Source organism: Xanthomonas bonasiae (assembly GCF_014836395.1).
Classification (GTDB): Bacteria; Pseudomonadota; Gammaproteobacteria; order Xanthomonadales; family Xanthomonadaceae; genus Xanthomonas_A; species Xanthomonas_A bonasiae.
On the sequence record NZ_JACSQX010000008.1, the window covers coordinates 1 to 115343 of the forward strand.

95 protein-coding genes and 1 tRNA gene (1 of these 96 running past the window's edge) are annotated in these 115343 nt (G+C 66.3%); 43 read left to right on the top strand and 53 right to left on the bottom strand.

Features of this window, described 5'->3' with window-relative positions:
* Positions 1-328 precede the first annotated feature (328 nt).
* A complete protein-coding gene (tyrS, locus tag H9658_RS13860) occupies positions 329-1540 on the bottom strand; it encodes a tyrosine--tRNA ligase (RefSeq protein ID WP_191825770.1) in 1212 nt (403 codons plus the stop codon).
* 167 nt (positions 1541-1707) lie between these two features.
* On the opposite strand from tyrS, the gene H9658_RS13865 reads away from it, so the two are divergent.
* Both H9658_RS13865 and H9658_RS13870 read left to right on the top strand, forming a co-directional pair.
* Positions 1708-3177, top strand: a complete 1470-nt coding sequence (locus H9658_RS13865) for a M23 family metallopeptidase (protein WP_191825771.1) — start codon at positions 1708-1710, stop codon at positions 3175-3177.
* A gap of 89 nt (positions 3178-3266) precedes the next feature.
* Positions 3267-4397 carry an anhydro-N-acetylmuramic acid kinase gene (locus H9658_RS13870; protein ID WP_191825772.1) on the top strand — a complete coding sequence of 377 codons (1131 nt, stop codon included), beginning with the start codon at positions 3267-3269 and terminating at the stop codon, positions 4395-4397.
* A gap of 42 nt (positions 4398-4439) precedes the next feature.
* Here the strand turns inward: H9658_RS13870 and H9658_RS13875 are convergent, their stop codons facing one another.
* The 3 genes from H9658_RS13875 to H9658_RS13885 all read right to left on the bottom strand — a co-directional run bounded on the left by H9658_RS13875 (position 4440) and on the right by H9658_RS13885 (position 6851).
* A complete protein-coding gene (locus H9658_RS13875; RefSeq protein WP_145706592.1) occupies positions 4440-4667 on the bottom strand; it encodes a hypothetical protein in 228 nt (75 codons plus the stop codon).
* A gap of 70 nt (positions 4668-4737) precedes the next feature.
* Complete coding sequence (locus H9658_RS13880; RefSeq protein WP_179570898.1) at positions 4738-6054, bottom strand: AmpG family muropeptide MFS transporter; 1317 nt, start codon at positions 6052-6054, stop codon at positions 4738-4740.
* Positions 6051-6851: an exodeoxyribonuclease III gene (locus H9658_RS13885; protein WP_191825773.1), complete on the bottom strand. Its 801-nt coding sequence runs from the start codon at positions 6849-6851 to the stop codon at positions 6051-6053. Before H9658_RS13885 ends, H9658_RS13880 begins: the two co-directional genes overlap by 4 nt.
* Before the next feature lie 210 nt (positions 6852-7061).
* On the opposite strand from H9658_RS13885, the gene pyrE reads away from it, so the two are divergent.
* Entirely contained in the window at positions 7062-7721 is a 660-nt protein-coding gene (gene pyrE / locus H9658_RS13890; protein WP_179570900.1) for an orotate phosphoribosyltransferase, read from the top strand.
* A 15-nt stretch (positions 7722-7736) separates the two neighbouring features.
* Positions 7737-8417, top strand: a complete 681-nt coding sequence (locus H9658_RS13895; RefSeq protein WP_191825774.1) for a hypothetical protein — start codon at positions 7737-7739, stop codon at positions 8415-8417.
* A gap of 820 nt (positions 8418-9237) precedes the next feature.
* On the opposite strand, the gene H9658_RS13900 is transcribed toward H9658_RS13895, so the two are convergent.
* From H9658_RS13900 to coaBC, 3 genes are read right to left on the bottom strand one after another with little or no spacing between them, the layout of a single operon-like run.
* A complete protein-coding gene (locus tag H9658_RS13900; RefSeq protein ID WP_191825775.1) occupies positions 9238-11580 on the bottom strand; it encodes a phosphomannomutase/phosphoglucomutase in 2343 nt (780 codons plus the stop codon).
* Positions 11581-11595: 15 nt separating this feature from the next.
* Positions 11596-12066, bottom strand: coding sequence for a dUTP diphosphatase (gene dut / locus H9658_RS13905; RefSeq protein WP_009588584.1), 471 nt, complete (start codon positions 12064-12066; stop codon positions 11596-11598).
* Positions 12063-13286: a bifunctional phosphopantothenoylcysteine decarboxylase/phosphopantothenate--cysteine ligase CoaBC gene (gene coaBC / locus H9658_RS13910; protein ID WP_191825972.1), complete on the bottom strand. Its 1224-nt coding sequence runs from the start codon at positions 13284-13286 to the stop codon at positions 12063-12065. The genes dut and coaBC overlap by 4 nt, the downstream gene beginning before the upstream one ends.
* A 136-nt stretch (positions 13287-13422) precedes the next feature.
* Here coaBC and radC point away from each other — a divergent pair, with 136 nt between their 5' ends.
* The 3 genes from radC to H9658_RS13925 all read left to right on the top strand — a co-directional run bounded on the left by radC (position 13423) and on the right by H9658_RS13925 (position 16802).
* A complete protein-coding gene (gene radC / locus H9658_RS13915; protein ID WP_179570903.1) occupies positions 13423-14097 on the top strand; it encodes a RadC family protein in 675 nt (224 codons plus the stop codon).
* A 167-nt stretch (positions 14098-14264) separates the two neighbouring features.
* Positions 14265-15953 (top strand): arginine--tRNA ligase, encoded by a 1689-nt coding sequence (argS, locus tag H9658_RS13920; protein ID WP_179570904.1) that lies wholly within the window; start codon positions 14265-14267, stop codon positions 15951-15953.
* Between the two features lie 15 nt (positions 15954-15968).
* On the top strand, positions 15969-16802 hold the full coding sequence (locus H9658_RS13925; protein ID WP_191825776.1) for an SPOR domain-containing protein: 834 nt from the start codon (positions 15969-15971) through the stop codon (positions 16800-16802).
* Positions 16803-17023: 221 nt separating this feature from the next.
* On the opposite strand, the gene H9658_RS13930 is transcribed toward H9658_RS13925, so the two are convergent.
* From H9658_RS13930 to H9658_RS13945, 4 genes are all read right to left on the bottom strand, one after another.
* Complete coding sequence (locus H9658_RS13930) at positions 17024-17779, bottom strand: SDR family NAD(P)-dependent oxidoreductase (protein ID WP_191825777.1); 756 nt, start codon at positions 17777-17779, stop codon at positions 17024-17026.
* A gap of 73 nt (positions 17780-17852) precedes the next feature.
* Positions 17853-18422 carry a DUF4865 family protein gene (locus H9658_RS13935; protein ID WP_191825778.1) on the bottom strand — a complete coding sequence of 190 codons (570 nt, stop codon included), beginning with the start codon at positions 18420-18422 and terminating at the stop codon, positions 17853-17855.
* Positions 18419-18817, bottom strand: coding sequence for a tautomerase family protein (locus tag H9658_RS13940; RefSeq protein WP_191825779.1), 399 nt, complete (start codon positions 18815-18817; stop codon positions 18419-18421). Before H9658_RS13940 ends, H9658_RS13935 begins: the two co-directional genes overlap by 4 nt.
* A gap of 21 nt (positions 18818-18838) precedes the next feature.
* Entirely contained in the window at positions 18839-19162 is a 324-nt protein-coding gene (locus tag H9658_RS13945; protein WP_191825780.1) for a carboxymuconolactone decarboxylase family protein, read from the bottom strand.
* A 105-nt stretch (positions 19163-19267) separates the two neighbouring features.
* Between H9658_RS13945 and H9658_RS13950 the strand changes: the two genes are divergently transcribed.
* A complete protein-coding gene (locus H9658_RS13950) occupies positions 19268-20176 on the top strand; it encodes a LysR substrate-binding domain-containing protein (protein ID WP_191825781.1) in 909 nt (302 codons plus the stop codon).
* Between the two features lie 336 nt (positions 20177-20512).
* Here the strand turns inward: H9658_RS13950 and H9658_RS13955 are convergent, their stop codons facing one another.
* The 3 genes from H9658_RS13955 to speA form a co-directional block, all read right to left on the bottom strand.
* Positions 20513-21133, bottom strand: a complete 621-nt coding sequence (locus H9658_RS13955; protein WP_225209971.1) for a hypothetical protein — start codon at positions 21131-21133, stop codon at positions 20513-20515.
* A gap of 143 nt (positions 21134-21276) precedes the next feature.
* Complete coding sequence (locus H9658_RS13960; protein ID WP_191825783.1) at positions 21277-22389, bottom strand: acyltransferase family protein; 1113 nt, start codon at positions 22387-22389, stop codon at positions 21277-21279.
* A 240-nt stretch (positions 22390-22629) separates the two neighbouring features.
* Positions 22630-24519: an arginine decarboxylase gene (gene speA / locus H9658_RS13965; RefSeq protein WP_179570913.1), complete on the bottom strand. Its 1890-nt coding sequence runs from the start codon at positions 24517-24519 to the stop codon at positions 22630-22632.
* A gap of 306 nt (positions 24520-24825) precedes the next feature.
* Between speA and speE the strand changes: the two genes are divergently transcribed.
* Positions 24826-25677 carry a polyamine aminopropyltransferase gene (speE, locus tag H9658_RS13970; protein WP_191825784.1) on the top strand — a complete coding sequence of 284 codons (852 nt, stop codon included), beginning with the start codon at positions 24826-24828 and terminating at the stop codon, positions 25675-25677.
* Positions 25678-25985: 308 nt separating this feature from the next.
* On the opposite strand, the gene H9658_RS13975 is transcribed toward speE, so the two are convergent.
* On the bottom strand, positions 25986-27965 hold the full coding sequence (locus H9658_RS13975) for a beta-N-acetylhexosaminidase family protein (protein ID WP_191825973.1): 1980 nt from the start codon (positions 27963-27965) through the stop codon (positions 25986-25988).
* Between the two features lie 848 nt (positions 27966-28813).
* A complete protein-coding gene (locus H9658_RS13980) occupies positions 28814-29152 on the bottom strand; it encodes a P-II family nitrogen regulator (RefSeq protein WP_003480503.1) in 339 nt (112 codons plus the stop codon).
* Positions 29153-29328: 176 nt separating this feature from the next.
* On the opposite strand from H9658_RS13980, the gene ubiK reads away from it, so the two are divergent.
* Together ubiK and H9658_RS13990 are read left to right on the top strand one after the other, a co-directional pair.
* Positions 29329-29598 (top strand): ubiquinone biosynthesis accessory factor UbiK, encoded by a 270-nt coding sequence (ubiK, locus tag H9658_RS13985; protein ID WP_009595755.1) that lies wholly within the window; start codon positions 29329-29331, stop codon positions 29596-29598.
* A gap of 13 nt (positions 29599-29611) precedes the next feature.
* Positions 29612-31171: a YifB family Mg chelatase-like AAA ATPase gene (locus H9658_RS13990; protein WP_191825785.1), complete on the top strand. Its 1560-nt coding sequence runs from the start codon at positions 29612-29614 to the stop codon at positions 31169-31171.
* Between the two features lie 285 nt (positions 31172-31456).
* On the opposite strand, the gene H9658_RS13995 is transcribed toward H9658_RS13990, so the two are convergent.
* A complete protein-coding gene (locus H9658_RS13995) occupies positions 31457-32287 on the bottom strand; it encodes an alpha/beta fold hydrolase (RefSeq protein ID WP_191825786.1) in 831 nt (276 codons plus the stop codon).
* 830 nt (positions 32288-33117) lie between these two features.
* Here H9658_RS13995 and H9658_RS14000 point away from each other — a divergent pair.
* From H9658_RS14000 to H9658_RS14020, 5 genes are all read left to right on the top strand, one after another.
* Positions 33118-34473 (top strand): cysteine desulfurase family protein, encoded by a 1356-nt coding sequence (locus H9658_RS14000; RefSeq protein ID WP_191825787.1) that lies wholly within the window; start codon positions 33118-33120, stop codon positions 34471-34473.
* A gap of 73 nt (positions 34474-34546) precedes the next feature.
* A complete protein-coding gene (locus H9658_RS14005; protein ID WP_191825788.1) occupies positions 34547-35467 on the top strand; it encodes a DUF4007 family protein in 921 nt (306 codons plus the stop codon).
* The gene (locus tag H9658_RS14010; RefSeq protein WP_191825789.1) at positions 35460-38795 is read left to right on the top strand and encodes an ATP-binding protein; all 3336 of its coding nucleotides are present in this window, start codon (positions 35460-35462) and stop codon (positions 38793-38795) included. Before H9658_RS14005 ends, H9658_RS14010 begins: the two co-directional genes overlap by 8 nt.
* Positions 38788-39630 carry a phosphoadenosine phosphosulfate reductase domain-containing protein gene (locus H9658_RS14015; protein WP_191825790.1) on the top strand — a complete coding sequence of 281 codons (843 nt, stop codon included), beginning with the start codon at positions 38788-38790 and terminating at the stop codon, positions 39628-39630. Before H9658_RS14010 ends, H9658_RS14015 begins: the two co-directional genes overlap by 8 nt.
* Positions 39631-39647: 17 nt before the next feature.
* On the top strand, positions 39648-40595 hold the full coding sequence (locus tag H9658_RS14020; RefSeq protein ID WP_191825791.1) for a hypothetical protein: 948 nt from the start codon (positions 39648-39650) through the stop codon (positions 40593-40595).
* 166 nt (positions 40596-40761) lie between these two features.
* Here the strand turns inward: H9658_RS14020 and H9658_RS14025 are convergent, their stop codons facing one another.
* Genes H9658_RS14025 through H9658_RS14050 form a run of 6 tightly spaced genes read right to left on the bottom strand, consistent with a single transcriptional unit; the run spans position 40762 to position 54063 of the window.
* On the bottom strand, positions 40762-41892 hold the full coding sequence (locus H9658_RS14025; protein ID WP_191825792.1) for a hypothetical protein: 1131 nt from the start codon (positions 41890-41892) through the stop codon (positions 40762-40764).
* Between the two features lie 2 nt (positions 41893-41894).
* Positions 41895-43658 carry an ATP-binding protein gene (locus H9658_RS14030; RefSeq protein WP_191825793.1) on the bottom strand — a complete coding sequence of 588 codons (1764 nt, stop codon included), beginning with the start codon at positions 43656-43658 and terminating at the stop codon, positions 41895-41897.
* Positions 43659-43666: 8 nt separating this feature from the next.
* On the bottom strand, positions 43667-45313 hold the full coding sequence (locus H9658_RS14035) for a DEAD/DEAH box helicase (RefSeq protein WP_191825794.1): 1647 nt from the start codon (positions 45311-45313) through the stop codon (positions 43667-43669).
* Entirely contained in the window at positions 45300-50714 is a 5415-nt protein-coding gene (locus H9658_RS14040; RefSeq protein ID WP_191825795.1) for an FtsK/SpoIIIE domain-containing protein, read from the bottom strand. The genes H9658_RS14035 and H9658_RS14040 overlap by 14 nt, the downstream gene beginning before the upstream one ends.
* Positions 50708-52264 (bottom strand): hypothetical protein, encoded by a 1557-nt coding sequence (locus tag H9658_RS14045; protein ID WP_191825796.1) that lies wholly within the window; start codon positions 52262-52264, stop codon positions 50708-50710. The genes H9658_RS14040 and H9658_RS14045 overlap by 7 nt, the downstream gene beginning before the upstream one ends.
* A complete protein-coding gene (locus tag H9658_RS14050; protein ID WP_191825797.1) occupies positions 52261-54063 on the bottom strand; it encodes a hypothetical protein in 1803 nt (600 codons plus the stop codon). Before H9658_RS14050 ends, H9658_RS14045 begins: the two co-directional genes overlap by 4 nt.
* A gap of 409 nt (positions 54064-54472) precedes the next feature.
* Between H9658_RS14050 and H9658_RS14055 the strand changes: the two genes are divergently transcribed.
* Positions 54473-55987: an MASE1 domain-containing protein gene (locus tag H9658_RS14055; protein ID WP_191825798.1), complete on the top strand. Its 1515-nt coding sequence runs from the start codon at positions 54473-54475 to the stop codon at positions 55985-55987.
* Here H9658_RS14055 and H9658_RS14060 read toward each other — a convergent pair.
* The 5 genes from H9658_RS14060 to H9658_RS14080 form a co-directional block, all read right to left on the bottom strand.
* Positions 55971-56393, bottom strand: a complete 423-nt coding sequence (locus H9658_RS14060) for a hypothetical protein (RefSeq protein WP_191825974.1) — start codon at positions 56391-56393, stop codon at positions 55971-55973. The two genes, H9658_RS14055 and H9658_RS14060, sit on opposite strands and share 17 nt — an antisense overlap.
* A gap of 100 nt (positions 56394-56493) precedes the next feature.
* The gene (locus tag H9658_RS14065) at positions 56494-57129 is read right to left on the bottom strand and encodes a hypothetical protein (protein ID WP_191825799.1); all 636 of its coding nucleotides are present in this window, start codon (positions 57127-57129) and stop codon (positions 56494-56496) included.
* A gap of 45 nt (positions 57130-57174) precedes the next feature.
* Positions 57175-60894: a hypothetical protein gene (locus H9658_RS14070; RefSeq protein ID WP_406848134.1), complete on the bottom strand. Its 3720-nt coding sequence runs from the start codon at positions 60892-60894 to the stop codon at positions 57175-57177.
* A 321-nt stretch (positions 60895-61215) separates the two neighbouring features.
* The gene (locus H9658_RS14075) at positions 61216-61845 is read right to left on the bottom strand and encodes an imm11 family protein (RefSeq protein ID WP_191825975.1); all 630 of its coding nucleotides are present in this window, start codon (positions 61843-61845) and stop codon (positions 61216-61218) included.
* 120 nt (positions 61846-61965) lie between these two features.
* Complete coding sequence (locus H9658_RS14080; RefSeq protein WP_237650115.1) at positions 61966-62343, bottom strand: hypothetical protein; 378 nt, start codon at positions 62341-62343, stop codon at positions 61966-61968.
* 306 nt (positions 62344-62649) lie between these two features.
* Here H9658_RS14080 and H9658_RS14085 point away from each other — a divergent pair, with 306 nt between their 5' ends.
* From H9658_RS14085 to H9658_RS14095, 3 genes are all read left to right on the top strand, one after another.
* Entirely contained in the window at positions 62650-62883 is a 234-nt protein-coding gene (locus H9658_RS14085; RefSeq protein WP_191825802.1) for a hypothetical protein, read from the top strand.
* A gap of 360 nt (positions 62884-63243) precedes the next feature.
* The gene (locus H9658_RS14090; protein ID WP_191825803.1) at positions 63244-64200 is read left to right on the top strand and encodes a DUF932 domain-containing protein; all 957 of its coding nucleotides are present in this window, start codon (positions 63244-63246) and stop codon (positions 64198-64200) included.
* Complete coding sequence (locus H9658_RS14095) at positions 64200-64700, top strand: JAB domain-containing protein (RefSeq protein ID WP_191825804.1); 501 nt, start codon at positions 64200-64202, stop codon at positions 64698-64700. Before H9658_RS14090 ends, H9658_RS14095 begins: the two co-directional genes overlap by 1 nt.
* A 119-nt stretch (positions 64701-64819) precedes the next feature.
* Here H9658_RS14095 and H9658_RS14100 read toward each other — a convergent pair whose 3' ends face one another.
* Positions 64820-65017: a helix-turn-helix domain-containing protein gene (locus H9658_RS14100; protein WP_225209973.1), complete on the bottom strand. Its 198-nt coding sequence runs from the start codon at positions 65015-65017 to the stop codon at positions 64820-64822.
* A gap of 276 nt (positions 65018-65293) precedes the next feature.
* On the opposite strand from H9658_RS14100, the gene H9658_RS14105 reads away from it, so the two are divergent.
* The 7 genes from H9658_RS14105 to H9658_RS14135 all read left to right on the top strand — a co-directional run bounded on the left by H9658_RS14105 (position 65294) and on the right by H9658_RS14135 (position 70342).
* Positions 65294-65965: a J domain-containing protein gene (locus H9658_RS14105; protein WP_191825805.1), complete on the top strand. Its 672-nt coding sequence runs from the start codon at positions 65294-65296 to the stop codon at positions 65963-65965.
* 25 nt (positions 65966-65990) lie between these two features.
* Entirely contained in the window at positions 65991-66209 is a 219-nt protein-coding gene (locus tag H9658_RS14110; RefSeq protein WP_191825806.1) for a hypothetical protein, read from the top strand.
* A 14-nt stretch (positions 66210-66223) separates the two neighbouring features.
* On the top strand, positions 66224-66490 hold the full coding sequence (locus tag H9658_RS14115) for a hypothetical protein (protein ID WP_225209974.1): 267 nt from the start codon (positions 66224-66226) through the stop codon (positions 66488-66490).
* A 1-nt stretch (position 66491) separates the two neighbouring features.
* On the top strand, positions 66492-67130 hold the full coding sequence (locus H9658_RS14120) for a hypothetical protein (RefSeq protein WP_225209975.1): 639 nt from the start codon (positions 66492-66494) through the stop codon (positions 67128-67130).
* Between the two features lie 1093 nt (positions 67131-68223).
* Positions 68224-68532, top strand: coding sequence for a helix-turn-helix transcriptional regulator (locus H9658_RS14125; protein ID WP_191825808.1), 309 nt, complete (start codon positions 68224-68226; stop codon positions 68530-68532).
* Positions 68533-68534: 2 nt separating this feature from the next.
* Positions 68535-68888: a hypothetical protein gene (locus tag H9658_RS14130; RefSeq protein ID WP_191825809.1), complete on the top strand. Its 354-nt coding sequence runs from the start codon at positions 68535-68537 to the stop codon at positions 68886-68888.
* Positions 68888-70342 (top strand): YfjI family protein, encoded by a 1455-nt coding sequence (locus H9658_RS14135; protein WP_191825810.1) that lies wholly within the window; start codon positions 68888-68890, stop codon positions 70340-70342. Before H9658_RS14130 ends, H9658_RS14135 begins: the two co-directional genes overlap by 1 nt.
* A 107-nt stretch (positions 70343-70449) precedes the next feature.
* Here the strand turns inward: H9658_RS14135 and H9658_RS14140 are convergent, their stop codons facing one another.
* Positions 70450-71274 carry a MobA/MobL family protein gene (locus H9658_RS14140; protein ID WP_318241371.1) on the bottom strand — a complete coding sequence of 275 codons (825 nt, stop codon included), beginning with the start codon at positions 71272-71274 and terminating at the stop codon, positions 70450-70452.
* 184 nt (positions 71275-71458) lie between these two features.
* Positions 71459-73144, bottom strand: a complete 1686-nt coding sequence (locus tag H9658_RS14145) for a hypothetical protein (RefSeq protein WP_191825812.1) — start codon at positions 73142-73144, stop codon at positions 71459-71461.
* Positions 73145-73603: 459 nt separating this feature from the next.
* Here H9658_RS14145 and H9658_RS14150 point away from each other — a divergent pair, with 459 nt between their 5' ends.
* Entirely contained in the window at positions 73604-73750 is a 147-nt protein-coding gene (locus H9658_RS14150; RefSeq protein WP_191825813.1) for a hypothetical protein, read from the top strand.
* Between the two features lie 884 nt (positions 73751-74634).
* Here the strand turns inward: H9658_RS14150 and H9658_RS14155 are convergent.
* Entirely contained in the window at positions 74635-75870 is a 1236-nt protein-coding gene (locus H9658_RS14155; RefSeq protein WP_191825814.1) for a tyrosine-type recombinase/integrase, read from the bottom strand.
* A gap of 161 nt (positions 75871-76031) precedes the next feature.
* Positions 76032-76108, bottom strand: a tRNA-Arg gene (locus H9658_RS14160).
* 267 nt (positions 76109-76375) lie between these two features.
* Between H9658_RS14160 and ubiA the strand changes: the two genes are divergently transcribed.
* A complete protein-coding gene (gene ubiA / locus H9658_RS14165) occupies positions 76376-77278 on the top strand; it encodes a 4-hydroxybenzoate octaprenyltransferase (protein WP_191825815.1) in 903 nt (300 codons plus the stop codon).
* Positions 77279-77739: 461 nt separating this feature from the next.
* Here the strand turns inward: ubiA and H9658_RS14170 are convergent, their stop codons facing one another.
* Both H9658_RS14170 and H9658_RS14175 read right to left on the bottom strand, forming a co-directional pair.
* Positions 77740-78195: a SecDF P1 head subdomain-containing protein gene (locus tag H9658_RS14170; RefSeq protein WP_225210002.1), complete on the bottom strand. Its 456-nt coding sequence runs from the start codon at positions 78193-78195 to the stop codon at positions 77740-77742.
* Positions 78196-78605: 410 nt separating this feature from the next.
* Positions 78606-79331 (bottom strand): ComF family protein, encoded by a 726-nt coding sequence (locus tag H9658_RS14175; protein WP_191825817.1) that lies wholly within the window; start codon positions 79329-79331, stop codon positions 78606-78608.
* Between the two features lie 49 nt (positions 79332-79380).
* Between H9658_RS14175 and bioB the strand changes: the two genes are divergently transcribed.
* From bioB to bioC, 7 genes are all read left to right on the top strand, one after another.
* On the top strand, positions 79381-80436 hold the full coding sequence (bioB, locus tag H9658_RS14180; protein WP_191825818.1) for a biotin synthase BioB: 1056 nt from the start codon (positions 79381-79383) through the stop codon (positions 80434-80436).
* 121 nt (positions 80437-80557) lie between these two features.
* Positions 80558-81763, top strand: coding sequence for an 8-amino-7-oxononanoate synthase (bioF, locus tag H9658_RS14185; RefSeq protein ID WP_406848131.1), 1206 nt, complete (start codon positions 80558-80560; stop codon positions 81761-81763).
* Positions 81764-81787: 24 nt separating this feature from the next.
* On the top strand, positions 81788-82141 hold the full coding sequence (locus tag H9658_RS14190; protein ID WP_179570922.1) for a DUF7079 family protein: 354 nt from the start codon (positions 81788-81790) through the stop codon (positions 82139-82141).
* 47 nt (positions 82142-82188) lie between these two features.
* On the top strand, positions 82189-82950 hold the full coding sequence (gene bioH / locus H9658_RS14195) for a pimeloyl-ACP methyl ester esterase BioH (protein WP_191825820.1): 762 nt from the start codon (positions 82189-82191) through the stop codon (positions 82948-82950).
* A gap of 421 nt (positions 82951-83371) precedes the next feature.
* Positions 83372-83857 (top strand): hypothetical protein, encoded by a 486-nt coding sequence (locus H9658_RS14200; protein WP_191825821.1) that lies wholly within the window; start codon positions 83372-83374, stop codon positions 83855-83857.
* Between the two features lie 333 nt (positions 83858-84190).
* Positions 84191-84973, top strand: a complete 783-nt coding sequence (locus H9658_RS14205) for an SDR family oxidoreductase (protein ID WP_191825822.1) — start codon at positions 84191-84193, stop codon at positions 84971-84973.
* A gap of 393 nt (positions 84974-85366) precedes the next feature.
* Positions 85367-86257 (top strand): malonyl-ACP O-methyltransferase BioC, encoded by an 891-nt coding sequence (gene bioC, locus H9658_RS14210; protein ID WP_179570925.1) that lies wholly within the window; start codon positions 85367-85369, stop codon positions 86255-86257.
* Positions 86258-86455: 198 nt separating this feature from the next.
* Here bioC and H9658_RS14215 read toward each other — a convergent pair whose 3' ends face one another.
* The 3 genes from H9658_RS14215 to H9658_RS14225 are packed head-to-tail and all read right to left on the bottom strand — an operon-like array spanning position 86456 to position 88497.
* On the bottom strand, positions 86456-86884 hold the full coding sequence (locus H9658_RS14215; RefSeq protein WP_179570926.1) for a ketosteroid isomerase-related protein: 429 nt from the start codon (positions 86882-86884) through the stop codon (positions 86456-86458).
* Between the two features lie 51 nt (positions 86885-86935).
* Entirely contained in the window at positions 86936-87553 is a 618-nt protein-coding gene (locus H9658_RS14220) for a YdcF family protein (protein WP_179570927.1), read from the bottom strand.
* Positions 87538-88497: a pyridoxal-phosphate dependent enzyme gene (locus tag H9658_RS14225; RefSeq protein WP_191825823.1), complete on the bottom strand. Its 960-nt coding sequence runs from the start codon at positions 88495-88497 to the stop codon at positions 87538-87540. The genes H9658_RS14220 and H9658_RS14225 overlap by 16 nt, the downstream gene beginning before the upstream one ends.
* Before the next feature lie 165 nt (positions 88498-88662).
* On the opposite strand from H9658_RS14225, the gene H9658_RS14230 reads away from it, so the two are divergent.
* A complete protein-coding gene (locus H9658_RS14230; protein WP_179570929.1) occupies positions 88663-89217 on the top strand; it encodes a hypothetical protein in 555 nt (184 codons plus the stop codon).
* Positions 89218-89717: 500 nt separating this feature from the next.
* A complete protein-coding gene (mnmG, locus tag H9658_RS14235) occupies positions 89718-91607 on the top strand; it encodes a tRNA uridine-5-carboxymethylaminomethyl(34) synthesis enzyme MnmG (protein ID WP_191825824.1) in 1890 nt (629 codons plus the stop codon).
* 126 nt (positions 91608-91733) lie between these two features.
* On the opposite strand, the gene H9658_RS14240 is transcribed toward mnmG, so the two are convergent.
* The gene (locus H9658_RS14240) at positions 91734-92126 is read right to left on the bottom strand and encodes a hypothetical protein (protein ID WP_191825825.1); all 393 of its coding nucleotides are present in this window, start codon (positions 92124-92126) and stop codon (positions 91734-91736) included.
* Between the two features lie 153 nt (positions 92127-92279).
* The gene (locus tag H9658_RS23320) at positions 92280-92663 is read right to left on the bottom strand and encodes a hypothetical protein (RefSeq protein WP_406848132.1); all 384 of its coding nucleotides are present in this window, start codon (positions 92661-92663) and stop codon (positions 92280-92282) included.
* A 202-nt stretch (positions 92664-92865) separates the two neighbouring features.
* Between H9658_RS23320 and H9658_RS14250 the strand changes: the two genes are divergently transcribed.
* Positions 92866-94278, top strand: a complete 1413-nt coding sequence (locus H9658_RS14250; protein WP_225209976.1) for a putative bifunctional diguanylate cyclase/phosphodiesterase — start codon at positions 92866-92868, stop codon at positions 94276-94278.
* A gap of 153 nt (positions 94279-94431) precedes the next feature.
* Here the strand turns inward: H9658_RS14250 and H9658_RS14255 are convergent, their stop codons facing one another.
* The 4 genes from H9658_RS14255 to H9658_RS14270 form a co-directional block, all read right to left on the bottom strand.
* On the bottom strand, positions 94432-95874 hold the full coding sequence (locus H9658_RS14255; RefSeq protein WP_191825826.1) for an efflux transporter outer membrane subunit: 1443 nt from the start codon (positions 95872-95874) through the stop codon (positions 94432-94434).
* Positions 95871-98999 (bottom strand): efflux RND transporter permease subunit, encoded by a 3129-nt coding sequence (locus tag H9658_RS14260; protein WP_191825827.1) that lies wholly within the window; start codon positions 98997-98999, stop codon positions 95871-95873. Before H9658_RS14260 ends, H9658_RS14255 begins: the two co-directional genes overlap by 4 nt.
* 9 nt (positions 99000-99008) lie before the next feature.
* Positions 99009-100130: an efflux RND transporter periplasmic adaptor subunit gene (locus tag H9658_RS14265; RefSeq protein WP_225210003.1), complete on the bottom strand. Its 1122-nt coding sequence runs from the start codon at positions 100128-100130 to the stop codon at positions 99009-99011.
* A 649-nt stretch (positions 100131-100779) separates the two neighbouring features.
* Positions 100780-101637 (bottom strand): PA4780 family RIO1-like protein kinase, encoded by an 858-nt coding sequence (locus H9658_RS14270; RefSeq protein ID WP_179570936.1) that lies wholly within the window; start codon positions 101635-101637, stop codon positions 100780-100782.
* A gap of 52 nt (positions 101638-101689) precedes the next feature.
* Between H9658_RS14270 and H9658_RS14275 the strand changes: the two genes are divergently transcribed.
* The 3 genes from H9658_RS14275 to H9658_RS14285 all read left to right on the top strand — a co-directional run bounded on the left by H9658_RS14275 (position 101690) and on the right by H9658_RS14285 (position 105896).
* Positions 101690-101899, top strand: coding sequence for a hypothetical protein (locus H9658_RS14275; protein WP_179570893.1), 210 nt, complete (start codon positions 101690-101692; stop codon positions 101897-101899).
* Positions 101900-102492: 593 nt separating this feature from the next.
* A complete protein-coding gene (locus tag H9658_RS14280; protein ID WP_191825829.1) occupies positions 102493-104916 on the top strand; it encodes a membrane-bound PQQ-dependent dehydrogenase, glucose/quinate/shikimate family in 2424 nt (807 codons plus the stop codon).
* A 119-nt stretch (positions 104917-105035) separates the two neighbouring features.
* Complete coding sequence (locus tag H9658_RS14285) at positions 105036-105896, top strand: IclR family transcriptional regulator domain-containing protein (protein ID WP_179570938.1); 861 nt, start codon at positions 105036-105038, stop codon at positions 105894-105896.
* Between the two features lie 201 nt (positions 105897-106097).
* On the opposite strand, the gene H9658_RS14290 is transcribed toward H9658_RS14285, so the two are convergent.
* The 9 genes from H9658_RS14290 to H9658_RS14330 form a co-directional block, all read right to left on the bottom strand.
* Complete coding sequence (locus H9658_RS14290) at positions 106098-107024, bottom strand: alpha/beta hydrolase (RefSeq protein ID WP_191825830.1); 927 nt, start codon at positions 107022-107024, stop codon at positions 106098-106100.
* Positions 107025-107226: 202 nt separating this feature from the next.
* Entirely contained in the window at positions 107227-107613 is a 387-nt protein-coding gene (gene pcaC / locus H9658_RS14295) for a 4-carboxymuconolactone decarboxylase (protein WP_191825831.1), read from the bottom strand.
* Positions 107614-107698: 85 nt separating this feature from the next.
* On the bottom strand, positions 107699-108481 hold the full coding sequence (gene pcaD / locus H9658_RS14300; protein WP_179570940.1) for a 3-oxoadipate enol-lactonase: 783 nt from the start codon (positions 108479-108481) through the stop codon (positions 107699-107701).
* Between the two features lie 30 nt (positions 108482-108511).
* Positions 108512-109855 carry a 3-carboxy-cis,cis-muconate cycloisomerase gene (locus H9658_RS14305; protein ID WP_191825832.1) on the bottom strand — a complete coding sequence of 448 codons (1344 nt, stop codon included), beginning with the start codon at positions 109853-109855 and terminating at the stop codon, positions 108512-108514.
* A 187-nt stretch (positions 109856-110042) separates the two neighbouring features.
* Positions 110043-110606, bottom strand: coding sequence for a protocatechuate 3,4-dioxygenase subunit alpha (gene pcaG, locus H9658_RS14310; protein ID WP_191825833.1), 564 nt, complete (start codon positions 110604-110606; stop codon positions 110043-110045).
* A 4-nt stretch (positions 110607-110610) separates the two neighbouring features.
* Positions 110611-111327 carry a protocatechuate 3,4-dioxygenase subunit beta gene (gene pcaH / locus H9658_RS14315; RefSeq protein ID WP_191825834.1) on the bottom strand — a complete coding sequence of 239 codons (717 nt, stop codon included), beginning with the start codon at positions 111325-111327 and terminating at the stop codon, positions 110611-110613.
* A 105-nt stretch (positions 111328-111432) separates the two neighbouring features.
* On the bottom strand, positions 111433-112641 hold the full coding sequence (gene pcaF / locus H9658_RS14320; RefSeq protein WP_191825835.1) for a 3-oxoadipyl-CoA thiolase: 1209 nt from the start codon (positions 112639-112641) through the stop codon (positions 111433-111435).
* Positions 112638-113285 (bottom strand): 3-oxoacid CoA-transferase subunit B, encoded by a 648-nt coding sequence (locus tag H9658_RS14325; protein WP_191825836.1) that lies wholly within the window; start codon positions 113283-113285, stop codon positions 112638-112640. Before H9658_RS14325 ends, pcaF begins: the two co-directional genes overlap by 4 nt.
* Positions 113282-113953, bottom strand: coding sequence for a 3-oxoacid CoA-transferase subunit A (locus H9658_RS14330; RefSeq protein WP_191825837.1), 672 nt, complete (start codon positions 113951-113953; stop codon positions 113282-113284). The genes H9658_RS14325 and H9658_RS14330 overlap by 4 nt, the downstream gene beginning before the upstream one ends.
* 409 nt (positions 113954-114362) lie before the next feature.
* Between H9658_RS14330 and H9658_RS14335 the strand changes: the two genes are divergently transcribed.
* Positions 114363-115343, top strand: partial view of an aromatic ring-hydroxylating dioxygenase subunit alpha gene (locus H9658_RS14335; RefSeq protein ID WP_191825838.1) — the 5' portion only. 96 nt of this gene lie beyond the right edge of the window; the window shows 981 of its 1077 coding nt (coding positions 1-981); it begins with the start codon at positions 114363-114365; the stop codon falls past the right edge of the window.

Consider the following 115343-nt stretch of genomic DNA (forward strand, 5'->3'; position numbering starts at 1 on the left):
GGTTCCGCTCAAACCCCGAAGGCTTTTCGCTGAACCGAGCCGCCCATCATAGCGGCTTTTTTGTTGCCGTCAATACCTTTTTGAGAAGGTTTTTGACGACCCCGGCGCGTTGCTGTTGCGTTGCCGCAAGGCGTTGCGTCGGGGGAGGGAAAGTATGGCTGCAAACCTGTCGCTTGGGAAGGGGGTGTGAAAGATTTTTTCACTCCGCCGATGCAGGTAGGCGCCGATGCGATGCGTGACACTAATAAGGTCGCAGCATCTCGCGGCGTGGAACCTGCTGCCAGAGCCTTTCAGCACAAGCGACGGCGGCGCTTGGCCGCCATCGTGCTCAGGCCGCGACCAGGCGCACGCGCGCGAAGGTGCGCTTGCCGACCTGCAACACGCCTTCGAATCCGGGCACGAAGCTGTGCTGCGGATCTTCCACCACTTCGCCCTCCACCCGTACCGCGCGCTCCTTGAGCTTGCGGTTGGCTTCGGAGTTGCTGGCGGTCAGCCCGGCGGCGGTCAGCAGCGCGGCGATGCGCAGGCCTTCCGCCGGCACCACCACGTCCTGCAGCGGCAATGCGCTGGTGTCGCCCTGCCCGGTCACCACCGCATGCCAGCCTACGATGGCCTGCTCGGCGGCCGCAGCGTCGTGGAAGCGCGTGGTCAGCTCGCGGGCCAGGCGCAGCTTCACTTCGCGCGGGTGCAATGCGCCAGCCTGCACCTGCCGCTTCAGTTCCTGCGCTTCGTTCAGGCTTATATCGAAGGACAGCAGCTCGATCCAGCGCCACATCAGCTCGTCGCCGATCTTCATGGTCTTGGTGACGATGTCGATCGCCGGCTCGCTGATGCCGATGTAGTTGCCCAGCGACTTGGACATCTTGTTGACCCCGTCCAGGCCCTCCAGCAGCGGCATGGTCAGTACGATCTGCGCCGGCTGTCCGTAATGCTCCTGCAGGCCACGTCCCATCAGCAGGTTGAACTTCTGATCGGTGCCGCCCAGCTCGACGTCGGCCTTCAACGCCACCGAATCGTAGCCCTGCACCAGCGGATACAGGAATTCGTGGATGGCGATGGACTGCTGCGCGGCATAGCGCTTGGCGAAGTCGTCGCGTTCGAGCATGCGCGCGACCGTGTGCTGCCCGGCCAGGCGGATCATGTCGGCCGCGCTCATCTGCCCGAACCACTCGGAGTTGAAGCGCACTTCGGTGCGCTCGCGGTCGAGCACCTTGAATACCTGCTCCTCGTAGGTGCGCGCGTTGGCGAGCACGTCCTCGCGGGTCAGCGGCTTGCGGGTGACGTTCTTGCCGGTGGGATCGCCGATCATGCCGGTGAAGTCGCCGATCAGGAAAATCACCTGGTGGCCCAGCTGCTGGAACTGGCGCATCTTGTTCAGCAACACGGTATGGCCGATGTGCAGGTCCGGCGCGGTCGGGTCGAAACCGGCCTTGACGCGCAACGGGCGGCCGGCACGCAACCGCGCTTCCAGTTCCTCGCGCTTGAGGATTTCGTCGGCACCGCGGCCGATCAGGGCAAGAGACTCTTCAATCGTGGACAAAACGGAACTCCGACGGGTTGCCGCCAGGCAACATGAATGACGTTAAGTGCGAGTTAACCGCGCGCCCGGCGAAAACCTGAGCCGGTTCAATGGTTTGACGCGCTGTTGATCGATGTTTATGGTAGCCGAGTTTTGAGCTCGCGCTTCGAGCTCATGAGGAAGCCTTGATGCAGAACAGCGAAACCGAACAGGAACGCGCGCGCAAGCAGCGCTTCCAGCAACGTCTCCATGTGCTTCACGACACCGCACTGCATCGGCAGCTGACGCAGCACTTCCCCGCCGGCCGCTGGACGCGCCGCCACTGGATCCACGCCAGCCTGTTCGCCACCATCGGCGCGCTGGTGGCCACGATCGTGCCCGGCTTCTCCAATGCGATCGACGTGCCGCTGCAGACCACGCACGCGACCCTGGCGCTGCCGTTGCCGCCGATCTCGCTGGCCCAGCAGCAGGGCGTGGCCGGCGACAGCTGGCAGGTGGTGCGGATCCAGCCCGGGCAGACCCTGGGCGCGGTGTTCGAACAGCTCGACATCCCGGCCACGGTGATGCATCAGGTATTGGACCACCCCGGCACGCGCGAGGCGCTGACCAAGCTGCGCCCCGGCGCCGAGATCGGCTTCGACCTGCCGGTGGCCGGCAGCCTGCGCGGCATCCGCTTCGACCGCGACGCCACCCATCGCGTGGAACTGTCGCTGCTCGGCGACGACATCCGCGAAAAGGTGACCGAGCGCGAGACCAGCACCCGCACCGCGGTCATCAGCGGCGAAATCACCAGCTCGCTGTACGTGGCCGCGCGCAAGGCGGGACTGTCGCCGTCGGCGATCGCGACGATGACCGACGAGATCTTCAAGTACGACATCGACTTCGACAAGGACCTGCAGCCGGGCGACCGCTTCAGCGTGGTGATGGACGAGACCTGGCGCGAAGGCGAGCGGATCGACACCAGCAAGATCCTGGCGGCGACCTTCACCACCCGCGGCAAGACCTACAGCGGCTTCCGCTTCGAGCGCGACGGCAAGCCGGCCGAGTACTTCGACGTCAGCGGGCGGCCGCTGAAGAAGAGCTTCATCCGCATGCCGGTGTCCTACAGCCGCATCAGCTCGACCTTCGGCGCGCGCAAGCATCCGGTGCTGGGCACCATGCGCATGCACAAGGGCATCGACTACGCGGCGCCGTCGGGCACGCCGATCATGGCCGCCGGCGATGCGCGGGTGCAGTTCGTCGGCACCCAGCGCGGCTACGGCAACGTGGTGATCCTGGACCACGGCAAGGGCTACAGCACGCTGTACGGGCACATGTCGCGCTTCGGCGGGATCAAGCCCGGCCAGCGCATCAACCAGGGCACGGTGATCGGCTTCGTCGGCATGACCGGCATGGCCACCGGCCCGCACCTGCACTACGAATTCCGCGTGGACGGCGTGCAGCGCAATCCGGCCTCGGTGACCATGCCGCCGCCGACGCCGCTGGCCGGCACCGAGCTGGCCGCGTTCCGTGCGCAGACCTCGCCCGCGCTGGCGCGCATCCAGCGCGTGGAGAAGCTGATCTACGCCGACGCCGCACCGGCGAAGGGCGACGCCCCGGCGAAGAAGAAGAAGACCGTCGCCTCGGCCAGGTCGGCGCAGTCCAGCGACGCCGGCTGAGCCGCAAAGCGGCCCCGCCACGGCGGCGCGGATTGACGCGCCGCCGCCCCTCGCCCACGCTGCGCTACTGACGCTGCCTGGTGCCCGCAATGCCCGATCCGATCGCAATCGACGACGCGTCACTGTTTCTCGGCCTGATGTCCGGCACCAGTGCCGATGGCATCGATGCCGCGCTGGTGCGCTTCGGCGCCGATGGCCAGGCGCAGCTGCGCTTGGGCCGCACCTATGCCTGGGCGCCGCGCCAGCGCGAGGCGCTGATCGCGCTGGGCGAAGGCGGCGAGATCGATTCGCTGGACACGCTGGGCCGGCTCGACGCGGAAGTGGCGATCGCCTTCGCCGAGGCCGCGCTGCGCCTGCTCGAGGAGGCCGGTGTCGCGCCTGCCGAGGTGCGCGCGATCGGCTCGCACGGCCAGACCGTGCGCCACCGGCCGTTGGCCGATCCGGCCTTCACCTGGCAACTGGGCGACGGCAACCGCATCGCCGAGCTGACCGGCATCGCCACGGTGTGCGACTTCCGCCGCCGCGACGTGGCCGCCGGCGGCCATGGCGCGCCGCTGATGCCGGCCTTCCATGCGGCGATGCTGGGCGCGGCGCACGAGGACCGCGCGGTGCTGAACCTGGGCGGGATCGGCAACCTGACCCTGCTGCCGGCGCACGGCAGCGTGCGCGGGTTCGACACCGGCCCGGCCAACGCACTGCTCGATGCCTGGTGCCAGCGGCATCTGGGCCAGCCCTACGATGCCGGCGGCGCCTTCGCCGCCAGCGGCCAGGTCGACGACGGCCTGCTGCAGCGCTTGCTGGCCGATCCCTGGTTCGCGCTGGCCCCGCCCAAGAGCACCGGGCGCGAACAGTTCCACCTGCGCTGGGTGGATGCGCTGCTGGAGCCGGCCGCGCATCCGGCCGCGGCGGTGCAGGCGACCTTGCTGGAACTGACCGCGGCCACCGTGGCCGACGCGCTGCTGGCGCAGCAGCCGGCGACCCGGCAACTGCTGGTCTGCGGCGGCGGCGTGCACAACCCGCTGTTGCTGGCGCGGCTGCAGGCGCGGCTGCCTGGCGTGCTGGTGCTGTCCACGCAAGCGCTTGGCCTGGATCCGGACTACGTGGAAGCGATGGGCTTCGCCTGGCTGGCGCGGCAGACCCTGGCCGGGCTGCCCGGCAACCTGCCTTCGGTCAGCGGCGCGCGTGGGCCGCGCATCCTGGGCGCGATCCACTTGGCCTGACTGCAGCGGCAGCGGCCCGCGTCACGGGCACCGACGCGCGGCTCAGAAGCCGGCGCCGGCCGGCAGTTCGCGCAACGCGGCGATCGCCTCGGACAAGGCATCCACTTCCGGGTTCTCGAAGCCGCTGCGCACTTCATGCTCGCTGGCGAACAGGCCCTGCTCGATCAGGTTGAGCACGGTCTGGTGCTGGGTCCAGCCGCGGGCCACGGCGATGCGGCGGATCCGATCGACCAGGATGGGGTCGATGTCGCGCAACAGCAGATCGGTCATGCGGACTCCCTGACGGACGGCGGCGCACCCCATGCGCTGCCGTGCATCATCCGCAACTCCGAGCGGGCTTTCAATCCGCCTGCGGCGCGGCGGGGGCCGGTTGTTCGCGGATCCGCGGCCACAGCCAGGCCAGCAGCAGCAGGGTCGGAATCACCGTGAACGCGCTGAGCACGAAGAAGGTGCTGTAGGACGTGGCCTCGACGATGTAGCCGGAAGCGCCGCCGACGAACTTGCCCGGCAGGTTGGCCAGCGACACCAGCAGCGCGTACTGGGTGGCGGTGAAATTGCGGTCGGTCAGCGACGACATGAACGCGACCAGCACGGTGCCGGCGAAGCCCTGGAACAGGTTGTCGGCGCTGAGCGCGGCGTAGAACGACCACAGCTGCCCGGGATGGTGGGCCATCAGCAGGAACGCCAGGTTCGACAGCGCCACGCCCAGCGCGGCGACGAACAGCATGCGCCGGAAGCCGAACGCCGCCACCGCCAGGCCGCCGGCGAACGCGCCGGCGATGCCCATCCACACCCCGAACAATTTGGAGACGGTGGCGATGTCGGCCTTGCTGAAACCCGAATCGAGGTAGAACGGGCCGGACATCACCCCGATCACCTGGTCGGGAAACTTGAACAGGCCCACGAACAGCAGCAGCCCCAGCCCCAGCGCCAGGCCGTTGCTGGTGAAGAAGCTGGAAATCGGCTGCCAGAACGCGCCGACCACGTCGATCTTGCGCACCACCGTGGCCGCCGGCACCTCCGGTTCGCGGCACAGCAAGGTGGTGGCGATCGGCAGCAGCATCAGCCCGGCCATCACCAGATAGGCCAGGGTCCAGTCGCCGAACTGGGCCAGGTACAGCGCGCCGGCGCCGGACAGGATCAGGCCGATGCGGTAGCCGAAGGTGTAGGTCGCGGCGAGCGCGGCCTGCGCCGTCGCCGGGGCGATCTCGATCCGGTACGCATCGACCACCGAATCCTGGGTGGCGCCGGCGAAGGAGGCGATCAGCACCCACAGCACCAGGCCGCCGATGCTCAGTTCCGGACGCATCAGCGCCAGCGCCGCCAGGCCGATCGTGACCCCCAGCTGCGACACCAGCAGCCACGAGCGGCGCCGGCCCAGGAACGCGACCAGCGGGAACGGATAGCGATCCAGCAGCGGCGCCCACAGGAACTTGAGCAGGTAGAAGAAGCTGGCCAGGCTGATCAGGCCGATGCTGCCCAGGTCCAGGCCGACGTCGCGCAAGCGCGTGGACAGCGTCTGCGAGGCGATCAACAGGAACGGCAGGCCGCTGCCGAAGCCGAGCAGCGCCATCGTCGCCGCCGACGGCGTGGCGAAGGCGCGCTTGATCCCGGCCCAGCCCTTGTAGGAGGCCGGCGCGGACGCGGCCTGGCTCATTCGCGGTAATCCACCACGAACGGCGCATGGTCGGAGAAGCGCTGCGCGGTATAGATCGCGCAGCCCTGCAGGCGCTCGCGCAGCGACGGGGTCACGAACTGGTAGTCGATGCGCCAACCCACGTCGTTGGCGCGCGCGGCGCCACGGTTGCTCCACCAGGTGTAGTCCTGGCCCTGCGGGTGCAGCGCGCGGTAGGCGTCGACCCAGCCGCGGCCGCTGGCCGGATCGGCGTCTTCGGCGCGATCGGCACACAGGCCGTTGAGCCAGTCGCGCTCGGCCGGCAGGCAGCCGGAATTCTTCTGGTTGGACTTCCAGTTCTTGATGTCCAGCGCCGAGCGCACGATGTTCCAGTCGCCGCACAGCACGTAGTCGCGGCCGCTGGCCAGCCATTCGGCCAGGATCGGCCGCAGCCAGTCCATGACCTGGAACTTGTAGCCCTGGCGCAGTTCGCCCGACGAGCCGGAGGGAATGTAGAACGAGACCACGCTCAGGTTGCCGAAGCGCGCCTCCAGGTAGCGGCCCTCCTCGTCGAACTCGGGCCAGCCCAGCGCGGTGCGCACCTCGTCCGGCTCGCGCTTGCTGTAGATGGCCACGCCGCTGTAGCCCTTCTTGGTGCTGGCATCGCGGAACCAGGCGCGGTAGCCGTCCGGCAGGAACGCCGGCCCGGCCAGCTGATGCTCCTGCGCCTTGGTTTCCTGCACGCACAGCACATCGGCGTGCTGGCCGGAAAACCACTCGAAGAAGCCCTTGGTGGCGGCCGAACGCAGGCCGTTGGCATTGAAACTGACGATACGCATAGAGCGGGGATTCGGGATGGAGGGATTGGAGATTCGTGAAAGCGTACCCCATGCGTGGACACTGCATGGCCGTAACCCGCTATGTGTTCACCAATCCAGGCATTGCATCGGGGATTCATGAAAGCGTACCCATGCGTGGACGCCGCATGGCCGCGACCGGCTATGCTTTCACGAATCCCGTCATCCCCAATCCCGAATCCCGGCTCCCCAATGACCGACTACCGGCAACGTTTCCTGCAATTGGCCCTGGATGCGCAGGCGCTGCGCTTCGGCGAGTTCACGCTGAAGTCCGGGCGCGTCAGCCCTTACTTTTTCAACGCCGGGCGCTTCGATTCCGGGAGCACGGTGGCGCGCCTGGCGGCGTGCTACGCCGATGCGGCCGACGCCGCCGGGCTCGACTTCGATCTGCTGTTCGGCCCGGCCTACAAGGGCATCCCGCTGGCGACCGCGCTGGCCTGCGAGTACGCGCAGCGCGACCGCAACCTGCCGCTGGCGTTCAACCGCAAGGAAGCCAAGACCCATGGCGAAGGCGGCAGCCTGATCGGCGCGCCGCTGGCCGGGCGCCGGGTGCTGATCGTGGACGACGTGATCACCGCCGGCACCGCAATCCGCGAGGCGCTGGCGATCATCCGCGAGGCCGGCGGCATCCCGGCGGCGATCCTGGTCGCGCTGGACCGGCAGGAGATCGCCGGCGAACACGACCGGCGCTCGGCGGCGCAGGCGGTGGCGGCGGAGGCCGGCGTTCCTGTGGTGTCGGTCGCGCACCTGGGCGATCTGCTTGCATTCATCGATGGAAACGCGGACCTTGTCGGCTTCCGCGAACCGCTGCTGGCCTACCGGGCACGCTACGGCTGCGATCCGTCAGGCTGACAGCAGGGGGCTGCCATGATGCCGATCCAACGACCATGGGGCCGGGCCGCGTTGCCGGTCCTGCTCGCGCTGATTGCATTGCCGGCCGCAGCGCAGCCGGCGCCATCCAAGAAACTGTACTGCTGGAACCAGGGCGGGCAGCGCGTGTGCAGCGATGCGCTGCCGCCGGAAGCGGTGAACCAGGCGCGCGACGAGTTCAACGCCAAGAGCGGGATGCGCAGCGGCGCGGTCGGCCGTGCGCTGAATGCCGAGGAGCGCGCCGCGGCCGCCGCCGATGCCGCGCAGCAGCGCGCCGACCAGGCGGCGCTGGAGACGCGCAAGCGCACCGACCAGGCGATGCTGCTGTCGTTCCAGACCGAAGAGGAATTGCGCCGGGTGTTCTCCGAGCGCATCGGCATCGTCGACAACAACATCAACACCGCGCGCTACAACGTCAACAGCCTGCGCGAAGGACTGGTCGGCCTGCTCGCCAACGCCGGCGCGCGCGAACTGGCCGGGCAGAAGGTGGCCGGCAAGATCGTCGAGGACGTACAGCAGCGGCATCGCGCGCTGCTGTGGCAGCTGCGCATGCAGAAGAACTTCGAACAGCAGCGGCTCGGCCTGAACCAGGAAATCGACGACGCGCTGCAACGCTATCGTGCGGCGAAGCGGCCGGGGACCGGAACGGCGCCGACTGCGCCGACGAACAGCGGCTAAGCGCAGCGCGCGGCCAACGGCGCTAGCCAGGTCGCCGCGGCAGGGATGTCGGGACTGAAGTCCCTCCCACAGTGCACCCAGCAAGTAGGCCGCGAGTCCCCGGTGGGAGCGACTTCAGTCGCGACGAGCGAAGCCCGGATGCCTGCGCGGCTTCGGCTGGAGTCGGGACTGAAGTCCCTCCTACAGTGCACCCAGTGAGTTGGCCGCGAGCCCCTTGTAGGAGCGACTTCAATCGCGACGAGCGAGGCTCGGATGCGTGCGCGGCTTCGGCTGGTGTCGGGACTGAAGTCCCTCCTACAGTGCACCCCGTGAGTTGGCCGCGAGCCCCTTGTAGGAGCGACTTCAATCGCGACGAACGAAGCCCGGATGCCTGTGCGGCTTCGGCTGGTGTCGGGACTGAAGTCCCTCCTACAGTGCACCCAGCGAGTTGGCCGCGAGTCCCTTGTGGGAGCGACTTCAGTCGCAACGAGCGAAGTCTGGACGCCTGCGCGGCTTCGGCTGGGACCGGGACTGAAGTCCTTCCCACAATGCAACCAGCGAGTAAGCGGCGAGTCGTTGTGGGAGCGACTTCAGTCGCGACAAACGAAGTCCGGACGCCCGGCGGTTCCGGATGCCGTCGGGCTGAAGCCCCTCCTGCAGCGCACCCAGCGAGTTGGCCGCGCTTCCTGCAGGAGCGGTTTCAACCGCGACGAGCGCCGCCCGGAATCGCTGCGCTCTCGGCAACCCTGTCGCGGGCTGAAGCCGTTTCCACACCACTCCGCGTGCCGGCCGGGCTACGCCGCCTCGCCCGGCACTGCGCCGGGCGTACACGGCATGCGCCTCAGAGCCCCGCCGCCAGCGACGGCAGCAGCGCCTGCAGCTGGCTGCGGAACAGGTCCTTGATCCGCTCCAGCGCGGCAGTGGTGTCGGCCTCGAAGCGCAGCACCAGCACCGGCGTGGTGTTGGACGCGCGCACCAGGCCCCAGCCGTCGGCGAAGTCCGCACGCAGGCCATCGATGGTGAGCAGCCGCGCACCGGCGAACGCCGAGCCTTCCTGCTGCGCGATGGCGACCAGCTGCGCGACCAGCGCATGCGCGTCCTGCCCGTCGGCCAGCGGCAGCTTGATCTCCGGCGTGGACACGCTGTCGGGCAGCTCGGCCAGCACCTCGGACGGGCTCTCCTCGCGCTGCGCCAGGATCTCCAGCAGCCGCGCCGCCGCGTACAGGCCGTCGTCGAAGCCGTACCAGCGCTCTTTGAAGAAGAAGTGGCCGCTCATCTCGCCGGCCAGTTCGGCGTCGGTCTCGCGCATCTTCGCCTTGATCAGCGAATGCCCGGTCTTCCACACCATCGGGCTGCCGCCGTTGCGCAGCACGTAGTCCGACAGCTTGCCGGTGCACTTGACGTCGTAGATCACCAGCGCGCCGGGGTTGCGCTGCAGCACGTCGGCGGCGAACAGCATCAGCAGGCGATCGGGGTAGATCACCGTGCCTTCCTTGGTGACCACGCCGAGCCGGTCGGCATCGCCGTCGAAGGCGATGCCCAGGTCGGCGTCGAAGCGCTTCACGGTCTGGATCAGGTCTTCCAGATTGTGCGGCTCGCTGGGATCGGGGTGATGGTTGGGGAAGGTGCCGTCGACGTCGCAGTACAGCGGGATGACCTCCGCGCCGATCGCCTCCAGCAGCCGCGGCGCCAGTTCGCCGCCCACGCCGTTGCCGGCATCGGCCACCACCTTGAGCGGGCGATCCAGCTGCACGTCGTCGGCGATGCGCTGGATGTAGTCGTCGCCGACGTCGCGCTGCTCCAGCCGCCCCGGTTCGGCGGCGGTCGGCAGGCGGCCTTCGCTGATCCGCGCGTACAGGTCGGTGATCGCCGCGCCGGACAGCGTCTCGCCGCCGACCACGATCTTGAAACCGTTGTAGTCCGGCGGGTTGTGGCTGCCGGTCACCGCCACGCAACTGCCGGCACGCAGGTGGAAGCTGGCGAAATACACCACCGGGGTCGGCGCCAGGCCGATGTCGGTGACGTGGCAGCCGGCGCGGCGCAGGCCGTCGATCAGCGCCGCCGACAGTTCCGGGCCGGACAGGCGGCCGTCGCGGCCGACCACCACCTCGTTCAGGCCTTGCTCCTGCATCACCGCGCCGATCGCCTGGCCGATCAAGGCGGCGACCTGCGGGCTGAGATCGCGGCCGACCACGCCGCGGATGTCGTAGGCGCGGAAGATGGCGGCCGGCACGGTCAGTGCCGGAACCGCCCTGGCCGGCGTGCTCTCGCCCTCGGGCAGCGGCGGTGCCGGTGGCGGTTCCCGGTGCTGCAGGCTCTGCCGCAGGGTGGGCTCCTGCTCGGCCGCCGCGGCGGCGGCCTTGGCGCGGCGCGGCCGCGGCAGGCGGCCGCGCGCGGCCCGCCGCACCGCCAAGGCCAAAAAGCCGAGCAGGCCGGCGACGATCAGGCAGGGCAGCGCGTCCAGGCCGAGCGGGCCGAGCTCGGCGTCGGGCAACGCCGCGACCACCCGCAGCCCGGTCGTGCCGATCGGCCGCGACAACGCGTCGCCATGGTCGGCCAGGCCGGCATCGCCGGCGCCGACCACGTCGTAGCTGCCCTGGCGCAGCGCCAGATAGCCGCTGGCCGGAACCGCGGCCTGCGCCACCGGTGCGGTCAGCACGCGCAGCGGCAAGCGCAGGTAGGCGACGCCGGCGCCCGTGTCCAGGCTCACCGGCGCGGCCAGCCCCAGTCGCGCCCCACCACCGTCGCGCACCACCGCGCTGGCCACCGCGTCGGTCAGCAACGCCTTTTCCAGCAGCGCCAGGCGGCCGTAGCCGAAGCCGCCCGCGTCGGCGTAGCCGGCGCTCAGGTCGGCGGGCAGCACGTGTGCGTCTTCCGCGTCCTTCCAGCCCTCGCGCAAGGCTTGCGCTGCCGTCGTCGCGTCGCCGCGCGCCAGGGCGGCCTGCACCGCGGGCTGCTGCAGTTGCGCGGCGAAGCGCTTGGCGACCGCCGCCAGCGCCTGCGAGGTCTGCGCCACCACTGCGTCGCGCGCCTGCTGCAGTTCCGTGGCGCTTTGTTCGTTGCGCCATTGCTGCGCGCCGCTCCAGCCGAACCAGCCGGCCAGCGCGGTCAGCAGCAGCGCCAGCAGCGGCGCCGCCTTGCGCAAACCCTCCGGCGCCGGCGGCCGTTGTGTTGCCTCGCTCATGCAGACGATCCCCTGTCAGCGCACTCCGGTATGGCCGAATCCACCCGTTCCCCTGGCGCTGTCGGCGAAAGTATCCACCACCTGCAGGGCAACGCGCACGACCGGCATCACCACCAGTTGCGCGATGCGGTCGCCGGGGGCGATGGTGAACGGCTCGCGGCCGCGGTTCCAGACGCTGATCAGCAGCGGCCCCTGGTAGTCGGCATCGATCAGGCCGGTGCCGTTGCCGAGCACGATGCCGTGGCGATGGCCCAGCCCGGAACGCGGCAACACCACCGCGCACAGCTGCGGATCGGCGATGTAGATGGACAGCCCGCTGGGGATCAGCGCGGTATCGCCCGGCGCCAGGGTCAGCGGCGCCTCGGTGGCCGCGCGCAGATCGAGCCCGGCGCTGGCTTCGGTGGCGTAGTCCGGCAGCGGCCAGCTGTCGCCGAAGCGCGGGTCGAGCAGTTTGACCTGCAGCGGGTATGGCGTCGGGATGGTCATGCGTGCAGTCGCTCCGCGATCAGGGCCAGCAATTGTTCGGCCAGTTGCGCCTTGGACACGGCCGGGAAGCTGCGCGCGCCCTGTTGCCAGTAGGCGGTGGCGGCATTCTGGTCGCTCTCGAAGCCGTTGCCGGCCACCCCCACCTGGTTGGCGATGATCAGGTCCAGGTGTTTGTCGTTGAGTTTGCCACGCGCGTAGCGTTCGATGTCGTGGGTCTCGGCGGCGAAGCCGACCACCAGTTTCAGCGCCTGGGTCTGTGCGGCGACCTCGGCCAGGATGTCCGGGGTGCGCACCAGTTCCAGGGTCAGCATCTCGCCGCTCTTCTTGATCTTCTGCGCGGCGACCTGCCTGGGCGTGTAGTCGGCGACCGCGGCGGTGCCGATGTAGATGTCGGCCGGCAACGCGCCGAGCACCGCGGCGCGCATCTGCGCCGCCGAGCGCACGTCGATGCGCTGCACGCCGTCGGGCGTGGGCAGGTGCACCGGGCCGCTGACCAGCACCACCGACGCGCCCTGCCGCGCCGCCGCCGCGGCCAGGGCATAGCCCATCTTGCCGCTGCTGCGGTTGCCGAGGTAGCGCACCGGATCCAGGTCTTCGTAGGTCGGCCCGGCACTGATCAGCAGGCGCAGGCCGTGCAGCGCGCCGCCACCGGCACTGGCCGCGACCGGCGTGGGCGCCGCGAGGGGCACCGCGGCCGCGGCACGGCCAGCGGCCAGCGCGGCGACGATCTCTTCCGGTTCGGCCAGGCGTCCGGGGCCGGACTCGCCCTCGGCCAGCGGGCCGTCGTTCGGCCCGACCACGCTGGCGCCGCGTTGGCGCAGCGTGGCGACATTGGCCTGGGTGGCGGGGTGCAGCCACATGCGGTGGTTCATCGCCGGGCACACGGTCAGCGGCGCGTTGGTGGCCAGGCACAGCGTGGTCACCAGATCGTCGGCCAGGCCGTGGGCGAGCCGCGCCAGCAGGTCGGCGGTGGCCGGCGCCACCACCACGCGATCGGCCCAGCGTGCCAGCTCCAGATGGCCCATCGCCTGCTCGGCGGCGCTGTCCCACAGGCTGGTGCGGGTCGGGTGCGCGGACAGCGCCTGGAAGCTCAGCGGCGTGACGAACTGCTGCGCACCGGCGGTCATCGCCACCTGCACCTCGGCACCCGCCTCGCGCAGCCGCCGCACCAGCTCCAGCGCCTTGTAGGCAGCGATGCCGCCGCCCACGCACAACAGCACACGCCGCCCCTGCAGGGGCCCCTCGAAAGTACCGGTCACGTCGGGAATGTCCTACCCATGCAAGAACGATTAGCTTACCCGATGGCCCTTTGCGGCCCTGATACCGTTGCGCCATATCGCCCGCCAATCTGGCGATATGCACATAAACGACTGGCCCGATGCCGAACGCCCCAGGGAAAAGCTGCTGGCACGCGGTCCCGGCGCCCTCTCCGACGCCGAACTGCTGGCGATCTTCCTCGGCTCCGGCCTGCCCGGCAGCGACGCAGTGCGGACCTCGCGCGACCTGCTGCATCGGCATGGACCGCTGCGCATGCTGCTGGACCGCCCGCCACGCGAGCTGGTCCGCCTGCCGGGGCTCGGCCCGGCACGGGCCTGCAAGCTGTCGGCGGCGCTGGAGCTGGCCAAGCGCCACCTGGCCGCCGAGCTTGAACGCGGCACCACCCTGACCGATCCGGGAGCGGCCGGCCGCTACTTCGCGCAACGGCTGCGGGCATGGCCGCACGAAGTGTTCGCGGTGCTGTTCCTGGATACCAAGCACCGCTCGCTGGCGTTCGAAGAACTGTCCCATGGCACCCTGGACGGCGCCGAGGTGCATCCGCGCGAAGTGGTGCGGCGCGCGCTGGCGCACAACGCGGCCGCGGTGATCATCGGCCACAACCACCCATCGGGGAACTCGGAACCCTCACCCGCCGACCGCGCCGTCACCCACCGGCTGAAACAGGCGCTGGGCTTGGTGGACATTCGCTTGCTGGACCATTTCATCGTCGGCGACGGGGCGCCGGTGTCGATGGCGGCGCGCGGCTGGGCCTGAGCCGGAATCCGGGAACCGTGGCAGCGCGGCGGCGGCGTTGCCCATCGCAGATACCCAATCCCCGATCCGCCATCGTCGGACGGCCTGAGGTCGGGCTGAACCCGGCACGGGCCGGGAGGCGGCGGGTCGGGTAAAATCGCCGGTTCCGCGCTTCAAGCAGAGATCACGTGAAATCCCAACTCCGCGCCCTGATCGGTCAAGGCATCGAAGCCTTGCGCGCCAACGGCACCCTGCCGGCCGACACCCTGCCGCCGGACTTCGTGGTCGAACGGCCCAAGACCCGCGAGCACGGCGACTTCGCCACCAATGCCGCGATGCTGCTGGCCAAGGCCGCGCGCGGCAATCCGCGCGCGCTGGCGCAGCAGCTGGTCGCCGCGCTGCCGGCCAGCGACGAGGTGACCCGGGTCGAGATCGCCGGCCCCGGCTTCATCAACTTCCACCTCAGCCCCAGCGCCTACCAGCGCGAAGTGCTGGCGGTGCTCAAGCAGGGCGAGGACTACGGCCGCAGCCTGGTCGGCAATGGCCGCACCGTGGGCGTGGAATACGTCTCGGCCAACCCGACCGGCCCGCTGCACGTGGGCCACGGCCGCGCTGCGGCGATCGGCGACTGCCTGGCGCGGCTGCTCGAGGCCAACGGCTGGAACGCCAAGCGCGAGTTCTACTACAACGACGGCGGCGGCCAGATCGAGAACCTGGCGCGCTCGGTGCAGGCGCGCGCGCAGGGCAAGACCCCCGACAGTCCCGACTGGCCGGAAGAAGGCTACCGCGGCGACTACATCCAGGACGTGGCCAACGCCTACCTGGCCGGCGACTCGGTGGACCTGGAAGGCAATCTGGTCACCGGCTCCAAGGATCCGAACGACCTGGAGGCGATCCGCCGCTTCGCCGTGGCCTATCTGCGCAACGAGCAGAACCACGACCTGGCCGCGTTCGGCGTGGACTTCGACATCTACTTCCTGGAAAGCTCGCTGTATCGCGACGGCAAGGTCGAGGAGGCGGTGCAGAAGCTGGTCGCCTCCGGCCACACCTACGAGGAAGGCGGTGCGCTGTGGCTGAAATCGACCGATTTCGGCGACGACAAGGACCGCGTGATGCGCAAGTCCGACGGCAGCTATACCTACTTCGTGCCGGACGTGGCCTATCACCTGAGCAAGTGGCAGCGCGGCTACGTGCGTGCGATCACCGAACTGGGCGCCGATCACCACGGCTCGCTGGCGCGGGTGCGCGCCGGCCTGCAGGCGATGGACCTGGGCATCCCCAAGGGCTGGCCCGAGTACGTGCTGCACCAGATGGTCACGGTGATGCGCGGTGGCGAGGAAGTGAAGCTGTCCAAGCGCGCCGGCAGCTACCTGACCCTGCGCGACCTGATCGAGGAAGCCGGCCGCGATGCCACGCGCTGGTTCCTGATCGCGCGCAAGCCCGATTCGCAGCTGACCTTCGACATCGACCTGGCGCGCCAGCAGAGCAACGACAATCCGGTGTTCTACGTGCAGTACGCGCATGCCCGGGTGTGCAGCCTGCTGCGCCAGGCGCAGGAGAAGAAACTGGACTACGACCAGGCCGACGGCCTGGGCCAGCTGAACCGGCTGAACGATGCGACCTCGCTGGAACTGATGCTGGAACTCTCCCGCTACCCGGAAGTGGTGGAGAATGCGGGGCATGTGCTGGAGCCGCACCTGATCGCGCAATACCTGCGCGAACTGGCGACCGCGTTCCACACCTGGTACCACGGCACCCCGGTGCTGGTGGACGATGCGGGCGAGCGCAACGCCAAGTTGACCCTGGCCGTGGCGGCGCAGCAAGTGCTGGCGAACGGCCTGAACCTCCTGGGCGTGTCCGCCCCGGAAAAAATGTGAGTGGAGAAGCGGTAGATGGCAGCACGACGCGGTAAGACGCAGGCGCGGCGCAACAGCGGCAACGGCACGCCCGGATGGGTGTGGCTGATCGCCGGCGTGGCGATCGCGGCAGTGGTATTCCTGGCGGCACCGGGCCTGTTCAAGAAGGACGGCGACGGCTTCCTGCGCGTGGGCGGACCACGCGCCAATCCGGATGCGCAACCGGCGCCGGTGGCCGATGCCGACGTAGACGCGGCGCCGGAACTGCCCAAGCCGGCGGCGACAGCGGCCGGCAGCACCAAGCCCGACGCCAAGAAGGACGCACAGACCCAGTACGACTTCTACACCTTGCTGCCCGGCAAGGAAGTGCAGATGTCCGACGCCGAACTGGCCGCCAGCGCACGCGCCGAGGCCGCGCGCCAGGCGCGCGCGCCGCAGCCGGCTGCCGCCGCCACACCGGCCACGGCAACTGCGGCAACCGTGGCCGCCACCGCGCCGGCAACGACGGCGGCAGCGTCCAACCCGACCCCGCTACCCGAAACGGCAACAACGGGCGCACCCGCCAACACGGTGGCCACGGCGACCAAGCCAGCCGCGGCATCGACCGTGCCCGCCGCTGCCGCCGCCGCGCCGGACAACGCCCGCTACATCCTGCAGGCCGGCTCGTTCGGCGCCTCCGGCGATGCCGAATCGACCAAGGCCAAGCTGGCGATGCTGGGCCTGTCGGCGCGCGTGGAATCGGCGCAGATCAGCGGCAAGACCGTGTACCGCGTACGCATGGGGCCGTATGGCACGGCCAGCGAACTGGCCGCGGCCAAGCAGAAGCTCACCGGCAGCGGGCTGCCGGCGATCGCGATCAAGGCGCAGTGAGGCTGGGAGTCGGGAATGGGGAAACGGGAATGGGGAGAAGCGGCTTCTCCTGCATTCCTTGCGACTGGCCTGCATAGGCCAGCCGCTTCATTGCCTCGCCAGTCGCGCGAGCGCGACTGATGGCAGCCTGGCCACCGTGACCCAGAGCAGGCGAGGCACGTCGACGCCTGCTTTCGCTTTAGCTTTAGCTTTAGCTTTTCCTATTCCCGATTCCCCACTCCCTATTCCCGGCCCCTAGCCACCTGGAACCCGGCGAAGGATTGCGTCACCGGCATGATCTCCAGCCGATTGATGTTCAGGTGCGGCGGCAGCGTGGCGACCCAGAAGATCTGCTCGGCGATGTCCTCGGCGGTCATCGGCTGCGCGCCGTGGTACAGCTTGTCCGACGCGCCCTGGTCGCCGTGGGTGCGGACCAGGGTGAACTCGGTCTCGGCCATGCCCGGCTCGATCGCGGTCACGCGCACGCCGGTGCCGTGCAGGTCCGAACGCAGGCCCAGCGAGAACTGGCTGACGAAGGCCTTGGTGCCGCCGTAGGCATTACCGCCCGGATACGGATACAGCGCGGCGACCGAACTGATGTTGACGATCGCGCCACGGCGCTGGATCAGCGTGGGCAGCAGGCGATGGGTCAGGGTCACCAGCGCGGTGATGTTGGTGTCGATCATCGTGCGCCAGTCGTCCAGCGACGCGGCCTGCGCCGGGGCGGTGCCCTGCGCCAGGCCGGCGTTGTTGACCAGCAGGTCGATGCCGCGGAACGCGTCCGGCAGCTCCGCCAGCATCGCATCGAGCGCAACTTCGTCGCGGATGTCGAACGCCGCCACGTGCACGCGCTCGGCACCGAACTCGGCCAGCAGCGGCTGCAGCCGCTCGGCGCGGCGCCCGGTGGCGATCACGCGCCAGCCGGCGTTGACGAAGCGGCGCACGGCGGCGGCGCCGAAACCGGAGGTGGCACCGGTAATCAGGGCGGTCTGGGTCATTGGGGGGCCGGGAATGGGGAGTGGGGAATCGGGAATGGTAAAAGCAAAAGGGCAAAGCCGGGGTGCTGTTGCCTCAACCGCCGCTTGCCGGCATGGACACGTGGCCGACGGCATAGGCTTGACCGACGTCCGGCGCGGACGGCGGCAGATCGCGCCAAAGCCGCAGGCGCAGCAGGTTCCAGCCATGCGGCTCGTAGGCGCTCACCGCGGCGAGTGCGCCTGCGGCAAGATCGTCCCTCGCCCGCTCGGTCTCGCGGTCGCCCAGCGTGTCGAGCGCGTCGGCATCGGGGATCGCGACGATCTCGCGCCGGGCGTAGCGGGCGCCGCGCAGGTCTGCGTGCAGATGCGCAGCGCACACCGTCCACAGTTGCACCGCAGGCCGCCCGAACGACGCGGTCAGCGCGCGGAACGCGGCACCGGCGAGGAAATCGCGCATCGCCTCGGCATCGCGCCACAGATAGAACGGCGCATACAGGTTGCTGCGGCTGGACAGCGCGCGATCGCCGCGATCGGCGCTCAGATAGGCCTTGAACACCAGCCCAGGCAGGTCGTCCAGCAACGGTCCCTTGTCGGCGATGCGGCGCCGGATGATGGCCATGTCGTAGTCGGCCGGCAACGCGATGCTGTACTGCATGGCGATCATGCGCCGGCCTCCGCGGCCGCGATCCCGGCGCGGCCGCCGCCGAAGGACCAGTCCTGGGCCTCGGTGGTGACGATGTTCACCATCACGTCTTCCGGCGCGATGCCCGGCGCGATCGCCAGCAGCTCCACCAGGCGCAGGTAGAACGCGCGCTTGCGGGCCTCGCTGCGTGGCCGTCCGGCGGTGATCGCGATCAGCACGAAGCCATCCGAGCGCGGTCCGCCGAGATAGTGGCGGTCGAACACCAGTTCCCCTGGATCGTGCTGGTGGATGACCTGGAAGCAATCGCCGGCCGGCACCTCGAAGGCCTCGTGCATGGCCTGGTAGACGCTGGCGGACAAGGCGCGCAGATAGTCGGGCGTGGCGCCGCGATGCAGCGAGATACGGGCGTAGGGCATGGGATGTCTCCTGCTCGGGAATCAGGCGGCCGACGCGGTCGCGGCGCGCAGCAGCGGCAGCGCCGAGGCGGCGCACGGCCAACCGGCGTAGAACGCCAGATGGGTGATCGCTTCGGCCAGTTCGTCGCGGCCCAGGCCGTTGTCCAGCGCGCGGCTCAGGTGGAACGGCAGTTGCTGCGGCCGGTACAGGGCCACCAGCGCCGCCACCGTGACCAGGCTGCGCTCGCGCGGCGACAGCGCGGGGCGCTGCCACAGGTCGGCGAACAGCACGTCATCGGTCAGTTGCGCGAATTTCGGCGCGATATCGCCGAACAAGGATGCAGAAGGCTGGCATGTATCGGACATTGGCGTCTCGTGCTGGAGATTGACTGCACACAGCCTAGCCACCGAAGATGTTCCTGAAAATCGGGAAATTCAGTATCAAATCTTCGATAAAACAGGATCGATAGCATGCGCCGCGTCACCTTCGATCTCGATGCGCTGCGCAGCTTCGTCGCCGGCGTCGAACTGGGCAGCTTCGCCAAGGCGGCAGATCGGCACGGGCGCTCCACGTCCGCGATCAGCGCGCAGCTGAAGAAGCTCGAAGCGCAGGCCGGCCACACGCTGCTGCGCCGCAGCGGCCGCGGACTGGCGCTGACCGACGCTGGCGAGGTGTTGCTGGCCTACGCAAGGCGCCTGCTGGACCTCAACGACGAAGCCACCGGTGCGCTGCACGGGTCGGTCCTGCAGGGCTGGGTACGGCTTGGACTGCAGGAGGATTTCGGCGAGCACATGTTGCCCGACGTGCTGGGACGCTTCGCCCGCGCCCATCCCAAGGTGCGCATCGAAGCGCGCATCGCGCGCCATCAGGAACTGCTGGCGCGGGTCGACGCGGGCCAGCTGGACCTGGCGCTGGTCTGGGACGCAGGCACCGCGACGGCGCATCGCGTGCCGCAGGCGGCCTGGCCGATGCGCTGGATCGCCGCGGCCCAGGCGCCGCTTCCGGACCCGAGCGGCTGGCACAGCGAGACGCCATTGCCGCTGGTGATGCTGGAGGCGCCCTGCCTGCTGCGCACCGCGGCGACCACGGCGCTGGACCGCGCCGGCATCCCGTGGCGCATCGCCTTCACCAGCGCCAGCCTGGGCGGCGTCTGGGCGGCGGTGCGCGCCGGCCTGGGCCTGACCTTGCGCACGCCGGCCGGCCTGCCCGAGTCGCTGGCGCTGCTGCCGCCAGGGGCCGGCGGCCTGCCGACGCTGCCGGCGCTGGGCTTGAACCTGCATCGTGCCGACGCAGAGCCGGCACCGGCAGTGACGCGCCTGGCGGAGATCCTGCAGCAGCGCCTGCACGAGGCGCGCGTGGCGTACGCCGATCCCGGGTGAGGCGGCCGCGTGCAGACCGCGCACGACCGGCTCGCTGCGCCGATGCGCGTCGGCAGGGGTGGCCCATGCAGCCCCGCCGGTACTTCCCCGGGCTTGCGCCCCAGCAGCCCGCGCAGGCGCATGAATGGCCGCTCCACCGCATAGCGCGGCGGCCAGCAGCGCCATCACCGGACAGATGGGCGAACGCGGACAGCCGGCGCCGCGCCGGAGTCGGCGCGGCAGCATGCCTTCAGCGAACGTCGCCGGCGGTCGCGGCCGTACCTGGGAGGACATCCCGCCGGACCGCGTGCGCGCTGCGCCTGCCGATCGTGGGCGAGCCCGGCGCCTGAGTGCGCGTCACTTGCATGGCAGCATCTTGCTGAGCAGCCCACCACCGCCACTGAGCATACCGGCGCCGCCGGTAATCGCCGTCTTGACCGTGCTGCCATCGGTCTTGACTTCCACTTCCTTGAACAGTTCGTCGTCGCGCGCGACCGTATAGTCCTGACGCTCGTAGTGGTCCACTTCGGTCGAACCGGCGTAGCTGCTGCCCGCGTAGACATCGCGCGACTTGGCCTGATCGAACTGGAAGGGCAGCACCAGGTAGTAGCGACCCGGCTGCATCTCGGTGAACTGGAACGCGCCCTTGGCGTCTGTCTCGGTCTCCACGCGCATGTTGAAGGCCTCGTTGGACATCAGCACCGCTTCCTTGCTCCGGTCCGACTTCTTGCGCATGGCGACCCATTCCGCGAAGTACGGGGTTGCCGGGAACAGCATCACCTTGCGGTTATCGGCAAGGAAAATTCGGCTGTCGTGGTAGGCGCAGGCCACGCCGGTGATGGTCGCTCGTCCCTTGGCCAGCGCGGCTTCGGCCGACGGCTTGTCGAAGGGGACACTGGGCGAGGTTTCGTGCACCTTCGGCTTCGTGTCGACGGTGGGCGATGTACGCACCTGCGCGCCACTCTGACCGGCGGCCAAGCCGCAGCACGCCGCAACGATCAATCCGCAAGCCCTCGTTCGCATAGCACCCCTCTTCTTCCATGAAACGGCGGAAAATAGCATGATTCGCTCTGCCTCCAAAGACGCCCATGCCTTCGCCGGGGCCGTGCGCGGAGGGGCGCTCAGGCGACGGCCGCGGTGCGACGCCGGATACGGCGATCGCGCAGGCGCAGGAACGGCCGCTCCACCGCGTAGTGCAGCAGCGCGGCGGCCAGCAGCGCCATCGCCGCATAGCTCGCGAAGGCGAGCAGCCCGCGCCCGTCGAGCGCGGCGCCGAACCAGTGCTGGGTGAGATGGAACACGGCCTTGTGCGACAGGTACAGGCTGTAGGAGACCGCTGCCAGCCACCCCGCCCCAGGCAATGCGCGCCGGCCGATCCAACTGCGCGTGGAGGCGCCGGCGATCGCCAGCAGCGCCAACCCCAGCGACAACACCGGCCAGCCGATCGCGTTGCCGAGCAGACCGGTACGTTCGCGGAACAGCCACATCGCCAGCGCGCACACCGCCAACCCGGCCAGCAGCAGTGCGTTGGCCCGCGCCTGCAGCCACTGCCAGCGCTGCGGCCGGAACACCTTGATCGCGGCCAGCACCACCCCGGCCAGCAAGCCGTCGAGCCGGTTCCAGGTCGGGTAGTAGATGTCCTCGATGAACCAGTTGCGTTGCAGCCCGTCGCCGATGCGCTCGAGCGCGCTGTCGTGCAGCCAGGCGGCCGTGCGCAACGCGATGCCGGCCAGCACCACCGCGCCGCACACCGCGACGAAACGCGGCGCCGACGGCCGCCGCAGCGACAGCGCCGCCAACAGCGGGAACACCAGGTAGAAATGCTCCTCCACGCACAGCGACCAGGCATGCGAGAACGCCTGCTGGTTGGCGTAGTCGATGCCCAGGTTCAAGGTGAAGCTGGCGAACATCCACCACGGCGCGATGCCCGGCGCTTCGCGGAAACCGGGCCAGGCCAGGTACAGCGCCAGCACCACGGCGAAGGCCGGCAGGATGCGGAACGCGCGACGCAGGTAGAAATCGCCATAACGCAGCGGTTCGCCGCGTGCCAGCGGCGCCAGCACCTGGCCGCCGATCAGGAAGCCGCTGAGCACGAAGAACAGGTCCACGCCCATCCAGCCATAGCGCGACAGCCAGGCCCAGTCCGGCCCCAGGCCGCCGACCACGAACGAGTGGAACAGCATCACCCACACGATCGCCAGCGCGCGCAGCAAGTCCAGTCCGGGGTAGCGCATCGCGTCGGGGGGGGGGGGGGATGGCAGGGGCGCTCAGCTTATGGGCCGGTGCCAGCGCTCGTCCATCCGCAGCGGCGAATGCGAGCGGTGCCGCGATGACGACAAGGCGCGTCGCGTCTGCGCGGGATGCGCTGCAGCGACGGTCGCGCTCGGTACGTTCCTGCGCGCGTTCGACAACGCGGCGACACGCAGCCGCGGAGCGCGCTCCTCGCCTGCTGGCGAAGAAGCGCATGCCGGCACTCAGCCCAGCGGTTCGTCCGACAGATAGGTGTAGCCGGTCAGCCCCGCTTCCAGCGCCGCCGACAAGGCCTGCGCCTGCTCGGCCGGCAGTTGCGCGGCGGCCACGCGCTCGGCGTAGGCCGCGCGCAGGTCGGCCAGTGCATAGCCCACGTAATCCAGCATCACGTCGGTGGTGTCGCCGCGGCGCTGCTGGGCGATGCGATAGCCGTCGCCATCGGCGCTGACCTCGATCGCGTCGGTGTCGCCGAACAGGTTGTGGATGTCGCCGAGGATCTCCTGGTAGGCGCCGACCAGGAAGAAGCCGAGCCGGTAGCTCTCGCCCGGGCGCAGCTCGTGCAGCGGCAGCGAGCTGTCCAGGCTCTCGTTCTCGACGTAGGTCTTGACCATGCCGTCGGAGTCGCAGGTCATGTCGCAGATCACCCCGCGCCGCGCCGGCGCTTCGTTCAGCCGCTCGATCGGCACGATCGGGAATACCTGGTCGATCGCCCACACGTCGGGGATCGATTCGAACACGCTGAAGTTGACGAAGTACTTGTCCACCAGCCGCTCGTTGAGCTCGTCCAGCACCGGGCGGTGGCTCTTTTCCTCATGGCTCAGGCGCGCGCGCACGCCATGCGCGATGGCGTAGAACAGGTCGTCGATGCGCGCGCGCTGCGGCAGGTCGATCTGGCCCAGCGCGTAGCTGGACAGGCCTTCGGCATGGAAATGCTGCGCTTCCTGGAACAGCTCCACCGCCGGGCGCACGTCCAGTTCGTCGTGGATCTCGCGCAGGTGGCGGATCGCCGCCGGTTCGTCGGCGTGCGCGTCGGGCACGCGCCCTTCCGGCGCCTGCTCCACTTCCGAGACGTTGGCGATCAGCACCGCGTGGTGCGCGGTCATCGCGCGGCCGCACTCGGTGACGATCCGCGGCGGCGCCAGGCCGTGTTCCTCGCAGGCGTTGGCCAGCGGCTGCACGATGTTGCTGGCGTAGGAATGCAGGCCGTAGTTGATCGAGCAGTAGCTGCGCGAACGGGTGCCTTCGTAGTCGATGCCCAGGCCGCCGCCGACGTCGACGTGGCTGATCCTGGCGCCCAGCTTGGACAGCTCGACGAAATAGCGCGTGGCCTCGCGCATGCCGTTGGCGATGTCGCGCACGTTGGAGATCTGCGAGCCCATGTGGAAGTGCAGCAGGTTCAGCGACTCGGCGTACTCGGTGTCGCGCAGCGCCTTCCACAGGTCCAGCACCTGCCGCGGCGACAGCCCGAACTTGGCCTTGTCGCCGCCGCTGTTCTGCCACTTGCCCGCGCCCAGCGAGGCCAGGCGCATGCGCACGCCCAGGCCCGGCTTCACGTCCAGCGCGCGCGCTTCCTCCAGCACCAGCTTCAGCTCCGACGGCTTCTCGATGACGATGAAGGTCTGCAAGCCGAGCTTGCGCCCGATCAGCGCCAGGCGGATGTACTCGCGGTCCTTGTAGCCGTTGCAGACGATCAGCCCGCCCGGCCGCGACAGCGCCAGCACCGCCATCAGTTCCGGCTTGCTGCCCGCTTCCAGGCCGAAGCCCTCGCCGTGGTGGCTGGCCAGGGTGCCGGCCACGCCGCGGTGCTGGTTGACCTTGATCGGGTACACCGCGGTGTAGCCGCCGGCGTAGTCCCAGTCGGCCTGGGCCTGGGCGAAGGCCGTCTGCAGCTTGCCCAGGCGCTCGCCCAGGATGTCCGGGAAGCGCACCAGCATCGGCAGCTTGGCGCCGGCCGCGCGCGCGGCGTCCACCACCTCGGGCAGCGCGATCGCCACGCCGTCGGCGCCTTGCGGGCGCACCACCACCCGGCCGGCCGCATCCACGTCGAAATACCCATCGGCCCAATGCGGGATCGAATAGGTCTTGCGGGCTTGGTCGAGGGACCAATCGCTCATCGTGGCGGCTCGGCGGGGAAAAGGGGCGTGGATTGTAACGCCTGCTACGCGTGGGCTCCGTTACAATCCGCGCCGACCTGACGCCCCTGTCCCCGGCGGAGCCGGGTCTGGTGAGGGTTCGCGTGCCGCGCGGTTCGGGTGCACGAGGCCGCGCCCTGCCCTCATCCGGCGAAGGGTGGTGTCTGGCGTCGCGCGGTCTAGCTGCGTGAGGCTGCGCCCCACCCTCATCCGGCGCGTCGCGCCACCTTCTCCCGGTGGGAGAAGGATGCGTCCGTCTTCTTTCTTGCTTTCCTAGGAATCTTCTGCATGACCGCCAACGACAACTGGTACATCGAACACTTCCAGCCCACCGGCTCGGCCATCGGCTATCGCATCACCGGCAAGCTGGACGAGGTGCAGTCGCCGTTCCAGAAGATCGAGATCTACGACACCACCGACTGGGGCAAGCTGATGGTGATCGACGGCGCGGTGATGCTGACCACGCGCGACAACTTCTTCTACCACGAGATGATCAGCCACCCGGCGCTGTTCACCCACGCCGCGCCCAAGCGCGTGGTGATCATCGGCGGCGGCGACTGCGGCACCCTGCGCGAAGTGCTCAAGCACCCGGGCGTGGAAAGCGCCACCCAGTGCGACATCGACGAGCAGGTCACGCGCATGGCCGAGAAGTACTTCCCGGAGCTGTGCGAATCCAATGCCGATCCGCGCGCCGAGCTGCTGTTCGACGACGGCATCGCCTACATGGCCAACTGCCCGGCCGGCAGCGTGGACATCGTCATCGTCGATTCGACCGATCCGGTCGGTCCGGCAGAAGGCCTGTTCAACAAGGCGTTCTACGCCAGCTGCTTCAAGGCGCTGAAGGACGACGGCATCTTGGTGCAGCAGTCCGAATCGCCGCTGGCGCTGCTGGACCTGATCAAGGAAATGCGCGCGGAGATGGGCAAGGCCGGCTTCGCCAGCTTCCACACCGTTCCGTTCCCGCAGCCGTGCTACCCGACCGGCTGGTGGAGCGTGACCCTGGCGCGCAAGCAGGGCGGCTTCGACTTCCGCCAGGCCGACGCGGCGGCCAAGCCATTCGCCACCCGCTACTACAGCGCGCACCTGCACACCGGCACCCAGGTGCTGCCGCCGTTCGTGGCCGAGGCGCTGGGCGAGTAATCGGCCCAGGCGGAACCGGGCGCCTGCGTGTTCGCGGCGCCCGGACGAACGCGGGCTGAGCGTGCATGCGCCGGCGTGTCGCCCGCATGCACCTGCCGCAAGACATCACGAGCGCAGAGCCTCCTAGGCGCAGCGGCCTTGGTCGACATCACGTCGACTTGCGCGTTCTCGTTCCGTCCCCCGTTGCACTGCAGCGGCTGGCGGGCCTCCGGAAATTTTGCCGATCGCGGACGATGCACCGCGCAGCACCGGTGCATGGCTCAAGCGGCGGCCGGAGGAAGCGCCCCCCGCCAACGCCCGCCGAACCGTCAACGCGCAGCCGTCGGAGCCGATCCAGCCGGTGCGTCCAGCGCGATCAGCGTCGGGGCGTCCGCCACGAAGCGATCGAGCACGCCATCGGCGATCTTGACCGGCCCGCCGAAACGCGTCGCGCCGGGGATCGACTGGATCGCCGCGGCCTCGGCAGCGAGCCGGGCCGCATCGGCGAACGAGCCTGACGCCGCGGCGTCGCCTCGGTTGGCGGCCTGCAGCCCGGCTGCCGTCGCCTGCAGCGCGCGCCCCCAGCCTTGCATCGCATCCAGCCAGGGGCGCGACTGTTCGGCGAAGCCCGGATCGGCCACGCCTGCGCGGATGATGCCCGGCGCCGCCGCGATCTCGTCCGCGCTGCGCGCGAGCTCGGCGAGCGCCTGGCCACGCGCGTCGGCGTCGCCACCGGCAAGCGCTTCGCGAACCCGGTCGAGCACGGCCTTCAGCCGCGGCGCCTGCTCCTGCCACGGCTGGCTGCCGAAGGTCGGCGCCAGGTGCTGGGTATCGAAGAAGGTGAGCAGCGCCGCGGTCACCCGCGCATCGCCCGCCGCCAGTTCGCGCGCCGCCGCATGCCAGGTCCGCTCGGCGTCGTAATCCTTGTCGTTCCATGCGAACGCGGTCAGCCCCATCACCGCGACACGGCTCGGCGCCTCCTGGTTCATCGGGTTCGCGACGATGCCGGCCAACTCCGCAGACAGGCCAGCTTCGCGCCGCGTGTACGGCGCCAGCAACAAGCGGCCGGCCGAGGTTTCGTAATCGTTGACCGGGTAGTTGTCCCACAGCAGCGTCCTGCGCCCGAACGCCTTGGTCGCCGCGCGCGCATCGGGAATGGAAATGGCCGGCGGCACGACGTCGGTGCCGGTCCATTGCACGACGATCTTCGGATCCAGATGCTGGCGCAGCGCGGCCTTGTACGGGCTTTCCTTGGCGTCGTAGTACTCGGTCGGGACCATGATCAGTTCCGACGCCGCAGCGTGCCGGGCGACCAGGTCCGCCTGCACCAGGTTGAGCAGGTACGACTGCGCGACGCCCGCCGCTTCCGCACCCGACGGGCCGAAGGTGGCCTTGTCGCGCTCGCAATTCCACTTGGTGTATTCGATATCGTCGAGCGCGACATAGAAGCTGCGCACGCCCAGCGCGCGAAACGCGTCGAACTTGCGCAGCAGCGCCTTGGCATCGGCCGGATCGGAGAAGCAGACCGACGGCCCTGGCGAGATCGCGTAGACGAAATCGACATGGTTGCGCCTGGCCGTCGCCGCCAAGCCGCCCAGCGCCTTCAGCGTGGCCGCCGGATAGGCCTCGCGCCAGCGGTCGCGCGCATAGGGGTCGTCCTTCGGGCTGTAGATGTAGGTGTTCGCCTTGGTGCGGGCGAGGAAATCGATGTGCTTGGCGCGATCGGCCATCGACCATGGCGCCCCGTAGAACCCCTCGATCGTGCCGCGGATGGCCATCGCGGGGTAGTCCTGGATGACCAGGGTCGGGATGGCCGGGCGTTCGGCAAGCTGACGCAAGGTCTGCGCGGCATGGAACAGGCCGTCGGCGTCGTGGCCGGCGAGCGTGATCAGGCTGCCCTTGCCGGTGGCGACGCTGGCGAGGGTATAGCCCTCCTTGTGCGTCTCCTGCATGGCCTTGCTGCGCGTCAGCGCCTCGCGGACGACCACCGCCTCGCCGGTTCCGACGACGATGTACGGTTGTTCGAGCGTGGCCGGCAGGCGCGACGCGGTGGCGATGTGCTCGACCCCCGCGGAGACCAGGCTGCGACGGACCAGTGCGACCGATGCGGGGTCCGCACCCGGCGCGGCGACCAGCACGACCTTCCGGCCGAGCGCGACAGTGCCGGCCTCAAGCCGGATCGACACCGGGCTCGGAAACAGCGCCGGCCGCGTGACCGGTTGCGCCGCGGCCGGGACCGCCAGCGCGAGACCCAGCGCCACCGTCATCGAGAGCAGACTCAGGCCCGCCCGTGTAGCGCGTCGCGTCATTCCGGATCTCCGGTATTGGAATGGTATTACGGCACAGAGTAGGCAAGTCGCTACGTCGCGACAAGCTGCGCGGCCGCGGCGGGGATTCGCGTGCTGCGGATTGTCGAATTCCGGCTTGGCTCGCGTCAGACCAAACGGCGGCGCAGGCCTGCGCCCAATTCGGTATTTAAATGGTATGCGCGGCAACGCGGGCAGATCGCCCTGAGCTATCACTGCCCTGTTGGAGACCGAGAAGAGCTTCAGCTCTGACATTCGCCGAAGCCGGTGCAGTGCCGAGTTGCGTTCGTCACGGCTCAAGCCGCTCCTACAACGACCTTGCGGCAAGCGGCTGGGTGCACTGCGGGAGGGACTTCAGTCCGACTGCATCCGCAGCCGGAAAATCCACCGCTTCGCGCGTCGCGACTGAAGTCGCTCCCACAGGGAGCTTCGGATGCCCGCCTGCTGCACTGCAGGAGGGGTTCAGCCCCGAGATTCGCCGAAGCAGGGCAATCCGGCTCCGTTCGTTCAACGGCGTGGAGCGCGACAAGGCCGAGGAGTATTCGATCAGCGAAGCCAGTGCGGCCGCGGCAAGGCACCCATCGGCATTGCGCGCCGGCGCAGCGGCTCTGCATCGGACGAATGTTGCGGAGTGAAAGCAGGTCTATCGCGGCGCAGAGAACAGCGTGGGCCGAGCCAGACCGAGGTGCTTTGCCGATGGAGATCGGCGAAGTGCCGGGCGGCGCAGTGCGACGTAGAAGCAGCGGCTAGACGCGCCGCGATCTACGATGCACGACCGCGCTGCCGCGCACCTCACCGTTGAATTCTCGCGATGCAGCCCTGTCGCCAGGAACGCAGCGCGTACCGAGACCCTACAGCGCGTCCGCATCCAGTTCGCCGGTGCGGATCCGCACCACCGTGCCCAGGTCGTACACGAACACCTTGCCGTCGCCGATCTTGCCGGTGCCGGCCGCCTTGACGATCGCCTCGAGCACGCGTTCGACCTGGTCCTCGGTGACCGCCACTTCCAGCTTGACCTTGGGCAGGAAATCGACCACGTACTCGGCGCCGCGGTACAGTTCGGTGTGGCCCTTCTGCCGGCCGAAGCCCTTGACCTCGGTGACGGTGATGCCGGCCACGCCCTGCGCGGCGAGCGCTTCGCGCACGTCGTCGAGCTTGAACGGCTTGATGACGGCCATGATCATCTTCATGCGGCTTTCTCCAATCACAATGGCGTCAGGATAGCGCGGTTGCGCGATGCCCGGCCGCCGGGTTCAAATGCTCGCGCGCCCCATCGCCGGAATTTTCCGACAGCGCGCCGCGCCCGATACCGATGGCCCCGAACCGCAGGGTGCCGCAGTCTGGCGCTCCCTGCCGGAGCATCGCCATGATCGACCTCAATCACCTCGACGACCTCGCCCGCCGCCTCAGCGACCTGGTACCGCCAGGCCTGCGCGAATCCCGCGACGAACTTCAGAGCACCTTCAAGAGCGCGCTGCAGGCCGGCCTGGGCAAGCTCGACCTGGTCACCCGCGAGGAATTCGACGTGCAGCGCGCGGTCCTGCTGCGCACCCGCGAGAAGCTGGAAGCGCTGGAACGCAGCGTCGCCGCGCTGGAAGCCGCGCGCAGCGGCGACGCGCCGTCCGCGCAAGCCTGACACCCCCGCCACCATGAGCCTGGCGCTGGTGCACAGCCGTGCCCGCGCGGGGGTGCTTGCGCCTCCGGTTCGGGTCGAGGTCCATCTGTCCGGCGGACTGCCGGCGACGCAGATCGTCGGCCTGCCCGAGGCCGCGGTACGCGAATCGCGCGATCGCGTGCGCGCCGCCATCCTGTGCGCGCAATACGAGTTCCCGGCGCGGCGCATCACCGTCAACCTGGCCCCGGCCGACCTGCCAAAGGACGGCGGCCGCTTCGACCTGCCGATCGCGCTGGGCATCCTCGCCGCCGCCGGGCAACTCGACCCGCAGGCGCTGGGCCACTACGAATTCCTCGGCGAACTGGCCCTGACCGGCGAACTGCGCCCGGTGGACGGCGTGCTGCCGGCGGCACTGGCCGCCGCGCAGGCCGGACGCACGCTGATCGTACCGGCGGGCAACGGTCCCGAAGCGGCGCTGGCGCAGCACGTGCAGGCGTTCACCGCGCGCACCCTGCTCGAGGTCTGCGCGCTGTTGAACGGCACCAAGACCTTGCCCGCCGCCGAAGCCCTGCCGGCCGCGGCCACGCCGTTTCCCGACCTGAGCGACGTGCGCGGGCAGGCGCAGGCGCGGCGCGCGCTGGAGATCGCCGCCGCCGGCCACCACCACCTGCTGCTGATCGGCAGCCCGGGCTGCGGCAAGACCCTGCTGGCCTCGCGCCTGCCCGGGATTCTGCCCGAGGCCAGCGAGGCCGAGGCGCTGGAAGCGGCGGCGATCGCCTCGGTCAGCGGCCGCGGTCTGGACCCGGCGCGCTGGCGGCAGCGGCCCTACCGCGCGCCGCACCACACCGCCAGCGCGGTGTCGCTGGTCGGCGGCGGCACCCATCCGCGCCCGGGCGAGATCTCGCTGGCGCATCGCGGCGTGCTGTTCCTCGACGAATTGCCCGAATGGAACCGGCACGCGCTGGAAGTGCTGCGCGAGCCGCTGGAATCGGGCACGGTCACCGTCTCGCGCGCCGCACGCAGCGCCGAATTCCCCGCCCGCTTCCAGCTGGTCGCAGCGATGAATCCCTGCCCCTGCGGCTGGGCCGGCGACGCCAGCGGCCGTTGTCGCTGCAGCGACGACAGCATCCGCCGCTACCGCGCGCGCATCTCCGGCCCCTTGCTGGACCGCATCGACCTGCATGTGGATGTACCGCGGCTGCCGCCGCAGGCGCTGCGCGCCGACGCCGCCCCCGGCGAGAGCAGCGCGGCCGTACGCGAGCGGGTGGAGCAGGCGCGGCAACGCCAGCTGGCACGCGCCGGCTGCCCCAACGGCCAGCTCGGCCACGGCGAGACCTTGCGCGACTGCCGCCTGCAGCCGCGCGACGAAGCGCTGCTGGAACACGCCATCGACCGCCTGCGCCTGTCGGCGCGCTCCTTGCACCGCATCCTGCGCGTGGCGCGCACCATCGCCGACCTAGATGGCAGCGACGCGATCGCCACCACGCATCTGACCGAGGCGATCGGCTACCGGCAACTGGATCGCGGCGAGCCCGCTTCGCCGCAGCCAGGTTCGTTTGCGCGCGCGGGCGAAGTGCGGCACGCGGCGCGATAGCGCGCCGAGCGCGCCGGCGCAGCAACCGCCTGGTCTACATGCGCCCATCGCACGGAGCCGCGCAGCGGCCTCGCATACCGCAACGCGCATACCGCAAGCGGATGCGGCGACGACGCAGCAGGACACGCTGGATATAAAGCGCTGCAGTTGTGCGATAGCGCCATCCCGCCGCCTGCCGCTGACCACGGTTGCTGGCCGCACATCGCGGCAATGCCGGCCAGCGCCCCTTCCGCTCACTACCGCGCGATGGGCGACGGTCCCGTCACCGCGGATGCCTGCGTGGCTTCAACCTACTGGTACCGATGTCACGAACTCGGCCAGCAAGGCATTGCAGCGCCGCGCATGGGTGAAGGTCATCCCGTGCGAAGCGCCGGCGAGGACGTGGTGGCGCGCCTCGGGCAACCACTCGGCCAGCGCGGACGCGTTGTCGCGGTACTGCGCCGGACTCAGTTCGCCGCTGACCAGCAGCACCGGCAGCGCCAGGGCCGCGGCCTGCTCGCGGTCGTAGGCCGGCAGCGCATCGCCGATCTGCGGCACCAGGGTCTGCGCGTTGTCGCGCACCATCTGCCGGAACGTCGCGCTGCTGCGCGCCCAGGCGCCGGGCTGGCTGACCGAATCGACGAAACATTCCAGGCCGGCCTCGACCTGCCCGTCGCGCAGCAAGGCGATCGCCCGCGCGCGGATCGCCACCACCTCCTCCGGCAGGCCCTGCGGCTGCGGCCCGCCCGGATCGAACAGACTCAGGCTGGCGATCGCGGCCGGCCGCTGCAGCGCGACCTGCCAGGCTACCGCGGCGCCGCGCGAGTGGCCGACCAGATGCACCGGTTGTCCGTAGCTGGCGAGGAACCCGGCAACCTGCTGCGTATGCCAACGCCAGCCGAAGCGATGCCGCAGCGACGATGGCAACTGCGGGAAATACTGGCCCAGGCTCAGTGCGGCGACCTCGAAGCCCTCGGACAGGCCGCGCAGTTGCGGCGCCCAATAGCGGTAGTCGCACAGCGCACCATGCACCAGCACCACCGGGGCGCCGTCGCCGAGCCGCAGGTAGGCCAGCGCATCGTCGTCGCCCAGCAAGTGGACCGCAGGCTTGCCTAGCGGGGTGCGCGGACCGATCACCGGTGGCCTCCGGCAAGGGGCCGCAACGGAGCCCGCCCCACGACATTCATGGCGGCCTCACTGACACGGGCACCGGAGAGGATGCGAAAGAGATGGCCCGCACTGGACCGCCGCGAACGTGGAAACCGCGGCCGCGAGCGTCTCAGCGGCGGCGCCGGCACGACGGAGGACGTCGTGTTGTGTGCGCCGCACGCGCTGGCGATGCAGCCCAGCGAAATCCAGCGCGGCATCCCCGGGAGCGGCGGCGTCACGCGCCCAAGACCGCCGGTCGCCGCAATGCCGAAGGCGATGCAGGCCAGCGGCGGAAGGAATTCCATGCGCGATGGACGATGACGCGGTGCGCGCGGAGAGACACGCAGTACGCGCCGGCCTTTCGACGCAGAGGGTGCCAGCGCGGCATCCCGAGCCGTACTAGTACGCGCAGCGGCGTCATACGCCGCAGGCCGTCGATCGCCGCAGCGCCGAAGGCGGTGTCCACCACCGGCAGGATTCGCGGTCGAAGAGGCCATGCAGGCTGGGGATGATGTGGTGCCCCGGAGGGATTCAAACTTGAAACACAAGTACATGTTTTAAAAGAATTTAATATCAAGCAAATCACGAAAATGCCCCCATTAATGCCCCCAAATTCCGTGGACGTTCATGGACATCATTGGATAGCTAACAGAAGCCTAAACAAAAGCTGAACAAGCACGTAAGCAGCGAAATCTCAGCTACTGTCCGTGATGCCGGCATCGACTTCACACTGCAGATCAGCAACCCCTGCCGAATCAAGTGCAAGCCATGGTACCCCCTGCGCCATGGCTTGATGCAGTGCATTTGAACGCGCGAGCGTGCGCGACGCTGACCGTAGACGGAGTAGCGCAGAAAGCCAAAGTCAGGCCAGACAAGATGTTCAGAACGAACTGACCGGCAAGTTTACCTATGCCCCAATGGCAGGACTGACGGCCTTCATCGCAACGGCCTATACCAAATGTGGCAAGGTATCGCGTGTGAAGTTCGTCTCTTCCCTATCGTTTGCCAGGTCTGCAATGAAGCCCCCGATTTACTTGGACTGTAATGCCTCAACGCAACCCGATCCCGAGGTTGTCGAAGCCATGTTCCCCTGGCTTGGGGCTACCCATGCCAATCCTCATGCCGGGCACCTGGCTGGCCAGCGAGCCGCCAAGGCGGTCGACACCGCTCTGCAGGCTATCGCGAGCCTGATTGGAGCATCGCCGAGTGAGCTGGTTATCACGTCAGGAGCTACAGAGTCGAACAACCTCGCGTTACAAGGCGTACTTTCTCAGAATCCGAATGGCTCGAGACTTTTGCATTCCTCAATTGAACACAAGGCCGTTATTGAGGTAGGCACGCATCTACGCACACGCGGCGTTTCAGTGGAGATCATTCCTGTCGACAGGCACGGCCGCGTCGAAGTAGAGGCTGCAACGAAGATAATTGAGTCTGGCCGCTTTGATCTTAATTTAGCTTCCGTCATGCATGCCAACAACGAGATAGGTACCATACAGCCAATCGAGGAAATTTCAAATTTATTGAGATCAAAAAATGGAATTTTGCATGTCGATGCTGCGCAAACGGCGGGAAGGCTAAAGATTGACGTTGCCGCAATGGGAGTCGATTTATTAAGCCTTTCATCCCACAAAATGTATGGCCCCTCCGGAATTGGAGCTCTCTATATCTCGCCACGAGTCAGGAAATTGATGCAACCTCTATTTTTTGGGGGAGGCCAACAATCTGGCCTTCGCCCAGGAACTCTACCTGTGTTTCTGATAGCTGGCTTCGGAAAAGCATGCGAAATAGTCGCAAACAGCATGGAGCGTGATGCGCTGCACACCGAAGTCCTTGCGGATTCGTTTTGTAATTTTCTCAGCGAGTTCGGAGCTAATTTCAAAACGTTCGATTGCGGCGGCCCAAATCTTCCTGGCTTGAGAAGTATTCGCTTCATAGGAGCCGATGCTGATGACCTCGTCATGCGCGCAAGTCCCAAGTTGAGCATTTCAAGCGGCTCTGCCTGCACATCGGGCTCCATTCATCGCTCACACGTTCTGCAAGCCTCAGGGTTCTCCGACGACGAGGCCCGGGAAGTCGTTCGCATCGGGTTTGGCCGCCAATCGACCACGTCTGAGGCCTACGAAGCGGCACAAATATTGGCTGACGCTGCAGCCTGTATGAGTAGGTTTGGATAGGGCGCACGTCTCTACCACCCGCGAGGTCGGTTTCGGACTGGTGAACTCCCCCAGTCGGGCATAGAATGTGCCCATGACTCGCCACCGCGCAACATCAGCCTCGATTCCTGCCCATTTCTCGGGGCACGAGACCTTCCCCCTGCGCCAGATGTGGCTAAAAAAGGCCTACGATCAAGCAGTTGCAGGCGGCAGTATCCCGAAGGCGACGTTTACGGGCGACGATGCCATTGCTACTTTTGGGGTAGGCAAGAACATGGTTGCCTCCATCCGGCATTGGGCTCTAGCCTGTGGCGTCCTGTATGAAGACCAGGGCAACTTTCGTATTGGGAAGCTTGCTAGTGAGATCCTGCAGGATGGCGGTCTTGATCCCTATGCAGAGAGTCCATCCACGGCATGGCTTGCCCATTGGCAGCTTGCTGGCCGCTGCTTCCGTTCGACGACGTGGTACTGGTTGTTCAACAATGTGACGGCGCCGACCTTCACCCGCCAAGAGCTCGAAGAGCCTCTGGAGCGATACGCTCGCGAACTCGATCCGAAGCACCGCCTCTCAGTCTCGACGATCTCCCGAGACTTGGAGACGTGCCTGCGCAGCTATGCCCCCCGTGTGGTCGGCGGCTCGCCCGAGGACTTCGCCGAGCCGCTGCTTGGCGAGTTGGGCCTACTGCAAGAAGTCCATAAAGGACAATATGCCTTCCGCCGTGGCCCGAAGGCTTCGCTGCATGATGGCATCTTCGCGTATGCCCTCGTCGACTTCTGGAACCGCGAGGCCGATGGCCAAAGCTCGCTGGCCTTCGAAACCGTCGCCTACGCGGAAGGTTCACCTGGCCGTGTATTCAAGCTAGACGAGGAGTCGATCGCCCAACGGCTGATTGCTCTCTCGGACTTCACAAGGCGCAAGCTTGAGTGGACCGACTCCGCCGGTTTACGGCAGGTCCACCGGAAGGATCTGTCCAAGGAAGACATAAAAAACATGATCAGGCGCGCTTATGACTGACAAGAAGCAACTGGCTCTGTCGGACATCGTCCAAATATCGCGCCAGTACCAGCGCTCCATCCGCGTCGATGCCGATATCGGCCGCGCCGACGCCCTTTCCGGCTACATCTGCCACGCGACCGCATCTGCTGTGGTCGATGGCATGTGCAAGCAACTCTCGGGCACCAATCAACGTTGCTTCACCTGGACTGGCCCCTTCGGCGGTGGCAAGAGTTCGCTTGCCGTAGCCTTGGCGAGCGCGCTGCACCCTGACAAGAATCTGCGGACCAAGGCGCGCAAGGCATTGCGACTGGACTCCAAGCCTGCCTTTGACAAGGCCTTCCCCGTGCGTAGGGGATGGCTGCTCGTGCCGGCCGTGGGCCGGCGCGGAAGCGTGGTAGCAGAGCTGCATGCGTCTCTGCGGCGAGCGCAAGGTCGCAATATCGATGGTCGCAGCAAGCCCAACGCGCAATCGCTGATTGCCGAGCTTCTCGAAGAGGCCAAAAGTCGCCCCCATGACGGCGCGCTGGTCATTATCGACGAGATGGGCAAGTTCCTCGAGGCTTCCGCACTGGGCTCCGGGGACGACGTCTACTTCTTCCAAGAGCTAGCCGAAGCCGCCGCGCGCTCCGAGGGTCGCCTAGTGGTCGTGGGCGTGCTGCATCAGTCCTTTGCGCAATATTCAGCCCGCTTAGGCATCGATACCCGCGACGATTGGGCCAAAGTGCAAGGCCGCTACATCGACTTGCCCTTTGTGGCCGCGAGCGACGAGGTCGTCGAGCTCATCGGCCGCGCGATCGAAGCAAAGGATAGCCCTCCCTGGATACCCGAGGCGTCCAAGGCCATCGCCGAAGCGATCCGCTCCCGCCGCCCTGCCGTGGGGAAAGATTTCGCCAAGTCCTTGGAAGCCTGTTGGCCGCTGCATCCAGCGATGGCTGCGCTCCTGGGCCCGATCTCAAAGCGGCAGTTCGGCCAGAACGAGCGCAGCACCTTCGGTTTCCTCTCGTCGGTGGAGCCGCATGGTTTCCGCTCTTATCTGAACTCGACACTTCGCGAGGACGCGAGTTGGTATCGTCCAAGCGACTACTGGGACTACCTGCGCTCGAACTTGGAGCCGGCGATCCTGGCCTCTCCGGACGGCCACCGCTGGTCGCAAGCCGTCGAGGCGGTCGAGCGAGCCGAAGCCAAGACGGGCGATGCGTTGCTCGTCTCGCTGATCAAAACCATCGCGGTCATAGACATGTTCCGCAATGGCTCGGGCCTGGCGGCCGACGCCGCGGTGATCGGCGCGCTCTTCTACGACAAGACGCGCGAGGAGCTGGACGCTGCCCTCAAAAAGCTCTCCGATCTCAAAGTCGCCCTCTACAAGAATTACACCGGGGCCTGGTCTGTCTTCGAAGGCAGCGACTTCGACATCGACGCGGCCATCGCCCAAACCTTGGCAGCCTCTCCGGGCATCGACTACGGCCGCCTGGCGCAGCTCATGGGTCTGCATCCGGTCGTGGCCAAGCGGCACTACCACGAGACCGGCTCCATGCGATGGATGGAGCTCTCGCTATGCAGCATCGAGCAAGCTGAGAAAATCGCCGCGAACTACCAACCCAAGAAGGGCGAGTTCGGGACCTTCATCCTCGCGCTGCCCAGTAAAGGCATGAAGCCGAGGGACGCGCGAGTACGAGCACAGGTGTGCTCCAAGTTAAGCCCATGGCCCGTGATGGTAGGCATTCCTGCGAACCACGCCCGTATCGCCGAACTCTCGGCGGAACTAGTCGCCTTGGAGCAAGTCAAAGACCGCCACGAGCTCTCAGGCGATGCCGTCGCACGCCGGGAAGTCTACGCGCGCCTGGCCGCCACCCGCGCCGACTTGGAGGACCAACTGCAAGCCGCGGTGTCGCTGGCGAAGTGGCACGACGGAACCGACCAAATCGTCGAGCCAGGCTCCAAGCTCTCACCGGTTGCCTCGAGCCTGGCCGAAGACATGTTCGGCGATTCGCCCCCGGTGTGGAGCGAGCTAGTCAATCGCGACAGCGTGTCGAGCAACAGCGTGAAGGCGCGCCGCGACCTGCTGCACGCGATGATCAACGCAGAAGGCCAAGAGGCCTTGGGATTCGAGGGCTTCCCGGCCGAGCGCGGCCTCTATGAGACTCTGCTCAAGCGCACGGGGCTTCATCGCCAAGACGCCTCTGGGGCCTGGCGCTGCATGCCGCCTGGCGATGGGTTCGCCGAAGGCTTCAAGAACCTCTGGAGCGCCACGCGAACCCTCTTCTCGGACGCCGACGCCCGCGTGGGCGCGCACGAGATCTACAAGCTGTGGAGCGCGCCGCCGTTCGGTATGAAGTTGGGCATCCAGCCCGTGTTCCTCACCACCTTCCTGCTAGCCCACAAAGCCAACGTCGCCGTCTACAAGGACGGGATGTTCGTGCCCCGGCTCACCGACTTCGACATCGACGAGTGCCTGCAAGACCCCGATCGCTTTTCGCTGCGCTGGGTGGCTATCGACGAGGATAAGAACCGCATTCTCAAAGGCATCTCCAAGCTGTTGGCCGAGATCGGCGAGAACGCCGGCGCAGCCGACCCGCTAGAGGCAGCCCGCGGCCTTGTGGCTATGGTCTTCAACCTGCCCGAATGGGCCCGGCGGACCTCGCGGCTTGGGCAAACAACCCGTGACATGCGCGACATGCTTTTGAAGGCCAGCGACCCGCACAAGGTGCTGTTCGTCGATCTGGCATCGCTCCTGGGCGCATCCGACGGCAAGGCTTATGTGAAGGCGCTGCGCGCACCGCTGCAAGAACTCGCCGGCGCCTACGGGAAGATGCTCGCTGAGGTCGAAGCCAAGATGCTCGCCGCTTTGGACGCGAGCCGCGACGATTTGGAAAACTTGCGCGAGCGGGCGAAGTCCGTCTCCGGCATCTCGGGGGACTTCCAAATTGATGGCTTCGCTACGCGTTTGGTCAACTACGACGGGTCGAGAGCATCGCTCGAAGGCATCCTGAGCCTGGCGGCGGAGAAGCCGCCCCGCGATTGGGTGGATCGGCACATCGACGCCGCGATCTTGGAGCTGGCGAAGTTAGCGCGCCGCTTCCGCGAATCTGAGGCCTTCGCAGCCGTGCAGGGGCGCAAGGCGCACAGCGAAGCCATCGCCGTGGTCATCGGCGCGGGCGCAGACACCAAGACGATATCGCGCTCGTTCGCTATTTCGGACCGCCACCGCAAGACCGTGGAGGCCAAGGCCCTCGAGGTCGTCTCCATGCTGGAAGGCCAAGGTTTGGGAACGGAAGTCTTGCTGGCGATCCTGGCCAAGGCCGGGATGAAGCTGGCGTCCATCGACAAGGAGGCAGCCAATGGCTGAGCGGCACGTTCTGGGAATCTCGGGAGGCAAGGACAGCGCGGCTCTGGCCGTCTATATGCGCGAGCGCCATCCCGAGCTCAACATCGAATACTTCTATACCGACACAGGCGAAGAGCTGCCCGAGGTCTATGAGTTCCTGGGTAAGCTCGAGGGAAAGCTTGGCAAGACGATCCTTCGGTTGAACCCTGACCGCGATTTCAGCTTCTGGCTTCGCCAATACAACCACTTCCTGCCCAACCCCAACACCCGCTGGTGCACCCGCAAGCTAAAGCTGGCCCCGTTCGAGAACTGGGTCAGGCCGATGCTCGCGAACGGCGACAAGGTCACGTCCTATGTGGCCATCCGCGCCGATGAGGACTACCGCGAGGGCTACTCGACCAAGGCTGACAACCTGTTCGTGAAGCTTCCCTTCCGCGAGGCGGGCATCGACAAGGCCGGTGTCATCGACATCTTGGAGAACTCCGGCGTCGGCTATCCCAAGTATTACGAGTGGCGATCGCGCAGCGGCTGCACCTTCTGCTTCTTCCAGCAGAAGATCGAGTGGGTACGCCTGAGGGAGCGCCATCCGCAGGCATATGAAGACGCCAAGGCGTTGGAGAAGGATGCGCTGGAGCACGGCTCCCCCTTCACTTGGTCGAAGGGCGAGTCGCTGGTCGATATGGAGCAGCCTGAACGCATTGCGGAGATCGAAGCGGAATACGAGCTTCGCCGAGCTCGCATGCGCAAAGCCATCCCGATCAACCCACTGCGGCCTGTGAAAGCCTGCCCCGACGAAATCGACGAAATTTACGGGGTGGATGAAGGCAACGGTTCGTGCGCGGTTTGTCATAAGTGAACTGAGGAAAATAAGGCATGAGCGCCGACGATCCTGAACCTGGCGTTGCGCATTTCTGTCCTACTTGTTCAGGGACCCGTGGGCTCGCTGAACATTTAATCGAAGTTAGTTTTGCTGCGCACTTCCTTGGAAACACGTCGTCCTACTTGAGCGAGCACGGCACAACCAAGATTCGGACCGAGACGATTGGAGACTGGCTCAGGTTAGCCGCTCAGCTTGAAAAGGTCGAAGTCGATACCTGGAAGTTCGAATCCTCGGACGGACTTTACTGCGGAAGTATTGGCGATAACATCGATGCCCACGCGAAGCACTACACGACTCACGCTACCGCGCTCACGCGCTTCATGTTTGTCTGCAATGGCCTGGAGGAAGCCTATCGTTTCATTGATCACCTCTATGGACCATTATCGGCTCGTAAAGGCATAGCTAAGGGCCTGCTGAAGAGAACAAATAGCCTGCGGGCGGTGGCTCTCTTAGATGATCTCTTCGAGAGCGAAGGGGTATCAGCTGTGCCTCAGGACTTTAGGCATCACTGCAACAACTTCATCATGCTGTTCGATCGATACAAAGCTAGCCACGCTGCCGCTTTGGGTGGGATGGGCGTGCTCGCGGAGGGTCGATTGACTTTTGCGCTGCAGCTCGTACGCAACCTTCGAAACCATGTCGCACATGGAACTTTCCCTTTGGGCCCGCCGGCCGAATACGGAGGCCACGAGGACAGCGAAGAGCTTGTGCTGATGCTCAGGCATGCGTGCAGGGTGTCGGCCCTATACCTGCAGATCATCCTTAGATGGTTCAGCGTAGGATTTGAATCCTATGAATATCGTGCTATCGAAGGTGGTAATGGCAAAGAATTCGATCACTTCATAGAAAATTGCACACTCGAATACATACATAATCTACATGTAAACTGCGATTTCGCCCTCCATAAGGACATCTACGACTACAATCTAAATGATGACTAGCATTTGAAGAAGGCTTGGATAGCAAGTCCCGGATGAGCCGCCCCTCGGAGACAGTCATCGCAGCCAGACATCGGACCGACACGGCACACAGGTTTCGGCGAGACACTTACGTAGATCCGTACCCCAACCTGCCTAAAGAGTAAAATCCTGTTGGCACCGATGATTTCTATAATGAGGACGAGCGCACGTCGCCTTCGCACTGCACCATGAGTATTTCGCTCAGATACCTGTCTAGATTGGAGACGGAGATAAATCGGGTCTGGCCCGACGTTAGGACAGAGAACGCGTCCATCCCGATCGTTATCACTGTCTTCTTGACCGAGCACAAGGCTGCTTGAGCCGCATACTTGACGAACAATTCGACCTGATAATCACCAAGAGGCCACTGATCCACATCATATCCAGGTCGTTGAACAGGAACGAACAGTACGGACTTTTTGACCGAGGACTGGGGAGAGATCGCGAAATCTCCGAATGGATACCCGCTCCGCCGTCGAATGTCGTACCCCCTCTCTGTCCCCTCAGAAACGATGCTTTCGGGACGATAGCGCATCTCACGCCCCAGCGCAGTCGACCACACACGTAGCAGAAACATCTCAACGATGGCCGTGGAAGCACCGCCGTTGACGACTGTGAGCGGAAGTATCAGTTCGAAAGCTCGCGTCGAGACCACGATCGGCCCGGCAATCTCGAGAACACTCCACAGGACAGCGCAGTTTGCGGTCAGTCGCTGGCTGACCGCTTGTGGATAAGAAGCAGTGATCCCGCTCAGCAACCAGCCGTCAAACTCCTCATGCAACATACGTTTTCCGTGTATAGCCGACTGCATCATGCGAGCAACGAGTTCGTAGATCAGCGATTCGCGAAGTGGAAGTGGAAGTGGACTGATGGACTTCGCGGTAAGGTAGCGATCCACTTTCGTTATGGCTTGGTCGAGTAGGGCCAGCGTATCCATCGACGTGGGCGTTGGCACATCAACGCCGTCAAAGGGCGCGGCTTCCAGCACGGCGGCTGCGATCGGCCCGGCCAGCATCAGCTGGTACCTATTTGCAGAATTGGACGCCTTTAGTTCCCTGCACCAGGCCACCACGTCGCCTTTTCCAATCTGATTCTTTGAGGATTTGACCTGTTGAGCACAGGTCGAACCATCGGCATATTCCCAATGAATGTCCACCTTGTCATTTTCGGAATCAGGCTCGAGCGTGACAGCATTCCACTGTTCGCCAGCCCAAAACGAGTCGAGAAGGCAGATGAGGGTCTGGACCGCAAATCCACGGATCGCTTCGCGCCCGCTCATGGCTAGTTCTCGAGCTCAAAGAAGTCCATGGCCATCCGCCCCCACAGCAAGCGAATGTCTTCGATGCCCACTCGCACTTTCTCGCTGGGCGCTTCATCCTCCATTCGGGCCCAGGCGGCGATGAGCGACAGAACCTCTCTAGCGTACTGGACCTCCGGTCCACCCTCCCCTTGAAGCGCCTCGAAGATGCGCGCGTGCACCGGGTGACGACTGTTGAGTGTGATCAAGATGACACCTCCAGCCGTGGAGATATCGAAGATGTTGAAGCCCGTCAGATCAGAATGCCTAAAGCGAAACTTGATCTTCTTGGTGACATAATCCACGGCTAGGTCATGAGCCCTCGTCTCCTCCACGCCGTCTTGCACGATATCGGCTGTCAGCGCCAATGCACGTTCGCTGGTGGAAGCGTGCTCCTCTTTATCGCTCCTACCTGTGTCCCCCACTCGCTCTCTGCGTCTTGCCACCGAGTCCGTCGCTGCTTTCTCGGCCTTGCTTTCGGCCCGCTCCTTCGTGGCGTAGATACGTTCGCCTTCTCGCATCTTGGCCACTTGAATACGCATGGAATTCAATAACTTCTCGATTTCGCGGCTGATGCGATACATGGCAAGCCGCGGATCCCGATCCTGCTCGAGTTCCTCCTGGTAATCCTTCACGGCGAGGCCCTCTTCGAACGCGTCTTCCTCGATACTTAGACGTGTAAATCCCGTGGCGGACTGCTTGTTGTTAGTGACGCCAAAAACGTCATCCAAGCCTGGATCGAACTGCACTTCGACCCCCCACCATCTCTCGCGCGTGTCATAGGAGTTCGTGAAGCTGTGATTGAGCTCCAACTCCCGCCCTGATCTCACGACGGAGATGCCCTGGTTTTTTTGCGCGTGCTGACCAATCGGCTTGGTTCCTCCTTCACGCCGTGTCTCCGGCTTACAGATCGACGCAATGATGGTCACGAGGTGTTCTACCCCGCAGTGAGCCACCGTGAGTACCAGCGGCTGTCCGAACGTCACGAAGGCCGGCTTTTGATTGAAGGGGAAGGGGGCATTTGTTCCGGACATCAGGTAGAGCGGATCATTTGGCCGGACGAAGCTTTCGAAGACGGTCGATTTGGTCTTGCTCTCATAAGCGGCAAGGCGAATTCGAACGGACTTTTCATTGATGAAGTGTCGGTACACGCGCCCGCTGATAAATTCCGTGTGTCGAAGTAAAGTTGTACTTTGCTTCCAGGAGATCCGGTCCAGCTTGCTCCAGACGACCAGTGTACCGTGCTCTTCGAGGTTACCTGCGATCAATGATCGCCACTCGGAGGGGAGTTCAGAAGATCGCGGTTCTGGAACCTCTGTCATCTTGCCATCTTGAATTTCCTGCACATCTAAATACGCGTGATAAACCGAACCTTTTTGCCATGTCCAAACGTCCACCCTTTTGCATTGAGAAATAGAGGAGTTCGGCAATCCCATCCCAAACTTGCCGATCCCTTTTTGTTGAGCTTTTTCTAGGCGGGACCCGTTGCCGAACTGCAGGGCTTTTCTCAACAGCGAGGGATTCATGCCACAGGCATTGTCATAGACCGCAAGTCGGGAGATCTGACGTCGCCCGCCAGTAGGAGCCTCGTCAATACAGATGACCTCGACCTCGGTACGGGATGCGGTGTCTTCTCCTGCTTGGATGGCGTTGTCAATGAGCTCTGCAAGTGCATGGGCGGTATCACGATAGCCCGAGCTTCGCATCGCGGAGATCGATAGGTTCTGGGGAATGATGGGGAAGGACATATGATCTCCTAGAATTTCAGCGTTGACCAAGTGCCCAACGACGCCACCAAACCAGCGTCGGCTTGTGAGTCGGCTGCCACAATGAGTCTGAGCGTCGGAAGATTGGCGTCTCGAGCCTGCACGAGTCGCCCGATAGTTGAAAGAAACGATGCCTTAGACTTACCAGGCGACGCCATCACGCACAAAGTAATATCTGGGATAGCTCTTCCGGCAAGCAGGAAACCGTGGACGCACAAGACCTTTTCTTCTCTGGCGACAAATTTCTGAAGGGCAAGAGTGCGTGCTGCTGGAGAGTCCTCTGAAGTAATCGATCTTGCCGGAACCCCTAGAACGGGTAGCAGGCAGGCAAAAAGTCTCGCACTAGCCGGCGTTGTCGCGTAAAAAATGATCCGCCCCCCTTTCTTAGATTCCTCACCAAGGAGTGTTAGGAGACGCTCGTTGCGTTCAACGTTTTTACTGAGCTCGCATACATAGGCTTGATCGAAGTCAAGTGAGTTCTCGTTACTTGCGGTGGGCGAGGCATCTGTTGAAGCAGTTGCAGACGATGTACTTGTGAGGTCGACGATCGAGCCTGCGATGTCTACGAAATCGCCCGCATTGCGAAGCGCCTGCAATTCGTCGTCTGCCGTGACCGTAATGCAAGCTCCCGTGAAGGCTGACTGCAAGGCGATGCGCGCAGGTCCGGGCGGAATGGAAGCTCCTGACGAGGCTAAGATCCCCACTAGGCTAAATGGTCCGCCCGCTGACATTCTTCGTACGATCTCCGCGCCAGCGGGGTGGACAAGGTTCTCCGCGTCTGCAAGAACTGCCACCGAGGTGACGGCACCGAGCTTCTCCAGGGCTGCGTCATCTTTGCTGAGTCGGAGGATGTCAATGACCGCAATCGCTCCCCCAAGTTGATCCAAGTCTCGCGCCGGGTGGTTGCCATAAAGTTGGAGAAGGGTGGTATCGCGCGATCCCAATTGCTTCCATACCTCCTGCAGCTCAAGGAAGGCTTCTTCACACATGGCCGCGCCCGGTGCCAACCAGACAACGGACCTGTCGTCAGCTTCCGAGCGAAAGAGATCGAGCACAGCAGTGGCGACGAGCCGGAGCTTTCCAGCACCAAACGGCATGTGGACAAGAATGGACGCCGACGGGTACGCGATCGCTCGTCGAAGTTCGCGAAATGCGTTCAGTTGATGCGCGTAGAGCTTGTGGGAAGCAACGGCTTTGTGGGATCCCTCGGATGGTTGAAGAGTTTCCTCACGCTCATCATTCGCAACACCGTACCATGTGTCCAGAAGCTCCAGATTTCGCGGTGCGTCGAAGTCGATACCCCCCAGTGTCCGGTGAGGGGAGATCACCGGCAACTGAAGCAAATTGCACAGATCGGTGGCCTCTTGCTGATTCAGCTTGGAGACTAAAAGGCTTCGAATGTCTCGCCTTCGTATGGCACCACGTTCACCGTTCACGTTAGCGATGAAGTAAGCCAGACTCATTGGGCTAGTCACATCTGCGCCCAGCTTGCCTAGCAACGCCATGGTCGAGGGACCTACGAGGGCGGTGAGCGCAGATGCCTCGTTTCTAGCCAAGTGTTCAACGAGCCGCGTCGTCGCAGCCCCTTGCGAAGATCCAGGGATCGACGGTGCCTCTTGAGTATCAGATGGTGCCATGCGCTAATCTTGGCGAGTTGTCGAGCGAAATCGCCATCACAGCCGCGGTGATCTCGTCGTCGGACAGAAAGGGAGCTTGTGCGTAGACCAGGCCCTGCTCGCCATTAAGCTTGGCAGCCAGGTGTCCACGGCCGAGAAGGAGTTCAGCGCCTGGTCGATCCAGCGCGATCTTGGAGGTGGCCTCGCTAGAAACCTTGAGAATAAGGCGGTTGCCGAGGTTTTCGCGCAACTGCATTGGCATGACATCCTTGTCGGGGCGCTGCGCTGCAAAGATTAAGTGGATCCCCGCAGCGCGGGCTTTGACGCCGAGTCGCTGTACAGCAGCGCCCACTGCAGACTTGTACCCATCGTCGAGCATCCAGTCCGCGAACTCGTCATGGATCAGGAAGACCATGGGCAAACGTTCGTCGGCCGAGACTTTCGCATTGTAGGTCGGCAAGTCACGTGCACGAGCCTTGGCGAATAAGCGATAACGTTCTTCCATCTCCTGCACTAAAGCCTTGAGAACTTCCGCCGCTTTCTCCTTTGTCGTCACGATCTCGTCGCGCATGTGCGGCAAGTCCGCCAAGGACGCGTAGTCGACGCCCATCTTGGGATCTATCAAGATAAGCTGCGCCAAGTCCTTCGGGTTAGTTGCGGCGATGTCCAAGATCAGCGCCTGAATCAGCACTGATTTGCCGCTGCCGGTGGCACCCGCCACCAACGAATGCGGCTCATGGGATGAGAGCCCGCCAAATTCCGCGCCGAGGTTCAGATACAGCAGTGCACCGTTGATCTCTTGGAGGCCCAAGAGGAATGACGTGTTGATACCGGCGACGTTACGATTGAGCTCGCGTCGCGACCACAGCTCCCAGAGCGACACGGACTGGCGTTTGGAGCCGGCGACCGTCACCACGATCTCGCCGGGCTTGGGCTGGACGGTGACGAGATTGATCGCGTGCGTGGTCAGGAGCTGGGTGCGCTTGTTCTCAATGTCTTCCACGCGCAGCCGGTCGGAACCAGCCAGGCGCACCAAGCAACCATTGGGGGTCAGACGCGTCCCCAAAATGGCCGCCTGTAGCCCGTAACTGTTAAGCGCGGCCTTGAGCTTCTTGGTGACTTCCTGAGCCCAGTCCTCCCGCTCAACGTCGGACTGCGCGCCGCCCGCGAACTTGGAGGCAACCAGCTCTGAGAAAGCGGCGCCAAGATTGGCGGCCAGCGCAGGGCTTAGAGCCGAAGCCGGCGGCACGGTATCGGCTTTGGCCAGGATTTGCGCAGGCGGCGAAGGCTCTTGCGCCAGGCTAGTGCCCGGAGCCGCGGCGGTGGCTTCCTCTGGAGACTCTTCCAGCAGCACGCCGACACCGCTAGCGAGTTGGCCCATGGCGGCGAGCCATGGCACGCGCGGGGCAGGCTTTTTGAAGCCATGCCCATCCCAGGGCTGGTGGGGTCCCAGCCCAGCGCGGGCGCCGAGTCCGCCGGCGCCCTTAGCGTAGGCCTCGGCGAGCTTTCGCAGATCGGACCGATCGAAGACCTCTTGCCACGATTTCACGCCGTCGGAATCCTCCAAAAGCTCCTGGTCGGAGGCAGAAACCGAGCCGGCGTCCGAGGTGTGAACGTAGACGTGGGAGTAGCCCCGCAGCGAGATATCTACATCGCCCTCACGAAGCTTCGAGCGCGCGCGCTCCATCAGACCCGTCATGCCTGGCGGGATGTCGGCGTCGATGAGCATATCGGCCAGGCGGGCTAACCACACGTCCCGGTCGAGCCGGCCGGGGTCGCCGAAAAGCGCCTCGCGGAACATGCCGAGAGTAGTCAGGAGCTGGTCCTTGGAGTCGCGGCGCGCCTTGGCCAAGCCGTCGGCGGCGACGTATTTGGATTCGACGATTGAGATCACTACGCAAACGCGCTCCTCCCGTTCCTCGACATTGAGCGCAAGGATGTCGGCGATACGGCTCTCTGGCTGCGAGAGCCAGCTTGCGTAGTCGTCGAGCAGGAAGTACGCCGTCAATATCTGTCCCCCGCCAGCGGCGGCTCTGAACTCCTCTGCGAGCAAATAGCGGCTAAGCACCAGGCCGATCATTTCGCCTGCGGATACGCCGCGCTTGGCTGCGCGCAAAACGATATCGCCGGAGACCGATAGCGCATCGCGCTTGGCCTTGTCAGCGGCGGCCTGGACCTCGGAAGCATCGAGTTGCAAATTCAGCTCGTCCAAGCGGCGGCGCACTAGTACGCCTAGCAGACGCAGTTCGGAGGTCGAGCTCACGATCATATTGCGGCCGTTAGTGGAGCCGCGGCGATAGCGGACGACGGTGATGTCGTTGTGCTGAAGTTGGCGTTTGTCGAGCAGCTCGTCATAAGTGGCGACCCACTCGGCCAAGTCATGGGCGTCCTTGATCATGCCGGCCAGCGCGGGGCTTTGCAGCGAGATGCGCCGGGCTGGCAGGAAGCGTTCGCCAGGTAATGCATCAAGCTGGCGGCAAACGGCAGCCACTGCGGACACATAGGCCCAGCCCGAGGCCGTCTGCCAAGGACAGGCCAAGAAGGTGGTGGATTTCAGTTCGTTCTCGCCCGAGACGCTGCGGTAGGACCAGCGCGAGGGAGCGTGCTCCAAATTCGGCCGATCGTTCGTCCAGGCGACAGAAAGCCATTCGGACTGCGCCGCCCGCGAGACCACGTCATGCAGGAAAGCTACATCGAAGGCCTTGAAGCCCTGGGCGCTCTCGCTAGGCGTGGCCGAGATCGGCGTTACCGAAATGCGTAACCTGGAGATGAAGTTGTCGCTGGTCTCACTGACTACGGGCAAGTCCGGATCGTCTCCGGCCTTGTTGACCAGCTCACCGTAGACGCTGCGCAGCTTTGCCGGATCCGAGTGACGCACCGACACGCTGCATTGAAGCTTCCCGTCCTCCTGAATCGACGAGAGCTCCCGCACAGTAGCCAGCGGCAGCTCGGCCGCATCGGCGTTGTAAAGTACGACGCTCAGGTTCGATGCCTCATGAGGCTGCAAGCCAACGTAGCGCTCCAACAGCTCTCGTGCTTGCTTGGCAGCGGCAGCTGGGTCCACGTCGGTCATTGCATCCTGATTGCCCCGCGTGGGCGATTCCAAGAGGCTATAGCCGTTGACTGTGCTGCTCTCAGACACCAGCGTCTGCGCGCCGGCCCGGTTGAGGACAGCGATCTCCGGATAGAACGGATGGGCGATCTCGTCGGAGAACTCGCGCATGAAGATTTCGCGGTCTCCATAGAGGATGTTGCCGCTGGAGAGCAAGTGGGTGGCAAATCCGGCGACACGTCGGGACTTCACTGCCAACGCCTTCATGCGCTCCGGGTGCCATGGCGGGATGATCAGCGCGGGGTTGTCGCCAGCCACGCGGGCCGTGCCTACCGAAAGAATCTCGGAGACCAGGCGCGAGCGGCACACGTCGCCGCGCGCTTGGGACATAAGGGTCGCCATCAGGGCGCCGAAGGATTCCGCCTGGCGCATGACGGCCTCGCCATGAAGGCCGATAGAGACGAAGTCCTCCATCGCCTTGATGTAGTCCTCCTCGAACTTGTCCCAGGATGCCTTGACCTCGTCGCGCTGCGGCGGAGTTAGATAGCCGCCTTCCGCGAGATCCTTGATCCGGCCCTTTATCTCGTGGCGCAGGCTGCGGAGCCTGCTGGCCGCTGGGACCAAGGAACCCGCGTCGGCGGAATAGGTGGCCTCCAACGTGCCGGTGTCGAGCAGCGAGACATTTTGCACCCCACCCTTCTTGCTTACTAGGCGGCGCGGGACTTCTGTGCAACCGGCCGCCCCCTTCTCCAAAAGGCGACGCATATCTGCGACCATCGACAGACCAATCGAGGTGGGCTTGTAGCTCCACAAGAGCTGGGTCTTGGCGAGCACATTCTCTTTGCCATTGGAGAATTGGATTAGCGCCACATCGAACTTGATCTGCAAGGCCATGCGCGAGAGCGATGAATTCGGCCGCATCTTGTTTTTTTTGTCGCTGCGGAGCTCCTTCTCCTTGGCAAAGAAGGCCTCGTAATCGAAAAGCGGATCGGGCAGGCTCGCATTGCCGAGACGCTCAACCTTCCAATCGGCCTTGGAACCCATGAGCTCCTTCAAGCCACGATACATCGCCGAGAAGTAGCTGCCGGCGTCGTAATTGAAGCGCTCACGCCACTCCTTGCGCCCCTTGGTCACGGTGAAGCGCAAAATGCGCTCGCCTTCGGTGTCGCGCAGTCCCGCATGTAGGCTGTTCACTACGCGCGCGAACCCATCGAAAAAGTCGTTGCATTCGATGGGCTTGCCATAGAGGGCCTTCTCCCAGCGCGCGCAAAGCTTGGCATCTTGCTCAAGCAGCCGGCGGTACTTGACGAAGAACTCCTCATCGTCTTCGGTAAAGTCGGAGCGTCGCTCGCGCGACTTCAAGTCCTCCAAGAGCTGGCGGCCCTCGAGGTCGAGCGAATTCTCTTGGTCGCAATCGTGGTCGAGGAAGCGGATGGTCGAGTCAGCCAATCCGAATTGTTTCTCCTTGGGCTTGTCGAAGGCGAGGTAGACGCCGTCGGCCTCCCACTCGAACTGGGCCAGAGCGGAAGACACCTCCTGATCTCCGGCGGGAGCAGTGACGAAAGCATGAAGCGCAAGGCGCGCGGCGTCCGTGATCTCAGCCGCATTGGTCTCGATGCGCTCAATTAGCTCGTCGGAATCCAGCGGCTGGCCGTTCTGGCGAAGTTTCTTTAGCAGCGGCGCGCGCTGCGCAAAGAGCTTGGCGAAGGCCTTCTGCCAGGGCTTGCGAAGCGGTCCGAAGCTCTTTGCATTGGAGAAGAACCCTGTGTCGCGGGGCAAACCGGCACGCGGCATTGCAAAGCCCACGGCATCGCGGATGGCAAGTCCGCGGATGGACATGGCCTCTACAATCTCGGAGCAGAACTCGCCAAGCTGGACGAGTGAGAGCTCAGAGGAGGCGAGCAATCCGCCCAAGGCCGCATGGAACACCGAGCGGTCATCCGGCACCGGCGCGAGTCCACCCGTGTGCAAGGCAGCCTCGACCCAGGATTCAGGGTCGGCACGCATCTCCTTGGCGCCGATGGCCATGACGTGGCCGAGCGTGTCGGCCAAGTTGTGCTCGTTGCCGTTAGCAGTCAGGATTGCAGCCTTGACGGTCGCAGCGTTGTTGCGGACGTAGCCGGCGTTATGCGGGATGAGGATCTCAGGCGGCAGGCTTTGGCCATCGACCAAGGCCGCGGGGATCATGAGATCCACGCGAGCCAGCAGGTCGGGATTAGCTAGGATCGCCCGCGCCACAGACGCGATTTGGCTGGACGAGAGCTTGTCGAGCCGGAACAACGCGGCAGAATCGCCTGACTGGCCGGGATTGGAAACCCGCTTGGCTAAGATGTCCGCGCCGACGCGGCCAATAATGCGGTCGGTCAGCATGCGGCCCCTTCCTTCGCGAACGGATTTTCGACAAACGAGCAGGAATCGGAGAGCCTGCGGACCAAGCCCAATCCCACAAGCCGGGCTTCAAGGTTGTCCCGGTTCTCACTGAGCTCCTCTTGGTCTACAAGTTTCGCGTCGACCAAGCGCGCGCCTTCGGCGTCGCCGAGGATGAGGCCATAGCGCTTCTTAGCCTCAGTCAGGAACTCGTCGAACTGCATAGGTTCGTCGACGATGGCCACCACGATCGACTTTAAAAGCCTATCGTTGGGGGCGTAGCGGGTGCGCCGCGAGAGGCGGCGGGAGCTGAGGCCAATCGCCCGCGACCAGGACGCGTGAATCTTGCCGACGTGCTGCTGATGCCGCGCGAGGGCAAGCTCGGTGAGCTTGTCGACTAAGGCGTCGGGGCTCTCGCCCGAGTAGTCCTCGTCGTCGCCCCCATCGGCTGATGGCCACTGGAAGCGCTCGCGCATGAGCCTCACCCGCTCAGCTTCCGGGAACTCGCCGGAGGCGGCCTCGGTCCAGCCGGCATCCATGCGGATCGACTCGACATGGGCGCGCACCGCCTTGGCGGGCAGGCCTTGGTTGAGCTGGTAGCTGTCGCCGGAAAGCGTGCGAACCTTCGTGCGTTCTTTGGAAACAATCTCGCAGATGATCTCGATCGGATCATCGTCGCCAGCTACGCGCTTCGCCCGCTCAAGGAAGTAGAGCAGCATGTTGAGCCCGGAGATGACGATCAGGTGCTCCAAGGCGTCATAGATCGGCATATCTCTGGCCAGAATCGACAGCCAGTCATCGCAAATTTGATCAAAACGCGGGTTAGCGGCTTCAGGCAGATAGCCAGACTGCCGGGCTTCATCCGCGCGCTGTGACGTACCTTGCATTGCTCGCGCGAGCCGGTTCATCGGCGCCTCGCGGTCGAACAGGCGCTTGGCCAGCAGGTCGCCCAGCTCGGCGCCGCGCTTCGACCGGGTGAGCATCATGTAGAGCAGCTCGCCAGTGCGCGCGAAGAAGCGCCGATCGTTACTCATCTTGCCCTTGGAGTCGATCTCCAAGTCCTCGTAGAGGGCGTCTGGGCCGAAGGGAAAGACAAATTTGGAACTCCAGCGCTTGTTGCTGCGCGACTCGAAGGAAGAGGAACGCAGCAGCTCCACGGCCTTGGCGAAATCGTCGAAGCTCGCGAACGAATTGCGCAGGTAGGCCATGTCGTCAACGCCGTCACCGTTGCCCGTTGCCCCGTGGGCGAAGCGCTCGAACCACTGCCGCCATTTCTCCTCATCCGGTTGTGCGCTCTCGGAGATGGACTCGACGTAGGGATTGTTGAAGAGCAGGCCGCGGAGACGGATTTGACGCTGGGGCTGAAATTTGAAGGCACCACCAAGGCCCTCATGGGGACGTAGCGGCTTGTCGAGGTTAGAGCCCAGTGCGCCGAGGAATTCGAGCACCGTCAAATGAGGGAGTTGCTCGTCGTAGAGACGGTGCCCCCAGATGTTCTCGTCGACGCAAAAATCGACGCTTTTGATCTCGGGACGTTTAAGGACCTCGCTCATTCCGGAGTCCTTACAGTTACGGGGCGGGCGAACCCGCGGCCTCCCGGCTCGATGTCGATGAAATTCAGCGTCAAGGCGGAGGCTTCCCCGCCGACCTCGTCGTCGTCGCCGGCAAAGCCAGCCTTACGGACGATCTCGGCCTTGCGCAGCAGCTTGGTCTTGAAGGCCAGAAGGTCTTCAAGGCACTCGTTGGAAAAGCTTGCTGGCAGCGCGCCCTCGGCCACACGCGCGAGGAACTCATGCCGGATAGGCGTGAGGTCGAAGGCGACTGAGTTGCCGGGGCTTGGCGAGAGCGATACGTCGAGCTGAAGGCGGCCAGCCTCCTCGTCGTACTTGATGGCCATGCCTACGCCACCCTGCCTGCGCGATGGCGTCTCATGATCGCAGAGCACACTCACGCGGCTTTGCGTGAATCCGCCGGAACTGGCAATGAAGATGCGGTCAACGTTCTCCAAGAGCAGGCCCGTCATGACCCGGTTAAGGCCACGGGCAATACGCCCGCGAGTGGTGTCGTTCACCGCCTTCTTGGCCTTGAGCGACTCGATGATGTCCAGGTACTCGCCAGCGAAGCGAAAGGCCGTCATTGACCAACGGGGGTAGCCGGGCTCGGATTCAGGCAGCGCGAAGTAGAGCCGGCGACGCTGGTCCTCAAGCATCTCCATGAACTCAGCGGAGCCGCCATCCAAGCGCGCGCCTTCATAGCCTTCCAAGTAGGCGTCCTGAGCCGCGCGGAAGTCCGCCGTCGCGCCATAGACCGGGTCAACGGCCACTAGACGCGCGAAGTCGGCCTGCAACCGCGAATCGTCCTTACCGTAGACCAGCAAACCATCGGCCGCGTTGGTCGTCTCCTCACCCACACCGAAACTCGCCATAGCCTTGAATACGGGGCGATCAGAGGCCCGTCGCTTAGGCAGGTTGGCCCCGAATGCGTTAGCGTAGATGCTGGCCTTGCCGATGTGGTTGCCCTCTTGGATCTTGAGCACGTCCGCGCAAGTCATCAGGTTCTCTTTTGCCAACTTGGCATCTGCGTAACCGAGGACCATGTTGGAGCACAGTGCCAGCAGATCGCGCACCGGAAGATGTAGCCCATTGAGTCTGGCGATCTCGACCAGGTCGCCGAGCCGGCGCGCGAGCTGCCCGCTATCGGCTTCTCCGAGAAGGCGCCGGCGGTTCTCGTCGATCGGGCAGACATTCCCACCTGCCCTCAAGGAGCAGCGAGAGCAGTTTGCCCATTCGGGATGTCCGGCAACTGCCTTGGCGACTTCGTCGAGCGTCTTGCGGCTGGTGGAGCGGCTGAGGTCGAATACAGCCAAGCGTTCGGGCGCCGCCCCTGCTTGCAGGAAGCTCTCCTGCAAGGGCTTGCGGAGCGGGTGGATGCGATCCTGCCGTTTACCTAGGTCGCGCAGGCGATCGAGTAGTTGGCCATGATTGGCCGCCAGGATTACGACTTCGGAGTCGTCGCCTCCCAGAACCGACCTTTCGAGGCGCTGCAGCGGCAGGTCGCTCTCCTGGCCATTGAATTCGGAAAGATCCTTGATGAACACCGCTAGGCGACCATCGGCTAGGCGATGTTCCTTCACGTTCTCTTTGCCCGCCCAGACTTTGGGGTCGCCGCCGATGCGGTTCCACAGTGCCCGGCAGTGATAGGTCTTGCCATCGCCCGCGGTGCCGGCGATCAAGAGCGAGCCCTCCACCTTCGACTCAATATGCCGAATCATGTCGTCGAGCAGCGGCGTGGAAAGACGGATCGGTTGGACTTTCGCTCGCCCGATCGCGCCAATCACGTACTCATCGAACATCGTAAGATTGCTCGAGGTTGGCCCATAACTCCTCAGCAAGCGCACCCATGCACTTGTAGGAAAAGAAAATTTTTCAGCTGAACCAACTTCGCTGGTTACGGTAGTCACTCGCTTCGCCCCCTGCTAATTCCCTGACTGCCCCATCTCCGAATCAATTGTGCCATGGAGGCTCAACGAGGCGACCAGTCTCCAATCCTATTCTGTAGACACGCTGAGAACCAATGGAGCGATGTACGCCTCAGCCAGCTTCCGCAAGAACCTATCCAAGAGTCTAGTGAACCGCCCTGGTTCCGTGCAGGCCACCTCCTGCAAGCCAGGATCCACCGGATGGCCTTGGGCAATTGTCAAATGTCTACTCCTGCAGCGCGCACGACTTGTACAGTGGTTCTGACACGCCACGGATGGTCGAATGGCCGCTGGAAGAGACATTGCCAAGGGAGCTTTGCTGAGCGTTGGCTACTGCGTCGCGTTCTTGCTGGCTTGGCGATGCTCGGTGGACCAGTGGTACCTGCCGGCAGGATTGCGCGTTGCCAGCCTGCTGTTCCTGCCTGCGCGGCGATGGCCATGGTTGCTGGCGGGTGACGCTGCGGCGCTACTGGTGTTGCGCGTGCCGAGGGTCGAGGACTGGGGTGCCAGCACCACCTGGGGCTACCTGAGTCCGTTCCTCTTGATGCCCGCGATCTCGCTGCTTCCCGTCACGGCACGCTTTCATATTCCCGATTTGACGCGCAAGGACCACTGGCTGTTGCCGCTTGCGCTGGTGACCGCGCTTTGGAGCACGCTGTGCAACATGGCGCTCAATGCCGCGCTGGGTGGCCCATCGGGGCCGGCGCCGATCGACACGCTGATCCGGTATTGGCTGGGCGACTACCTGGGCACATTGATGTTCGTCCTGCCGGCGCTCCTTTGGCTGCGGCGCGACGAAGCCTTGCGCCGGCCGTCCCATCTGCTGCACGAAGGCCTGGCGTCCGTCGCGGTGGTGGCGCTTTTGTTCGTCGCTATCACCCTCATCGGCGACACCGTGCTGCGGCAACTCCTCAGGGTGTTGCTGGTCGTGCCCGCCATCGCGCTCACACTGCGCCATGGATGGCGCGGTGCGGCACTGGGCGTGGTACTGGCCAACGTCGCGGTGGCCCTGTCGCTGCCCAAGACCGTCGAAGCCGGCATATTCGACGCACAGGCTTTCGCCGTGCAGATCCTGCTGGCGGTCACCGCCACCGGCCTGTTTGCGTTCGGCTCGCGCATCTCTGCGGCCTACCGGCAAGTGCGCGACTTCGCACGGGTGCGGGAGCAGGCGCTGGAATTCGCACAGGCCGGCTACCTGTCTGCCGAGCGCACGTTACGCAAACGGGTGGTCGACTACACCGATCTCACCGTGCAGATCAATCGGATGCGCAGGGATGTCGTGGAGTACCTGCGCTCCCAGGGGCACCACGCGGCGGCGATGCAGATGACGCGCACCGGGGTGATCCAGGCGCAACTGCTCGATGAGTACGTCACGGCCCTCTATCCGCTGGGCATCGAAACGCATGGCCTGTACCACACGTTGCGCTCGGTCAGCTTCGCCAATCTGTGCAACACGGAGTTCCGCTGGCGGATGCGCGGCGATCCCCGGCAGCTTTCGCTGGGACTGCAGCTGGTGGCCTATCGCTGCGTGCTCAACGCCGTGGAAACCTTGCCCGTTGCACGAACCCACCTGATCCAGGCGCGGCTATGGCGGGTGCGGGGCATGCAGGGGATCGTCGTGCGCATCACCGCCGATGCGTCCGTGCTCAACGCCGTCCGTCGCGATCATCCCGAGTCCGATCGGGAACTGTCGGTCCGGCTCAAGACGCATGGCGGCACCTGCCGGCGCCGCCATGCGTTGGCCTTGAGCTTTCTCGTCTCCGAGCGCGTGGGCGTCGGGATCAATCTCGCGAAGTGACCACCCAGGCATCGCCCTTCGCATCCGATCGCAACCAGACCACGAAATCCTCGGTCTGGTAAACCACGCGACCCGGGGCGGCAGGCGTGGCCGACAGCGACACGCGGGCAACGTCCTTGCCCATGGGAAGCACCCACAACGTCTCGTTGATGCGCCCGACCGCGGCCCGGACCACGCCGGAGGCGTCGTTGATCTGCAGATAGGTCACGCCGTCCCGTTGGAACTCGTAGATACGCCACGCCGAATCGGTGGCGAGGTTGGCCGCGCGGGGGGCGCTTTCACCCAGTCCGGTGGCCGCCGGAACGCCATGCCCACCCGAGGGGCAGCACGATTGCGCATGGGCCTGGAAGGACAGGGCCACCCCTGCGACGACGACCAATGCCAGGGCCTTCGCTTTCATCTCCATCACACTGTTCCTTTTCCCCTGCTGGGGAATGTCCGCCTGCAGTTCAGGCACGACCACGGTACGTGGTCCGCGCTTTGGCGCGGTTGACAAGCGCAGTGGCTCAGTGTGAATTGGATTGGCGCAGGGTGATGACCCGATATTGGCCATGGTCGCCGTAGCGCTGCCCCTTCTTCTCAAAGTCGGCACAGAGTCTGTCTTCACCGCAGGGCACCAGGTCGGCCCGTGCAACGCGATCCAGGTACGCGATTTCCGCCCGGCGCTGTTCGGCCTCGGCCAGCGTCGCCTTGGCGCTGTAGAGCATGTACCCCACGCCGCACAATCCCATGATGGCCGCCGCCAGCATGGCAATGGACCCCATCCACATGCGGCGCATGGCCGTGGCTTCGAGGGATTGCTGCGCTTGCGCATAGCGCTGGGTGGCTTGCTGCAGCGTCTGGTTCGCAGCGGTCAGCGTGCGATCGAATCGCTCGGCCGCCGGATCCAGTGCCACCGAGAGCGCCTGTTGCGTCAATTGCGTCAGCCGCGGCAGCGCGTTCTCCACCACGCGATTGACGCTCCGGTCGGCGTTGCCGACCGCGCCATGGAGCACCTGCAGTTGCCGGGAGATCTGGTCTTGCAGGCTTTGCTCCCGCTTTTGCATCGTTGCGATCAATGCCGCCATGGCCTTGATCGTTTCTTGCAGCGCCTCGTTGGAAGTTCCGCTTTCCGGTAGCGCGGGCGTGCTTGGCGTATCCATCGTGTCCCTCTTGAAAATTCCACTCACCGCAGGATCGGGCTGCGATTACCCGCCGCCTCCACCGCCTCCTCCCCCACCACCGCCGCCACTGCCTCCACCACCGCCCCCTCCATCACCGCCGCCACCACCCCCTCCCGGTGCGCCACCTTGCATCATCGGCCCGCTGGCGAACTGCGGCAGGGTCATCACCATCACCGGACCACGGCTGGTCTGCACTTCGGCCGACGTATCCAATCCCAGCGACTGCATCGCCGTGACCTGTTCCGTCGCTTCCTGCATGGCCTTGGCCTCCAGGTGTTCATGGCCCTGTTGCAGCAGGGCATGGGTGAGGGGACTGTTGGAGATCCGGTTCAAGGCCTGCTCGATGGCCGCGTCGTTCTTGGAATCGATGGCGTGCAGCAGATCGTCCACGTCGCGGTCGCCAGTGATCTCCTTGCGCTGGGGCAAGTGGGGATCGTCCGGCTCGCCGGGCCTTTGCGCAGCGGCAGGGGCGGCATCGCGGTGCGCCGTGGCCGGCTGCGGCTCGAACGCTGCTTGTTCCGATGGCGCAGGCGCGCGGGCATCCTGCTGACGGCGGACCTCGAGGTCTGCGAGGGGATCGTCGTCTCCGCGCGCTCGCCGCTGCTGCCTTTCCTGCTCCAGGCGTTCTTCCTGCTGGAGGTCTTTTTCGAGCTGTATGCGGAGTGCGCGCATCGTTTGCAGCGTCTCCTCCCAGGTTTCGGCTCTCTGCGGCGCAGGGGCGGCGCGGGCGTCGTGCCCATCCGCCGGCGCATCGCGGCGCTGCTCGCGGGCCGTTTCGTCGCCTTCGATCCCGCCGCTTGCGCGGTCGGCACCGCGCGTTCCCGAGGCGAGCGCGAGCGACAGACCATCGTCGGCCGTTTGCATGTCCGATGGGGACACCGAGGGCGCTGGCGTGCGCTGATCCTCGGTGCGCTCCGCAGTGAGCGGCATGGGCACCAAGGCATCCGACGCTGCCTCCGTCAGCTGGGCACGGTGCTCCTGCGTTGGCGCGTGCAAGGCATCTTCGCGCCGTTGCAGTGGCGCGTCCTCGCGCATGGCCGACGCTTGCGCGCTCGGCAAGTGCTGAGTGCGCTGCGCCTGCGCATCGGTGGGTTGCGTGGCCGATGCGTGCGCGATCACCGGCGCTGGCGTTGCCGAATGCTGCGCATCTTGTGCGCGGCTTTCCTGGGCCAGGTGTTCGTGCTTCGTCTGCTGAAATGCCTCGGCCTCTTGGTGGTGCCGGGACGGCGCCAGTTGGTCGCGGGTGTCTTGGGCATAGCGTTCCCTTACGCCAGGGGGCTCCTGGGTGCGCGGCTGGGCGTCCTGCCCGGGCGGCAGCGCATCATCGGCCTGGTGTCGCTCCGGTCCGTGCGGTAGCGGCGCGGCATCCTCGGCCTGGCGTCTTTCCTGCTCGCGCGGCAACGCAGCCTGGGTGGTGCGCTGTTCCTGCTCACGCTGTTGGTCGGTCTCGGCCTGGCGCTGCTCCCGTTCGCGCTGTTGCGTGTCCTGGGCCTCGCGCTGCTCATGCTCGCGCTGCTGGGCGTCCTGGGCCTGGCGCTGTTCCTGCGTGCGTTGCTGGATTTCCTGCGTCTGGCGTTCTTGCTGTGCGCGCTGCTGCAGGTCCTGGCTTTGACGGTCGAGCGCGGTATGCGCCTCCAGCGCCTGGGCCGCATGCGCTTGTTCCTCGTGGGACGCCTGCGCCAGTGCGTGCTCGCGCGCCTGCCCGGCCTGCTGCTCTTGGGCCTGGCGCTCCTGCTGTTCGCGCTCCTGGCGTTGCTGCGCGGTGCTTGCCGCCTGGGTCTGTGCCTGCATGTCGAGCGCATGCTGCGGGCTGGAAGACGGGTTGGAGGACGCGCCATCCGAGTCGGCCGACCCGTCGGAGGTGCGCGCCGTCGACGCCAGCCGCGACGCCGGAGTGTCGGAGGTCGCTAGGGCTGGCTGGTGCGCCCGCACCTCTTGCAGCGCCTGCCGGATGTCCTCGGTGCTGGTGACGGCCGCGATGCGATCAACCCCATCGGCGCCGCGCTGGAGGTGGGCGATCGGGCTGTCGGCACCGAACACCCCACCGGGGCCGTGCTGCAGCTGCAGCGCGCCATCGCCGGAGAGTCCTTGCGACTCGCGTGTGCGCTGGGTGGCGAGATCGATGGCCTCGCGCCAGTCCGGATGGAGTTCCGTTCCGGCGAGGCGGTACCGGTAGAGCGTGTGCTCGGCTTGCACGGCCTGCGGCGAGGGTGGCGACTGCCGGATGGCTGCCAGGGCCTGAGCGTGTTCGGCCAGGGCCGGTTGCAGCATCGCCCGTGCGGTGTCCAGCTCCAGTGCCCGATTGCCATCGGCGGGGACGCCATCGACGGACCAGTGTCCCTCGGCATCGCGGCGGTACTGCTGGCCGTTCGAGGCGGTCAAGGCATCCGGATCGGGCAATGCCCGTTGCACGGCCGGCGACATCGGATAGCCATCAGCGGCCCAGCCGCTGCGGTGGTAGGCCAGTTCATAGCGCGCGGCGATGGCGCCGGGACTGTTGGCGACGTTGCGCGCGACGACGGCCGCGGCCTGGGCGTCCAGCTCGGCCGCCCGCGGCGGCGACGCGGTTTCCGACTGGTAGATGCCGCGGTCGTTGGCACCAGAGACGCCGATCTTGGCCTGGCGATGCCACTGACCATCGGCTGCGCTGCGCGTCCAGTCTGCCGGGGCCAGGCTGGGGAGGTCGCTGTCGTTGGCCGGCAGGCGGCAGGGATCGTCCGGTTCTGCCGCATCCTTGAGCGCCAGCGCCGCAGCGGCGTTGGTGGCGAGGTAGTTCAGCTCGCGCGCCTTCTCGTAGCTGGCCACGATCGGCATGGCAGTCGGATTGTTCACCCCGTCCGGTGTGGTGTCGGCCATGCCCTCGCGCGACCAGGCGCGGCCGTCGAACGACCAGTGCGTCCCATCGCGGTCGGTCTGCTGGTAGATCTGGCGGTTGTCGTACAGATCGGCTAGTTTCTCTCCGGCCTTGCTCATGAAGTACGCATCGGCCGCGACCAGCACCATCGGTCCGGCGCCGGTGGTGCCCAGGGCATAGGCGGCCGTACTGCCGCCGGCCCAACCGCCGAGATTGCGACCGGCGAAGTGGGTCAGCTCCGACTGGGCGGCAAGTGGGTTGTCCTGGCTGTACAGTTCCCCGGCACGGCGGGCAGTGAGGGCGGTATCGGCGGCGCTGGCGAGCAGGCCGGCGCCGCGCAACAGCTGGCCAGCAGAGTGGTCGCCTGCCAGGAACTCGGCAGTGGTGAAGCCGCGTTGCGACAGAGGTTTGTAGGTGGACAGCGGGCCACCGGCGCGACCGATGACCGGCAGCTCGTCGCCAACCTCCTGTGCGACCAGTGCGGCACTGTGCTCGGATAGACGAATGCGGCCAGATTGCTCGGCATGCGTGATGGCCTTGCGGAACTCCCCGCGCCCGGCGGCATCTTTGGCGGGCGGATCCATCCGGCTCGGCCCCGCGACAAGATTGGCCGACGTGTACTGCTTCGCCTCAACCACTGCGACGATCCGCTGTTCGGAGCGAGTGATGGCAAACCACTCGGACTCGACGTCGTTCATCGAGCGCAGCGCTTTCAGCTGTTGCGCATGATCGGCACGGTATTGCTCGTAATCGGAGAAGGTCTTGTTGTTTTGCGCCTTCATCTCCGTTGTGGTCAGGTGATCCGGCCTTGTTGCGTAGAGATCCCCGTTTTCCAGCGCTACCTTGAGGGTATCTTGTAGGTCTCTGACTTCGGCGGCTACGCGCTTCAGGGCCGCAGAGTCCGCGCGGATGGCCGCACGACCGTCGGGGGAGTTCTGGATTTCGTCAAGCAATCCATTAACTACTTTCGTATATGAACTTACCGTTCTCCCCCGATGTGGCGAGACTTCAAGCCTATCGGCCAAGTCGCCTTCCACAGGAAGGTAGATGCGATTGGCCGATACATCCTGGTCGATCAATTTATGTTTGACCAGCTCATTGAGCAATAAGCTTTTACGAAAGGTGCTTCGCTCGATGACGTGATGACTGGCTAGGATGGCATTGCTGTCTGACATTCTTCCCTACTCCATCAGTTGCCGATTCAGAGGAAATCAACAAACTGAAGCATCCAAAAACCATACGCCCCGCGTCCTAGGAGGCTTTCCATAGCCGTGCTTGATTAAGGTGTCGCGCAATACTCGATCGCAGAATGCATCAGCTGTATAGGGTGTTCGGAAGACGTGCGCAGCGCCGACCACCTCCTTTTTGAACGCAAAACTCGCGCCGCCCGCCACTCTGTAGAATTTGCCATTCGGATAGCCACTCAGCACCTTGACGGTGGACGCCGCTTCGTCGATCGCATCCAGGATCCTGACTACTTCGCAGAGGTAATGCGGCGCAGCTTCCGATCCATCTTCCAGCAGGAACGAGCATCGCGCGAACGCGAACCCGTCCGGGTCCGCGGACTGCAAAATCTGCTTCAGCGACTCCGATACCAGCCAGTAACCCCTGAAGCTACTATCAAGGTCTTCTGGCATGTCTCCAATATTGCTGTCATAGCGCAGGCGCGGGGTTTCCTTCAATTCCGCAAGTCCGCCGCGTTCTGATGGCTGGCTCATGTAAACGGGGAACGGCACGGCATCTTCATTCTCGAACTCCACGCCATGCCCACGGCCACCGCCCCGCATATCGGGTCTGAAGATATAGAACTCGCCTTTCTTCGGCTTGTTTTGAGGCTCGATTTTTTCTTTTTCGTTCATAAACGATTTTGCCTCATAACTTTTTTATTAAATGTGAGTGCCGCAATTTAAGTAAGCATGTCGGCGCTTTGATCGGCGACAGCGAATGCCCTGCCGAACTTATCACGCCAGTATCAAGTCTCCATTGGTCAAAGCTACTTTTATCGTAGCCTGCAGTTGCCACACCGCTTCAACAACACGCGGGGTAGCAGATGCATCACCACCATGCATCGTTGACTGCCCGTCTGGCGAAAGTTCGATCTTCAGCAGTTCCTGCAGCATGCCCTCCCTATAGGACGGAAGCGGATCGCTGCTGTAGCGCGAGCATCCCAGCTTTGTGGCGAACGCTTGATCGATTGGCAGGTAAAGCCCGTTAATCGGAGCGTCTATCTCAAACAACCCTCTACCCTCAAGATGGCGTAGCAGCGCACTCTGATCGCGAATTACAGGATCAATGATGAGCTGCAGGTCAAATAGAGCATCATCTTTCACTATTGTCACGACATCTTCCTCCAAGGTCTACTTGTCAAGCGCATGCCATCCAAGCAATTCCATTATCTATCTGGAAATAAGCATTTTAGGCGTGCGGGATACAGGGCGGCACGTGGATGGACTGCGCGGGTTAGGCGCGCCTAGGATGCCAGTCAAGGTCGCGCTGTGCAGTAGGAAAATTCTGACGGTCCACTTGCCCTGGTGCAAGATCGTGATCCCTACTTCTCGATGAAGTGCTGTGGCCGCCAGTTGACCAGATGCGCCAGTTTGGCACTGGCTCAACTGGATCGCGTGCCGTCTACTAACGTGGCTCAGGTGAGCAGCACCTATGCCGTGCATGTGACCGGACTGTGGGTCAACGATTCGCCGGCCAAGCCGGAAGCCAATTCCTACGCGATGTGGGAGGCTGATATGAACGGCGGTGGCCCAGTACCGCGCCAATCGTGCGGTGAGTCACTGTTGGTCGAGCAGGGCCTGCTGTTCCGCTTGCTCGTCGGGCTAAGCATCGAGAGAGAACAGTTGGCGATTTCCGCTGAACAGGAACCGTGAGCATGCCCGCTTTCGAATCTACTTGGTGATCCTGCGCAGATCGCGATTCGACAAAATTTCAAACCCATATCACCTCCTTGAAGCTGGTTGACACCGGCTTTGCGTATGACGCTGCGCCGGTAGCGTCCTTGCAGGAGCAAATGAGCATGAGGAGCAAGGTCGAGCTGATCTATTGCGTGATGGTCGTGGCTACGGCTGTTCTCGCTGGTGTCATGAAATGCACGGCGGCCGCGGCCTGCAGCAGATGTGGTGACTTGTTCGATTCGTTCGACTGATCCCCAACCCACCCTGGTACCTCGCACAAGGCCCGGCATCGTCCGGGCCTTGTGCGTTTGTGCCGTCAACAACGAGGAGACAGAAATGCACTTGATCGAAACGATGGCCTACGCCGGAGAGATACCCTGGCACGGCTTGGGTAACCGGCTGGCACCGCGGCAACCCATCGACGTATGGAAGCGGCAGGCGGGCATGGACTGGAAGATAGAGGAGGCGGAGGTGCGCTACGTTGCGGGTAGCCACAACCTTGGCGTGATCCATGCCTTCCCGGAGCAGAAGGTGCTTTACCGCTCGGATACTCGTTTACCCCTGTCGGTGGTGTCCAAGCGCTTCCAGGTCGTGCAGCCGGGCCAGATCCTGGAGTTCTATCGGGATCTGACCTCCAGCAACGGCTTCGAACTGGAAACGGCCGGGGTGCTGCGCGAGGGCCGCAAGTTCTGGGCGCTGGCCCGGACTGGACAGAGTGCGACGCTGAAAGGACGGGACAAGGTAAATGGCTACCTGCTGCTGGCTACCGCCTGCGACGGCACGTTGGCGACCACGGCGCAGTTCACGTCGGTCCGGGTGGTCTGCAACAACACCCTGTCCATCGCACTGGGCAACGCCTCCGGAGCCATCAAGGTGCCGCACCGCAGCCAGTTCGATCCGGACGTGGTGAAGCGCCAGCTGGGCATCACCGTCTCGTCCTGGGATGGGTTCGTTGCCCGGATGAAGGCACTGGTGGAGAGACCGGTGGATCCGGACTCGGTGGAGGTGCTGCTGCGCCGGGTGCTGACCTACGCCGCGCCTGACGGCAAGGCCGCGGTAGTGAACGAGCAAGCGTTGGCCAACGTGCGCGCTCTGTACGAGGGCGGTGGGCGCGGTGCACTGATGGCCTCAAGTCGCGGTACGGCCTGGGGCTTGCTCAACAGCGTGACCGAGTTCATCGATCACCATCGCCGCGCGCGCAGCGACGATCACCGCCGCGACGCGGCCTGGTTCGGTCAAGGGGCGGCGATCAAGCAACGGGCCTGGGACGAAGTTATGATGCTGGTGGCCTGATGACGACACCAATGGATCAAGCGCCATCGGCCGGCACGTCAGGCGATGAACCAGACCGTGTTCGCCAGGACAAGGTAATCGCTCGCGCGCTGCGCATCCTTGAGAGACGGGCCGGCAAGTCCGATGTGCTGATGAGCGATCCTGGCACGTGCGGGCGGTTCTTCCGATTGCGGCTGGGCAACGAGGCTCGGGAGCATTTTGAGGTGGCCTTCCTTGACACCCGGCACCGGCTCATCGCAGTGGAGCGGCTGTTCTCCGGCTCCGTGGACGGGGCGGAGGTGCATCCACGCATCGTGGTCCAGCGCGCGCTGGCCTTGAACGCAGCAGCCGCCATGGTGGCTCACAACCATCCCAGCGGACATGCCGAGGTCTCCGCAGCTGATCGAGCGGTCACAGCCCGGTTGAAGAACGTCCTGCTGCTGGTGGATATCCGGTTGCTGGATCACTTCGTGGTCACCGCCGATCAGGCGGTCTCGATGGCTGCCCGGGGATTGCTGTAGGGCTGGCATCCGCTTTGGGGGCCGGTCTCGGCATGGTGCGCCCGGCAAAGGCCGGGCATCGACTCGTCCTGTTTCATGAGCAGTGGCCGAGCCCCAAGGGGCCGGCCACAGGATTGACGTCAGTCGAGAAGTGACCCGGGGCGAACCCGGAGCGCCAGTGCGATGCGCTCGATGTTGTAGATCGTCACATTCTTCTCGCCACGCTCAAGCATGCCGATGTAGGTCCTGTGGACGCCTGCAGCCTCGGCAAGCTCTTCCTGCGACAGCCCGCGCTCCTTCCTCAATCGCCGGACGTTGCCGGCAAAGACGGTGACCAACCGAGTTTCGTGAGCTGCCCGAGCCATCGCGGGATGGTCTCGGTTTGAATACTACTATTCGACATACTACGATTAGCACAATTCCGCGCTGGAGCCGGGTTTGGCAGTGCCAGGCCATCTGGGTAGCAGATCAAAAGCAAGGGGGATGAATGAAAAAAGCGACTCCTGCCCGCGTGATGCCGACATCTGCCTTCCTGGACGGGGGCGGTGAGTGGCGGCCGCCCCGGGCTTGCGCACATTGGCGCGTTCAAATCGAAGAGAAGTAGGAGATCTAAATTGGGGAAGGACTACTACGAAGTACTCGGGATCCGTCCCAATGCCGGGCCGGAAGAGATCGAGCTGGCATACCGGGGTCGGCGAACCCAGTACCACCCGGATCGCTACGCCAATGCAGATGGGGAAACCCAGGCCTGGGCCACCAGCAGGATGCAGGAGGTCAACGGGGCTTACGCGGCACTCAAGGACCCGGCGGAGCGCGCTCTGTTCGACCATGTCCGCCAGTCCCAGGCCTCCGGATCCGCAGCACATCCGCGGCGCCCGAACGCGGCGCCTGCCCCAAGCCTAAAGGAGGCTCTGGGACACCTGGTGTTCGACGATGAACCCTTCGAAAGAGTGTTCGTTTCCCCGCACATTCCAAGAAAGAAGCTTGGTGGTGCGATCCAAAGCTATGGCGAAGGGATTCGTCCCAAAGACGTCGTGGCCCTGATCGACGACACGCTGTTTGGCGGCGCAAGGGAAGGAATCCTGATCACGGAATCAGAGATCCGGTTCAAGGGCGCTTTCCAGTCGGTTGATACCCGGCTGTTGGGATGCCTGGAGGAGATCTCGGCCGAAGGCAAGTACGTCTACATCAACGGCGAACGGTACGCCGAATTGAACATACCGAACCGGGACGATCTGAGAACGTTGTTCGAGGCCGTCACCCGATACCTGCAGGAATCTGCTTGACCAAAAAGCCATCAAAGGAGCGGCGATGAAGTATCTGGTTGGAATCTATGGGGCAACGGTGCTGATAGCCACAATTTGCTTCGATATCTGGGGGCAGTACGCCTACAAGGGGTTCTTCTACAACTTGGGACAGGCGCTGGTATGGCCTGCTGTCGTGTTCCCGTCCTTCGGGAAGCTCCTGAGCGGCGTCATCTGGCTGCTGGTGATCCTATCCGTCCTCTCGCTCAGGTCAAGGGGACGCTGATGAGCCGGAGAGCCATGAATGTCACCGCAGTATGGGTTGTGGTCCTGCTTCTCGTAGCGGGCTGCAGCAGCAAGCTGGACAAGGTGCGCGATCAGTTCATCGACAGCTGTGTAGGCAGTGGCGCTCCTTTGTCCACGTGCACGTGTGCCATCGATGAGTTGCAGGAAAGGTATGGGGAGAAGGGATTGGTCGCGATCGAGGAGCGTGGTTACCCACCACCAGGCTTCCTCGATCAGCTCGCCGAAGCGGCACAACAATGCAGGAAACAATCAAGGAATTGACATGAAGCACAGCCATATCGCAACAACGATTCTGCTCGCCGCACTGGCCCTCGCGGGGTGCAACAAGGAAGAGACGCCAACCAAGGTTGGCGAGGTTAATTTGGCTGGCTGTGAGGTGCCGGCAGGCCTATCCCGCGAAGAAGCCGAGATGGTCCAGTGCGCGGAACAGGAACAGGTTGCTGCTGGTACTACGGCAACGGAAGCTGCACCTGCGGCTCCCGTGGCGCCTGCGGTGTCCGACGAGGAGGTCATCGCCGCAATGATCACCGAGCAGGCGGTGAAGGATGATGGCGCAAGCGAGTACAAGGACGCCCGCAAGTCGGCTGTCGCTGATCTCACAGGCGACGGTAAGCCTGAAGTTGTGGTGTTGTACACCTTGGAGGGAGCTGGCGGTGGTAACGGCAGTACAACCTACTTGGCTGTCCTCTCGCGGGAAGCAGCGCAACTGAAGCTCATCGACAATCAACCGGTTGGCGGTTTCGGAAACGCAGTCCTGGGAATGGAAGTACGGGATGGTATGGCTCGTCTGAAGCTGTTGGTCCAAGGGCCGAATGATCCCGATTGCTGCCCTTCGACCGAGGAGGAAGCTGCATATGTGGTCCACAACGGGAAATGGCTACAGGCGCAGCCGCGACCCTAGTCCCGAACTATCGCCGGAGGAGGAGAGTCTTAGGCTCTCCTCCTCCGGCGACATCCTTCTTTTTTGAACAAACAGGTGCTATGCAGAGAGGCGACGACGAGGTAGGCGTATGGAAATATAAATAAGAAAATCCTGGCTCCTCCGCCTCTCCCATGCCCGGCTAGATGTCGGGCCCTAACCGTTGGTCCTCGAAGCGAAGCCCAGTCCGGTGGGGAGGGTACCCGCCAGTCCCGGTCGAAGCGGCGATGCGGGCCTTCAACCAGGCATAGGTGCTCATGCTCCAGCTGCGCCCGGGTTCCTAAGAGGACGCGAAGGAGCTCGCTCAGGACGCCAAGCCAGGCTTCTGATGGCTGGAGATGAAAGGTAGTCAGCTACCGCCGGGCCTACTTGTTTCGGGCTGCCCAGAACCTGGCCGTGGCCCCACTGGTCACGCGGGCCCACATGGATGGAGCTGTCCGACCCAGCCAACCTCGGCATCTGGCCAGACCGAGTGACCGGAGCCTGCCGCTGAAAGTGAATCCGAAGGCAAGTCCGTGAACTGCCGCTCGGCGATCTGCTACGTAGGCCTTGTGGAGCGTATGTGCCTAATGCTAGGGCAGACCTTGACTGAGGTGATGAGGTGAACGTGCCCGTGGCCGTGGCCGTGGCCGCCGGGGAGTTCTACCTGGTGAGGATGCAGATGATCCCAACCGACCGGCACTAACAACTTTCGGAACAAGAATGCAGCGAAGCGACACGGCTGTGACCGAAACGGCCGAAGCGTAACGACCTGCATCGCGGCGGATCGAAATGGGCTGGGTGCGGTCCGTGTCGACCACGATTCGTCCCGCTCCAAACAGCTGGCAGGTATTGCAATGAACTAGGTCAGGACGGAGAGCGAAGGTTCTCCGCCAGCATAAGTTATTGATTTTTTTCGATAAACAACTGGCTAACAACTACTGGAAAACGTGGGAAAAGCATCTGCAAAAACGTTGATTTTTTCTTCCTCGGCTTTTGTTTCTCTATGGAGCCAAATACTCCTAGCTGGATCAATTCCAGCCAGGAACTCCGGCCGGATTCCTCCCGACAACGACATGAAAAAAGGAATACCCCGATGAGTATCCAAACGAAACGACCGCCTAACGCAGCTGACGATGGCAATTCCGTAGCCAATGCGGGGCACTGGAATGTCATGACGGCTTGGTTGCCGGACAGTCCGACTTTGAGTTTCAAGGGCCTGCTCAAGATCACTGGCGTGAGCAAAAGCAAGGCCTACGAACTCAAAAAAGCCGATCCGACCTTCCCGAAAGGCATTCCGCTCTACGACAGCGACCGTTCGCCCAGGCTCTATTGGACGCACGAGGCAATCGCCTGGGTCGAAGGCCGCGCCAGCAAGCTCCGCATCCGGCAGGAGGGCAACTGACCATGAACACCATCAACGAAGCCTTGGCAGGCGCGAACAGCCCACTGGAGAAGCTGGAAATAGCCTTGAAGCAAGAATTGACCAGCGGCAAGAACAAGCTCGAACGCGACTTCAAGGAGGCCTACCCCGTGTTCGAGCAGCACATTGCGCGAAAGATGCGCAAGAAGATGCTGATGGAGCAGTTCAACGCCGCCTACAAGCACCAACTGAACCTGATCCAATTCCGCAAGCTGCTGAACACGGAGCGTGAATGCCGCAAGGCATCCGGCGACGTGATGACCTGCGCCACCTGCGGGCAACGTCTGTTTTACGCCAAGGATATGGCTCCAGACTGCGGCAACGGGGAGGAAGCATAATGAGCAACATACCTCCAAGAATGGTGTCCGCCTACCCGCTGAATGCATTTCTCTTCATGACGCGAGAGACCGGGTACGAGCTTGCCCGCAACGTGCAGGCGCCGGATGCGTTGATCGGCATGAGCCTCATCAACGCGATCTCGATGGCCTGCCAAGGCTTGATCGACGTAAAGCTGCCAACCGGGCAAGTGCGGCCGGTTTCTCAGAACTTGATGCTTGTCGCCGAATCGGGGGAACGCAAGTCGACGGTGTCGTCGTTGCTGCTCGCCCCCTTTCATGAAGCCGACACGCAGGCACTGGCCAACCACATACTGAAGATGGGGCAGTACCAGGCCGAGAGCGGGTCGTGGATGGCCAAGGGCAAGGGCTTGCGTAGCGCCATCAGCAAGGCAACCGGAAAAGGAAAGTCGACCGAGGAACTGGACAACCAACTGCTTGAGCACGCCCGGTCCATGCCCAGCAAACCACGACTTCGCTACTTCCTGCGCCAGGACATCACGGCCAAGGCCGTCATGGAAGCCTTGCAGGGCGATGGGGAGTCGATCGCGATCACTACCGATGAAGGCCATATGCTGTTCAAGAGCGAAGCCATGCTCCATCTTGGGCTGCTCAACCGGCTCTGGGACTCTCCGCAAGTGCTGCCCTTGGACCGCGCGGAGAACGAACGGCTACTTGCGATGAACCCTCGCGTTTCGGTGAGCATCATGACCCAACACGCGCCGTTGAAGGAATTCCTGGACAGACGCGGGTCTGTTGCAAAAGGCAGCGGACACTGGGCGCGCTATCTGGTCGGCTGGCCGCGCTCGATGATGGGCTATCGCCATGTCGACACCGATGAGCCGGTATGGGAACACCTGCCAACCTTCCATGCACGCGTCCGGGAGCTGTTGAAAATTTACCGCGAAATGATCGAATCGGGCTCGGTCGAACGCGAACTGATTGGGTTCACGGTCGATGCGAAAGCGCGCTGGTTTGAGTTGGCGAGCCAGACGGAAGGCATGTTGCGCGAGGGCGAATACCTCAGCGACATCAACGATTTCGCCTCGAAGGTGATGGAGATCCTCGCTCGACTTTCAGCCGCCATGCACTACTTCGGCGGCGAAAGAGGAGATATCACGCTCGACACGCTGGATCGAGCGTTCACAGTCGTCCGGTGGCATATCGATGAGTACAAATACTTGTTCTCCCCGCAGTTCGCGGCTCCGCAGGACCAGATCGATGCCCAAGCGGTGGCAAGCTATCTCCGCTCGCGCATCTGGCGTGGTCCTGGGTCGGACACCTACGTTCCGAAGAACCATGTCCTGCGTAACGGGCCGGTGCGCAACCGGGTCCGCTTGGGTGCCGCCTTGGAACTACTGGGAGCCCAAGGAGCCGTTTGGATCTACACCGGCTACCGGGACAAGAAGGCCCACTTGCGCTTGAACGACGACTTCTTCTGCCATTGGGGGCTATAGATGCCGCCCTCGTGAGGAGCCTTGGCCCCGGTCCAGTACCGGGGCCTTTTTTTATGCTCGGGCACAAAATACGTGCGATTCTGCGATTTTGTCGCCGAATCACCCGGTTACCGAGCCACTGGGACTGGCAATTCAGACTTGGCGTGCGCCGCTGCGCCGCCGTCCCGGCACTCAGCGTACTGCGCCCTCTCGACGTCAGCCATGCCCTCGATGAAGCGCTGCCCAAGGTGACGTTCGGCACGCCGCTGCATGCCTTGATCACGCAGGCTGCGGTGGTCGACCCGGACATCGTGCCCGTGCTCGGCAAGCATCTCGTTCTGTGTCTCGGCCACTACCTTGCGGATGGCCGTCACCTGCTGCCTCAGTTCCATCGGGCTCTTGCCACCACTGTCCTTGCGGCAACCGCCTGCGTTCGGTTGCTTCGCGTTGTAGCGCGAGAACATCCGCTCCGGTGAGCGGTTGATTCCATCCGGAATCCTGTCCGAGCACATCAAATGGACGTGGGGGTTCTGGATGCCACCCAACTTTCCCTCTGGCGTATGGATTGCGTACTGGTACGGCTTGCTTCCAACTAAGTTGCCAACCAGCCGCTCTGCGAGATCGATCAGTTGCGGCAAGGCCAGCTCGTTCGGCAACGCAATCTCGTGCTCGCGGTAGACCGCCCCGTTCGCTCTTTCATGTCGGTCGGCCATGCTCCAGAACAGGCCGGGCTCACCCGCAGCCCAGTCTGGCATGTTCCCGTAACTTGAGTGGATCAGGTCTCCGCGAGAGCTGTGCGCCCCTTGTCGATCTATGTAGTTGGCGTGCCTACGCGCACTGCCCTTCTTCCCGCTCTTGATGCTGTGGTGGAAGCTTGCCATATGTGTATCACCCTTTCTCTCCGGACAAACAAAGACCGGCAAGATTGCTCTTGCCGGCTGCCATGGAGACATGGTTTCGGTCCGCGCGCTATCTGCTCTGGAAGAAAGGGTAAGTGCGCGTGCTCTTACCCCCCCTATCCGTTGCACCAGTTTAGCTTTCTGTCTGTGCTATCGGACTTCTCGCTCCATCTCCATAGAGATAGAGTTAGTCGGGTAAATAATTACTTTTAATCCATCCGTTACGTGGCACATCAGTTCATATATATTTGGCGTCGATCGATAGCTGATCGGCCAAATGGGCTGCTACGCTCAAGCTAAAATCATTAATTTCATTTACGGCATCGATGATGTCAAATATATTGTTGGACTGCATACAGGCCACATATTTCCGCAGCCTAACAATCTGGAACCGTAGCCATGCTTCATGTCTAAATACATCCCCGATAAGCAGCGCATGCATCTGGCAAAATCGTTGATACAAAAGCTGACTTACTCCTTCTGGAATATAATCGACAGCATGCAGTTCATCGATACTTCTTTCTTTGTGAAAGTATCGAAGAGGACTGTCCCCAACGTCCTTTAGACCAAACCAGTATGGTTTATAGTTTGTCTTTACAGATTGCTGGTGTCGTATGGCCATCAAGGATGCGAGACAATCGGCGACTGATATCAATCTCCTACTAACATCTTTTTCTCCGAATTGCACCCACATGTAGACACTCAGGATCTTACCTGCATGGCTGCAAATATCATCCAAAGCATCGTCGCGGGTAGCCAGCCCCAATGCACTCTTGATTAGAGACCTAAATTGGACAGAGTGCTTCTTAACCAGTGCCGGGAAATCATCAACGGATGTGATTGGCTCATTGATTTCAAAAGTGCGTGTATCGGATTCGCCAATTTCCTTGCATAACCTCTCTAATTCCAATAGTACCGGCTTGATCTCTTCGGAAATAATTGCCTGCTCTACGATTTTCTCATACCCGCCAACAAAATGCTGGAAGTGGAGTGAACGCATATATGTGTAGAGAGCTTGATCGATTGTATTCTCGTGAACAGCTGGACTGGTCGGATAATTCTCTATTATTTCTGCCATCAACTGGTAGAAGGGAGCGACGTCACGCCCCGTTTGTATGCAGACATACCGAACAGAATCCAGAATTTCGCGATTTTCTCTATCGATGACTTCAAGTAGTTTAGAATAGGTAAGTAATTGCGAATGAATGCCTTTGAGCGTGATATCGGGAATTTCCACACTTAAGTAGGCAGTCAAATCTGCGATAAGAAGCTCATTTTCCTCCATCTTCTCATCGTTGCTTGTAGGTTCCTTGACCTTCCGATCCAGATACGAATCCCTGAACTCCATTGTCGGGGTTCCATTCGGCTGCCCAGGGGGTGCAATAAGCCCGAACAAGTGCGATGCCCTTTTCTTGGTTATTCGATACAGAAGTTTGATGACTTTAAGATCAAGGACGCTCACCTTTTTGAATACGCCATCAAGGCCCCTTCCCGTAATAGCTTGAATGCCTTTGAGCACTGTCCCAAAGCTAGATTTGTCTACTCCGCCTTCTTTTTCGCCCTTGAGACCTTCCTGCGGCCCATTTATCTCTCGTAAAAGCTCACTAAATTTGGCTTCAGCCTCGTTATTTCCCTCTAAGTTCCCTAAATCGAATTTCTCGGGGTATATTTCTTTGCGTAGGCCGCCTGTCATTCCTTCATGTAAAAGCACGTTAATCCATGTTCGCACCATGAAATGGGCGCGCCATTTGTCGTCATCTAAGTCAGGGTAAGGTGATTGACGGTATTTCGCATACTCCCTGTGAAATACAGCATCAGCCGGGCTGACATTCTTACCGGTTTCTTTCTCAAGATAATTCAGGAATTTCCCGAGAATCTTGGAACCAAACGGCTCACTACTTATCTCATTGGTAGCCTCATTCATTTGCCACTCCACCATTTTAAAAGCCCGATTGATCTTTCAGGGTTGCCCCCTTGCGTTGCACTTCCTAACCCTCCTTGAAGCTGATTGCCTAGTCGGGATCTAATTGCCTGCTGGCGCGGGAAGTAGGAAGCCTTTCGGAAGAGTGGCATAGATCGCCATATCGGGGGTTAGCTTGCAGAACGACGATTCAGGGTCCTGGCTGACAAGCGCAAGCGAGTTGGCCGTCGCAGTGGCGGTAATGTCGTTGCTGGCACTGCTGTGGCAGCGCTCGAAACGAGATGCCGACACGATCTTTGCGGTAGTCAGCGGCTCGATGGCGCTCTCGCTGATGTCGCCGTGGATGGGCGCGTACCTTCTGGATGCTGTGGGCCGTTGCCATCGGCCGCAGCGCGGCCTGCTAAGGCTTCTGGCTCGTGGCACGGGCGCTGTTCCGCGGCGAGTATGGCGTGGGCCGGGCACATGTACTGGTCGCGATCGGTGGCCCTGCTGATCGCCGCCTACCGCGGCGGCGCCCTCGGCATGCACGGGACGGTGTCGCCCTGGGCGTCCAGTCTGGACAGACTGCTGAAGTTGGCCAGCTCGACACTGCTGGTGCTGCCTTCCTAGAAGCCCTGCGCGGCGGCTGGACCACTCTGCCGCTGGTGAACGCCGGCTGTGCCCGACCTTCATGCTGTTGTTGCCGACCACCACGCTGATGGGAGCGCTGGCGGCCACCCTGGCCGTTGCTGGTGCAGGTGGGCCGTGGCGTGATTCCCCTGTGTGTGATGGCGATGCTCCTGTTCACCCATGGAGCGCTGTGGGACCCTGGCCGCCGGCCGAACGGCCGCAGCCTACGCGGGCGCCGCCCAGTCCATTGGGTGCGGAGGAAACCTTCTTGATGCGCGCGTTGCGGCACCAGTTGGACGTAGTGCAGGGCTACCGCGAGCCGGAACTGAAGTGACCGAACTAGCGCACCGCTTGGGCCCCGCCAAACACAAGCTGAGCCGGCTGATCACCCAGAGAACTTCAACCAAATACTCAACCGCCACCGCATCGCCTTTGCCTGCGTCCGGTTGGCGGACGCGGACGACGACGCCACCGTTCTCGACATCAGCCGCGACGCCGGCTTCGCCTCGCTTGGCTGGTTCAACCGCGCCTTCAAGGTAGCCATGCCCCCCCCCCCCAACGGCGTTTCGGGCGAACCGTCGCGCTAGGCTGCTGGACAGTGGAACGGGAGGGGATGCTGACGTCTGCTTTCGCCATCAAGCCATTACCGCGGCCGATCACGCGACCGGGAGGAGCTCTCTTTACACCTTCCGTCATTGGGGCACTGTGACCGTCAAGGTGGTGGTCCAGATCCCGCGCTTGCTGTCTGGCTCACGCCAGCAACTAGCATTGGCCGCAGATTGTGAGCCCGGCGCAGTTCGGCAAGCAGAACCTGATGCAAAACGATGCCACACGCCGCTCGCCTGCTGGTCGCGCGGCGCCGCCAGCGGGTCTCATGCCGCTCCTTATGCAGGTATCGCGTTTCCCTCAGTGCGCAACCTGTCGAGATAGTCGGCCCACTCCTGCATCATCTTCCTGCGCTCTGGCAGATGAGCCGTACGGTTGTAGGCACGCCCATTTGGATCACGCACGGCGTGAGCCAACTGGTGCTCGATGTAGTCGGGCCTGAAGCCCAGCACTTCATCAAGTACGGTGCGAGCCATCGCGCGGAAACCGTGCGCGGTCATGGTGGATGACGCTCGTACCTTGCCATCCTTGCCTATCTCCTCCTTGACGAAGCCCATGCGACGCATGGCGGAATTGAGGGTGTTCTCGCTCATGGGCCGCCCTTTGCCTTGCAGACTGGGGAAGACATACTCGCCACGCTTGGTCAGGGGCTTTAGCTCCTCCAGAATTTCGATGGCTTGCTTCGACAATGGAACGATGTGGGCGGTTCCGGTCTTCGTGGCGGTGTATCGCCATTCGCGAGCCTCTAGGTCAATGTCCGCCCACCTCGCTGCACGAAGCTCTCCCGGGCGGGCAAATAAAAGCGAGGCAAGCTTGAGAGCCGCTCGAACGATAGTGCTCCCCTCGTAGCCCCAAATAGCGCGAAGTAGCGGGGCTACTTGTGCTGGCTCCGTGAGGCTGGCGAAATGCTCGGTCTGGGTGGGCTCCAATGCCCCGAGCAGATCTTGAGCCGGATTGTGTTTCGCCCTGCCGGTAGCAATCGAATAGCGGAAGACCATGCTGGCAATGCCACGGGCGCGATGGGCTGTCTCCACGGCACCGCGCTTTTCCATCTTGCGCAGCACTGCCAACAGTTCCGGTGCGGAGATTTCCGTGATCGGCCGTTCACCGATGTAGGGGTTGAGATCCTTCTCCACGATCCGGGTGTTGCGCACAACCGTGGACTTGGCATTCTTCTTGGCGCGCATGGTCAACAGCTCCAGTGCGATCGCTCCAAAGCTGCTATCGGCATGATCGAGGCGCGTTAGCTTCTGGACCTTGCGCTGCTCACCTGGATCAATCCCGGACTTCAGTACCTGGCGCGACTCCGCATGACGCTTACGGGCTTCGGCAAGACTGATCTCCGGATAGGCCCCAAGGGCAAGCCGCTTTTCCTTCCCGGCGAAACGATACTTCCAACGCCACAGCTTGCCCCCGCTCGGCGCGATCTCTAGATACAGCCCCCCGCCATCGAACAAGCGCACGGGCTTGCTGGCTGGCTGCGCCTTGCGGATGAGGAGGTCATTTAGCGGCATGGGGGCATCTCAACTTCGGCGCACGTGGAATGCCCCCATCTATGCCCCCAACAGCGCTGGATTTCAATGGGTCGCCCCGGACCTCAGCGGACACCAGCAACAAAAAACCCCCGATTTCTCGAGGGTTTTTGGACATCCTGGGACAAGCCTGGAACTCGAATTGGTGCGCCCGGAGGGATTCGAACCCCCGACCAATGGCTTCGGAAGCCACTACTCTATCCGGCTGAGCTACGGGCGCAACGGACGCGCATTCTAACGGCAAACCGCGCGCCGCGTCTCCCCCATGCCCGATTGCCGCCACGGCCGGCCCCGGCGGTCGCCGTATCCGCCGCCGCGCGGCGCGGCTTCCGCGAGGGCCGGCGTTCGGCGACGGCGCATCGCGTGCGTACAGCCAGTTCCTGTGCCCGGGTCTGCAGCCCGAAGCGGGTGCGCAGGCCGTCGCCGTCGCAGCGGCCACCGCGCGAGCGTGCTGCCGCCGGCCGGGCCCGGCTGCTACCCTTGCGCGATGGGTTACGAACGCTACGAAACGCCCGCCGCGCTGCCGCCGCGCGCGCGCCTGGGCCAGTACTGGAAACTGCTGCGCGGCGACCGTCCGATCGGCGCGCTGCTGCTGCTGTGGCCGACCTGGTGGGCGCTGTGGCTGGCCGCCGACGGGGTGCCGCCGCTGTGGACGCTGTTCGTGTTCACCGCCGGGGTCTGGCTGACCCGCTCGGCCGGCTGCGTCATCAACGACTACGCCGACCGCTGGCTGGACCCGCAGGTCGAGCGCACCCGCAGCCGGCCGCTGGCCACCGGCGCGGTCAGCGGCCGCGAGGCGCTGGCGGTGTTCGCGCTGCTGATGCTCGTCGCCTTCGCGCTGGTGCTGACGATGAACGCGCTGACCATCGGCCTGAGCGTGGTCGGGCTGTTCCTGGCCGCCAGCTATCCCTATCTGAAGCGCTACACCTACCTGCCGCAGGTCTATCTAGGCATGGCCTTCGGCTGGGGCATCCCGATGGCGTTCGCGGCGATCCGCGGCGAGGTGCCGGCGCTGGGCTGGCTGCTGTACGCGGCAAACATCCTGTGGGCCACCGCCTACGACACCTGGTACGCGATGGTGGACCGCGAGGACGACCTGCGCGCCGGCTCCAAGTCCACTGCGATCCTGTTCGGCGACCTGGACCTGATCGCGCAGGGCATCCTGTACGCGCTGATGTTCGTCGCGCTGGGCTTCGTCGGCACCCGCGGCGCGCTGGGGATCTGGTACTGGGTGGGCTTGGGCGTGGCCGCGTTGCTGGTCGCCTACGAATTCCGCATCGCGCGAACCCGCGAACGCGCCCCCTGCTTCCGCGCCTTCATGCACAACAACTGGGTCGGCCTGGCGATCTTCGCCGGCATCGTCGCGGCGTTGGCGCTGCGCGCAGGATAGACCCTGGCGAGACGCCGCGCAGTGGCGGCTGCCCCCCGACGATGTCGTAAGGAGCCAGGCGGCGCTCCCGGCCGCTGACGGCAATACCGCGGGGCACTTCGTCCTGTCGTTGCCGGCAAAGCGTCGGGACTGAAGTCCCTCCCACAAAACCGTCGATCGACTCCTGCAGGAGCGGCGTCAGCCGCGACGCCGTTTCCACGACCGGTGACGGGAACGACTTCGATCACGACACGCATGATCGGCGAAATCCGCCTCCCACCTGCTGGATCGGCATGTCCCCGCCCCGACCTGGCCCGAAGGCGCAATCGGGGGAAAGAGCGTTGGCGCGCTCCGCTTCGAAGCAGCGACATTGCGCTACGCTGCCTGCACAACACAGCGGCGCGCGGCTCGAACAGGCGCGCGATGCGGTGCAAGCCCGCCATGGCGAACACGGCGGCCCATCCCGATCGCGCCAGCCAGCGCTACGGCTTCCCGTCCGCCGTCGGCGCGTGCGTCAGCAGCGCGAACGCCCGCTGCTGTTCCTGCGCATCCTGCAGACCGCTGATGCGCAGCCTGTCGCCGGGGAGCGGCGCCATGACCGTCGCCACGGTGAGCACCTGGCCGTCGGCCAGCAGTGCGATCGGCTTGCCGATGTTCTGCTCCGTCGCCCGGGTCAGGCGATCGTCGTGCCCCGAGAAATGCAGATCGAGTGCCGGCTTGCCATCGTCGCCGTCCACGCGCGCCACCGTCGCGGCGCCATCGACGGCCAACAACGGCTGCGGCGCCAGATACACCGTCCGTCCCTGGTACGCGGCCTCGGTATAGCCGGCGCTGGGCGCATTGCTGGCCAGGCGCCATTCGATCTTCGCCTTCACCGCACTCGCGTCCGCACTCGCGCCGGCGCCATCGGGCGACGGGGCGTAGCTGCATCCGCTCATGCCGAACACGCACAACGCCAACGACAGTCCCAGAGTTCTCCAACGCATCGCCATCTCCCGCAGTTCGTTTGGCGACATCATAGAAGAACCGGCCGTTGCGGCCTGTCGCAGACCGCTGCCCCAGCCGCGTCACGCAGAAAAACGTGCCATGCATCGCGCTGCGGAACCCGTCCGCCGATTGCGTCGGGTCGTGGCGTCTGCACCGCACGACGAAGCGTAACGCGCCCCCCGTCAGGCACGCCCTCGCTGCCGTTGCGCGGTCCACAGGCAACCACAGCAGCAACCGCTCCCTGCGTGCATGACAGATCACGCGACCACGGTCCGCAGCAGACACGCATACCCACATGACCTGCCACGCCTTTGCCGTCGCAGGGCCAATCGCCGCTGCGGCACGCAAGCCACCAGCGTACTCACGGCACCCGCGCCACCACCCACGCATCGACCCGGGCCACGCCGGCGCGGCGCAGCGCCCGTGCCGCGGCATGCAGAGTGGCGCCAGTGGTCATCACGTCGTCGATCAGCGCCACGTGCGGCGGCAGCGGCGCCTGCACCGCGAACGCATGGCGCAGGTTGCGGCGCCGCGCCTGCGCGTCGAGTTCGGACTGCGGCGCCGTCGCGCGCACGCGCTGCAGGCCGGCGCACAGCGGCAGGCCCAGCGCGCGCGCCAGCGGCCGTGCCAGTTCCAGCGCCTGGTCGTAGCCGCGCTGACGCAGCCGCGCGGAATGCAGCGGCACCGGCAGCACCGCCTGCGGGCGCGGCAAGCCGGCGCAGCGCGCCTGCAGCAACGCCGCCAGCAGGCGCCCGGCGGCCAGGTCCTGGTGGAACTTGAAGCGGCGCAACAGCCCATCCACTGGCGCGGCGTAGACGCAGGCGCTGGCGACCAGGGCCAGCGGCGGCGGTTTGCGTTGGCAGGCGCCGCAGAGATGGCCCGCATCCAGCGCGGGCAACGGCAGCGCACACGCCTGGCAGGCGCTGGCATTCCAGGGCAGCGCGTCGCGGCAGGCCGGGCACAGGTCCAGGCCGGCGGCGCCGGGTTCGGTACAGACCAGGCAGCGCTCCGGCAGCACCCAGCGCTGCAGCCGCCGCCAGCAGCCGTCAACCCGGCTCGATTCATTGAAGTTGACAGGGATATCCATGCTCACCAGACTGCCCGCTTTCCCAGCCGCTTACCGTCAGGAAACCCCCATGTCCGCTGTCGTCCGACACGACTGGCAACGCCAGGAACTGCTCGCCCTGTTCGATCTGCCGTTCCCGGAGCTGCTGCACCGCGCCGTCGCCGTGCATCGCGAACACTTCGATCCGGCGCAGGTGCAGGTCTCCACGCTGCTGTCGGTGAAGACCGGCGGTTGCCCGGAGGATTGCGCGTACTGCCCGCAGGCGCAGCGCTACGACACCGGGGTGGACGCGCAGAAGCTGATGAGCACCGAGGCGGTGCTGGAGAAGGCGCGCCAGGCCAAGGCCGCCGGCGCCTCGCGGTTCTGCATGGGCGCGGCGTGGCGCTCGCCGAAGGACCGCGACATCCCCAAGGTCGCGGCGATGATCCGCGAGGTGAAGGCGCTGGGCCTGGAGACCTGCGCCACCCTGGGCATGCTCGACGGGCGCCAGGCGCAGGCGCTGAAGTCGGCCGGGCTGGACTACTACAACCACAATCTGGACACCGCGCCGGACTTCTACGACACGATCATCCACACCCGCCAGTACCAGGACCGCCTGGACACGCTCGCCCACGTGCGCGACGCCGGCATGAAGACCTGCTGCGGCGGCATCGTCGGCATGGGCGAATCGCGCGAGCAGCGCGCCGGCCTGCTGCAGGCGCTGGCCAACCTGCCGGTGCATCCGGACTCGGTGCCGATCAACCGCCTGGTGCAGGTCGCCGGCACCCCGCTGCACGGCACGGTCGAACTGGATCCGTTCGAGTTCGTGCGCACCATCGCGGTGGCCCGCATCGCGATGCCGCAGGCGATGGTGCGGCTGTCGGCCGGCCGCGAGAGCATGAGCGACGAACTGCAGGCGCTGTGCTTCTGCGCCGGCGCCAACTCGATCTTCTACGGCGAAAAACTGCTGACCACCGGCAACCCGGACACCGCGCGCGACCAGGCGCTGTTCTCGCGGCTGGGGCTGAAGCCGATGCAGGTGCACGTGGACGCCGATGCGCACGACCACCCCGGCACCGTGCATGCGGACATCACCGCACCGGCGCCGACAGCGGACAGGCCGGCGATCGCCGCGGCGCTGGTCTGACGCCAGCGCGCCGCGCCGGCGCGCGCGCGTCCATCCGCCGATCCGGCCGTCCATCGCCGGCGGCGCCCGGCCCGGCCGGGGACGCGCTACGCTAGCCAACCGATCCCAGGCCCCGCCGCCCATGGCCCGTCCCGATCTGCACGACCGCATCCAGTCCTTGCGCAAGCTGCGCGAGGCGCAGGGCCGCATCCGCGTGCGCCGCAGCGTGGGCCGCCGCGACGGCGTGCGCCTGGAGCTGGACGGGCGCTGGCTGACCGGCTTCTGCAGCAACGACTACCTGGGCCTGGCGCAGCAGTTCGAAGTGCTCGCCGCGCTGCAGGACGCGGCCGCGCGCGAGGGCGTCGGCGCCACAGCCTCGCACCTGGTCTGCGGCCACCATGCGCTGCACGAGAGCCTGGAACGCGAGGTCGCCGACTGGCTCGGCTATCCGCGCGCGCTGCTGTTCGGCAGCGGCTTCCTCGCCAACCTGGCGGTGCAGCAGGCGCTGCTGAGCGAAGAAGAAGACGTGTGCGTGCAGGATCGGCTCAACCACGCCAGCCTGCTCGACGCCACCCGCCTGGCCGGTTGCCGCCTGCGCCGCTATCCGCACCTGGATACCGAAGGCGCGATGCGCCAGCTCAAGCACGCCGCCGACGGCGCAGCAATGCTGGCCACCGATGGCGTGTTCAGCATGGATGGCGACATCGCCCCGCTGCGCTCGCTGACCCTGGTAGCGCGCATGCAGCAGGCGCTGATGTACGTGGACGACGCGCACGGCGTCGGCGTGGTCGGCCCGCATGGCCGCGGCTGCGTGGCCGAGGCCGGGCTGGGCGTGGACGATGTGCCGCTGCAGCTGGTAACCCTGGGCAAGGCGCTGGGCGGCTACGGCGCGCTGGTGGTCGGCAACGAGGCACTGATCCGGCATCTGGCCGAAACTGCGCGCCCCTACCTGTACACCACCGCGCTGCCGCCGGCGCAGGCCGCCGCCTCGCTGGCCGCGGTGAAACTGGCGCGGCGCGACCAGTGGCGGCGCGAGCGCCTGGCCGAGACCATCGCCGCGTTCCGCGGCGGCGCGCGCCGGCATGGCCTGGAACTGATGGCCTCGGACACGCCGATCCAGCCGCTGCTGTGCGGCGACGAGGCCAGCGCGCTGGCGCTGTCGGCGGCGCTGGAACAGGCCGGCTTCCTGGTCTCCGCGATCCGCCCGCCGACCGTGCCCGAAGGCAAGTCGCGGCTGCGGGTCACGCTGTCGGCGTTGCACACGCCGGCGCAGGTGCAGGCGCTGCTGGACGCGCTGGCGCTGGCGCGCGACCGCCTGGCCGTGCACCCGGTCGGCCTGCCGGCATGAGCGGGCCGATGTGAGCGGCCCGCGGTGAGCGACGGCGACCTCTCGGCGCGCCGCGAGGTCTGGGCCGCGCTGTCCGAGCTGTACCTGGACGACGATGTCGCCACGCGGCATGCGCACATCGCCGCCGTGCTCGCGGCCTCGCCGTACACGCCGCAGACGCTGCGGCGCATGCTGCTGCACGACGTGCATCCACGCCTGGCGCCGAACCTGTTGAGCGTGGCCGGGGTCTGGCAAGGCTTCGACGCCGCCTGGCTGAGCGTGGCGATCCAGCGCGGCGAAGGCGTGCAGCGCTGGCCGGCCTGGCGCACCCGCGCCTACCCGCGCGAACAATGGCGCTTGCTGTTGCCGCGGCTGCTGGCGTTGCGCGCGCGACGCTGAGCGCGGCGTTCCCCGATTCTCTTTTCCCATTCGGCACACGATCGACGATGCACATCGAAACCCTGGGGCACGGCCCCGATCTGGTCCTGATCCACGGCTGGGCGCTGCACGGCGGCATCTTCGCGCCCTTGGTCGAGCGCCTGTCGGCGCAGTTCCGCATGCACCTGGTGGACCTGCCCGGACATGGCCACAGCCGCGGCGACGACACGCCGCTGGCGCTGCCGCACGTGGTCAGCGCGATCGCCGCGGCCACGCCGCCGGCGGCGTGGCTGGGCTGGTCGCTGGGCGGGCTGTTCGCGCTGCATGCCGCGGCGACCCAGCCGCAGGTGCGCGGCCTGGCGATGCTCGCGGCGACGCCGCGGTTCGTGCGCGGCGGCGACTGGCCGCATGCGGTGGAACCGCAGGTGTTCGCGCAGTTCGGCCGCGACCTGGCCGAGGATTACCGCGGCACGCTGGACCGCTTCCTGGCGCTGGACACGCTGGGTTCGGCGCATGCGCGCACCGAATTGCGCACGCTGCGCGAGACCCTGAGCGCGCGCGGCGAACCCGATGCGCAGGCGCTGCAGGATGGGCTGGCGCTGCTCGAGCGCAGCGACCTGCGCCGTGCATTGCCGGGCCTGCGCGTGCCCAGCCTGTGGATCAGCGGCCAGCGCGACCGGCTGGTTTCGCCCGCCGGCATGGACGACGCCGCAGCGCTGACGCAGCATGCGCGGACGTTGCACATCGCCGGCGGCGGCCACGCTCCGTTCCTCGGCCATGCCGACGACGTCGCCATGGCGCTGAGCGAGTTCCTTGCCACCTTGCCGTAAGGACTACGCCCCCGGCACTGGCCGCTGGCGAACGATGCGGCAGCCACCTGGCACACCCTCGCATGATGACTGCGCCATCCGAAGCGCAGCCATCGGGACCCCGCGTAGCCGCGGCTCCCCGACCCCGGCGCGCAGAGACGCTGGATCTGCACGGCAAACCTCCCCAAGGCGCCGCCGATGCGCAGCCGAACGCGGATTCAGCGTCGCCAGGCGCTGCGCCAGCGAAGCGTCCGCACTCCAGTGCATCAAGACACCCGCCGTTGCGTGCACTACCCACTGCGACCGCGCGCCCGAGCGCATGCAGATCCGCAGGTGGTTTGGAACACCGCGCATGTCATGATCAAAGGCGGCAACGCGATGCCGACACAGGACAACGAGGCGGAACGCGGTCTGAGATTTCCGGCAACAGGAGAGCGACACGATGGTATCGATGCTCGGCAGAATCATCAGGATGTTCGGGCTCCTGCTCGCGGCAAGCGCCAGCATGCCCGCCATGTCGTCGCCTCCGGCAGCGCCTTGCCGGTTCGAGGCGCCTGCGGACCTGGACGCCACCCCTGCCCGATGGCTCGGCGGTTGCCGACATGGAGCCGCCGACGGCCTCGGCATAGTCAGGGCCGGGACCGCCGAGCCGTATGCCTTCTTCGCGGGACGGATGCAGGAGGGCCGCCCGGCCGAGGGCCTGCTCATGCTGCACGAGGGGGGATTGATGGTAGCCGTTCGCTTCGATGCGGCCTTGCGTGTCGTGAGCAGCGACGGCCTCCGGCCAAACGAGGACGACCGCGTGTTCGCGCAAGCGCGAGCGGCTGCGCTCGAAACCGCCGCGCGCTTGCGCCAAGAGGGGAACCAGGCGTCTGCCGCCTACTACGCCGCTCTGGCGCAGCGGATCACGGAGAGCCGTCCGGAATGAACGACCGCGACCGGGCCCTCAGTGTCGCCACCCGATGCGGGGCCAGGGCAAGGTCCTCACCAGGCCGATGATCCTCGGCGTTCGATTGCCCGAGTCCGCCAAGAGCCGCTCCACCGGATCGGCAGCCTCCAGCACCCGACCGGAGCCCCCGCCTCGCGTTGCCGCATCTGCGTGCGAATACTGGCGTTCGCAAAACGGCTCGCGGCATCACGCTCGTGGATCGTTCCGCTGGGCGCCCGCACAACGCACGCCAACAACCGTCGAGGCGGCGCGTGGCTGGCCGCCGCGACGGCGATGGACGATCATCGCGGTTTCGACGAGCGGAGCGAACGCATGGATCTGGGCATCGCCGGCAGATGGGCGCTGGTCTGCGCCGCGAGCAAGGGCCTGGGCCTGGGGTGCGCGCGGGCGCTGGCCGGCGAAGGCGTCAACGTGGTGATCGTGGCGCGCGGCCAGGCCGCGCTGGATGCGGCGGCGGACGGCCTGCGCTCGCTGCCCGGCGCCGGCGCGGTGATCGCGGTGGCCGCCGACATCGCCACCGAGGCCGGACGCGCCGCCGCACTGGCGGCATGCCCGCGGGTCGACATCCTGGTCAACAACGCCGGCGGCCCGCCGCCGGGCGACTTCCGCGACTGGGAGCGCGAAGACTGGCTGCGCGCGCTGGACGCCAACATGCTGGCGCCGATCGCGCTGATCCGCGCCACCGTCGATGCGATGCAGGCGCGCGGCTTCGGCCGCATCGTCAACATCACCTCGGCGGCGGTGAAGGCGCCGATCGACAGCCTGGGCCTGTCCAACGGCGCGCGCGCCGGCCTGACCGGCTTCGTCGCCGGGCTGGCGCGGCGCACCGTCGCGCACAACGTCACCATCAACAACCTGCTGCCCGGCCAGTTCGACACCGACCGGCTGCGCGGCAACTTCGCCCATGCCGCGCAGCGCAGCGGCACCGACGTGGAGACAGTGGCGGCGCAGAAGCGCGGGCAGATCCCGGCGGGGCGTTTCGGCACGGCGGAGGAATTCGGCGCGGCCTGCGCGTTCCTGTGCAGCGCGCAGGCCGGCTACCTCAGCGGGCAGAACCTGTTGCTCGATGGCGGGGCCTATCCGGGGACGTTCTGAAAAGCCGGGAGTCGGGATTGGGGATGGGGGACTGCGCGCGGTCGCTTCCGATGTTTGACGTTTGTAGTGCGGATGAGTTCGGTGCGGCCTGCGCGCCTGCGTGCAATGCACAGGCCATTGCGTCAGTGGGCAGATCCTGTTGCCCGGTGCGCGGCCCATCCTGGAAAGGGACAGGGTTCGAGACGGAGTGAATGGCTGCGTGCGGTCCGCGCGATGTCCGCTGATGCGCTCGGACTGATGCGCGATGGCGATGGGAATTGAGGAATGGAGAGACGGGAATGGGCAAGCCAGGCAACCGTCTCGCCGCCGCAGCCGCTTCGATTCCCCACTCCCGATTCCCCATTCCCGGCTTTTCGCTGGCCGCTGCGCGCCGCGGCCGGCGATAATGCGCCGATGGATCCTTCTTCGTTCGATGCCAACCACATCCGCCGCGCGTTCTCGCGCGCGGCCGCCAGCTACGATGCCGCCGCCGCCCTGCAGCACGAGGTCGAGAAGCGCCTGCTGGAATCGCTGGACTATCTCGGCGACCGCGTGCCGCAGGTGGTGCTGGACGTGGGCAGCGGCCCCGCACACGCCGCGGCGACGATGAAGAAGCGCTGGCCGCGCGCGCAGGTGATCGCGCTCGACCAGGCGCTGCCGATGCTGCAGCAGGCCAAGCGCCAGGCCGGCTGGTGGAAGCCGTTCGGCCGCGTCTGCGCCGACGCGCGCGCGCTGCCGCTGGCCGAGCACAGCGTGGATGTGATCTTCAGCAACCTGTGCCTGCAGTGGGTCGAGGACCTGCCGGCGGTGTTCGCCGGTTTCCGCCGCGTGCTCAAGCCCGGCGGCCTGCTGCTGTGCTCCAGCTTCGGCCCGGACACGCTGGTGGAACTGCGCGAGGCATTCGCGCACGCCGACCGCGAGGCGCCGCACGTGAGCCGCTTCGCGCCGATCGCGCAGTTCGGCGATGCGCTGATGCTGTCCGGCTTCCGCGACCCGGTGCTGGACCGCGACCTGTTCACCCTCACCTATCCCGACCTGGCCGCGCTGATGCGCGAACTGCGCGCGATCGGCGCGACCAACGCGCTGCACGCGCGCCGCCACACCCTGACCGGACGCGGCCGTTTCGCCGCCGCCAGCGCCGCCTACGAGCCGCTGCGCAACGCCGACGGCACGCTGCCGAGCAGCTGGGAAGTGATCTATGCGCACGCCTGGGCGCCGCCGCCGGGCGCGCCGATCCGAGAGGGCGGCAGCGAGATCGCCGCGGTGCCGGTGTCGGCGATCCCGATCCGTCGCCGCGGCGATTGAGGCACGCGCTTCGCTCCGGGAATCGGGAATCGGGAATCGGGAATCGGGAATCGGGAATCGTAAGAGCCCAGAACCGGATGCACTACCTGTAGGAGCGGCTTCAGCCGCGACAGGCGTTACCGTTAATGCCTGTCGCGGCTGAAGCCGCTCCTACACGACAGCCCGGCCGGCCGTATACGCGCTCCTGCGTGCGACTACTCAGGCCGACACCTGGTCGATCCAGTCCTGCAGGTTGTAGTAGTTGCTGACCCGGGCGATCTTGCCGTCGCGGATGTCGAAGAACGCCCCGCCCGGCAGCACGTAGGTCTGCCCGCGCGCCGGCGGCAGGCCTTCGTCGGTGTGATGGTATTCGCCGTGCACCACGTACTCGGCGGCGGCGCGGCGGCCGTCCTGCCCGCCCAGCACCACGATGTCGCGCAGCTGTTCGCGGTAGCTGGCGTTCATCCGCTGCAGGAACGCGGCGAAGGTGTCCTTGCCGGTCTCGCGCGCGCCCTGGTTGAGGTCGTGCGCCACGTCGTCGGTCAGCTTGTCGAGCATCGCCGCCCAGTCGCCGCGGTTGAACGCGTCGTAATAGGACAGCACCAGTTCGATGGCGCGGTCCTGCTCGCGGGTTCCGTCGATCTTCATCGCCACCACCTCATGCCATGCGGGCGCCCATGATACGGCGGCCGGGCCCGCTCAGGCGCCCGGCACCAGCAGGTCGCGGTGAAAGAAGTAGACCTCCTGCAGCAGGAAGCGCCAGCGGGTCTGGAAGCTGCGGAAGCGGGTGCTCGGGGTCGAGGACGCCAGCGCGTCGATCTGCAGCTCGCGGCACAGCCGCAGCGCCCGCGCCATGTGCAGCGGATCGCTGACGACGATCGCCCGGTGCAGGCCGTGGCTGCGCATCAGCCCACGCGCCTCGAGCAGGTTCTGGCGGGTGGTACGCGAGACGGTCTCGATCAGGATCGCGTCAGCCGGCACGTCGTGGCGCAGCGCGTAGCGGCGCGCCACCTGCGATTCGGCGAAACGCGCGCCGTTGCCGCCGAAGCCGCCGGTGAAGATCAGGGTCGGCGCATAGCCGCGCTGGTACAGGTCCAGGCCGTGGCGGATGCGTTCCTCGAACACCGGCGAGGGCTTGGCGTCGTAGGCGGCCGCGCCGAGCACGATGATCGCGTCGGCCGGCGCCGCCTGGTCGCGGTCGCCGACCCAGACGATGTAGATCGCCACGCCCAGCAGCCACAGGCCCAGCACCGCGGCCAGCCGACCGAGCCAGCCCAGCCAGCCGCGCCGCCGCCGCGGCTTCAAGCCGCGCCCCACGGCAGGGCGTCGAGATCGACGTTGCCGCCGGACAGGATCAGCCCGACCCGGCGCCCGGCGAAGCGCTCCGGCTGCGCCAGCACCGCCGCCAGCGCGATCGCCGACGAGGGTTCCACCACCTGCTTGAGCACCTGCCACAGCAGCCGCATCGCCGCCACGGTGGCGGCGTCCTCGACCACGATCGTCTCCGCCTGGCCATGCAGCAGCGCGAAGTTGGGCGCGCCGAGGGTGCCGCGCAGGCCGTCGCAGACCGTGTCCGGAACGAAGTCCACGCGCAGCGCGCCGGCCGCCAGCGAGCCCGCGGTGTCGGCGGCGCCGGCCGGCTCGGCCAGCAGCAGGCGTGCCTGCGGCGCCAGCGCCGACAGCGCCAGGCGGCTGCCGGCGGCCAGGCCGCCGCCGCCGACCGGCACCACCAGCAGGTCGAGCGGGCCGCTGGCGCCGAGCAATTCCAGGGTCGCGGTGCCCTGGCCGGCGATCACCGCCGGATCGGTGTACGGATGCACCAGGGTCGCGCCGGTCTGCTGCTGCACCTGCGCGCACATCGCCTCGCGCGCTGCGATGCCGGCTTCGCAGCGCCACAGGGTGGCGCCGTCGCGGGCGATGTTGGCCAGCTTGGCCGCCACCGCGCCCTCCGGCACCACCACGTGGCAGCCGATGCCGCGGCTACGCGCGGCCTGCGCCAGGGCCGCACCGTGGTTGCCCGAGGAATGGGTGACCACGCCGCGCGCGGCCTGGGCCTCGCTCAGCGCCCACACCGCATTGCAGGCACCGCGGAACTTGAACGCGCCGCTGCGCTGCAGGTGCTCGGCCTTGAAGAACAGCGTCGCGCCGGTCGACGCGTCCAGCGCCCGCGAGCGCAGGACCGGCGTCACCTGGGCATGCGGCGCGATCCGCGCGGCGGCGGCGGTCACATCCGCGAAAACGGGCAGTGAAGATGAGAACATGCGTGAAAGGTTAGCGTATCGTCCCAAGTTCGCGGTGTCGCGGGCTGCCAAGGCAACACAGCCGTTGCACGCGACTTAAGCGTTCAATCAACGACGAAGCGGGTTAAGGGGGCATTCAATGCAACACGCCGAACCTGTCGGTCAGCCTCAGGGAGAGGATTCGCCATGAACATGCGCCTGATCTTGGCCGCTGGATTGCTGGCCACGCTGAGCGGCTGCGCCACCTACGACTACGCCGACAGCGGTGGCGGCTATTACCGCGGCGCCCCCTCGGTCGAATACCGCTATCCAGACGGCTACTCCGATGGCTACTACGCGCCTTACGGTGCCGTGCCCTATGGCTATGGCGCCGGCTATTACGGCTATGGCTACTACGGCTACGGCGGCCCTTACTACTACCGCGACTACTACGGTCCGCCGCGGCACCGTCCGCCGCCGCGCCCGCGGCCCGACGACAACGGCCGCCCGCCGGACCGTCCGCCGCCGGTCATCGGCGGTGGCGGCGGCCGGGTCAAGTCGCCGTGGCGCGACCTGGACCGGCTGCGCCGTCCCGATGCCGCCAACGCCGGCCCACGCCCCCAGGCGATGCAGCCGCGTCCGCAGTCGATGCAGCCACGTCCGGCCAGCGCGCCGCGGCCGGCCGCCCAGCCGCGTCCGGCCGCGCCCCGGCCTGGCAATCTGGGTCGTAGCAATGGGACGAAGCGCACACTAGAGCCCTAAGAAAAGGCTTGATTTCACGCAGGCACAAGACGCACTCTACGTCGTACGGGGTGACCGCCTGCGTCGCTTTATGACCCGAAGCGATCGCCCCACCGTCTATGTCGATGTCCGACAGGGAAATCTGGATCCCCCCTGTTCCGGCCCTGTCGGGCGTCGGCGCCTAAAACGAAAAGCCCCGGTTCGCCGGGGCTTTTCGCGTTCGGGCCTTGCGGTTGCTGGCATCGGACCCGAATCGCAGGCATAAAAAAGGGCCGGCAGTCCCCCGACTACCGGCCCCCAGCTCCCCCAACGTGCGCGTGACTGGCCCCTGTTCCAATTCCAGTCGTACGCCCCTGACGCAATGCCACGTTGGGTGCAGTAGGGATATCTGCAGACTACGTGCCAACTTTAGGGCCGAATCCGTAAACTGTGATGCGAACTCCAAAAATTCTGTTTTCCGGCGCGCGCCGTCCCGCGCACGCCCCCATCCCGGTCCGCGCGACCGGGCGGACGAATACCCGATGAGCGATTCCTTCTACCGCTACGACGTCATCGTGATCGGCGGCGGCCACGCCGGCACCGAAGCGGCGCTGGCCTCCGCGCGCGCTGGCGCGCGCACCCTGCTGCTGACCCACAACGTGGAGACGGTGGGCGCGATGAGCTGCAACCCGGCCATCGGCGGCATCGGCAAGGGCCATCTGGTCAAGGAGATCGATGCGCTGGGCGGGGCGATGGCGCATGCCGCCGACCTGGCCGGCATCCAGTGGCGCACGCTCAATGCCTCCAAGGGCCCGGCGGTGCGCGCCACCCGCTGCCAGGCCGACCGCAACCTGTATCGCGGCGCGGTCCGGCGCCTGGTCGAGGCGCAGCCCGACCTGACCCTGTTCCAGGCCGCGGTGGACGCGCTGATCGTGGAGGGCGAGCGCGTGCGCGGCGCCGTCACCCAGACCGGCCTGCGCTTCGAGGCGGCGGCGGTGGTGCTGACCGCCGGTACCTTTCTGGCCGGCAAGATCCACATCGGCCAGACCCAGTACGCCGGCGGCCGCGCCGGCGACCCGCCGGCCACCGCGCTGGCGCAGACGTTGCGCGACGGCCGCTTCGGCGTGGACCGGCTCAAGACCGGTACCCCGCCGCGCATCGACGGGCGCAGCCTGGACTACGCGGCGATGGAGGAGCAGCCCGGCGACGATCCGCTGCCGGTGATGTCGTTCATGGGCGAGCTCGCCCAGCATCCGCGCCAGGTCTCGTGCTGGATCACCCATACCACCGAGCGCACCCATGACATCATCCGCGGCGCGCTGGACCGCTCGCCGCTGTACACCGGCCAGATCGAGGGCATCGGCCCGCGCTACTGCCCGTCGATCGAGGACAAGGTGGTGCGCTTCGCCGAGAAGGCCAGCCACCAGATCTTCGTCGAGCCGGAAGGCCTGGACGTGGCCGAGATCTATCCCAACGGCATCTCCACCTCGCTGCCGTTCGACGTGCAGCTGGAGCTGGTGCGCTCGATCCGCGGCTTCGAGCGCGCGCACATCACCCGTCCCGGCTACGCGATCGAATACGACTTCTTCGACCCGCGCGGGCTGAAGGCCTCGCTGGAGACGAAGGCGATGCCCGGGCTGTTCTTCGCCGGCCAGATCAACGGCACCACCGGCTACGAGGAGGCGGCCGCGCAGGGCCTGATCGCCGGGCTCAACGCCGCGCGCCAAGTGCGCGGGCTGGAGCCGTGGACGCCGCGCCGCGACCAGGCCTACATCGGCGTGCTGATCGACGACCTGATCACCCACGGCACTACCGAGCCGTACCGCATGTTCACCAGCCGCGCCGAATACCGGCTGCAGCTGCGCGAGGACAACGCCGATGCGCGCCTGACCGGCATCGGCCACGACCTGGGCCTGGTCGGCGAGGCGCGCTGGGCGCGCTTCCAGGCCAAGCAGGAGGCGGTGGCGCGGGAGAACGAGCGGCTGCGCGCGCTGTGGGCCACGCCCGGCAATGCGCTGGGCCGCGAGGTCGCCGCGACGCTGGGCGTGGCGGTCAGCCGCGAGACCACCGTGCTCGACCTGATCAAACGCCCGGAACTGGACTACGCCGCGCTGATGCGGGTGCCGTCGCTGGGCCCGGGCGTGGACGACGCGCAGGTCGCCGAGCAGGTCGAGATCGGCATCAAGTACGCCGGCTACCTGGACCGCCAGCGCGACGAGATCGCGCGCCAGCAGCGCCACGAGGACACGCCGATCGCCGAGGCGTTCGACTACGCGCAGGTGCGCGGGCTGTCGGCCGAGGTGCAGCAGAAGCTGCAGCGCGTGCGTCCGCAGACCGTGGGCCAGGCGCAGCGCATTCCCGGCATGACCCCGGCGGCGATCTCGCTGCTGCTGGTGCACCTGGAGCGTGCGCGGCGCAGCCGGGTGGCGTAAGCGGCGGCGGTGTGCAGGATGCAGTGCAGCGGCTGCCGGGCTAGGCCGGCAGCCGCAAATTGATGAGCGCAATGGCTCCTGATGGGGTATCGCCTGCTGCAGGCGGTGAAGCTTTAGCTTTTATTTTTACTCCTCGTCCTCGCCATCGTCTTCATGGCGCGAGATGCTCTGTTCGACTTCCTCGAGCGTCGCTTCCGCCGTCTTGAGCGTTTCAGCAGCATCCACCGCGATCGCGGCGGCCTGTTCTTCGCTGATAGCTCCGGCTTCGAGCGCCTTGATCGCCTTCTCGACGCAAGCGATTTCCTCAGGCATCGGATTCAACACATTGCTCCGCAGCATGGCAGTCTCTTCGCCGAGCGGCAGTTCTTCATGCTCGTCGGCGTCCAGATTGTTCCGCCGGATGCTTTCGTTGTTAATGGCCGTTGCCTTATCCAGTAACTCCAATGCGTCGTCCTGGACTGCATGCAGATCGTGTACCAGATCGACCAGCGTTTCGTACGAACTCTCTTCCGTCTTCATACCTTGCCTCGACTCCAGGGCACACCGCACCGAAACGGCACAGGCTTCGCTGCCCTGGGATCCGAGTCTATCCATGGAATTTTTGCATTGCACACATGAGTAAACACATGAAGTTTCCGCTGTAAATCGGGCACTTGGCGATCACCCCAAGCGCTATGGGACACGCACTGCGCCACCACAACATTTGGTGATGCTTCGACGCGGTAGCGCGACTTGGACGCGTGCGTTCGCGCCGAACACGGCCACCGGACCCATGCAGAACGGCAGCAGAGTGCGCAACGCGCAGGCGACCGGGCGCGTTCGCTGGTCTCGCGCTACGCGCCAGAAGGCCCCATGCGCGGGCTGGCTGGCATCATCGGACGTGCTGCCGTCATTGGCGCGGTGCGGCGGAGCCGCCGCCGTCGCATCCGCGCCGCCGCCCGGCACGGCGTACAGCGCGACCCGGTTGCTGTCGTCCTGCAGGCACAGGGCGATCAGCGCCTGCTGTGCGGCGTACGGTGACCGCCGTGCGTCCAGCACCTGCAGGTCCTCGTCCACGCCGGCGCGGTGGCGCGCCCCTCTCCCAGGCCGCAGCATCGCAGCGCGCAGCCCGGATCGCGTGGAGCCGCTGCCGCATTCCTGCCTTGCAACCGGCCCGCTTCTTCGTCACCTTGTCCACGCGGGACTTTCGCTATTGAAGGGCGTGTGCAGGTGCCGACCGAGCCGACGCAGATCACATGACGATGCGCAGAAGAACGGGATGCATGTGAAAAAAACCGGCTTGGGGGCTGGCGGCGACGACTGGGTGGCGCGAAACCTCCCCGACCAGGCGCAGTGGCCGCGGGTCCAACGCCTGCTGCGGTTCGGCGGGCTCGCCTGCATGGCGCACGGCCTGGCATGGACGGCGTACTACATCACGCATGGCATGAGCGCACTGGCGCTCGTTCTCTTTTCGGTCATGTTGATGGGCACGGCCTGCCTGTACATGTCGCGCAGGCTCGATCGCGTTTCCCTCGTCGCCATCGCGCATCTGCTGCTGATCATGACGGTGTTCGCCAGCCTGGCCGATACGCCGACCGCGGCGGCGGCGCGATCGACGCATCTGTTCCTTCTGCCGATCGGTGCAGCCGCCTTTTTCCTGTTCCGCAGCGAAGGGATCTACCTGCGCTGGGCATTCCCGGCGCTGTGCTTTGCGTTGCTGATCGCGCTGGCCATCATCCCTGGCAGCCTCGGCGTTGCGCTGAGGCTGATGCCGGAGGAGATCCGCCGGATCGGCCATGGCCTGAACACCGCGACCGCGATGATCCTGACCGCCGGGGTGTTGGCCATCTTCAGCGAGGACATCAAGGTGCGGCTGGACCAGCATGCGGCGCTGGTCCGCGCGCTCGCGCACGATGAGTTGTGCGCCCACCTGCAGCCGCAGGTGTCGGCGCGCGGACGGCTGGTCGGCGCGGAAGTGCTGCTGCGCTGGAATCGACCGGGCTATGGATTGCAGCCGCCGGCCGAGTTCATCCCCCTGGCCGAAAGTACCGGGCTGATCCATCAGATCGGCATGTGGGTGCTGGAACAGGCCTGCCTGCAGCTGAAAGCCTGGTCGCGGCATCCCGGCACCGCGGATCTGGTGCTGTCGGTCAACGTCAGCCCCTTGCAACTGGTGTCGGCGAGCTTCGTCGAAGACGTGCGCGGCGTGGTGGGCCGGATCGGCGCTCCGGCGAACAGACTCCGTTTCGAGATCACCGAGTCGGCGCTGGCGAGCGACCTGCCCTTGGTCACCGCGAGGATGAACGCGCTGCGCGAGGACGGGATGTCGTGGTCGCTGGACGACTTCGGCACGGGTTTCTCTTCGCTGTCGCTGCTGCAGGCGCTGCCGCTGGACGAACTGAAGATCGACCGGTCGTTCGTCCGTGGAATGACCGCAGACGGCAACCAACGCGAGCTGGTGCGCAAGATCATCGAGATCGCGGGCATCCTGGGTATCTCCACGGTCGCCGAAGGCGTGGAGACGGAGCAGCAGCATGCATGGCTGGGCGAGATGGGATGCACGGCGTACCAGGGCTATCTGTTCGGCCGCCCGGTCGCCGCGGATACGTTTGCGCAGGCCCATCTGGGCACGCTGGTTTCGCCACCGGGCGTTTCCCACGGGGACGCCGACCGCGGTCCATTCCGCGAGTAGCAAGCTGCGCAAGCCTGCGCTGCCGTCAGCGCGCTACGCGTCTGTGGGAGCGACTTCAGTCGCGACGGCCTTCCCGGCAACGCCCGTCGCGACGGAAGTCGCTCCCACATCGCGCATCCGCGTGGGCTGACTCGAACCTGCGCGGCCCCGCGCTCAGCGGCTCGCCGCGGCAGGGGCTGTCGCGCTCGCATCCGCGCCGCCGCCCAGCACGGTGTACAGCGCGACCCGGTTGCTGTCGTCCTGCAGGCGCAGGGCGATCAGATCCTGCTGTGCGGCGTACAGCGAACGCTGCGCGTCCAGCACCTGCAGGTAGTCGTCCACGCCGGCGCGGTAGCGCGCCTCGGCCAGCGTGTGGCTGCGTCGCACCGCGTCCACCAGCGCCTGTTGCGCGCTCAGCTGCGCCGCGAGGTGGTCGCGCTGCGCCAGCGCATCGGCGACGTCGCTGAAGGCGCTCTGGATGGCCTTCTCGTATTGCGCCACGGCGATGTTCTTGCCGATCTTCGATACGTCCAAGGAAGCCTTCAGCGCGCCGGCGTGGAAGATCGGCAGCGCGATGCTGGGCACGAACGACCAGGTCCGCGAGCCCGCCGCGAACAGCGTGGACAGCGCGTCGCTGCTGCGGCCGGTGGAGGCGGTCAGCGAGACGGTCGGGAAGAACGCCGCACGGGCGGCGCCGATGTCGGCGTTGGCCGCCTTCAGCGCATGCTCGGCGGCGAGCACGTCGGGACGCTGCAGCAGCACCGTGGCATCCAGTCCCGCCGGCAGCGGAGCCAGGGCCACGCTGCCGTCGAACGCATCGGGCCCGGCCAGCAACGCGGCGTCCACCGGCGCGCCGACCACCAGTTGCAAGGCATCGCGGGCCTGGGCGAGCTGGGTGGCATCGCGCGCCACATCGACGCGGGCCGCTTCCACGCTGCTCTGGATCTGCGCCAGGTCCAGCCCGGAGCCGATCCCGTTGTCGTGCTGGGCGCGGCTGCGCCTGAGCGTCTGCTCCTGGCTGTCCAGGGTCTGCTGCGCCAGGGCCAGCAGTTGCCGGTCGGCACCGACCGCGAGCCAGTCGTCGGCGATCTGGCCGATCAGGCTCAGGCGCACGCTGCGTTGCGTTTCGGCACTGGCCAGCCAGGTTTCCAGGGCCTCGTCCTTCAGGCTGCGCACGCGGCCGAACAGGTCCAGTTCCCAGCTGCTGATGCCGACCTGCAGCGTGTCGCTGCTGCCGATCTGCGCCTGCCCGGTGTCGCTGGCGCTGGCGCTGGTCCGCTGGCGGCTGTTGCTGGCATTGGCATCCAGCGAAGGCGCCAGCGCGGCGCGCTGGATCCTGTACTGCGCGCGCGCCTTGTCGATGTCGAGCATGGCCACGCGCAGGTCGCGGTTGTTGTCCAGGCCCAGGGCGATGACCTGGCGCAGACGCGGATCGAGGAACACCGCGCGCCAGTCCGGCATCGCCAGCGTGGCGCCGGCCGCGGGCGGGGCGCTGCCCGCGGTGTCGAACTGCAGCGGCACCGGCGGCGCCGGGCGCGTGTAGTGCGGGGCCATGCTGCACGCGGCCAGCGCCGCGCAGCAGGCCACGGCCAGCAAGCGGAACGACCGGGTGCTCATGGCGTGGCCTCCAGCGGCGGATGCTTGCTGCCGGGAAACACGCTGCGCACGATGACGTAGAACAAGGGCACGAAGAACAGGCCCAGGGTGATCGAGGCCAGCGTGCCGCCGGTCACGCCGGTGCCCAGCGAATGGCGCGCGGCCGAGCCGGCGCCGTGACTGAACACCAGCGGCAGCACGCCGAGCAGGAACGCCAGCGAGGTCATCAGGATCGGCCGCAGGCGCATCTGCACCGCGTGCAGGGTGGCCGCCAGCAGGCTTTCGCCGCGCTGCTCCAGCTCGCGCGCGAACTCGACGATCAGGATGCCGTTCTTGGCCGCCAGGCCGACCGTGGTCAGCAGGCCGACCTGGAAGTACACGTCGTTCTGCAGGCCGCGCACGGTCATCAACAGCGCCGCGCCGAACACGCCCACCGGCACCGCCAGCATCACCGCGAACGGGATCGTCCAGCTCTCGTACAGCGCCACCAGGCACAGGAACACGAACAGCAGCGAGATCGCGTACAGCGCCGGCGCCTGGTTGGCCGACAGCTTCTCCTGGTAGGCCATGTCCGACCACGCATAGCCGAAGCCGTGCGGCAGCTGCTTGCTCAGTGCGGCCATCGCGTCCATCGCCGCGCCGGAGCTGACGCCCGCCACCGCCTGGCCGGTGAGTTCCATCGCCGACACGCCGTTGTAGCGCTCCAGCGCGGCCGGCGCGCTGGTCCAGTGCGAGGTGGTGAAGGCGGACATCGGCACCATGTCGCCGCTGGCGTTGCGCACCGTCCAGCGCTGCAGATCCTGCGGTGCCATGCGCGCCTCGGCGTCGCCCTGCACGAACACCTTCTTGATGCGGCCCTTGTAGATGAAATTGTTGACGAAGTCGCCGCCGAGCGCGCTGTTGAGCGTGGCGTTGATGTCGCCCGGGTCCACGCCCTGCGCCTGCGCCTTGTCGTCGTCGATCTTGACCGCATAGACCGGCGCGTCCTCCAGGCTGGCGTAGCGCACGTCGCGCAGCCTGGGATCCTGCCCGGCCAGGCGCAGCAGCTTGTCGCGCGCGTTCACCAGGGCGGCGTGGCCGGCACCTTCGTAGTCCATCAGTTCGAAGGTGAAGCCGGAGGCGTCGCCGAGCCCGCTGATGGCCGGCGGCGAGGTCACGAACAGCTCCGCGTCGGGCACGTCGGCCAGGGCCTTGTTGAGATGCGCGGCGATGGTGTCGGCGTCGTCCTCGCGGTCGTCCCAGTCCTTGAGGCGGACGAAGGCCATGCCGACGTTCTGGCCGGCGCCGGTCACGCTGAAGCCGGCCGAGGACAGCACCGAGCGCACGCCCGGCTCGTGCAGCGCGGCCTTGGTCAGGCGGTCGGTCACCGCCAGGGTCTGCTCCAGGGTGGAGCCGGCCGGCAGCTTGACCAGCACGTTTAGCATGCCCTCGTCCTCGTCGGGCAGGAACGCGCCGGGCAGGCGCCACAGCAGCACGCCGGTGACGCCCAGCAGCAGCGCGTAGGCGAGCAGGCCCAGCGCGCGCCGGCCCAGCACCCGCTCGACCAGCGCACGGTAGCGCTCGGACAGAGCACGGAAGCGCGTGTTGAACCAGGCGAAGAACCGGCCGAGGCGGCCGTGCGAACCGATCGGTTCCTCGCCCTGGTGCAACGGCTTGAGAATGGTCACGCACAGCGCCGGGGTCAGGGTCATCGCCACCAGCACCGACAGGATCATCGAGGCGGCGATGGTGATCGAGAACTGCCGGTAGATGACCCCGGTGACGCCGTTGAAGAAGGCCATCGGCACGAACACCGCGGTCAGCACCAGCACGATGCCGACCAGCGCGCCGCCGATCTGCTGCATCGAGCGCAGCGTCGCCTCCTTCGGCGGCAGCCCTTCCTGGCTCATGACCCGCTCCACGTTCTCCACCACCACGATGGCGTCGTCCACCAGCAGGCCGATCGCCAGCACCATCGCGAACATGGTCAGGGTGTTGATCGAGTAGCCGAACGCGGCCAGCACGCCGAAGGTGCCCATCAGCACCACCGGCACCGCGATGGTCGGGACCAGCGTGGCGCGCCAGTTCTGCAGGAACAGGTACATCACCGCCACCACCAGCAGCACCGCCTCGATCAGGGTGATGACCACTTCCTTGATCGAGGTGGTCACGAACGGCGTGGTGCTGAAGGCGATGTGGTAGGTGTAGCCGTGCGGCCAGTACTGCTTGAGCTCCTGCAGGCGCGCGTCGATCGCCCTGGACGTTTCAACGGCGTTGGCGTCGGCGTTCAATTCGATGCCGAGCGAGGCCGACGGCTTGCCGTTGAAGCGGGTGATGCTGTCGTAGGTTTCCGGACCCAGGCCGATCCTGGCCACGTCGGACAGATGCACCGCCGCGCCGCCGGGACCGCTCTTGAGCACGATCGCGCCGAACTGCGCCGGCGTGTGCAGGCGGCTGCGCGTGGTCACGGTCGCATCCAGGCGCTGCCCGCGCGGCGCCGGCTGGCCGCCGATCTCGCCGGCCGACACGTCGGTGTTCTGCGCCTGCAGCGCGTTCTCCACGTCCGAGGGCATCAGCGCGTACTTGCGCAGCTTCTCCGGATCCAGCCAGATGCGCATGGCGTACTCCGAGCCCATCGGCTGGATGTTGCCCACGCCGCTGACGCGGCTGATCTGGTCGTCGATGTTCGATTCCATGTAGTTGGCGACATCGAAGTTGTCCATGCTGCCGTCGTCGGAGGTGAACGCCACCACCTCGAACAGCGAGCCGCTGGACTTGGTGATGACGATGCCGTTCTGCTGCACGTCCTGCGGCAGCACCGACATCACCGACTGCAGCTGGTTCTGCACCTGCACCTGCGCGGTGTCGGCATTGGTGCCGGTCTCGAACACCAGGTTGACCTGCGCGGTCCCGTCCGAGGCGCTGGTCGAGGTCATGTACAACAGATGGTCCAGGCTCTGCTGCGACTGCTCGATCAGCTGGGTGACCGTGTTCTCCACGGTCTGCGCCGAGGCGCCGGTGTAGGTGGCGCGCACGGTGATGGTCGGCGGCGCCATCTGCGGATAGCGCTCGATCGGCAGCGCATGGATGGCCAGCATGCCGACCAGGACGACGACGATGGCCATGACCCAGGCCACCACCGGGTGGTTGACGAAGAAACGCGACATGGCAGCTCCTCAGTCGGCCTGGGCGTCGCCCGGCACCGCGGGCGCGGCCTCGAGCTGCGCGGCGCTGACCGCATACGGCACGACCGGTTTGCCGATCTCGGCGCGGCTGCCGTTGACCACGATCAGCCGTTCGCCCGGCTTGAGTCCGGCCTGCACCACCCAGTCGTGGCCGACCGCGTCGCCGGTGCGGATGCGGCGCTCCTCGACCCGGTTGTGCGCGCCAAGCAGCTTCACCAGCGGATCGCCCTTGGCATCGCGGGTCACCGCCTGCTGCGGCACCAGGATCGCGTTCGGGTCGCTGGCCAACGGCAGCAGCGCGCGCAGGTACATGCCGGGCAGCAGCAGATGCTGCGGATTGGGCACGACCACGCGCAGGGTGACCCCGCCGGTGCCGGGATCGACCGAGGTGCCGACGAACTCCAGCGTGCCCGGATGCGGATAGAAGCTGCCGTCCTCCAGGCGTACCCGCACCGAGATCTTGCCGTCGGCCGCCTTGATCTGGCCGGCATCGAGGCGCTCGCGCAAGGCCAGCATCTGCGTGCTGGACTGGCTCACGTCCAGGTAGATCGGGTCCAGCCGCTGGATCTTGGCCAGCGCCGCATCCTGCTGCGCGGTCACCAGCGCGCCGGCGGTATAGGCCGAGCTGCCGATGGTGCCGGAGATCGGCGCCGTCACCCGGGTGTAGTCGAGATTGATGCGCGCCGCCTGCAACGACGCCTGCGCCGCCACCACGTTGGCTTCGGCTTCCTGCAAGGCGGCCTGCGCGTCGTCGGCGTCCTGTTTGCTGGCCGCGTCCTGTTCGACCAGGGTGCGGTAGCGCGCGGCCTTGGGACGCGCCGCGACCACGGCGGCCTGGGCCTGCGCGAGCTGCCCGCGCGCCGTGTCGTGGGCGGCCTGGTACGGCGCAGGATCGATCTGGTACAGCACCTGCCCGGCCTGGACTTCCTGGCCTTCGGTGAACAGCCGTTGCCGCAGCAGACCGTTGACCTGCGGTCGCACGTCGGAGACTTCGTAGGCCACGGTGCGCCCGGGCAGCGACTGCTCCACCGGCAAGCTGTGCGGGGTCAGCGCGAGCGTGCCGACCTTGATCGGCGGCGGCGGTTGCGGCGCGGACGAACACCCCGCCGCCATCGCGAGCGCGACGACGGAACCACAGAGAATGAAACAACGAGGCGCGGCGAAAGCGTCGAGCATGGGGGTCAAATCGTGGGGGTGGGAAGATCGAAGCGCGCAACGCTACACGAAATGTATTCCCGCGATATATCCGCACGAAAACCGCAGTCAGCTGCCACTACAACTTGCGCGTGCGCGCAGAAAGATTGACGAAAGATTCGTATTGCGGGCGATACGTTGGTATCGCATCGGGATACGGATATTCCAGTCGCCGCGTCGTGTTTGCGGCACGTTTTCAACCCGTTGCCGGGCGCGCTGTTGCGCTCGCCGATGGCAGCGCCATTCGCTGCCGATACCAAGACGCACCCTCGATCCCGAGCAACACGCACCACCTTGCGCGTGCATGGAAAGGAGAGATGGAAGAAGTGAGCTGGGGCGACACGCCAGCGCGCGCAAGAGCAGGCGTGCGGCTTGTATCTGTCAGCGCCAACGCAGCCTGCCGGAGAATCGATGACACGCCCTGGCGAACACACGTGGCGATGCGGAAATGACAGGGACGCGACAGTGAAGGAGCCGCCGATGCGATCGGCGGCGCGCTGCGGCGATCGGCGCAGCAGCGAGGAATGTTTTTCGGCAGCGCGTCGTGCAGGACGCGCTGCCGCGCGACTCAGTCCTCGTCCGCCGCGGCCTCGCGGCCCTGCTGACGGATGATCGCTTCCTGCCGCGCATCCTCGATCGAGTCGCGCACCGCGCGCACGTCGGCGCGGCGGGTGTCGAAGACGAAGCGGCCGCTGAGCGCGCTGTCCGGGCGCAGTTCGCCCTTCTCGTACAGCGCCCACATCTCTTCGCCGTAATGGGTTTCGTTGAGCTCCGGGGCGAAGCGGCCGAGACAATCGCGCAGGTTGTGCACGTCGCGCAGCAGCATGTCGCGTGCGGCGTTGTTGCCGGCGGCGCTGACCACCTGCGGGAAGTCGATCACCACCGGGCCCTCGGCGGCGACCAGCACGTTGTACTCGGACAGGTCCCCGTGCACCAGGCCCAGGCACAGCATCTTCACCACGTCGCCGATCAATTGCATGTGGAACGCGCGCGCCTGCTCCGGCTCCAGCTCCACCTCGCCCAGCCGCGGCGCGCTCTGCCCGTCGGCATCGGTGACCAGGTCCATCAGCAGCACGCCGTGGAAGTAGCCGCGCGGCTGCGGCACGTGCACGCCGGCGTCCACCAGCTGGTACAGGGTGTTGGCCTCGGTGTCCTTCCACGCGGCTTCCTGCTCGCGGCGGCCGAACTTGGTCGCCTTGCCCATCGCCCGCGCCTGGCGGCTGCCGCGCACCTTGCGGCCCTCCTGGTACTGCACGCGCGCCTGGAAGCTGCGCTGCGCCATGTCCTTGTAGACCTTGGCGCACAGCACCTCGGCGCCGGCCTGGACCACGTACACGGCGGCCTCCTTGCCACTCTTGAGCGGGCGCAGCACGCTGTCGATGACGCCATCCTCGATCAGCGGCTGCAGGCCCTGGGGGGTTTTCATCGGACGCGGGGCACCTTGGGGGAAAACACGATTATGGCCCAACCTTGCGTGCATGCCGGTCGACAACTGCGGCATGGCCGGCCGCCAGCGGAGTAAAGTGGCACCCGCGATCGCCGCCACGGCGGCCGCAGTCGGCAATCCACAGTGCAATCGTCCAGAGGGTGTCATGAGCAAGGGCATGGATCAGAAGAAGAGCGACAAGAAGCAGCCGACCAAGACGCTGAAGGAAAAGCGCGCGGCCAAGAAAGAAAAGAAGAAGTAGCAAGCGCCTCCGGCGAGCTCGCGCGACGGGCTCGCCGGAACGTGGCCGCAGACGCGGCACGCCGCAGCAGGGCCGGCTCTTCACAGATCCGGACGCGGCGGCCCGATGCGGATCCCGGTGGCGCGTGAACGACCGTGCCGCGCCCTCGCGCACTGCGATCGACCCATCCCTGCATCGGCCCGGCCACCGCGCAGACGCCGCGGTCCGCACATGCGTTGCCGCCCGCATGGGTCCACCCGCCGTCCACGCCGCTGCGTTCCACCGCGATCTGCGCCTCGCCGCCCTCGCACTCGCCCCAGCCGTCGGTCGATCTGCCGCACGCCGATCGGCGCCTCGCCGCGACCGATGCCAAATTCGCACATCGGTGCGATAATCGACCAGACCTCTCGGAATGCGCCGTCGTCGGTGCCGCCCGCCAGGACGGCGGCGCGCTGGTGTCGCCGTCGCGTTTCCCGGCGCAGCGGCAGGCCACGGAAGACGCCTTCCGCTGCGGTCAGGACCCGTCCGTTTCCCTAGCCGTCTGACGGAACGCCCGGGCACACCGCCGTCGCGCAACCGCGCGCGGTCACGGAGTCTGCAGAGGAATACGCAACGTGAATACGCAATCGGATGTCTCGGTCCTGGGCCGCGGACTGCTTTGGGTGGTCGGCCTGTTGCTGGTGCTGATCGGCGGCGTGCTGCTGGTCGGCGGCCTGCGCCTGGCGACGGAGGGCGGCAGCTGGTACTTCCTGCTGATGGGGCTGGCCACGCTGGCCGCCGGCATCCTGGTGATCGCGCGCCGGCCCGCCGGCGCCGCGCTGTACGCCGCGGCCTTCGTCGGCACGCTGGTGTGGGCGCTGTGGGAAGTGGGACTGGCGTTCTGGCCGCTGGTCTCGCGCCTGGTCGCGCCGGCGGTGCTGGCGCTGTTGGTGGCCCTGCTGTGGCCGACCCTGCGCCGCAGCCGCCGGCAGCCGGCCGGGCGCGGCGCCTATGCGCTGTCGGCGCTGCTGGCGGTCGGCCTGGCCGCTACCGCGGGCTATGCCTTCGTGCCGCGCCCGGTCGTGCAGGCCAGCGCCGATGCGCCGGTCACGCCGGTGGCGCCGGGCACCGCGCAGAAGGACTGGATGCACTGGGGCAACACCGTGGCCGGCACCCGCTTCGCCGCGCTGGACCAGATCAACCGCGACAACATCGGCCAGTTGCAGGTGGCGTGGACGACCCGCACCGGCGACGTGCCGACCAGCAACGGCTTCGGCGCCGAGGACCAGGCCACGCCGCTGCAGATCGGCGACACCGTGTATGTCTGCACCCCGCACAACCAGGTGTTCGCGCTGGATGCCGACAGCGGACAGAAACGCTGGTCGTTCGACCCCAAGGCCACCGCGCCGAACTGGCAACGCTGCCGCGGCCTGGGCTACTACGACGCAGACAGCGCAGCGACCGCAACCGCGGCCGCCGGCGACAACCTGATGCCGGCGCCCGCTGCTGCAACGCCAGCGGCGACACCGGCGCTGTGCCGCCGCCGCATCCTGATGAACACGGTCGATGCGCGCCTGTTCGCGCTCGACGCGCAGACCGGCACGCCCTGCGCCGACTTCGGCCAGGACGGCGTGGTCGACCTCAAGGCCGGCATGGGCGAGGTCAAGCCCGGCTTCTACACCCTGACCGCAGCGCCGCTGATCGCCGGCAACCTGATCGTGGTCGGCGGCCGCGTGGCCGACAACATCGAGGTCGGCGAGCCCTCGGGCGTGGTCCGCGCCTTCGACGTGCGCAGCGGCAAGCTGGTGTGGGCCTGGGACCTGGCCAAGGAAACCCCGGACACTCCGCTGGATCCGAACATCCACTACACCCGCGCCACCCCGAACGTGTGGACCTCGATGGCCTACGATCCGGCGCTGGGCCTGATCTACCTGCCCACCGGCAACACCACCCCGGACGCCTGGGGCGGCGAGCGCACGCCGCAGGACGACAAGTACAGCTCCTCGATCGTGGCGTTGGACGTCGCGACCGGACGCGTGCGCTGGCACTACCAGACCGTGCGCCACGACCTGTGGGACTACGACCTGCCGGCGCAGCCGACCCTGGCCGACGTGCCCGACGGCAAGGGCGGCACCGTGCCCGCGCTGCTGCAGGTGACCAAGGCTGGGCAGATCTTCATGCTCAATCGCGCTACCGGCCAGCCGCTGGCGCAGGTCCAGGAGGTGGCCGCACCGCAAGGCAAGGCCGACGGCGAGCGCTACGCAGCGACCCAGCCGCTGTCCACCGGCATGCCGCAGATCGGCACCGCAAAACTGACCGAGGCCGACATGTGGGGCGCCACCCCGATCGACCAGATGCTGTGCCGCATCCAGTTCAGGCAGATGCGCTACGACGGCATGTACACCCCGCCGGGCGAGGACCTGGCGCTGCAGTGGCCGGGCTCGCTGGGCGGCATGAACTGGGGCAGCGCCGCGCTGGACCCGACCACCGGCTACCTGTTCGTCAACGACATGCGCATCGGCCTGTGGACGAAGCTGATCCCGCGCCGGCAGATGGAGAGCCAGAAGGCCGGCGGCGTGGAGATGGGCGCGGCCTCGCAGACCGGCACCCCGTACGGCTCGCTGCGCGACCGCTTCGTCTCCAAGCTCGGCATCCCGTGCCAGAAGCCGCCGTACGGCACCCTGTCGGCGATCGACCTGGCCACCCGCAAGCTGGTCTGGCAGGTGCCGGTCGGCACGGTGCAGGACACCGGCCCGCTCGGCATCAAGATGCGCCTGCCGATCCCGATCGGCATGCCGACCCTGGGCGGCGCGCTGGCCACCCAGTCCGGCCTGCTGTTCTTCGCCGGCACCCAGGACTACTACCTGCGCGGCCTCGACAGCCACACCGGCAAGGAACTGTGGAAGGCGCGGCTGCCGGTCGGCAGCCAGGGCACGCCGATGACCTACGTTTCGCCCAGGAGCGGCCGCCAGTACATCGTGGTCACCGCCGGCGGCGCGCGGCAGTCGCCGGACCGCGGCGACTACGTGATCGCCTACGCCTTGCCCGGCAAGCACTGAGACCCGCCTGGAACCGGCCGGCGCGCGCCGGCTCCGCCGCGCCGGGAACACGGCCGCCACGCAGGCGGCCGTGCAGCGCTTACCATGACGGGGTATCCGATGGATTGCACGCTCACCTGATGGCCGATTCCCCCGCTTCCGCAGGCCGGCGCAAGGCCGGCGCCGGTTCGCCGCCCGCCGAGCGCGGGCTCACCCACGAGCTGATGCAGCAGATCGACGGGCTGCAAGGCGACCCGGACTTCATGACCTCGCTGGCGCGCGGCCTGGCCGTGCTCAGCGTGTTCGCGCTGCATGCGCGCGAGGTCACCATGTCGCAGATCAGCACCGAAACCGGCATTTCGCGCGCGGCGGTACGGCGCGTGCTCTACACCCTGGGCAAGCTCGGCTACGTCGGCGAACAGGGCCGCGGCTACGTGCTGCTGCCGCGCGTGCTCGGCATCGGCGGCGCCTACGTGGCGTCCTCGTCGATGACCGCCGCCGCGCAGCCGGTGCTGGACGCGCTGCGCGACGCGGTGCACGAATCCTGCTCGCTGGGCGTGCTCGACGGCGACGACCTGCTGTACATCGCCCGCGCCGAGACCGTGCGCATCATGTCGATCGGCCTGCGCGCCGGCAGCCGGCTGCCGGCCTACTGCACCTCGATGGGCCGGGTACTGCTGGCGGCGCTGCCGCACGACACCCTGGAAAGCTACCTGGAACGCAATCCGCTGCGCCCGCGCACCGAACGCACCGTCACCGGGCAACGCGAGTTCCTGGAGACGCTGGCACGCGTGCGCCGCGAGGATGTCTCGCTGATCGACCAGGAACTGGAGATCGGCCTGCGCTCGATCGCGGTGCCGGTGCGCAACCGCCGCGGCGAGGTCATCGCCGCGCTCAACATCGGCACCCAGGCCGGCCGCGTGACCCTGCAGGCGATGCAGACGCAGCTGCTGCCGCCGCTGAGGGACGCCGCGCAGCGGCTGGGCGGCTTGCTCAGCTGAGGCAGCGCACGCGCCGGGTGCGACGCCGGTAACGCCGAGCGCGAGGCGCAAACCCGGGCCGTGCGGCCGCACGGTGCGGGCGCGAGCGGCGCAAGGACGGCGACGGCTGCGGGCCGCTCGATGCGGATGCGGGCGCAGACCTTGGCACAGCTGCAGGATGCGGCGCGGCGCGCGACGCACTGCACCGCGCCATTGCCACGCTCAGCGCGGCCGGCGCAGGAACCCGACCACCGCATCCACCCAGGCCGCATGCGCGTCCTCGACATGGGCGACGTGGTCGGCATGCGGCAGCGTCACCCAGCTGCGGTCCCAGCTGCGCAGGCGTGCATACAGGTGCGCGTTTTCCTGCTGGGTGGCGAGCGGATCGTCGACGCCGCGCAGCAACAGCACCGGCACCGCCTGCACCTGCTCGGGACGGTAGGCGAACTGCTCCTGCGCGCGCCAGTCGCTGCGCACCGGATCGGCGGCCAGCGCCTGCGCCACATAGGCCGCGCGCACCGCCGGCGGCGCGGCGCCGGCGGTGACGAAGTCCGAGCCGGCGGCCTCGGCGGTGGTGCGCGCACGCGGCGGCTTCGCGGGCAGCGCCTCGGCCGCGAGCGGCACCTCGACATCGTCGGGAAAGCCGTACAGCACCAGCGCCGACAGCGCCTGCGGTTGCGCCTGCGCGACCAGCAACGCGACCCGCGCGCCGTTGGAATAGCCCAGCAGCGCCGGCGGCGGCAGCTGCGGGTGCTGGCGCGCGATCCAGGCCAGCACCTCGCCGACGTCGGCAACCGCGCGCGCGGGCGTGTTCCAACCGCTGCGGTCGCGCGCGCTGGCACCGTAGCCGCGCAGGTCCAGCGCGTAGGCGGCATAACCGGCACGCGCCAGCGCCGCCAGCACCGACCGCGCATCGGCCGGCTCGCCCGGCACCTGCAGGTCGAAGTTGGGCAGCGAACTCCAGGTGCGGCCGTGCACCAGCAGGATCGTGCCGCGCGGCTGCGCCGGCACCCGCGACCAGACCGCGAGCGCCTGGCCGTCGTCGGCGCGCACCTGCACCATGCGCGTCCCGGGGCCGGGCTGCGGTTGCGCCTGCGCGGCGATGCCGGAGAGCAGCAGCAGGGCAAGGCAGGCGCTTCGGAATGGCATGGCAGACCTCGCGAAAGAAAGGGGGGCATGGCGCGGAGCCACGTCCGGCCCATTGCCCGCATCTTGCCACGGCGGCCTGCGCCGTCGCGCCGGTCGATGAGGTACGGATTACGGTGTGGGAGCGACTTCAGTCGCGAAGGGCTTTACCGGGAAGTCCCGTCGCGACTGAAGTCGCTCCCACAAAATGCGGCGTTGCGCCGCCTCAGCCCTCGGCCGCCTGCTCTTCCAGGATCGGCTTGGCCAGCGCGAAGGCGTGGTTGGCCGCGGGCACGCCGCAGTAGATCGCCGCCTGCAGCAGCACTTCCTTGATCTCGTCCGCACTCACGCCGTTGTTGCGCGCGGCGCGTACATGCAGCTTGAATTCCTCGTCGTGGCCGAGCGCGACCATCATCGCCAGGGTCAGCAGCGAACGCGTGTGGCGCGGCAGGCCGTCGCGGGTCCAGACCGTGCCCCAGGCGGTGCGGGTGATGAACTCCTGGAACTCGCTGGTGAAGTCGGTGCGCGCGGCCAGCGAGCGTTCCACGTGGTCTTCGCCGAGTACGGCTTTGCGGACCTGCAGTCCGGCGTCGTAGCGTTGTTTTTCGTCCATGGGGTTTCCGTTGTGATGGCGGGAGAATGCAGCGTCGGGTTCGCTGGACGGCGGGTTATCGGCAAGCTGCGGAGCGGACTGCGTGCTAGGAAGCCTGCAGAAACTCGATCAGGCATTGGTTGAACGCCTGCGCGGACTCCACATTGCAGATGTGGCGGCCGGGCACCTGCGCGGCGCGGCCGTCCTGCACCGCAGCGGCGATCTCGCGCAGGTCCTGCGGCGGGCACACGGGATCGTCGTCGCCGGCGATCGCCAGCAGCGGCACCGCCAGCGCGCCGAGCCGGCCGCGGAAATCGGCGCTGGCCACGGCGTGGCAGCATGCCGCATAGCCTTCGGGCGAGGTGGCGAGGAAGGTGGCGATGATCTCGTCCAGCCGCTGCGGACACCGCGCGGCGAAGGCCGGGGTGAACCAGCGCTCGCGCGTCGCCGCCGCCAGTGCAGTCAGGCCCTCGGCCTGCACCTGCGCGATGCGTGCGCGCCAACTGTCCTCGCTGCCGATCTTCTGCGCCGTGGCGCTCACCACCAGGCGCTCCAGGCGTGCGCCGGCGTGCAGGCCCAGCCACTGCCCGGTCAGGCCGCCGATCGACAGCCCGCAGAAATGGCTGCGTTCGATCCGCAGCGCATCCCACAGCGCCAGCACGTCGCCGCCGAGATCGTCCACGCGATAGGGGCCGGCCGGCACGCCGGAGCCGCCATGTCCGCGACGGTCGTAGCGCAGCAGGCGGTAGTGCGGCGCCAGTGCGTCGATCTGCGCGTCCCACATGTGCAGGTCGGTGCCGAGCGAATTGCAGAAGGTCAGCCAGGGCTTGCCGGCGCTGCCGTCGAGGCGGTAGTGCAGGCGATGGCTGGGCAGATCGAGAAACGGCATGGCGGCTCCGCGGAATCCAGTTGCACAGGCTCAGCCGTTGGCGAGCACGCGGTCGATCCAGACATCGGCCATGCCGCGCCAGCTGTCGGCGGCGAACAGCGCCTGCAATCGGTTTTCATCCAACACCGCAGTCACCCGCGTGTCGGCGGCCAGCACCTCGCGCAGGTGACGGCCGTGCTGCAGTGCGTGGCGCGCGGACTCCTCCACCAACGCGTGCGCGGCGGCCTTGCCCAAGGTGGCGGCGAGCGCGACCGACACCGCCTCGGCGTAGAGCAAGCCGCCATGGCTGTCCAGGTGCGTGCGCATGAGCGCGCGGTCCAGTTCCAGGCCCTCGATGACGCTGCGCATCTGCGCCAGGCTACCGGCGCTCAGGCGCACGATCTCCGGCACCGTTTCCCACTCGGCATGCCACTGCCCGGCGGCGCGTTCGTGCGGCTGCGGCAACGCCGCGTACAGCGTGGACACCAGGCCGGGCACGCGCGTGGCCGCGGCGATGGCGGCCACGCAGCCCACCGGGTTGCGCTTGTGCGGCATCGCCGAGGAGCCGCCCTTGCCGGACGCGGCCGGCTCGAAGGCCTCGGCCACTTCCGACTGCATCAGCAGCACGATGTCGGTGGCGATCTTGCCCAGGGTTCCGGCCAGCAGCGCGAACGCGCTGCCGATCTCGACGATGCGGTCGCGCGCGGCATGCCAGGGCAGCGCCGGCAGCGGCAGCCGCAGCGCCTGCGCCAGGGCTTGCGCCACCGCCAGCCCTTGCGTCTGCAACGAGGCCAGGGTGCCGGCGGCGCCGCCGAACTGCAGCACCAGCGCGTCCTCGCGCAGCGCCTGCAAGCGGCGCTGCGCGCGCTGCAGCGCATCCAGCCAGCCGGCGGCCTTGAGTCCGAACGTCACCGGCACCGCCTGCTGCAGCAGCGTGCGGCCAGGCAAACCGGTGTCGCGCTCGCGCTGAGCGAGCGCATGCACGGCATCGCACAGCGCCGCCAGCTTCGGCTGCAGCGCATCCAGCGCGGCGCGCAGCTGCAGCACGCTGCCGGTGTCGATCGCGTCCTGGCTGGTGGCGCCCCAATGCACCCAGCGCGCGGCGGACGCATCGGTCGCCTCGACCTGCGCGGTCAGCGCCTTGACCAGCGGGATAGCCGGGTTGCCGGCCAGCGCGGTGGCCTGGCCGAGCGCGGCCAGGTCGTACCGCTGCGCCTGGCAGGCCGCCTGGATCGGCGCGACCGCCGCATCCGGAATCACCCCGCAGCGCGCCTCGGCCAGCGCCAGCGCGGCCTCGAAATCGAGCATGCCCTGCAACCGCGCGGTATCGTCGAACAGCGCATCGATGTCGGGGTCGCCGAACAAGGGGCTGAGCAGGGAAAGGCTGGAACTCATGGATGACGTCTCTGCGGGTCGTGCCGGCGCATCGGGCCGGCCAAGGGTAGCGCCAACGCGATGACGGGATGCGCGGACTGCACCCGCCGCCGCTGTCGCCTGTCTGCAGGAACGGCTTCAGCCGCGCCCGGGCGTTTCCAGGAAAGCCCCGGTCGCGGCTGGAGCCGCTCCTACACAAAGCGGGCGCTCAGTAGCTGAAAAACACGGTCTCCTGCTCGCCCTGCATGCGCACGTCCCAGGCGTAGTGCCCCGGCGCGGTGCGCTGGGCCAGCAGCGTGCCGCGCCGTTGCGGCGGCACCAGCGCCAGGATCGGGTCTTCATCGTTGCTGGCGGCATCGGCGAAGTACAGCCGGGTGGACGCGGCGCGCAGCAAGCCGCGCATGAACACCAGCACCACCAGGTGCGGCGCCTGCGGCGCACCCTTGGGCCCGGCCACCGTACCCGGCTTGATCGTGCTGAAGGAGAAACGGCCATGCGCGTCGGTCGGCACGCGGCCCCAGCCGTGGAACGCCGGATCGTGATCGTCGTGGCGCGGGTCGTCGCGATGCGCGTAGATGCCGGCGGCGTCGGCCTGCCAGATCTCCAGCACCGCATCGGCGACCGGCACGCCGGCGCCATCGAACACCGTGCCGCTCACCTGCACGCGCTCGCCGCGCGCCGCGGCCGGCGCGATCTCGGTGCGGTACAGCGGCTCCAGGCCCAGGCGGTAGTACGGGCCGACGGTTTGCGAAGGGGTTGCCTGAAAACTCATGGTGTCACTCCCAGACGGTCTGCTTGCGGCCGCGCAGCACGATGTCGAACCGGTAGGCCAGCGCGTATTCGCTGATCGCGTTCTCCCAGTCGAACGCCGACACCATCCGCGCCTTGGCCTTGTCGTCGTCCACGCAATTGAAGATCGGGTCGTAGGCCAGCAGCGGATCGCCGGGGAAGTACATCTGCGTGACCAGGCGCTGGCCGATGCCCTCGCCGTGCAGCGAAAAGTGGATGTGCGCCGGACGCCAGGCGTTGTAGTGGTTGCGCCACGGATAGGCGCCGGGCTTGATGGTCTTGAAGCGGTAGCGGCCGTGTTCGTCGGTCAGCACCTGGCCGGTGCCGGTGAAGTTGGGGTCCAGTGGCGCGTCGTGCTGGTCGCCGGCGTGCAGGTAGCGCCCGGCGGCATTGCACTGCCAGACCTCGACCACGCTGTTGCGCACCGGCTGGCCGTTCTCGTCGAGCACGCGGCCGGAGACGACGATGCGCTCGCCCAGCGGCTCGCCGGGAAAGCCGGCGGTGAGATCGGCGGCATGCGCGCCCAGGGTGATCCGGTCCAGTGTGGGCCCGGTGATTTCCGACAGCGTCGCCGGGATCGCGATCGGGTCGCGGCTGGGGCCGCGGCGCACGGTCGAGGCATAGGCAGGATGGATGTACGCCGGCTGCGTGCCCGGATACGGCTTGCGATAGCCGAGCAGCGCGTCGTTGGTGGAATCGCTCATCTTGCTCCTTCCGGTGGCTCCGCATGGAGCCTGTTTCGTGTTCGTTGCTCGCGCTTGGGCAGCAGCCGCTTCATGCCTGCAACGCTGCGGCTACAAGATAGTCGCTCAGACCCGCTCGATCGCCAGCGCCACGCCCTGGCCGACGCCGATGCACATCGTCGCCAGGCCGCGGCGGCCGCCGCTGGCCTCGAGCTGGCGCAGCAGGGTCAGCGCCAGCCGCGCGCCGCTCATGCCCAGCGGATGGCCGAGCGCGATCGCGCCGCCGTTGGCATTGACGTGCGCGGCATCGTCGGCGACGCCCAGCTCGCGCAGGCACGCCAGCCCCTGCGCGGCGAAGGCCTCGTTCAATTCGATCGCATCGAAATCCTCGATCGTCGCGCCGAGCCGCGCCAGCAACTTGCGCGTGGCCGGCACCGGGCCGATGCCCATGTAGGCAGGCTCCACGCCAGCCGAAGCAAAGCCGAGCACGCGCGCCCGCGGGGTCAGGCCCAGCGCCTGCACCTGCGCGGCCGAGGCCAGCAGCAGCGCCGCCGCGCCGTCGTTGATGCCCGAGGCGTTGCCGGCGGTGACCGTGCCCGGCTGGCGGAAGATCGGCTTCAGCCGCGCCAACGCCTCGGCGCTGGTGTCCGCGCGCGGATGCTCGTCGCGCGCGACCTCGACGATCTCGCCGCGCTTGCCGCCCGGCACCGTCACCGGCACGAGTTCGCCGTCGAAGAAACCGGCCGCCTGCGCGGCGGCGGTGCGTTGCTGGCTGCGCAGCGCGAACGCGTCCTGGTCCTCGCGCGCGATGGCGTAGCGCGCGGCGACGTTCTCCGCGGTTTCGCCCATCAGCTCCACGCCGTACAGCCGCTGCATTTGCGGATTGACGAAACGCCAGCCCATCGTGGTGTCCTCGATGCGCTGCTCGCGTGCGAACGGCGTGGCGGCCTTGCCCATCACGTAGGGCGCGCGCGACATCGACTCCACGCCGCCGGCGATCGCCAGCCCCAACTCGCCGGCACGGATGCCGCGCGCGACCGTGCCGACCGCGTCCAGCCCCGAGCCGCACAGGCGGTTGACGGTGCTACCGGGCACGCTGGACGGCAGCCCGGCCAGCAACAGGCTCATCCGCGCGACGTTGCGATTGTCCTCGCCGGCCTGGTTGGCGCAGCCCAGATAGACGTCCTCGACCAGCGCCGGGTCCAGCTGCGGATGCCGCGCCAGCAGCGCCTTGATCGGCACCGCGCCGAGATCGTCGGCGCGCACGCCGGCCAGCGCGCCGCCGTAGCGGCCGATCGGGGTGCGGATGCCATCGATGATGAACACGTCGCTCATTGCGTCTTCTCCATCGTCAGCGACAGGCCGGTCAGGCGTTGCAGTTCGTCCAGTGACACGCCGTCGACGAGCTCGATGACAGCGGCGCCGTGCTTGCCGACCGCGAACACGCCCAGGTCGGTGTAGACGCGCGAGACGCAGCGCAGGCCGGTCAGCGGATAGGTGCATTCGGCGACCAGCTTGCTGTCGCCGTTCTTGGTCAGCAGGTCCATCATCACGAACACGTCCTTGGCGCCGATCGCCAGGTCCATCGCGCCGCCGACCGCGGGGATCGCGTCCGGCGCGCCGGTGCTCCAGTTGGCCAGGTCGCCATGCACCGAGACCTGGAATGCGCCGAGCACGCACACGTCCAGGCGTCCGCTGCGCATCATCGCGAACGAATCGGCATGATGGAAATAGCAGCCGCCGGTCAGCAGCGTCACCGGCTGCTTGCCGGCGTTGATCAGGTCCGGATCCTCCTCGCCGGGCGCCGGCGCCGGGCCCATGCCGAGCACGCCGTTCTCCGAATGCAGGAAGATCTCCTTGTCGGCAGGCAGGAAGTTGGCCACCAGGGTCGGCAGGCCGATGCCGAGATTGACGTAGGCGCCTTCGCCGATATCGCGCGCCACGCGCGCGGCGATCTGGTCGCGGCTCAAACGGTTCATGCGGCGTCTCCGGCGGCGACCACGCGTTGCACGAAGATGCCCGGGGTGACCACCGCTTCCGGATCCAGCGCGCCGAGCGCCACCACTTCGCCGACCTGGACGATGGTGCAGTCGGCGGCCATCGCCATCAACGGACCGAAATTGCGCGCGGTCTTGCGGTATACCAGGTTGCCCCAGCGGTCGCCCCGATACGCCTTGATCAGCGCGAAGTCGGCGCGGATCGGATATTCGAGCACGTAGTGCCGGCCATCGATCTCGCGCGTCTCCTTGCCCGTGGCCAGTTCGGTGCCGTAACCGGTCGGGGTGAAGATCGCACCCAGGCCGTTGCCGGCGGCATGGATGCGCGCGGCCAGGTTGCCCTGCGGCACCAGTTCCAGCTCGATCTCGCCAGCGCGGTAGGCCGCATCGAAATGCTGCGAGTCGCTCTGCCGCGGGAACGAGCAAACGATCTTGCGGACGCGCTTGTGCCGGATCAGCGCGGCCAGCCCGGTGTCGCCGTTGCCGGCGTTGTTGTTGACGATGGTCAGCGCGCGCGCGCCTTGCGCGATCAATGCATCGATCAGTTCGTCGGGCATGCCGGCGCTGCCGAAGCCGCCGATCATCACCGTGGCGCCGTCGTGGATGTCGGCCACGGCCGCTGCGAACGAGGCGACGGTCTTGTCGATCATGCCGCCGCTCCTGCGGGGCCGTGCCCGGCGACCGGCTGCGGGCCGGTCACGGGGCGATAGAGGATTGCCGACATCGGTGCTGTCTCCCGCGAGGTGCGCAACGGCGGCGTCCGCCGTGGTGCCTGATTGATCGAAGCCCCGGCGCATCGATGGAGGCTGCACGCAGCCCTCGTCGCGTCGCCGGACAGAGCCACACGTTAGGCCCGGCGCTTCACGCGGTCAATTCGATTACCGGCCATGTAAATCGATAATCGAACATTTTCGATGTTGCACCGCGGCGTGCACGGACACGGTTCGATGTATACAAAACGTCGGCATCCGCTTTTTTTAACCCGAAAAAAACGAGCAAGAGCGCAATTTACCAGCCGTGCCCAGATCGGCACGCCGCCAAATGTATACAGGACCCGCCATGTCCGACCCGACTCCCCGCTACCCGCTCAACGCCTGGTACGCCATCGCCTGGGACCACGAGGTCCGCCACGCCCTGCTGCCGCGCAAGGCCTGCAACCTCGACATCGTGCTCTACCGCACCGGCGCCGGCGCGCTGGTGGCGCTGGAGGATGCCTGCTGGCACCGGCTGGTGCCGCTGTCGATGGGCAAGCTGCGCGGCGACGACGTGGTCTGCGGCTACCACGGCCTGGTCTACGATGCGCTGGGCCGCTGCGTGCACATGCCCTCGCAGGAGACGATCAACCCCGCGGCCTGCGTGCGCAGCTTCCCGGTCGCCGAGAAGCACCGTTACGTGTGGATCTGGCCCGGCGACGCGGCGCTGGCCGACCCGGCGCTGATTCCCGACCTGCACTGGAACAGCGACCCGGCCTGGGCCGGCGATGGCCGCACCATCCAGGTCAAGTGCGATTACCGGCTGGTGCTGGACAACCTGATGGACCTGACCCACGAGACCTTCGTGCACGGCTCCAGCATCGGCCAGGACGCGGTGGCCGAGGCGCCGTTCGAGGTGGTGCACGGCGAGCGCAGCGTCACCGTCTCGCGCTGGATGCGCGACATCGACCCGCCGCCGTTCTGGGCGCGGCAGATCGAGCACGCGCTGGGCTACCGCGGCAAGGTCGACCGCTGGCAGATCATCCGCTTCGAGGCGCCGTCCACCATCGCCATCGACGTCGGCGTGGCGGTCGCCGGCAGCGGCGCGCCGGAAGGCGACCGCAGCCAGGGCGTGAACGGCTACGTGCTCAACACCATCACCCCCGAGACCGACGGCAGCTGCCACTACTTCTGGGCGTTCATGCGCAACCACTCGCTGCACGAGCAGTCGATGACCACGCTGCTGCGCGAGGGCGTGACCGGCGTGTTCGGCGAGGACGAGGCGATCCTGGAAGCGCAGCAGCGGGCGATCGACGCGCATCCGGACCACGCGTTCTACAACCTCAAC

Coding starts and splice junctions, on each gene's coding strand:
- H9658_RS13865 (WP_191825771.1), top strand. CDS start 1,708: ATGCAGAACAGCGAAACCGAACAGGAACGCGCGCGCAAGCAGCGCTTC.
- H9658_RS13870 (WP_191825772.1), top strand. CDS start 3,267: ATGCCCGATCCGATCGCAATCGACGACGCGTCACTGTTTCTCGGCCTG.
- H9658_RS13875 (WP_145706592.1), bottom strand. CDS start 4,667: ATGACCGATCTGCTGTTGCGCGACATCGACCCCATCCTGGTCGATCGG.
- H9658_RS13880 (WP_179570898.1), bottom strand. CDS start 6,054: ATGAGCCAGGCCGCGTCCGCGCCGGCCTCCTACAAGGGCTGGGCCGGG.
- H9658_RS13885 (WP_191825773.1), bottom strand. CDS start 6,851: ATGCGTATCGTCAGTTTCAATGCCAACGGCCTGCGTTCGGCCGCCACC.
- pyrE (WP_179570900.1), top strand. CDS start 7,062: ATGACCGACTACCGGCAACGTTTCCTGCAATTGGCCCTGGATGCGCAG.
- H9658_RS13895 (WP_191825774.1), top strand. CDS start 7,737: ATGATGCCGATCCAACGACCATGGGGCCGGGCCGCGTTGCCGGTCCTG.
- H9658_RS13900 (WP_191825775.1), bottom strand. CDS start 11,580: ATGAGCGAGGCAACACAACGGCCGCCGGCGCCGGAGGGTTTGCGCAAG.
- dut (WP_009588584.1), bottom strand. CDS start 12,066: ATGACCATCCCGACGCCATACCCGCTGCAGGTCAAACTGCTCGACCCG.
- radC (WP_179570903.1), top strand. CDS start 13,423: ATGCACATAAACGACTGGCCCGATGCCGAACGCCCCAGGGAAAAGCTG.
- H9658_RS13925 (WP_191825776.1), top strand. CDS start 15,969: ATGGCAGCACGACGCGGTAAGACGCAGGCGCGGCGCAACAGCGGCAAC.
- H9658_RS13930 (WP_191825777.1), bottom strand. CDS start 17,779: ATGACCCAGACCGCCCTGATTACCGGTGCCACCTCCGGTTTCGGCGCC.
- H9658_RS13935 (WP_191825778.1), bottom strand. CDS start 18,422: ATGATCGCCATGCAGTACAGCATCGCGTTGCCGGCCGACTACGACATG.
- H9658_RS13940 (WP_191825779.1), bottom strand. CDS start 18,817: ATGCCCTACGCCCGTATCTCGCTGCATCGCGGCGCCACGCCCGACTAT.
- H9658_RS13945 (WP_191825780.1), bottom strand. CDS start 19,162: ATGTCCGATACATGCCAGCCTTCTGCATCCTTGTTCGGCGATATCGCG.
- H9658_RS13950 (WP_191825781.1), top strand. CDS start 19,268: ATGCGCCGCGTCACCTTCGATCTCGATGCGCTGCGCAGCTTCGTCGCC.
- H9658_RS13960 (WP_191825783.1), bottom strand. CDS start 22,389: ATGCGCTACCCCGGACTGGACTTGCTGCGCGCGCTGGCGATCGTGTGG.
- speA (WP_179570913.1), bottom strand. CDS start 24,519: ATGAGCGATTGGTCCCTCGACCAAGCCCGCAAGACCTATTCGATCCCG.
- speE (WP_191825784.1), top strand. CDS start 24,826: ATGACCGCCAACGACAACTGGTACATCGAACACTTCCAGCCCACCGGC.
- H9658_RS13975 (WP_191825973.1), bottom strand. CDS start 27,965: ATGACGCGACGCGCTACACGGGCGGGCCTGAGTCTGCTCTCGATGACG.
- H9658_RS13980 (WP_003480503.1), bottom strand. CDS start 29,152: ATGAAGATGATCATGGCCGTCATCAAGCCGTTCAAGCTCGACGACGTG.
- ubiK (WP_009595755.1), top strand. CDS start 29,329: ATGATCGACCTCAATCACCTCGACGACCTCGCCCGCCGCCTCAGCGAC.
- H9658_RS13990 (WP_191825785.1), top strand. CDS start 29,612: ATGAGCCTGGCGCTGGTGCACAGCCGTGCCCGCGCGGGGGTGCTTGCG.
- H9658_RS14005 (WP_191825788.1), top strand. CDS start 34,547: ATGACTCGCCACCGCGCAACATCAGCCTCGATTCCTGCCCATTTCTCG.
- H9658_RS14010 (WP_191825789.1), top strand. CDS start 35,460: ATGACTGACAAGAAGCAACTGGCTCTGTCGGACATCGTCCAAATATCG.
- H9658_RS14015 (WP_191825790.1), top strand. CDS start 38,788: ATGGCTGAGCGGCACGTTCTGGGAATCTCGGGAGGCAAGGACAGCGCG.
- H9658_RS14020 (WP_191825791.1), top strand. CDS start 39,648: ATGAGCGCCGACGATCCTGAACCTGGCGTTGCGCATTTCTGTCCTACT.
- H9658_RS14025 (WP_191825792.1), bottom strand. CDS start 41,892: ATGAGCGGGCGCGAAGCGATCCGTGGATTTGCGGTCCAGACCCTCATC.
- H9658_RS14030 (WP_191825793.1), bottom strand. CDS start 43,658: ATGTCCTTCCCCATCATTCCCCAGAACCTATCGATCTCCGCGATGCGA.
- H9658_RS14035 (WP_191825794.1), bottom strand. CDS start 45,313: ATGGCACCATCTGATACTCAAGAGGCACCGTCGATCCCTGGATCTTCG.
- H9658_RS14040 (WP_191825795.1), bottom strand. CDS start 50,714: ATGCTGACCGACCGCATTATTGGCCGCGTCGGCGCGGACATCTTAGCC.
- H9658_RS14045 (WP_191825796.1), bottom strand. CDS start 52,264: ATGAGCGAGGTCCTTAAACGTCCCGAGATCAAAAGCGTCGATTTTTGC.
- H9658_RS14050 (WP_191825797.1), bottom strand. CDS start 54,063: ATGTTCGATGAGTACGTGATTGGCGCGATCGGGCGAGCGAAAGTCCAA.
- H9658_RS14055 (WP_191825798.1), top strand. CDS start 54,473: ATGGCCGCTGGAAGAGACATTGCCAAGGGAGCTTTGCTGAGCGTTGGC.
- H9658_RS14060 (WP_191825974.1), bottom strand. CDS start 56,393: ATGGAGATGAAAGCGAAGGCCCTGGCATTGGTCGTCGTCGCAGGGGTG.
- H9658_RS14065 (WP_191825799.1), bottom strand. CDS start 57,129: ATGGATACGCCAAGCACGCCCGCGCTACCGGAAAGCGGAACTTCCAAC.
- H9658_RS14090 (WP_191825803.1), top strand. CDS start 63,244: ATGCACTTGATCGAAACGATGGCCTACGCCGGAGAGATACCCTGGCAC.
- H9658_RS14095 (WP_191825804.1), top strand. CDS start 64,200: ATGACGACACCAATGGATCAAGCGCCATCGGCCGGCACGTCAGGCGAT.
- H9658_RS14110 (WP_191825806.1), top strand. CDS start 65,991: ATGAAGTATCTGGTTGGAATCTATGGGGCAACGGTGCTGATAGCCACA.
- H9658_RS14115 (WP_225209974.1), top strand. CDS start 66,224: ATGAATGTCACCGCAGTATGGGTTGTGGTCCTGCTTCTCGTAGCGGGC.
- H9658_RS14120 (WP_225209975.1), top strand. CDS start 66,492: ATGAAGCACAGCCATATCGCAACAACGATTCTGCTCGCCGCACTGGCC.
- H9658_RS14125 (WP_191825808.1), top strand. CDS start 68,224: ATGAGTATCCAAACGAAACGACCGCCTAACGCAGCTGACGATGGCAAT.
- H9658_RS14130 (WP_191825809.1), top strand. CDS start 68,535: ATGAACACCATCAACGAAGCCTTGGCAGGCGCGAACAGCCCACTGGAG.
- H9658_RS14135 (WP_191825810.1), top strand. CDS start 68,888: ATGAGCAACATACCTCCAAGAATGGTGTCCGCCTACCCGCTGAATGCA.
- H9658_RS14140 (WP_318241371.1), bottom strand. CDS start 71,274: ATGTCTCCATGGCAGCCGGCAAGAGCAATCTTGCCGGTCTTTGTTTGT.
- H9658_RS14145 (WP_191825812.1), bottom strand. CDS start 73,144: ATGAATGAGGCTACCAATGAGATAAGTAGTGAGCCGTTTGGTTCCAAG.
- H9658_RS14150 (WP_191825813.1), top strand. CDS start 73,604: ATGTACTGGTCGCGATCGGTGGCCCTGCTGATCGCCGCCTACCGCGGC.
- H9658_RS14155 (WP_191825814.1), bottom strand. CDS start 75,870: ATGCCGCTAAATGACCTCCTCATCCGCAAGGCGCAGCCAGCCAGCAAG.
- ubiA (WP_191825815.1), top strand. CDS start 76,376: ATGGGTTACGAACGCTACGAAACGCCCGCCGCGCTGCCGCCGCGCGCG.
- H9658_RS14170 (WP_225210002.1), bottom strand. CDS start 78,195: ATGAGCGGATGCAGCTACGCCCCGTCGCCCGATGGCGCCGGCGCGAGT.
- H9658_RS14175 (WP_191825817.1), bottom strand. CDS start 79,331: ATGGATATCCCTGTCAACTTCAATGAATCGAGCCGGGTTGACGGCTGC.
- bioB (WP_191825818.1), top strand. CDS start 79,381: ATGTCCGCTGTCGTCCGACACGACTGGCAACGCCAGGAACTGCTCGCC.
- bioF (WP_406848131.1), top strand. CDS start 80,558: ATGGCCCGTCCCGATCTGCACGACCGCATCCAGTCCTTGCGCAAGCTG.
- bioH (WP_191825820.1), top strand. CDS start 82,189: ATGCACATCGAAACCCTGGGGCACGGCCCCGATCTGGTCCTGATCCAC.
- H9658_RS14200 (WP_191825821.1), top strand. CDS start 83,372: ATGGTATCGATGCTCGGCAGAATCATCAGGATGTTCGGGCTCCTGCTC.
- H9658_RS14205 (WP_191825822.1), top strand. CDS start 84,191: ATGGATCTGGGCATCGCCGGCAGATGGGCGCTGGTCTGCGCCGCGAGC.
- bioC (WP_179570925.1), top strand. CDS start 85,367: ATGGATCCTTCTTCGTTCGATGCCAACCACATCCGCCGCGCGTTCTCG.
- H9658_RS14215 (WP_179570926.1), bottom strand. CDS start 86,884: ATGAAGATCGACGGAACCCGCGAGCAGGACCGCGCCATCGAACTGGTG.
- H9658_RS14225 (WP_191825823.1), bottom strand. CDS start 88,497: ATGTTCTCATCTTCACTGCCCGTTTTCGCGGATGTGACCGCCGCCGCC.
- H9658_RS14230 (WP_179570929.1), top strand. CDS start 88,663: ATGAACATGCGCCTGATCTTGGCCGCTGGATTGCTGGCCACGCTGAGC.
- mnmG (WP_191825824.1), top strand. CDS start 89,718: ATGAGCGATTCCTTCTACCGCTACGACGTCATCGTGATCGGCGGCGGC.
- H9658_RS14240 (WP_191825825.1), bottom strand. CDS start 92,126: ATGAAGACGGAAGAGAGTTCGTACGAAACGCTGGTCGATCTGGTACAC.
- H9658_RS14250 (WP_225209976.1), top strand. CDS start 92,866: ATGCATGTGAAAAAAACCGGCTTGGGGGCTGGCGGCGACGACTGGGTG.
- H9658_RS14255 (WP_191825826.1), bottom strand. CDS start 95,874: ATGAGCACCCGGTCGTTCCGCTTGCTGGCCGTGGCCTGCTGCGCGGCG.
- H9658_RS14260 (WP_191825827.1), bottom strand. CDS start 98,999: ATGTCGCGTTTCTTCGTCAACCACCCGGTGGTGGCCTGGGTCATGGCC.
- H9658_RS14265 (WP_225210003.1), bottom strand. CDS start 100,130: ATGGCGGCGGGGTGTTCGTCCGCGCCGCAACCGCCGCCGCCGATCAAG.
- H9658_RS14270 (WP_179570936.1), bottom strand. CDS start 101,637: ATGAAAACCCCCCAGGGCCTGCAGCCGCTGATCGAGGATGGCGTCATC.
- H9658_RS14275 (WP_179570893.1), top strand. CDS start 101,690: ATGCCGGTCGACAACTGCGGCATGGCCGGCCGCCAGCGGAGTAAAGTG.
- H9658_RS14285 (WP_179570938.1), top strand. CDS start 105,036: ATGGCCGATTCCCCCGCTTCCGCAGGCCGGCGCAAGGCCGGCGCCGGT.
- H9658_RS14290 (WP_191825830.1), bottom strand. CDS start 107,024: ATGCCATTCCGAAGCGCCTGCCTTGCCCTGCTGCTGCTCTCCGGCATC.
- pcaC (WP_191825831.1), bottom strand. CDS start 107,613: ATGGACGAAAAACAACGCTACGACGCCGGACTGCAGGTCCGCAAAGCC.
- pcaD (WP_179570940.1), bottom strand. CDS start 108,481: ATGCCGTTTCTCGATCTGCCCAGCCATCGCCTGCACTACCGCCTCGAC.
- H9658_RS14305 (WP_191825832.1), bottom strand. CDS start 109,855: ATGAGTTCCAGCCTTTCCCTGCTCAGCCCCTTGTTCGGCGACCCCGAC.
- pcaG (WP_191825833.1), bottom strand. CDS start 110,606: ATGAGTTTTCAGGCAACCCCTTCGCAAACCGTCGGCCCGTACTACCGC.
- pcaH (WP_191825834.1), bottom strand. CDS start 111,327: ATGAGCGATTCCACCAACGACGCGCTGCTCGGCTATCGCAAGCCGTAT.
- pcaF (WP_191825835.1), bottom strand. CDS start 112,641: ATGAGCGACGTGTTCATCATCGATGGCATCCGCACCCCGATCGGCCGC.
- H9658_RS14325 (WP_191825836.1), bottom strand. CDS start 113,285: ATGAACCGTTTGAGCCGCGACCAGATCGCCGCGCGCGTGGCGCGCGAT.
- H9658_RS14330 (WP_191825837.1), bottom strand. CDS start 113,953: ATGATCGACAAGACCGTCGCCTCGTTCGCAGCGGCCGTGGCCGACATC.